The sequence below is a fragment of the Streptomyces sp. MMCC 100 genome (assembly GCF_041538145.2).
In the GTDB taxonomy this organism is placed as follows: Bacteria; Actinomycetota; Actinomycetes; order Streptomycetales; family Streptomycetaceae; genus Streptomyces.
This window is the reverse complement of record NZ_JBGORK020000001.1, coordinates 7,117,668-7,226,595: the sequence shown is the minus strand read 5'-3', so window position 1 is coordinate 7,226,595 and position 108,928 is coordinate 7,117,668. Positions and strand designations below refer to the sequence as shown.

General features: G+C 71.0%; 123 protein-coding genes and 6 pseudogenes (1 of these 129 running past the window's edge). 97 read left to right on the top strand and 32 right to left on the bottom strand.

Translation table 11 applies throughout. The features are described from left to right. The 3 genes and pseudogenes from ABS735_RS33420 to ABS735_RS33410 all read right to left on the bottom strand — a co-directional run. Nucleotides 1-268: pseudogene (locus tag ABS735_RS33420) on the bottom strand (peptidoglycan-binding protein) (its annotated part extends 2 nt beyond the left edge of the window); the annotation flags it as partial. Next, nucleotides 265-1,272: pseudogene (locus tag ABS735_RS33415) on the bottom strand (phage tail protein); the annotation flags it as partial. The pseudogenes ABS735_RS33420 and ABS735_RS33415, both read right to left, overlap by 4 nt. A 30-nt stretch (nt 1,273-1,302) precedes the next feature. Then, nucleotides 1,303-2,001, bottom strand: coding sequence for a hypothetical protein (locus ABS735_RS33410; protein WP_373901422.1), 699 nt, complete (start codon nt 1,999-2,001; stop codon nt 1,303-1,305). A gap of 66 nt (nt 2,002-2,067) precedes the next feature. Here ABS735_RS33410 and ABS735_RS33405 point away from each other — a divergent pair, with 66 nt between their 5' ends. From ABS735_RS33405 to ABS735_RS33395, 3 genes are all read left to right on the top strand, one after another. Then, the gene (locus ABS735_RS33405; protein WP_373901423.1) at nt 2,068-2,268 is read left to right on the top strand and encodes a hypothetical protein; all 201 of its coding nucleotides are present in this window, start codon (nt 2,068-2,070) and stop codon (nt 2,266-2,268) included. A gap of 59 nt (nt 2,269-2,327) precedes the next feature. Continuing rightward, a complete protein-coding gene (locus ABS735_RS33400) occupies nt 2,328-2,654 on the top strand; it encodes a hypothetical protein (protein ID WP_373901424.1) in 327 nt (108 codons plus the stop codon). 162 nt (nt 2,655-2,816) lie between these two features. Further along, the gene (locus ABS735_RS33395; protein ID WP_373901425.1) at nt 2,817-3,203 is read left to right on the top strand and encodes a DUF3592 domain-containing protein; all 387 of its coding nucleotides are present in this window, start codon (nt 2,817-2,819) and stop codon (nt 3,201-3,203) included. A gap of 624 nt (nt 3,204-3,827) precedes the next feature. On the opposite strand, the gene ABS735_RS33390 is transcribed toward ABS735_RS33395, so the two are convergent. The 3 genes from ABS735_RS33390 to ABS735_RS33380 all read right to left on the bottom strand — a co-directional run bounded on the left by ABS735_RS33390 (nt 3,828) and on the right by ABS735_RS33380 (nt 5,277). Then, nucleotides 3,828-4,169 carry a hypothetical protein gene (locus tag ABS735_RS33390; protein ID WP_373901633.1) on the bottom strand — a complete coding sequence of 114 codons (342 nt, stop codon included), beginning with the start codon at nt 4,167-4,169 and terminating at the stop codon, nt 3,828-3,830. 65 nt (nt 4,170-4,234) lie between these two features. Further along, nucleotides 4,235-4,525, bottom strand: coding sequence for a hypothetical protein (locus ABS735_RS33385; RefSeq protein WP_373901426.1), 291 nt, complete (start codon nt 4,523-4,525; stop codon nt 4,235-4,237). An 86-nt stretch (nt 4,526-4,611) separates the two neighbouring features. Then, entirely contained in the window at nt 4,612-5,277 is a 666-nt protein-coding gene (locus ABS735_RS33380) for a phage tail tube protein (protein WP_476755865.1), read from the bottom strand. Here ABS735_RS33380 and ABS735_RS33375 point away from each other — a divergent pair. The 6 genes from ABS735_RS33375 to ABS735_RS33350 all read left to right on the top strand — a co-directional run bounded on the left by ABS735_RS33375 (nt 5,266) and on the right by ABS735_RS33350 (nt 11,577). Continuing rightward, complete coding sequence (locus ABS735_RS33375; RefSeq protein ID WP_373901428.1) at nt 5,266-5,790, top strand: hypothetical protein; 525 nt, start codon at nt 5,266-5,268, stop codon at nt 5,788-5,790. The genes ABS735_RS33380 and ABS735_RS33375 overlap by 12 nt on opposite strands. 290 nt (nt 5,791-6,080) lie before the next feature. Then, a complete protein-coding gene (gene rpsL / locus ABS735_RS33370) occupies nt 6,081-6,452 on the top strand; it encodes a 30S ribosomal protein S12 (protein WP_003948652.1) in 372 nt (123 codons plus the stop codon). A gap of 2 nt (nt 6,453-6,454) precedes the next feature. Beyond that, nucleotides 6,455-6,925, top strand: a complete 471-nt coding sequence (gene rpsG / locus ABS735_RS33365; RefSeq protein WP_003974303.1) for a 30S ribosomal protein S7 — start codon at nt 6,455-6,457, stop codon at nt 6,923-6,925. 39 nt (nt 6,926-6,964) lie between these two features. Then, entirely contained in the window at nt 6,965-9,091 is a 2,127-nt protein-coding gene (gene fusA, locus ABS735_RS33360; protein WP_373901429.1) for an elongation factor G, read from the top strand. Between the two features lie 172 nt (nt 9,092-9,263). After that, nucleotides 9,264-10,457 (top strand): elongation factor Tu, encoded by a 1,194-nt coding sequence (gene tuf, locus ABS735_RS33355; protein ID WP_007443930.1) that lies wholly within the window; start codon nt 9,264-9,266, stop codon nt 10,455-10,457. 196 nt (nt 10,458-10,653) lie between these two features. After that, nucleotides 10,654-11,577 carry an RpnC/YadD family protein gene (locus ABS735_RS33350; RefSeq protein ID WP_373901430.1) on the top strand — a complete coding sequence of 308 codons (924 nt, stop codon included), beginning with the start codon at nt 10,654-10,656 and terminating at the stop codon, nt 11,575-11,577. Nucleotides 11,578-11,596: 19 nt separating this feature from the next. Here the strand turns inward: ABS735_RS33350 and ABS735_RS33345 are convergent, their stop codons facing one another. Further along, nucleotides 11,597-14,071, bottom strand: coding sequence for an FtsX-like permease family protein (locus ABS735_RS33345; RefSeq protein ID WP_373901431.1), 2,475 nt, complete (start codon nt 14,069-14,071; stop codon nt 11,597-11,599). Next, on the bottom strand, nt 14,065-14,805 hold the full coding sequence (locus tag ABS735_RS33340; RefSeq protein WP_373901432.1) for an ABC transporter ATP-binding protein: 741 nt from the start codon (nt 14,803-14,805) through the stop codon (nt 14,065-14,067). Before ABS735_RS33340 ends, ABS735_RS33345 begins: the two co-directional genes overlap by 7 nt. A gap of 164 nt (nt 14,806-14,969) precedes the next feature. On the opposite strand from ABS735_RS33340, the gene ABS735_RS33335 reads away from it, so the two are divergent. The 3 genes from ABS735_RS33335 to ABS735_RS33325 all read left to right on the top strand — a co-directional run bounded on the left by ABS735_RS33335 (nt 14,970) and on the right by ABS735_RS33325 (nt 18,174). Next, a complete protein-coding gene (locus ABS735_RS33335; protein WP_373901433.1) occupies nt 14,970-16,277 on the top strand; it encodes a sensor histidine kinase in 1,308 nt (435 codons plus the stop codon). Next, a complete protein-coding gene (locus ABS735_RS33330; RefSeq protein WP_373901434.1) occupies nt 16,256-16,909 on the top strand; it encodes a response regulator in 654 nt (217 codons plus the stop codon). Before ABS735_RS33335 ends, ABS735_RS33330 begins: the two co-directional genes overlap by 22 nt. Nucleotides 16,910-17,055: 146 nt before the next feature. After that, nucleotides 17,056-18,174, top strand: coding sequence for a hypothetical protein (locus ABS735_RS33325; RefSeq protein ID WP_373901435.1), 1,119 nt, complete (start codon nt 17,056-17,058; stop codon nt 18,172-18,174). A gap of 127 nt (nt 18,175-18,301) precedes the next feature. On the opposite strand, the gene ABS735_RS33320 is transcribed toward ABS735_RS33325, so the two are convergent. The 3 genes from ABS735_RS33320 to ABS735_RS33310 all read right to left on the bottom strand — a co-directional run bounded on the left by ABS735_RS33320 (nt 18,302) and on the right by ABS735_RS33310 (nt 21,791). After that, on the bottom strand, nt 18,302-19,687 hold the full coding sequence (locus ABS735_RS33320; RefSeq protein ID WP_373901437.1) for an alpha-lytic protease prodomain-containing protein: 1,386 nt from the start codon (nt 19,685-19,687) through the stop codon (nt 18,302-18,304). A 123-nt stretch (nt 19,688-19,810) separates the two neighbouring features. Next, nucleotides 19,811-20,758 (bottom strand): LysR family transcriptional regulator, encoded by a 948-nt coding sequence (locus ABS735_RS33315; protein WP_373901438.1) that lies wholly within the window; start codon nt 20,756-20,758, stop codon nt 19,811-19,813. 64 nt (nt 20,759-20,822) lie between these two features. Beyond that, entirely contained in the window at nt 20,823-21,791 is a 969-nt protein-coding gene (locus ABS735_RS33310; RefSeq protein ID WP_373901439.1) for a helix-turn-helix transcriptional regulator, read from the bottom strand. 74 nt (nt 21,792-21,865) lie between these two features. Here ABS735_RS33310 and ABS735_RS33305 point away from each other — a divergent pair, with 74 nt between their 5' ends. Beyond that, nucleotides 21,866-22,258, top strand: a complete 393-nt coding sequence (locus ABS735_RS33305; protein ID WP_373901440.1) for a VOC family protein — start codon at nt 21,866-21,868, stop codon at nt 22,256-22,258. A gap of 10 nt (nt 22,259-22,268) precedes the next feature. Here ABS735_RS33305 and ABS735_RS33300 read toward each other — a convergent pair whose 3' ends face one another. From ABS735_RS33300 to ABS735_RS33290, 3 genes are all read right to left on the bottom strand, one after another. After that, on the bottom strand, nt 22,269-23,165 hold the full coding sequence (locus ABS735_RS33300) for an RpnC/YadD family protein (RefSeq protein ID WP_373901441.1): 897 nt from the start codon (nt 23,163-23,165) through the stop codon (nt 22,269-22,271). Nucleotides 23,166-23,182: 17 nt separating this feature from the next. Then, the gene (locus tag ABS735_RS33295; RefSeq protein WP_373901442.1) at nt 23,183-24,049 is read right to left on the bottom strand and encodes a helix-turn-helix domain-containing protein; all 867 of its coding nucleotides are present in this window, start codon (nt 24,047-24,049) and stop codon (nt 23,183-23,185) included. Between the two features lie 244 nt (nt 24,050-24,293). Beyond that, a complete protein-coding gene (locus ABS735_RS33290; RefSeq protein WP_373901443.1) occupies nt 24,294-24,728 on the bottom strand; it encodes an ATP-binding protein in 435 nt (144 codons plus the stop codon). A gap of 112 nt (nt 24,729-24,840) precedes the next feature. On the opposite strand from ABS735_RS33290, the gene ABS735_RS33285 reads away from it, so the two are divergent. The 7 genes from ABS735_RS33285 (at nt 24,841) to ABS735_RS33255 (ending at nt 31,804) form a co-directional block, all read left to right on the top strand. Continuing rightward, entirely contained in the window at nt 24,841-25,689 is an 849-nt protein-coding gene (locus ABS735_RS33285) for a helix-turn-helix domain-containing protein (RefSeq protein WP_373901444.1), read from the top strand. After that, nucleotides 25,686-25,877 (top strand): DUF397 domain-containing protein, encoded by a 192-nt coding sequence (locus ABS735_RS33280; RefSeq protein WP_373901445.1) that lies wholly within the window; start codon nt 25,686-25,688, stop codon nt 25,875-25,877. The genes ABS735_RS33285 and ABS735_RS33280 overlap by 4 nt, the downstream gene beginning before the upstream one ends. A gap of 81 nt (nt 25,878-25,958) precedes the next feature. Next, complete coding sequence (locus ABS735_RS33275) at nt 25,959-26,708, top strand: Crp/Fnr family transcriptional regulator (RefSeq protein WP_373901446.1); 750 nt, start codon at nt 25,959-25,961, stop codon at nt 26,706-26,708. Between the two features lie 90 nt (nt 26,709-26,798). Then, the gene (locus ABS735_RS33270) at nt 26,799-27,590 is read left to right on the top strand and encodes a hypothetical protein (RefSeq protein ID WP_373901447.1); all 792 of its coding nucleotides are present in this window, start codon (nt 26,799-26,801) and stop codon (nt 27,588-27,590) included. Then, nucleotides 27,587-29,884, top strand: coding sequence for a hypothetical protein (locus tag ABS735_RS33265; RefSeq protein ID WP_373901448.1), 2,298 nt, complete (start codon nt 27,587-27,589; stop codon nt 29,882-29,884). The genes ABS735_RS33270 and ABS735_RS33265 overlap by 4 nt, the downstream gene beginning before the upstream one ends. After that, complete coding sequence (locus ABS735_RS33260) at nt 29,881-31,284, top strand: hypothetical protein (protein ID WP_373901449.1); 1,404 nt, start codon at nt 29,881-29,883, stop codon at nt 31,282-31,284. Before ABS735_RS33265 ends, ABS735_RS33260 begins: the two co-directional genes overlap by 4 nt. Further along, nucleotides 31,277-31,804, top strand: coding sequence for a Pycsar system effector family protein (locus ABS735_RS33255; protein WP_373901450.1), 528 nt, complete (start codon nt 31,277-31,279; stop codon nt 31,802-31,804). Before ABS735_RS33260 ends, ABS735_RS33255 begins: the two co-directional genes overlap by 8 nt. Before the next feature lie 18 nt (nt 31,805-31,822). Here ABS735_RS33255 and ABS735_RS33250 read toward each other — a convergent pair whose 3' ends face one another. After that, nucleotides 31,823-32,695: a helix-turn-helix transcriptional regulator gene (locus ABS735_RS33250; protein ID WP_373901451.1), complete on the bottom strand. Its 873-nt coding sequence runs from the start codon at nt 32,693-32,695 to the stop codon at nt 31,823-31,825. 77 nt (nt 32,696-32,772) lie between these two features. Between ABS735_RS33250 and ABS735_RS33245 the strand changes: the two genes are divergently transcribed. The 6 genes from ABS735_RS33245 to ABS735_RS33220 all read left to right on the top strand — a co-directional run bounded on the left by ABS735_RS33245 (nt 32,773) and on the right by ABS735_RS33220 (nt 37,014). After that, nucleotides 32,773-33,534: an SDR family oxidoreductase gene (locus ABS735_RS33245; protein ID WP_373901452.1), complete on the top strand. Its 762-nt coding sequence runs from the start codon at nt 32,773-32,775 to the stop codon at nt 33,532-33,534. Next, nucleotides 33,534-33,746: a 4-oxalocrotonate tautomerase family protein gene (locus ABS735_RS33240; protein ID WP_373901453.1), complete on the top strand. Its 213-nt coding sequence runs from the start codon at nt 33,534-33,536 to the stop codon at nt 33,744-33,746. Before ABS735_RS33245 ends, ABS735_RS33240 begins: the two co-directional genes overlap by 1 nt. A 311-nt stretch (nt 33,747-34,057) precedes the next feature. Continuing rightward, a complete protein-coding gene (gene gdhA / locus ABS735_RS33235; RefSeq protein WP_373901454.1) occupies nt 34,058-35,416 on the top strand; it encodes an NADP-specific glutamate dehydrogenase in 1,359 nt (452 codons plus the stop codon). Nucleotides 35,417-35,499: 83 nt separating this feature from the next. Beyond that, nucleotides 35,500-35,829 carry a cupin domain-containing protein gene (locus ABS735_RS33230; RefSeq protein ID WP_373901455.1) on the top strand — a complete coding sequence of 110 codons (330 nt, stop codon included), beginning with the start codon at nt 35,500-35,502 and terminating at the stop codon, nt 35,827-35,829. 322 nt (nt 35,830-36,151) lie between these two features. Next, a complete protein-coding gene (locus ABS735_RS33225; protein ID WP_003974279.1) occupies nt 36,152-36,355 on the top strand; it encodes a cold-shock protein in 204 nt (67 codons plus the stop codon). A gap of 236 nt (nt 36,356-36,591) precedes the next feature. After that, complete coding sequence (locus ABS735_RS33220; RefSeq protein ID WP_373901456.1) at nt 36,592-37,014, top strand: CBS domain-containing protein; 423 nt, start codon at nt 36,592-36,594, stop codon at nt 37,012-37,014. Nucleotides 37,015-37,018: 4 nt separating this feature from the next. Here ABS735_RS33220 and ABS735_RS33215 read toward each other — a convergent pair whose 3' ends face one another. Together ABS735_RS33215 and ABS735_RS33210 are read right to left on the bottom strand one after the other, a co-directional pair. Continuing rightward, nucleotides 37,019-37,378, bottom strand: a complete 360-nt coding sequence (locus ABS735_RS33215; protein WP_373901457.1) for a hypothetical protein — start codon at nt 37,376-37,378, stop codon at nt 37,019-37,021. Nucleotides 37,379-37,431: 53 nt separating this feature from the next. Beyond that, the gene (locus tag ABS735_RS33210) at nt 37,432-37,791 is read right to left on the bottom strand and encodes a MerR family transcriptional regulator (RefSeq protein ID WP_373901458.1); all 360 of its coding nucleotides are present in this window, start codon (nt 37,789-37,791) and stop codon (nt 37,432-37,434) included. Nucleotides 37,792-38,340: 549 nt separating this feature from the next. On the opposite strand from ABS735_RS33210, the gene ABS735_RS33205 reads away from it, so the two are divergent. The 38 genes and pseudogenes from ABS735_RS33205 (at nt 38,341) to truA (ending at nt 59,632) form a co-directional block, all read left to right on the top strand. After that, nucleotides 38,341-38,988 (top strand): hypothetical protein, encoded by a 648-nt coding sequence (locus ABS735_RS33205; RefSeq protein WP_373901459.1) that lies wholly within the window; start codon nt 38,341-38,343, stop codon nt 38,986-38,988. Next, complete coding sequence (locus ABS735_RS33200; protein WP_373901460.1) at nt 38,985-39,452, top strand: hypothetical protein; 468 nt, start codon at nt 38,985-38,987, stop codon at nt 39,450-39,452. Before ABS735_RS33205 ends, ABS735_RS33200 begins: the two co-directional genes overlap by 4 nt. 111 nt (nt 39,453-39,563) lie before the next feature. Continuing rightward, nucleotides 39,564-39,890: pseudogene (locus ABS735_RS33195) on the top strand (WXG100 family type VII secretion target); the annotation flags it as partial. A gap of 1 nt (nt 39,891) precedes the next feature. Continuing rightward, nucleotides 39,892-40,515 carry a hypothetical protein gene (locus tag ABS735_RS33190; protein ID WP_373901648.1) on the top strand — a complete coding sequence of 208 codons (624 nt, stop codon included), beginning with the start codon at nt 39,892-39,894 and terminating at the stop codon, nt 40,513-40,515. Between the two features lie 5 nt (nt 40,516-40,520). Beyond that, nucleotides 40,521-40,907: a contact-dependent growth inhibition system immunity protein gene (locus ABS735_RS33185; RefSeq protein ID WP_476755864.1), complete on the top strand. Its 387-nt coding sequence runs from the start codon at nt 40,521-40,523 to the stop codon at nt 40,905-40,907. Next, the gene (locus tag ABS735_RS33180; protein WP_373901649.1) at nt 40,871-40,996 is read left to right on the top strand and encodes a hypothetical protein; all 126 of its coding nucleotides are present in this window, start codon (nt 40,871-40,873) and stop codon (nt 40,994-40,996) included. The genes ABS735_RS33185 and ABS735_RS33180 overlap by 37 nt, the downstream gene beginning before the upstream one ends. 260 nt (nt 40,997-41,256) lie before the next feature. Beyond that, nucleotides 41,257-41,421: a hypothetical protein gene (locus ABS735_RS33175; protein ID WP_373901461.1), complete on the top strand. Its 165-nt coding sequence runs from the start codon at nt 41,257-41,259 to the stop codon at nt 41,419-41,421. A gap of 817 nt (nt 41,422-42,238) precedes the next feature. Continuing rightward, entirely contained in the window at nt 42,239-42,547 is a 309-nt protein-coding gene (gene rpsJ, locus ABS735_RS33170) for a 30S ribosomal protein S10 (protein ID WP_003948644.1), read from the top strand. A 16-nt stretch (nt 42,548-42,563) separates the two neighbouring features. Further along, nucleotides 42,564-43,208, top strand: a complete 645-nt coding sequence (gene rplC, locus ABS735_RS33165) for a 50S ribosomal protein L3 (RefSeq protein WP_373901462.1) — start codon at nt 42,564-42,566, stop codon at nt 43,206-43,208. Between the two features lie 8 nt (nt 43,209-43,216). Beyond that, nucleotides 43,217-43,876: a 50S ribosomal protein L4 gene (gene rplD, locus ABS735_RS33160; RefSeq protein WP_127894806.1), complete on the top strand. Its 660-nt coding sequence runs from the start codon at nt 43,217-43,219 to the stop codon at nt 43,874-43,876. Further along, entirely contained in the window at nt 43,876-44,295 is a 420-nt protein-coding gene (rplW, locus tag ABS735_RS33155; protein WP_003974265.1) for a 50S ribosomal protein L23, read from the top strand. The genes rplD and rplW overlap by 1 nt, the downstream gene beginning before the upstream one ends. Before the next feature lie 40 nt (nt 44,296-44,335). Beyond that, the gene (gene rplB / locus ABS735_RS33150; protein WP_030400225.1) at nt 44,336-45,172 is read left to right on the top strand and encodes a 50S ribosomal protein L2; all 837 of its coding nucleotides are present in this window, start codon (nt 44,336-44,338) and stop codon (nt 45,170-45,172) included. A gap of 12 nt (nt 45,173-45,184) precedes the next feature. Continuing rightward, entirely contained in the window at nt 45,185-45,466 is a 282-nt protein-coding gene (rpsS, locus tag ABS735_RS33145) for a 30S ribosomal protein S19 (RefSeq protein WP_003948639.1), read from the top strand. A 42-nt stretch (nt 45,467-45,508) separates the two neighbouring features. Beyond that, the gene (rplV, locus tag ABS735_RS33140; RefSeq protein WP_003974262.1) at nt 45,509-45,856 is read left to right on the top strand and encodes a 50S ribosomal protein L22; all 348 of its coding nucleotides are present in this window, start codon (nt 45,509-45,511) and stop codon (nt 45,854-45,856) included. Next, nucleotides 45,856-46,686 carry a 30S ribosomal protein S3 gene (gene rpsC / locus ABS735_RS33135; protein ID WP_164458930.1) on the top strand — a complete coding sequence of 277 codons (831 nt, stop codon included), beginning with the start codon at nt 45,856-45,858 and terminating at the stop codon, nt 46,684-46,686. Before rplV ends, rpsC begins: the two co-directional genes overlap by 1 nt. Nucleotides 46,687-46,691: 5 nt before the next feature. Then, complete coding sequence (gene rplP / locus ABS735_RS33130; RefSeq protein WP_003974260.1) at nt 46,692-47,111, top strand: 50S ribosomal protein L16; 420 nt, start codon at nt 46,692-46,694, stop codon at nt 47,109-47,111. Then, nucleotides 47,111-47,335 (top strand): 50S ribosomal protein L29, encoded by a 225-nt coding sequence (rpmC, locus tag ABS735_RS33125; protein WP_003974259.1) that lies wholly within the window; start codon nt 47,111-47,113, stop codon nt 47,333-47,335. The genes rplP and rpmC overlap by 1 nt, the downstream gene beginning before the upstream one ends. After that, nucleotides 47,335-47,622 (top strand): 30S ribosomal protein S17, encoded by a 288-nt coding sequence (rpsQ, locus tag ABS735_RS33120; protein WP_003974258.1) that lies wholly within the window; start codon nt 47,335-47,337, stop codon nt 47,620-47,622. Before rpmC ends, rpsQ begins: the two co-directional genes overlap by 1 nt. Before the next feature lie 106 nt (nt 47,623-47,728). Then, nucleotides 47,729-48,097 (top strand): 50S ribosomal protein L14, encoded by a 369-nt coding sequence (rplN, locus tag ABS735_RS33115; protein ID WP_003974257.1) that lies wholly within the window; start codon nt 47,729-47,731, stop codon nt 48,095-48,097. A gap of 2 nt (nt 48,098-48,099) precedes the next feature. Then, nucleotides 48,100-48,423: a 50S ribosomal protein L24 gene (gene rplX / locus ABS735_RS33110; RefSeq protein ID WP_003974256.1), complete on the top strand. Its 324-nt coding sequence runs from the start codon at nt 48,100-48,102 to the stop codon at nt 48,421-48,423. Next, the gene (rplE, locus tag ABS735_RS33105) at nt 48,423-48,980 is read left to right on the top strand and encodes a 50S ribosomal protein L5 (RefSeq protein WP_003974255.1); all 558 of its coding nucleotides are present in this window, start codon (nt 48,423-48,425) and stop codon (nt 48,978-48,980) included. Before rplX ends, rplE begins: the two co-directional genes overlap by 1 nt. A 5-nt stretch (nt 48,981-48,985) precedes the next feature. Then, complete coding sequence (locus ABS735_RS33100) at nt 48,986-49,171, top strand: type Z 30S ribosomal protein S14 (RefSeq protein ID WP_003948630.1); 186 nt, start codon at nt 48,986-48,988, stop codon at nt 49,169-49,171. 209 nt (nt 49,172-49,380) lie between these two features. Beyond that, entirely contained in the window at nt 49,381-49,779 is a 399-nt protein-coding gene (gene rpsH, locus ABS735_RS33095; protein ID WP_026248232.1) for a 30S ribosomal protein S8, read from the top strand. 24 nt (nt 49,780-49,803) lie between these two features. After that, a complete protein-coding gene (gene rplF / locus ABS735_RS33090; RefSeq protein ID WP_030145478.1) occupies nt 49,804-50,343 on the top strand; it encodes a 50S ribosomal protein L6 in 540 nt (179 codons plus the stop codon). Between the two features lie 3 nt (nt 50,344-50,346). Further along, the gene (gene rplR, locus ABS735_RS33085) at nt 50,347-50,730 is read left to right on the top strand and encodes a 50S ribosomal protein L18 (protein ID WP_373901463.1); all 384 of its coding nucleotides are present in this window, start codon (nt 50,347-50,349) and stop codon (nt 50,728-50,730) included. A gap of 43 nt (nt 50,731-50,773) precedes the next feature. Continuing rightward, nucleotides 50,774-51,379, top strand: a complete 606-nt coding sequence (rpsE, locus tag ABS735_RS33080; RefSeq protein WP_003974251.1) for a 30S ribosomal protein S5 — start codon at nt 50,774-50,776, stop codon at nt 51,377-51,379. 2 nt (nt 51,380-51,381) lie between these two features. Beyond that, a complete protein-coding gene (rpmD, locus tag ABS735_RS33075) occupies nt 51,382-51,564 on the top strand; it encodes a 50S ribosomal protein L30 (RefSeq protein WP_006140898.1) in 183 nt (60 codons plus the stop codon). A gap of 2 nt (nt 51,565-51,566) precedes the next feature. Continuing rightward, on the top strand, nt 51,567-52,022 hold the full coding sequence (gene rplO, locus ABS735_RS33070) for a 50S ribosomal protein L15 (RefSeq protein ID WP_003974249.1): 456 nt from the start codon (nt 51,567-51,569) through the stop codon (nt 52,020-52,022). Nucleotides 52,023-52,278: 256 nt separating this feature from the next. Then, a complete protein-coding gene (secY, locus tag ABS735_RS33065; protein WP_373901464.1) occupies nt 52,279-53,592 on the top strand; it encodes a preprotein translocase subunit SecY in 1,314 nt (437 codons plus the stop codon). Continuing rightward, the gene (locus ABS735_RS33060) at nt 53,592-54,245 is read left to right on the top strand and encodes an adenylate kinase (RefSeq protein WP_373901465.1); all 654 of its coding nucleotides are present in this window, start codon (nt 53,592-53,594) and stop codon (nt 54,243-54,245) included. Before secY ends, ABS735_RS33060 begins: the two co-directional genes overlap by 1 nt. A 148-nt stretch (nt 54,246-54,393) precedes the next feature. Continuing rightward, nucleotides 54,394-55,230 (top strand): type I methionyl aminopeptidase, encoded by an 837-nt coding sequence (gene map, locus ABS735_RS33055; protein ID WP_373901466.1) that lies wholly within the window; start codon nt 54,394-54,396, stop codon nt 55,228-55,230. Between the two features lie 154 nt (nt 55,231-55,384). Next, nucleotides 55,385-55,606, top strand: coding sequence for a translation initiation factor IF-1 (gene infA / locus ABS735_RS33050; protein WP_004927214.1), 222 nt, complete (start codon nt 55,385-55,387; stop codon nt 55,604-55,606). Between the two features lie 68 nt (nt 55,607-55,674). Then, the gene (rpmJ, locus tag ABS735_RS33045) at nt 55,675-55,788 is read left to right on the top strand and encodes a 50S ribosomal protein L36 (RefSeq protein ID WP_003974245.1); all 114 of its coding nucleotides are present in this window, start codon (nt 55,675-55,677) and stop codon (nt 55,786-55,788) included. Nucleotides 55,789-55,976: 188 nt separating this feature from the next. After that, complete coding sequence (gene rpsM / locus ABS735_RS33040; RefSeq protein ID WP_003974244.1) at nt 55,977-56,357, top strand: 30S ribosomal protein S13; 381 nt, start codon at nt 55,977-55,979, stop codon at nt 56,355-56,357. A gap of 67 nt (nt 56,358-56,424) precedes the next feature. Further along, nucleotides 56,425-56,829, top strand: a complete 405-nt coding sequence (gene rpsK / locus ABS735_RS33035) for a 30S ribosomal protein S11 (protein ID WP_007443997.1) — start codon at nt 56,425-56,427, stop codon at nt 56,827-56,829. A gap of 138 nt (nt 56,830-56,967) precedes the next feature. Beyond that, a complete protein-coding gene (locus ABS735_RS33030) occupies nt 56,968-57,990 on the top strand; it encodes a DNA-directed RNA polymerase subunit alpha (protein ID WP_003966937.1) in 1,023 nt (340 codons plus the stop codon). A gap of 138 nt (nt 57,991-58,128) precedes the next feature. Next, the gene (gene rplQ / locus ABS735_RS33025) at nt 58,129-58,635 is read left to right on the top strand and encodes a 50S ribosomal protein L17 (protein ID WP_373901467.1); all 507 of its coding nucleotides are present in this window, start codon (nt 58,129-58,131) and stop codon (nt 58,633-58,635) included. 142 nt (nt 58,636-58,777) lie between these two features. Then, entirely contained in the window at nt 58,778-59,632 is an 855-nt protein-coding gene (gene truA, locus ABS735_RS33020; RefSeq protein ID WP_373901468.1) for a tRNA pseudouridine(38-40) synthase TruA, read from the top strand. Nucleotides 59,633-59,696: 64 nt separating this feature from the next. Here the strand turns inward: truA and ABS735_RS33015 are convergent, their stop codons facing one another. Both ABS735_RS33015 and ABS735_RS33010 read right to left on the bottom strand, forming a co-directional pair. Beyond that, entirely contained in the window at nt 59,697-59,903 is a 207-nt protein-coding gene (locus ABS735_RS33015) for a hypothetical protein (protein ID WP_373901469.1), read from the bottom strand. A 24-nt stretch (nt 59,904-59,927) separates the two neighbouring features. After that, nucleotides 59,928-60,317, bottom strand: a complete 390-nt coding sequence (locus ABS735_RS33010) for a hypothetical protein (RefSeq protein ID WP_373901470.1) — start codon at nt 60,315-60,317, stop codon at nt 59,928-59,930. A 27-nt stretch (nt 60,318-60,344) separates the two neighbouring features. On the opposite strand from ABS735_RS33010, the gene ABS735_RS33005 reads away from it, so the two are divergent. Beyond that, nucleotides 60,345-60,617, top strand: a complete 273-nt coding sequence (locus tag ABS735_RS33005; protein WP_373901471.1) for a hypothetical protein — start codon at nt 60,345-60,347, stop codon at nt 60,615-60,617. 15 nt (nt 60,618-60,632) lie between these two features. Here the strand turns inward: ABS735_RS33005 and ABS735_RS33000 are convergent, their stop codons facing one another. Further along, nucleotides 60,633-61,538, bottom strand: coding sequence for a hypothetical protein (locus tag ABS735_RS33000; protein WP_373901472.1), 906 nt, complete (start codon nt 61,536-61,538; stop codon nt 60,633-60,635). A gap of 131 nt (nt 61,539-61,669) precedes the next feature. Here ABS735_RS33000 and ABS735_RS32995 point away from each other — a divergent pair, with 131 nt between their 5' ends. The 4 genes from ABS735_RS32995 (at nt 61,670) to glmM (ending at nt 65,655) form a co-directional block, all read left to right on the top strand. After that, complete coding sequence (locus ABS735_RS32995) at nt 61,670-62,875, top strand: glycosyltransferase family 87 protein (RefSeq protein WP_373901473.1); 1,206 nt, start codon at nt 61,670-61,672, stop codon at nt 62,873-62,875. Between the two features lie 208 nt (nt 62,876-63,083). Then, nucleotides 63,084-63,527, top strand: coding sequence for a 50S ribosomal protein L13 (rplM, locus tag ABS735_RS32990; protein WP_031041507.1), 444 nt, complete (start codon nt 63,084-63,086; stop codon nt 63,525-63,527). Between the two features lie 42 nt (nt 63,528-63,569). Continuing rightward, entirely contained in the window at nt 63,570-64,082 is a 513-nt protein-coding gene (rpsI, locus tag ABS735_RS32985; protein ID WP_373901474.1) for a 30S ribosomal protein S9, read from the top strand. 214 nt (nt 64,083-64,296) lie between these two features. Beyond that, on the top strand, nt 64,297-65,655 hold the full coding sequence (gene glmM, locus ABS735_RS32980) for a phosphoglucosamine mutase (protein ID WP_373901475.1): 1,359 nt from the start codon (nt 64,297-64,299) through the stop codon (nt 65,653-65,655). A gap of 111 nt (nt 65,656-65,766) precedes the next feature. Here the strand turns inward: glmM and ABS735_RS32975 are convergent, their stop codons facing one another. Together ABS735_RS32975 and coaA are read right to left on the bottom strand one after the other, a co-directional pair. Then, the gene (locus tag ABS735_RS32975; protein WP_373901476.1) at nt 65,767-66,708 is read right to left on the bottom strand and encodes a DUF389 domain-containing protein; all 942 of its coding nucleotides are present in this window, start codon (nt 66,706-66,708) and stop codon (nt 65,767-65,769) included. Nucleotides 66,709-66,824: 116 nt separating this feature from the next. Continuing rightward, nucleotides 66,825-67,814, bottom strand: coding sequence for a type I pantothenate kinase (coaA, locus tag ABS735_RS32970; protein WP_373901477.1), 990 nt, complete (start codon nt 67,812-67,814; stop codon nt 66,825-66,827). A 280-nt stretch (nt 67,815-68,094) separates the two neighbouring features. Between coaA and ABS735_RS32965 the strand changes: the two genes are divergently transcribed. Next, the gene (locus tag ABS735_RS32965; RefSeq protein ID WP_373901478.1) at nt 68,095-68,901 is read left to right on the top strand and encodes a hypothetical protein; all 807 of its coding nucleotides are present in this window, start codon (nt 68,095-68,097) and stop codon (nt 68,899-68,901) included. 114 nt (nt 68,902-69,015) lie between these two features. Next, on the top strand, nt 69,016-70,863 hold the full coding sequence (gene glmS / locus ABS735_RS32960) for a glutamine--fructose-6-phosphate transaminase (isomerizing) (protein WP_373901479.1): 1,848 nt from the start codon (nt 69,016-69,018) through the stop codon (nt 70,861-70,863). A 15-nt stretch (nt 70,864-70,878) separates the two neighbouring features. On the opposite strand, the pseudogene ABS735_RS32955 reads toward glmS, so the two are convergent. Next, nucleotides 70,879-71,266 (bottom strand): annotated as a pseudogene (locus ABS735_RS32955) (ASCH domain-containing protein). 18 nt (nt 71,267-71,284) lie between these two features. Beyond that, nucleotides 71,285-72,742: an NAD(P)H-hydrate dehydratase gene (locus ABS735_RS32950; protein WP_373901480.1), complete on the bottom strand. Its 1,458-nt coding sequence runs from the start codon at nt 72,740-72,742 to the stop codon at nt 71,285-71,287. Between the two features lie 79 nt (nt 72,743-72,821). Here ABS735_RS32950 and ABS735_RS32945 point away from each other — a divergent pair. Beyond that, nucleotides 72,822-73,457: pseudogene (locus ABS735_RS32945) on the top strand (helix-turn-helix domain-containing protein). Nucleotides 73,458-73,459: 2 nt separating this feature from the next. Here ABS735_RS32945 and ABS735_RS32940 read toward each other — a convergent pair. Beyond that, nucleotides 73,460-73,831, bottom strand: a complete 372-nt coding sequence (locus ABS735_RS32940) for a holo-ACP synthase (RefSeq protein WP_373901481.1) — start codon at nt 73,829-73,831, stop codon at nt 73,460-73,462. Nucleotides 73,832-73,903: 72 nt separating this feature from the next. On the opposite strand from ABS735_RS32940, the gene alr reads away from it, so the two are divergent. The 4 genes from alr (at nt 73,904) to ABS735_RS32920 (ending at nt 77,333) form a co-directional block, all read left to right on the top strand. Continuing rightward, nucleotides 73,904-75,079, top strand: coding sequence for an alanine racemase (gene alr, locus ABS735_RS32935; RefSeq protein ID WP_373901482.1), 1,176 nt, complete (start codon nt 73,904-73,906; stop codon nt 75,077-75,079). 84 nt (nt 75,080-75,163) lie between these two features. Next, nucleotides 75,164-76,423 carry an alpha/beta fold hydrolase gene (locus ABS735_RS32930; protein ID WP_373901483.1) on the top strand — a complete coding sequence of 420 codons (1,260 nt, stop codon included), beginning with the start codon at nt 75,164-75,166 and terminating at the stop codon, nt 76,421-76,423. A gap of 64 nt (nt 76,424-76,487) precedes the next feature. Then, nucleotides 76,488-76,958, top strand: coding sequence for a tRNA (adenosine(37)-N6)-threonylcarbamoyltransferase complex ATPase subunit type 1 TsaE (tsaE, locus tag ABS735_RS32925; RefSeq protein WP_373901636.1), 471 nt, complete (start codon nt 76,488-76,490; stop codon nt 76,956-76,958). A gap of 156 nt (nt 76,959-77,114) precedes the next feature. Continuing rightward, nucleotides 77,115-77,333, top strand: coding sequence for a hypothetical protein (locus ABS735_RS32920; RefSeq protein ID WP_373901484.1), 219 nt, complete (start codon nt 77,115-77,117; stop codon nt 77,331-77,333). 51 nt (nt 77,334-77,384) lie between these two features. Here ABS735_RS32920 and ABS735_RS32915 read toward each other — a convergent pair whose 3' ends face one another. Next, nucleotides 77,385-77,939: a hypothetical protein gene (locus ABS735_RS32915; RefSeq protein WP_373901485.1), complete on the bottom strand. Its 555-nt coding sequence runs from the start codon at nt 77,937-77,939 to the stop codon at nt 77,385-77,387. 296 nt (nt 77,940-78,235) lie between these two features. Here ABS735_RS32915 and tsaB point away from each other — a divergent pair, with 296 nt between their 5' ends. From tsaB to ABS735_RS32870, 9 genes and pseudogenes are all read left to right on the top strand, one after another. Continuing rightward, nucleotides 78,236-78,889 carry a tRNA (adenosine(37)-N6)-threonylcarbamoyltransferase complex dimerization subunit type 1 TsaB gene (gene tsaB, locus ABS735_RS32910; protein WP_373901486.1) on the top strand — a complete coding sequence of 218 codons (654 nt, stop codon included), beginning with the start codon at nt 78,236-78,238 and terminating at the stop codon, nt 78,887-78,889. A gap of 44 nt (nt 78,890-78,933) precedes the next feature. Beyond that, nucleotides 78,934-79,419 (top strand): ribosomal protein S18-alanine N-acetyltransferase, encoded by a 486-nt coding sequence (gene rimI / locus ABS735_RS32905; protein ID WP_476755892.1) that lies wholly within the window; start codon nt 78,934-78,936, stop codon nt 79,417-79,419. After that, nucleotides 79,412-80,524 carry a tRNA (adenosine(37)-N6)-threonylcarbamoyltransferase complex transferase subunit TsaD gene (gene tsaD, locus ABS735_RS32900; protein ID WP_373901488.1) on the top strand — a complete coding sequence of 371 codons (1,113 nt, stop codon included), beginning with the start codon at nt 79,412-79,414 and terminating at the stop codon, nt 80,522-80,524. Before rimI ends, tsaD begins: the two co-directional genes overlap by 8 nt. Beyond that, a pseudogene (locus ABS735_RS32895) lies at nt 80,521-80,775 on the top strand (hypothetical protein); the annotation flags it as partial. The gene tsaD and the pseudogene ABS735_RS32895, both read left to right, overlap by 4 nt. Nucleotides 80,776-80,946: 171 nt before the next feature. Continuing rightward, nucleotides 80,947-81,996, top strand: a complete 1,050-nt coding sequence (locus ABS735_RS32890) for a LacI family DNA-binding transcriptional regulator (RefSeq protein WP_373901489.1) — start codon at nt 80,947-80,949, stop codon at nt 81,994-81,996. A 210-nt stretch (nt 81,997-82,206) separates the two neighbouring features. Beyond that, nucleotides 82,207-83,244, top strand: coding sequence for an LCP family protein (locus ABS735_RS32885; protein WP_373901490.1), 1,038 nt, complete (start codon nt 82,207-82,209; stop codon nt 83,242-83,244). Nucleotides 83,245-83,367: 123 nt separating this feature from the next. After that, nucleotides 83,368-83,724, top strand: a complete 357-nt coding sequence (locus ABS735_RS32880; protein WP_373901491.1) for a YciI family protein — start codon at nt 83,368-83,370, stop codon at nt 83,722-83,724. 64 nt (nt 83,725-83,788) lie between these two features. Beyond that, nucleotides 83,789-85,042 (top strand): RNA polymerase sigma factor, encoded by a 1,254-nt coding sequence (locus tag ABS735_RS32875; protein WP_373901492.1) that lies wholly within the window; start codon nt 83,789-83,791, stop codon nt 85,040-85,042. Nucleotides 85,043-85,346: 304 nt separating this feature from the next. Beyond that, nucleotides 85,347-85,697, top strand: a complete 351-nt coding sequence (locus ABS735_RS32870) for a hypothetical protein (protein WP_373901493.1) — start codon at nt 85,347-85,349, stop codon at nt 85,695-85,697. 46 nt (nt 85,698-85,743) lie between these two features. Here the strand turns inward: ABS735_RS32870 and ABS735_RS32865 are convergent, their stop codons facing one another. Next, entirely contained in the window at nt 85,744-86,931 is a 1,188-nt protein-coding gene (locus ABS735_RS32865; RefSeq protein ID WP_476755863.1) for a class I SAM-dependent methyltransferase, read from the bottom strand. 90 nt (nt 86,932-87,021) lie between these two features. Here ABS735_RS32865 and ABS735_RS32860 point away from each other — a divergent pair, with 90 nt between their 5' ends. The 4 genes from ABS735_RS32860 to groL all read left to right on the top strand — a co-directional run bounded on the left by ABS735_RS32860 (nt 87,022) and on the right by groL (nt 91,145). After that, nucleotides 87,022-87,990: a polysaccharide deacetylase family protein gene (locus ABS735_RS32860; RefSeq protein WP_373901495.1), complete on the top strand. Its 969-nt coding sequence runs from the start codon at nt 87,022-87,024 to the stop codon at nt 87,988-87,990. Then, nucleotides 87,987-88,748 carry a polysaccharide deacetylase family protein gene (locus tag ABS735_RS32855; RefSeq protein WP_373901496.1) on the top strand — a complete coding sequence of 254 codons (762 nt, stop codon included), beginning with the start codon at nt 87,987-87,989 and terminating at the stop codon, nt 88,746-88,748. The genes ABS735_RS32860 and ABS735_RS32855 overlap by 4 nt, the downstream gene beginning before the upstream one ends. Before the next feature lie 342 nt (nt 88,749-89,090). Then, nucleotides 89,091-89,399, top strand: coding sequence for a co-chaperone GroES (gene groES / locus ABS735_RS32850; protein ID WP_019329594.1), 309 nt, complete (start codon nt 89,091-89,093; stop codon nt 89,397-89,399). Between the two features lie 120 nt (nt 89,400-89,519). Beyond that, nucleotides 89,520-91,145, top strand: coding sequence for a chaperonin GroEL (gene groL / locus ABS735_RS32845; protein ID WP_373901497.1), 1,626 nt, complete (start codon nt 89,520-89,522; stop codon nt 91,143-91,145). A gap of 301 nt (nt 91,146-91,446) precedes the next feature. Here groL and ABS735_RS32840 read toward each other — a convergent pair whose 3' ends face one another. The 3 genes from ABS735_RS32840 to ABS735_RS32830 all read right to left on the bottom strand — a co-directional run bounded on the left by ABS735_RS32840 (nt 91,447) and on the right by ABS735_RS32830 (nt 94,963). After that, complete coding sequence (locus ABS735_RS32840) at nt 91,447-92,391, bottom strand: hypothetical protein (RefSeq protein WP_373901498.1); 945 nt, start codon at nt 92,389-92,391, stop codon at nt 91,447-91,449. Nucleotides 92,392-93,466: 1,075 nt separating this feature from the next. Continuing rightward, nucleotides 93,467-94,240, bottom strand: coding sequence for an SDR family NAD(P)-dependent oxidoreductase (locus tag ABS735_RS32835; protein WP_373901499.1), 774 nt, complete (start codon nt 94,238-94,240; stop codon nt 93,467-93,469). A 54-nt stretch (nt 94,241-94,294) separates the two neighbouring features. Further along, nucleotides 94,295-94,963: an MOSC domain-containing protein gene (locus ABS735_RS32830; protein ID WP_373901637.1), complete on the bottom strand. Its 669-nt coding sequence runs from the start codon at nt 94,961-94,963 to the stop codon at nt 94,295-94,297. A gap of 96 nt (nt 94,964-95,059) precedes the next feature. Between ABS735_RS32830 and ABS735_RS32825 the strand changes: the two genes are divergently transcribed. Continuing rightward, nucleotides 95,060-95,974, top strand: a complete 915-nt coding sequence (locus tag ABS735_RS32825) for a LysR family transcriptional regulator (RefSeq protein WP_373901500.1) — start codon at nt 95,060-95,062, stop codon at nt 95,972-95,974. 67 nt (nt 95,975-96,041) lie between these two features. Here ABS735_RS32825 and ABS735_RS32820 read toward each other — a convergent pair whose 3' ends face one another. Then, nucleotides 96,042-96,380: a WhiB family transcriptional regulator gene (locus ABS735_RS32820; RefSeq protein WP_029394253.1), complete on the bottom strand. Its 339-nt coding sequence runs from the start codon at nt 96,378-96,380 to the stop codon at nt 96,042-96,044. Between the two features lie 381 nt (nt 96,381-96,761). Here ABS735_RS32820 and ABS735_RS32815 point away from each other — a divergent pair, with 381 nt between their 5' ends. The 4 genes from ABS735_RS32815 to ABS735_RS32800 all read left to right on the top strand — a co-directional run bounded on the left by ABS735_RS32815 (nt 96,762) and on the right by ABS735_RS32800 (nt 101,135). Then, entirely contained in the window at nt 96,762-97,373 is a 612-nt protein-coding gene (locus tag ABS735_RS32815; protein WP_003948568.1) for a response regulator transcription factor, read from the top strand. 280 nt (nt 97,374-97,653) lie between these two features. Beyond that, nucleotides 97,654-98,241, top strand: a complete 588-nt coding sequence (locus ABS735_RS32810; RefSeq protein ID WP_030400271.1) for a sigma-70 family RNA polymerase sigma factor — start codon at nt 97,654-97,656, stop codon at nt 98,239-98,241. 139 nt (nt 98,242-98,380) lie between these two features. After that, on the top strand, nt 98,381-99,886 hold the full coding sequence (guaB, locus tag ABS735_RS32805) for an IMP dehydrogenase (protein WP_373901501.1): 1,506 nt from the start codon (nt 98,381-98,383) through the stop codon (nt 99,884-99,886). Between the two features lie 124 nt (nt 99,887-100,010). After that, a complete protein-coding gene (locus tag ABS735_RS32800) occupies nt 100,011-101,135 on the top strand; it encodes a GuaB3 family IMP dehydrogenase-related protein (protein ID WP_052839813.1) in 1,125 nt (374 codons plus the stop codon). A 607-nt stretch (nt 101,136-101,742) separates the two neighbouring features. Here ABS735_RS32800 and ABS735_RS32795 read toward each other — a convergent pair. Then, a complete protein-coding gene (locus ABS735_RS32795) occupies nt 101,743-102,960 on the bottom strand; it encodes a nucleotide sugar dehydrogenase (protein ID WP_373901502.1) in 1,218 nt (405 codons plus the stop codon). A 302-nt stretch (nt 102,961-103,262) separates the two neighbouring features. Here ABS735_RS32795 and ABS735_RS32790 point away from each other — a divergent pair, with 302 nt between their 5' ends. The 3 genes from ABS735_RS32790 to ABS735_RS32780 form a co-directional block, all read left to right on the top strand. Continuing rightward, nucleotides 103,263-104,969: a glycerol-3-phosphate dehydrogenase/oxidase gene (locus ABS735_RS32790; RefSeq protein ID WP_373901503.1), complete on the top strand. Its 1,707-nt coding sequence runs from the start codon at nt 103,263-103,265 to the stop codon at nt 104,967-104,969. Nucleotides 104,970-105,068: 99 nt separating this feature from the next. Beyond that, a complete protein-coding gene (locus tag ABS735_RS32785) occupies nt 105,069-107,171 on the top strand; it encodes a serine/threonine-protein kinase (RefSeq protein WP_373901638.1) in 2,103 nt (700 codons plus the stop codon). Between the two features lie 174 nt (nt 107,172-107,345). After that, nucleotides 107,346-108,928: protein kinase (locus ABS735_RS32780; protein WP_476755862.1), on the top strand; the 1,583-nt coding region annotated here is incomplete at its 3' end.

Here is a 108,928-nt window from a genome sequence, read left to right as displayed (position 1 = left end):
ACTTCGTGTACGGGACCTTGAGGGCGTTCCATGAGGTGCGGCCCGGAATGCCGTCGGCGTCGGCGCCCCGGAAGCCGAGCCTGCGCTGCCAGGCGGCGTAGGAGCGGCGGTCGGCGTCGGTCCAGCGGGGGCCGGGAACGACGGCGTACTCGGAGCAGCCCTCGGCGACGAGCCGGCGCCCCATGGCGGTGATGACGGGCGAGCTGGTGCGGCTGGTGAAGAAGCCGGCACCGGGGAAGGGCTGGTGGCGCGGTGCTGCCGGGCCGCCGGAGGGGCGGGTCTGGGGCAACGCAGCAGCCGGTCCAGCTTGGACAGCGGCAGCACGGCCTCGGCCTCACCGGCCTCGGCGACGATGGTGTGCACGCCGCCGTTGCGGGGCTGGACGATGCCGCCCGCGGCGAGCCGGGGGATCTGCGGCAGGCTGATGCCGAAGGACTTGCCGCCGACGCCCGGGACCCAGCCGGGGATCTTGACCTTGATGCGGTTGAGCTCGCCGATGGCGGAGTTGATGAGGCCGATCACGGAGTTGATCGGGCCCTTCACCGCGCCCTTGATCTTGCCGAAGGCACGGCTCGCGATGCCCTTCAGGCCGCCGCAGATGCTGGACAGCTTCTCCTTGACCCGGCTGAAGGCCTTCGGGATGACGGTGCGGACCCAGTTGACGACGGGCGTGATGATCTTCTTCCAGGCGTTGAAGTAGGTCTTGATGACCTTGGCGACGGCCTTGATGACGACGGTGATCGCCTTCTTGATGCCGTCCCAGACCTTCTTGATCAGCGCGGCGCCCTTTTTCATGATCGGGCCGATGACCTTCATGACCGAGCTGATGACCTTCTTGATCGCGGCGAAGGCGACCTTGAGGACCTTCTGCATGGTCTTCGAGCGGGCGGCCATCTCGACCACCTTCTGGACGAGCGGCGCGAGCAGTGACAGCAACTGGCCGACGAGGTTGCCCTTCATCGACTTGTTGAGCCCCTTCATGCCCTTGGACGCCTTGTCGGCCCCGGACTTGAACTTCCCGACCCGCCCACCTCTCTTCTGCCCGGTCTTGCCGGCCTTCGACATCGACCGCTCGGCCTTGTCGGCGGCGCGCTGGATGTTCTGCAGCTCGCGGGCGGAGCCCTGGGCGGAGGTCTTGAGTTTCTTGAGGCCGCTGTCACCGGCCTTGACGTTCTTCGCGTGTCCTTGGGTGCCTCTGGCCGTGGAGGAAACAAGCGAGGAAAAGGTGCGCAACGACCCGGACGCGCTCCCGAGTGAGCGGACTAGAGACATGGCCAATCCAATCTGCTGTCGAGGACCGGATTACCCGAGAGCGTGCGCCAGGCGCTGCACGTGCTGCTCCAGGCTCCGCAGGCGGTCCGCCTCACTGGTGGTGGAGCCAGGCCGCGAATGCTGGGCGACCTCGCTCCGCGTCTGCCTGGTCGTGGTGCGGATGGCTTTCATCCGCCGTTCCAGGGTGCCGATTCGCAGGTTCGAATTTCGTATATTTCCGCGGAGGGTGTTGTGAGACCGGATGACGGAGTCCTGCAGGCGTTGAATATCCTGCATGGCCTTTCCCAGCTGTGCCTGGTCCTCGTTCTCGTTGAGAATCCATGGAAAGACCCGGCCAAGCCATTCGGTGGGTTTCTTGGAGAGATCGAGCAGTGGGGGAAGTTCCAGCTTGACGACGTCCCAGGACATGCCCAGGCCGTTCAGGCCCAGGTTGGCGAAGTTTCCGGCGGCAGCGCCGCCGTTCATCTCCCACTTGGCTGCAGCAGATTCGAGCGCCTTGATTCCCGCCGGAGAAGCGATCCACTCCTTGGCGGCCTGGGCGTCGTCGGAACTCTTCGCCTCTGCCCAGCGGGCATCGAACTGTTCTTTGGTGATGTATTGCAGAGAGGGATCCGTGGGCTTGAGGGCCGTGGCTGCCGCAATACTCCTCTGCGTTGCCGCGATCTCCATCGCGGCAACCTTGCTCTTGAGTTCGCCCACGGCGCTCGCCAGTTCCGTGTAGTCAGTCACTCCTGCCCGTCCTTGTCCGCCGAGATGTCGGCTGCTAGTGTTCGTCCACTTATGGGGTGGGGGAAAGTGCGCGACAAAGAACCTGTACCGAACAGTGTGCTGGTGTCCGGAATTGTTGTTCTTGTTCTCAATCTGCTGGTATGGACCGGTGCGGGCAGCTTCCTGATGGCTATGTGGGAATTGGCCGGAAGGCCTTCGAACTGCGGTCCGCGCATCGGTGTCGCCTGCCCGTCCGGCACCGGATACTCGGTGGCGGGCCGGCGATGATGCTTTTCGGGGTTCTCGCGTTGCTCGCCCACTTGTGGCAGGAAGGTGTCCGTGGCCCCATGCCGGCGGCGGTGGTGCCGGTTTTCCTGGGCGCGGTTCTCGCGGCGAGGTTCCTGTGGTCTGCGGTGTCCATCGCCGACTCCACCCAGAGCAGGGTGGTCATGGCGGTCGCGGGAGTGCTAAGCGCGCTGCTGCCCGGTGTGTTGTACGGGCGCTGGTTGTTCAGCAGGTGGGGGACCGCCCTGTTGCTGTGGAGCGTGCGGATCGACCGTGGTGGGACCGTGGCGGCGTCAGGCCCCGCGGAGGAGCGCGCGCGTAACGTCCTTCTCGCGCTGAGCCTGACGGGCGCCGTGCTCGGTTGTTGCGCCGGTATGGTGCTGGTCTGACGTCCACACGAAGAAGCGCATGAACTGCGCACAGTTGAGGGCAGCCAGTGCCTCCGGCTCTTCCCACCACGTCATGCCTGGGGCGACGTCCTTCGGTCGGAGAGCCGCCGCCGATGACTCGGGCGGTTCCGGTTCCACGTCCGTGTTGTGGGAGGCGAGAGCATGAGCGAGGAACCTATGCTTTTTATACCGTCGATTCTCGGACTTTTCGCCATCATCTGGATATCCAGGCGGCGACTTCTGGTACGGAAGCGTGGCGTCCAGGCGGAGGCGCGCTGCTACGACCGTGAGTGGCGCACCCAGGGCGGCGGCCCCACGTTCCTTCTGAGCTTCCCCGTCGGGGACGGCAGCCGGATGACTTGTTCGGCGAACGAGAGCGATGTGCCTGCTGGGACGCGGGTGGGGGACTTTGTCGCGGTCCTGTACGATCCGCAGGCTCCAGGTCGGGTCGAGACCGTCCTCTCCGCCCGCAAACCCTTGTGGAAACGCATGGATCTGATCACGCTCACGGCGGTCGAGATCGGTCTCCTGGTGATGGCCCTCGGCTGAGCGGCAAAACGGCCAGGACGCGCCGGCGCGGGTGGCCGGGCGGACATGTCGGCTCCGTCTGCTGTGCTTGCGTCCGGAAATACTTGTGCTGATTCTCAATCTGGCGATATGTACAGGTGTGGGCAGCTTCCTGACGGCCATGTGGAAATTGGCCGGGAGGCATTCGAACTGCGGTCCGCGTATCGGTGTTCCCTGTCCGTCCGGCACCGGATACTCGGTGGCGGGATTGTTCGCAGCGGGAGCCGGGGTGCTCGTACTGGCTCGCCCACCTGTGGCGGGAGGGCGTGCGCGGGCCCATGCCGGCCGCTGTGGTGCCCGTCGTCATGGGTGCGGTCCTCGGGGCCCGCTTTCTGTGGTCTGCCGTGTTCATCGCCGACACGTTCCAGAGCCGGGTGGCCATGGCTGTCGTAGGCCTGCTGAGCGCCCTGCTGCCCGGCGTGCTGTACGGACACTGGTTGTTCCGCAGGTGGGGGACCGCCCTGCTGCTGTGGAGCGTGCGGATCGACCGTGGTGGCACGGTGGCCGCGTCGGGCCCCGCGGAGGAGCGCGCGCAACGCCCTTCTCGCGCTGAGCCTGGCGGGCGCTGTGCTCGGTTGCTGCGCCGGGGTAGCGCTGGTCTGACGCTCACGCGAAGAAGCGCATGAGTTCCGCACGGCTGGGGGCGTCGACCGGCCCTTCCGCCTCCTCCCCGGCAGCGTCCGCAGCGGGCGCCTCGTCCCCCGGCCGCGGCACCGGTGCCGGTGGCTCGGGCGGTTCGGAGTCCTCGTCCGTGTTGACGGAGGCGAAGATCCAGTTGGCGGCGGCCAGGTGGTCGACTGCGGCGGCCAGGAGGTAGTCGGTGACCGTCCACTCGGCGCCGTCGCCGTGGAGTTCCTGGTTGACGGCGCTGTCGCGTGGCATGTGCTTGACCAGCACCGCGAGCCGGCGGGAGGTGAGCCGGCCGCGGTGCCAGTCGAGCAGGTCCACACCGAAGTGCCGCAGCAAGTCGGCTTCCAGAGCCTCGGCGTGTTCTTCCACGAACGCGTCGAGGCTCAGCCTTCCCCCAGGCCGAGCCCGGTCTCCTTGCCGTACGCCTCCAGGATCGCGGCGATGTCCTGCATGGTGACGTCGCGCCGCTCGAAGCGGGCGAACTGCTCGTCGCCCAGCAGCAGTTTCAGCAGCCCGTCGACGTCGTTGTCGTCGAGGCCGCGCAGCGCCCTGGCGGTGGCGCGGCTCAGCTCGGTGGGCAGTTCGAAGGCGTCGCCGTCCAGGGCGAACGACCAGGAGCGGCCGACCGCCTCCATGCGCTGGGCGCGGGCGGCGTTCACGTCGAATGAGGCCATGGGTGTCTTCTTCGTCCGTGGTGGGTGTGCGGGAGGCCCTGCCGGGCGGGGGCCGGACGTGTGGGCCGGCCCCCGCCCGGCGGGGATCAGGCGGTCGGCGCGGAGGCCGGGACCGCGTAGGCGGCGTCCTTCATGACGAAGGTCGCCAGGGCCTGGCCGTCACCCGGGGACAGGGCGGTGAAGGTGACACCGAGCAGCGCGGCCGCCTTGCGGGCGAGCTTGATGTCGTCGGTGGCCGTCACCTGGCCGCGCGGGATGACGAAGCGGTAGGTGACCGCCGAGCCGTCGGTGAACTCCAGGCCGAGCGCGCGCTCGTCGAAGGTCGGGCCGTCCGGCACGTCGAACTGGACGGCGCCGGAGGTGGCGTCCCGGCGGAAGTCCGCCGACTTGCCGCCCAGGAAGAAGGGCAGCGTGTCCTCGTTGAACTGCAGCATCGAGAACTTCAGCGTCAGGTCCCGGTCCGCGTAGACGAACCGGGCCGGGCTGATCGACTGCCACGTCTCGACCGGGTCCAGCTTGTCCTTCTTGGAGAAGGTCACGCCGTCGGTGGAGGTGTAGCCGAGGTCCGTCCACGCCGAGCCCCAGTCGGTGGCCGGGTTGTCGGAGAAGGCCGCCGGGAGGGGCGCGTTGATGTCCGCGATGAGGACGCGGCCAGCGACACCCCACCCCCCTCCGCCGACGACCCGCCGGCCCCCCTCGCGGGCGCCCCCGGCCCCGACGACTACGCGGGGCTCCTCGCCATGCTCGGCCACTACCTCGACCGGCGTGCGCCCGACGAGGTGGTCGTCCTGCTCCGGGCGGAGCTGGACCGCCGCGAGACGGCGGCGTACGCCAGCGGCTGGCGGGACGCCGCGGCCCGGTACGAGCCCGCGCTGGCCGAGGCGAGGGCCGCGAACGGACGTGCCTTACGGCTGGTACGGCGAGCACCGGGCCAGGCGGTCGTGATCCCGCTGCGCCAGGAGGAACCGGAAGCGGTCGGCCGCGATGCCGAGGGGGCGCGCGCGAACGGCGACGGAGCACGCGCGAACGCCGACGCCGGGAAGGCGCGGAAGCGGAGCTGCTCCGGCGGACCCGGCGGGCCCGGTGGGTCCGGTGCCCCGGCGTCACAGGCGAACGCGACAGGCGGCCGGCGGCCGGCCGCACCGCCCGCACTGGTCCCCAAGAGCCCCGGCTCCCGCGCGCCCACCATTCCCCGGCTGCGCACGAACCGCCGTCGACCGGACGACGACGGCCGCGCCGGCGCCTCGGACGGCGGTGCGCTGTGAGCGCGGTCCCGTCGACGATCGGGACGAAACCCGCCGAACCGGGCGGGGCCGCCGGTGTCGCCCATTTGTTTTGACCGCAGCGAATGCGCTAGGTACGCTCATACCTTGTGCCTGGGGTGTGCCCTGGCCTCGTGCGTGCCTACAACCGCACCGGGGCCGTATGCGGCCACCGCATTTCGCGTCTCCTACCGCCTCGCGGGCGGAGCTCGCGGCTTCGACACACCCGACCGCGTGGGTCGGTGACGTTCCAGGTTAGCTTTACCATTCGGCACACAGAAACCGGAGAAGTAGTGCCTACGATCCAGCAGCTGGTCCGGAAGGGCCGGCAGGACAAGGTCGAGAAGAACAAGACGCCCGCACTCGAGGGTTCCCCTCAGCGTCGTGGCGTCTGCACGCGTGTGTTCACGACCACCCCGAAGAAGCCGAACTCGGCCCTGCGTAAGGTCGCGCGTGTGCGTCTGACCAGTGGGATCGAGGTCACCGCTTACATTCCGGGTGAGGGGCACAACCTGCAGGAGCACTCCATCGTGCTCGTGCGCGGCGGCCGTGTGAAGGACCTGCCGGGTGTTCGCTACAAGATCATCCGCGGTTCGCTTGACACCCAGGGTGTGAAGAACCGCAAGCAGGCCCGCAGCCGCTACGGCGCCAAGAAGGAGAAGTAAGAATGCCTCGTAAGGGCCCCGCCCCGAAGCGCCCGGTCATCATCGACCCGGTCTACGGTTCTCCTCTGGTGACCTCCCTGATCAACAAGGTGCTGCTGAACGGCAAGCGCTCCACCGCCGAGCGCATCGTCTACGGCGCCATGGAGGGCCTGCGCGAGAAGACCGGCAACGACCCGGTCATCACGCTCAAGCGCGCTCTCGAGAACATCAAGCCGACCCTCGAGGTCAAGTCCCGCCGTGTCGGTGGTGCGACGTACCAGGTGCCGATCGAGGTCAAGCCCGGCCGCGCCAACACCCTCGCGCTGCGCTGGCTGGTCGGTTACTCGCGCGCCCGTCGCGAGAAGACCATGACCGAGCGTCTGCTCAACGAGCTCCTCGACGCCTCCAACGGCCTGGGTGCCGCTGTGAAGAAGCGCGAGGACACGCACAAGATGGCCGAGTCCAACAAGGCCTTCGCGCACTACCGCTGGTAGTCGCTACCCACATCGAGACCGAGAGAAGACTGAAGCCTTATGGCTACCACTTCACTTGACCTGGCCAAGGTCCGCAACATCGGGATCATGGCCCACATCGACGCGGGCAAGACGACCACCACCGAGCGGATCCTGTTCTACACCGGCGTCTCGTACAAGATCGGTGAGGTCCACGACGGCGCCGCCACGATGGACTGGATGGAGCAGGAGCAGGAGCGTGGCATCACGATCACGTCTGCTGCGACCACCTGTCACTGGCCGCTCGAGGACAACGACTACACGATCAACATCATCGACACCCCGGGGCACGTCGACTTCACCGTAGAGGTGGAGCGTTCCCTGCGTGTGCTCGACGGTGCCGTGACCGTGTTCGACGGTGTCGCCGGCGTCGAGCCGCAGTCCGAGACGGTGTGGCGTCAGGCCGACCGTTACGGCGTGCCCCGCATCTGCTTCGTCAACAAGCTGGACCGTACCGGCGCCGAGTTCCACCGCTGCGTGGAGATGATCTCGGACCGCCTGGGCGCCCAGCCGCTCGTCATGCAGCTCCCGATCGGCGCCGAGGCCGACTTCAAGGGCGTCGTGGACCTGGTCCGCATGAAGGCGCTCGTGTGGTCCGCCGACGCGGCCAAGGGCGAGATGTACGAGACCGTCGACATCCCGGCCACGCACACCGAGGCCGCCGAGGAGTGGCGCGGCAAGCTGGTCGAGGCCGTCGCGGAGAACGACGAAGAGGTCATGGAGCTCTTCCTGGAGGGCCAGGAGCCCACCGAGGAGCAGCTCTACGCCGCGATCCGTCGTATCACCATCGCGTCCGGCAAGTCCGACGAGACCACGGTCACCCCCGTGTTCTGCGGTACCGCGTTCAAGAACAAGGGCGTCCAGCCCCTGCTCGACGCGGTCGTGCGCTACCTGCCGACCCCGCTCGACGTCGAGGCCATCGAGGGCCACGACGTCAAGGACCCCGAGGTCGTCGTCACGCGCAAGCCGTCGGAGGAGGAGCCGCTCGCCGCGCTCGCCTTCAAGATCATGAGCGACCCGCACCTCGGCAAGCTCACCTTCGTCCGGGTCTACTCGGGCCGCCTGCAGTCCGGCACCGCGGTGCTGAACTCCGTCAAGGGCAAGAAGGAGCGCATCGGCAAGATCTACCGCATGCACGCCAACAAGCGTGAGGAGATCGAGTCGGTGGGCGCCGGTGACATCGTCGCCGTCATGGGCCTGAAGCAGACCACCACCGGTGAGACGCTGTCCGACGACAAGAACCCGGTGATCCTGGAGTCCATGGACTTCCCGGCGCCGGTCATCGAGGTCGCGATCGAGCCCAAGTCCAAGGGCGACCAGGAGAAGCTGGGTGTCGCCATCCAGCGCCTGGCCGAGGAGGACCCGTCCTTCCAGGTCCACACCAACGAGGAGACCGGCCAGACCGTCATCGGCGGCATGGGCGAGCTTCACCTCGAGGTGCTGGTCGACCGGATGAAGCGCGAGTTCAAGGTCGAGGCCAACGTCGGTAAGCCGCAGGTCGCGTACCGTGAGACGATCCGCAAGACCGTCGAGCGCGTGGACTACACCCACAAGAAGCAGACCGGTGGTACCGGTCAGTTCGCCAAGGTGCAGATCGCGATCGAGCCGATCGAGGGCGGCGACGCCTCGTACGAGTTCGTGAACAAGGTGACCGGTGGCCGCATCCCGAAGGAGTACATCCCTTCGGTGGACGCCGGTGCGCAGGAGGCCATGCAGTTCGGCATCCTGGCCGGCTACGAGATGACGGGCGTCCGCGTCACGCTCATCGACGGTGGCTACCACGAGGTCGACTCCTCCGAGCTCGCCTTCAAGATCGCCGGTTCGCAGGCCTTCAAGGAGGCCGCGCGCAAGGCTTCGCCCGTGCTCCTCGAGCCGATGATGGCCGTCGAGGTCACCACGCCCGAGGACTACATGGGTGAGGTCATCGGCGACATCAACTCCCGCCGTGGCCAGATCCAGGCCATGGAGGAGCGTGCGGGCGCCCGCGTCGTCAAGGGCCTCGTGCCCCTGTCGGAGATGTTCGGCTACGTCGGCGACCTCCGCAGCAAGACGTCGGGTCGCGCAAGCTACTCGATGCAGTTCGACTCCTACGCCGAGGTTCCCCGGAACGTCGCCGAGGAGATCATCGCGAAGGCCAAGGGCGAGTAACGGGCTACTCCGTTTAACGGACCCCGTTCACACGCTTTAGGCTTGACCCCGGAGCCTGCAAGGGGCATTCCGCCGCCAACCCGGCGGAATGCCCCGGGCCCGGGTTTCCCAGCAAAGATCATCCTGGCGCCGATGAGTAAGGCGTACAGAACCACTCCACAGGAGGACCCCAGTGGCGAAGGCGAAGTTCGAGCGGACTAAGCCGCACGTCAACATCGGCACCATCGGTCACATCGACCACGGTAAGACGACCCTCACGGCCGCCATTACCAAGGTGCTGCACGACGCGTACCCGGACCTGAACGAGGCCTCGGCCTTCGACCAGATCGACAAGGCTCCCGAAGAGCGCCAGCGCGGTATCACCATCTCCATCGCGCACGTCGAGTACCAGACCGAGGCGCGTCACTACGCCCACGTCGACTGCCCCGGTCACGCGGACTACATCAAGAACATGATCACGGGTGCGGCGCAGATGGACGGCGCCATCCTCGTGGTCGCGGCCACCGACGGCCCGATGCCGCAGACCAAGGAGCACGTGCTCCTGGCCCGCCAGGTCGGCGTTCCGTACATCGTCGTCGCCCTGAACAAGGCCGACATGGTGGACGACGAGGAGATCCTGGAGCTCGTCGAGCTCGAGGTGCGTGAGCTCCTCTCCGAGTACGAGTTCCCGGGCGACGACGTTCCGGTCGTCAAGGTCTCCGCTCTGAAGGCCCTCGAGGGCGACAAGGAGTGGGGCAACTCGGTCCTCGAGCTCATGAAGGCCGTGGACGAGGCCATCCCGGAGCCCGAGCGCGACGTCGACAAGCCGTTCCTGATGCCGATCGAGGACGTCTTCACCATCACCGGTCGCGGTACGGTCGTCACCGGCCGCATCGAGCGTGGTGTCCTCAAGGTCAACGAGACCGTCGACATCATCGGCATCAAGCAGGAGAAGACCACCACCACGGTCACCGGCATCGAGATGTTCCGGAAGCTCCTCGACGAGGGCCAGGCCGGTGAGAACGTCGGTCTGCTCCTCCGCGGCATCAAGCGCGAGGACGTCGAGCGCGGCCAGGTCATCATCAAGCCGGGCTCGGTCACCCCGCACACCGAGTTCGAGGCCCAGGCCTACATCCTGTCGAAGGACGAGGGTGGCCGTCACACCCCCTTCTTCAACAACTACCGTCCGCAGTTCTACTTCCGTACGACGGACGTGACCGGCGTCGTGACCCTCCCCGAGGGCACCGAGATGGTCATGCCGGGTGACAACACCGAGATGAAGGTGGAGCTCATCCAGCCCGTCGCCATGGAAGAGGGCCTGAAGTTCGCCATCCGCGAGGGTGGCCGGACCGTGGGCGCCGGTCAGGTCACCAAGATCAACAAGTAAGCTCCGCTTGCTTGTCGGTCACCTGACCTGACATGGGCTGATGCCTGAGGAGGGGCCCGCACGACTTCGGTCGTGCGGGCCCCTCCGGCGTTGCTGGAGGGGTCCGGCGTCATGCGCGTGCCGGAGTCGTCACTCGATCGCGTGCACTCTCGGCATATATGCCTGGCAATGTCCGCTGCTCTTCTACGTTCGCCGCATGGTCAGTTCATCCCACGAGGCGCTGCACCGGATCTTCCAGGAGGACCCTGCGCTCTTCGCCCGTGCCGTCAAGGCGCTCGGCGTCTCCTTCGCCGAACCGGTCTCCGCGGTACCGCTCACCACCGACCTCACCGAGAACCGGCCGGTTGAACGGCGCGTGGACACGCTGCTGCGCATGGAGACCGGCGACAACGGCAGCTTCCTGCTCGCCGTCGAGTCACAGGGCAAGCAGGATCGCGACAAGCCCGCGAGCTGGGCGTACTACTTGTCGCACCTGCACGCCAAGTACCGACTGCCACCGGTCTTGCTGGTCGTCTGCGCCGACCGGCGGACGGCTGCCTGGGCGGCCCGGGAGGTCGACATCGGCCCGCAGCAGTGGCCCTCGCTCACCGTGCGGCCACTGGTTCTCGGGCCGGACCAGCTGCCCGTGATCGACAGCCCCGACGAGGCGGCGCGCGACATCCCGCTGACCGTGCTGTCCGCGGCGCTGCACCGCCGGGACCGGGACGCCGATGCCATACTGAAAGCGCTGGCGTCGGCACTGAAGGGCCTGTCGGCCGACGACGGGAACACGGCCAGCATCTTCATCGAGCTCACGGAACAAGGCCTCGGCAAGACGCCGGCCGCGGAACTCTGGAGGCAAATCATGGCCGCCGACCTTTCCTTCTTCCAGTCGGAGACTGCGCAGAATCTCAGGGCCGAGGGGCGTGAAGAGGGCCGGGCCGAGGGGCAGGCCAAGGGCCGGGCTGAAGGGCTGGCCGAAGCCATTCTGCTGTTGATGGAGCGGCGGGGTGTTGTGGTGTCCGAGGAAGAGCGGGCGAGGATCGCCGGGTGCGGGGATCTGGACATTCTGGCGGTTTGGTTCTCACGAGCCATCACGGCCTCTTCGGCAGCGGACGTGTTCGGAGCCGAAGGGGACTGAGCCGTCCTGCCTGGCGGGGTCAGTCCCGTGCCCCCGCCAGTGCCACCGCGCGGTACCGCAGTGCCATGGCCGCCGACAGTACCGACGCAAACACGGTCAGTACCGCGCAGGTGCCGACGACTCCGGCGAGGGCCGGCCACGGCAGGACGGGGGCACTGGGCACAGACAGGAGGCGCAGCGCCGCCCACATCCCGGCCAGGTTGAGCACGGCCACGACCAGCCCCAGTACCGCCCCGACCACGACCACCGTCAGCGACTCCGCGCCGATCAGCCGTAGTACCTGCCATCCGGTGGCGCCCGCCAGCCGCAGTACGGCCAGGTCGCGCACCCGGTCGGAGGCGGCCATCACCATGGTGTTGACCAGGGAGATCCCGCTGTAGAGCAGGGCGATGCCGAGAACCAGGAAGAGGCCCGCCCGGGTCGTGGTGTTGGTCCCGGGGCGTGTGGACGTCAGCCATGCGTCCCGGTCCGACACCTGGCCGCCGGCCGGTCCCACCGCCCCGCGCAGCGCCTCGGCCACCGCACTGGCGTCCGCGCCGGCCGCGACGGCGACGTCCACCCGGTCGACCGGCGCGCCCGGCGCGTTGGCGGAGGTGACGTAGACCCCGTTGTCGCCGGTACCGGTGGTCATCACGGCGGCGATGCGCAGCGTCTTCTCCGTGCCGTCACCGAGCCACACCCGTACGCGCTCGCCGACGGAGTGCCGCTCCCACTCCTCGTTGACGATGACCGAGCCGTCGTCCAGGTCGGTCACCTTCCCCGCCGCGAGCGGCAGCCGGGTGGTGGCCGCCAGCGCGGCGGGGTCGGCGACGGCACGCGCGTCGGACCCGACGAGGGCCACACCCTCTTCCAGGACGTACACGGCGGTCGAGGAGGCCGGGGAGACGGTGGCCACGCCCGGTACCGCGCGCAGCCGGTTCACCGCCGCCGCGTCGAAGCCGCTCTCGTCCGTCGCCGTGACCACGAATTCGGCGGCTGTCCGCTCGCGCGCCTCGGTCGCGCCGGCTTCGTTCAGCGTCGCGGTGGCGCCGAGGAGGGAACCCGCGAGGGCGACCGTCACCAGTACCGGTGCCGCCACGGCAGCCGTGCGGCGTGTCCCGGCAGCGGCGCTCTCCCGCACCAGCATGCCCGCCGCCCCTGGGAGCCGGGCCGGCAGCCAGGTCAGCAGCCGGGTCAGGGGCCGCACCACGACGGGGGCGAGCAGCGCCGCCGCACTGATCAGCAGCATCGGCCGGCTCACGTACGTCTTGCGGTGCAGGAGGTCTCCGGGGTCGTCGGCGAGGGCGACGGCGAGCGTCACCAGCGCGGTCAGCAGCAGGGCCACGCCGCACAGCCACCGGCCCCGGGTCATGGCCCGGGGCTCCACGGACGCCTCGCGCAGTGCCTGCGTGAGGGCGGTCCGGCCGGCCCGCCAGGATGCCGCGACGACGCCGCCGAGGGCGACGAGCAGCCCGGTCCAGAAAGCCAGGTGGTACGGCCACGTATGGTCGCCGATGGTGAACCAGTCCGGTGCCAGGCCCTCGTCGACCACCCATGCCGCCAGGTGGGGGGCGCCGTACGACCCGAGCACGCAACCGGCCGCCGACGCGAGGACGCCCACCGCCAGCCCCTCGGCCAGCACCGTCCGGCGGACCTGCCCGGGGGTGGCCCCGGCGGTGCGCAGCAGTCCGAACTCCCGCCGCCGCTGCGCGACCGCGAAGGCGAAGGTGGACGCCACGACGAACACCGACACAAAGGCGGTGACGCCACCGGCCGTGCCGAACAGGGAGTTCATCGCGGTCAGCGCCTCGCTGTCCTGCTCCGAACCGGGGTCGGCGTACCGGCGGTCGTCCCCGGTCAGCACCCGCACCCCCGCGCTGCCGCGCACCGCGTCCCGCACCGCCGCCGGGTCCGCGTCGACCACCAGCTGGAGGCTGGCTGGGGAGAGCCGGGCGGCCTGCGCGTCGGTGTAGAAGACGGCGTTCTCGAAGCCGCGGTCCGCCACGGTGCCGACGACCTCGACGACGCCCTGGCGCGTGCGAAGCCGTTCGCCGGGCGCGGCCCAGCCGCCGCTGACGACGACCTCCCCGGCGGCGTGCGGCGCGCGGCCCGCGTCGATCTCGTACGGTGCGAACGCGGCGGTGGACCACGGGTGCCCCACCAGGTCACCCGGCCAGTCCCCGGGCCCGCTCGCAACACGCACCGGAAAGGACCGGTCCTCGACGATCCGGCCGAGCCGCCGCAGCTCGGAGACCGTCCCGGCGGGCACGGCACGCGGCCGGGCGAGCTTCTCCGTACGGTCGCCGACCGGTGTGGACACCCGCAGCGTGTCCTGGCCCCGGACCACGACCGGCGCGGCGGCGAACCGCTCCGGTGCCCGGTCCGGTGCGGCCGACGAGGAGGCGAGCGCCAGTCCCGTCACCGCAAGCAGTGCGACACCCAGACACAGGGCGACGAAACTCCCGGCGAAGGTGACCCATCGGGTGCGCAGGGTGTGGAGGGTGACGATCAGCACGGGGCTGCCTCCAGCCGAGTCATCCGAGTGGCGATGGCGTCGGCTCCTGCCCCGGTCAGCTCGCCGTCCGGTCGGCCGTCCACGAGGAAGACCACACGGTCGGCGCGGGACGCGGCCACCGGATCGTGCGTGACCATGACGACCGTCTGGCCCTCGCGGTCGACCATGCCGCGCAGCAGGGTGAGCACCTCGCGCCCGGTGCGTGAGTCCAGCGCCCCCGTCGGCTCGTCGGCGAACAGCACCTCCGGGCGGGTGATCAGGGCGCGGGCGAGGGCGACGCGTTGCTGCTGGCCGCCCGACAGCTCCGTGGGTCGGTGCCGGGCGCGGTCGGCGAGCCCGACCTGGGCCAGCGCCTCGCGCACCCGGGAGCGTGAGGGGCGGCGTCCGGCGAGCCGCAGGGGGAGTGCCACGTTCTGCGCGGCGGTCAGCGACGGCAGCAGGTTGAACGCCTGGAAGACGAAGCCGACGCGTTCGCGACGCAGCAGGGTCAGCCGCCGCTCGCTCAGCCCCGTCAGCTCCGTGCCGCCGAGGACGACCGACCCCGACGTGGGCCGGTCGAGACCGGCCGCGCACTGCAGCAGGGTCGACTTGCCCGAGCCGGAGGGGCCCATGACGGCGGTGAAGGTGCCGCGCGGAAAGGCGAGGGAGACCTCGTCGAGCGCCGTGACGGCGTTGTCGCCCAGGCCGTACCGTCTGCTGACGGAGCGCATTCGGATGGCGTCGTCGCTGGTCATCTGTTCCCACTTCCCGGTCGGTGGCGCGGTGCCTTCACGAAACCGCGCGGGACGGCACCGGCGCAGTGCGGCAGGGGTGAGAAGAGGGGTAGGGCAGGCCATACCCCCGAGACGCCCACTGGGCCGATGGCAGCGCCGCTCACACGGGTTCTACGGTGATCCGCATGCGTCCCCGCCCCCGCCCCCGCACCGTGTGGCAGGCCCTGCCCGCCCGCGGCTACCTGATCTCGCCGTGGCCCTGGCGCGCCGTCGCCTACCTGGTGACCGGGGCGGTGGCCGGAGCCGCGACCCTGGTGGGCATCGTGGCCGCGCTCGCCGTCGGGGGCGTTCTCTCCGTCGTCCTGGTGGGGCTGCCGCTCCTGGTGCTCACGGCCCTCGTGGGCATCCCCGTGGCCCGCCTGGAGCGGCACCGGCTGCGCCTGATCGACCGAGCCCCCGCCCCCGCCCGGCCGGTGCGGCAGCCGGCCGCCACCGGCCCCTGGCCCTGGCTGATCATCCGGCTGCGGGAACGGGCGACCTGGCGGGAGCTGGGCCACGCCCTCCTCTTCGCCCTCGTCCTCTGGCCGCTGGACGCCCTGGTCGTGACCTTCGCCCTGGCCGCGCCCCTTCACCTCGCCACCATCCCGCTCCTGATGGCCACGGCAGGCGGCGGCGAGGAGGCGAAGGTCCTCAAGCAGTGGACGGTCATCACCTGGCCGGCCGCGTCCGGCGTCGCCGTGTTCGGGTTGTTCCTTTTCGTCCTCGGCGCCTACGCGCTGGGCCTGGCGGCGGGCGCGCGGGCCGAGCTGACCCGCGTCCTCGTGACCGCCCCGCACGAGGGCGGCGCGGAGGCCAGGCTCGTCGAACTCACCCGCTCACGGGCCCGGTTGGTGGACGCCTTCGAGGCCGAGCGGCGCCGCATCGAACGCGACCTGCACGACGGCGCCCAGCAGCGCCTCGTCGCCCTGACCATGGCCCTCGGCCTGGCCCGCCTGGACGCGCCGCCGGGACCGCTCGCCGACCAGCTCGCCAAGGCGCACGGCGAGGCGGGCAAGGCGATGGAGGAACTGCGCGAGCTGATCCACGGCATCCACCCCAAGGTTCTCGCCGACTACGGCCTGCCCGCGGCCGTCGCCGACGCCGCCGACCGTTCCGCCGTCCCCGTCGACGTCACCCTGGAACTGCCTGGACGGCTGCCCCGGGCGGTGGAGGCCGCCGCCTACTTCGTGGTCTGCGAGGCCCTCGCCAACATCGGCAGGCACAGCGGCGCCGACCGCGCGGAGGTGACCGGCGGCCACCGCGACGGACGGCTCGTGCTCCGGATCCGCGACGACGGCCGGGGCGGGGCGGACGCCGCGGCGGGCAGCGGGCTGACCGGACTCGCCGACCGGGTGTCCGTGCTGGATGGCAGACTCTCCCTGTCCAGCCCGCCGGGCGGACCGACCCTGCTGAGCGTGGAGATTCCTTGCGCGTGGACCGAACGCTTCGCGTAGTACTGGCCGAGGACAGTGTGCTGCTGCGGGACGGCCTGACCGGCCTGCTGGCCCGCTTCGGCCACGAGGTCGTGGCGGCCGTCGGCAACGCGGACGCGCTCGTCGCCGCGGTGACGGAGCACGCCCCGGACATCGTCGTCACCGATGTGCGCATGCCGCCCGGCTTCCAGGACGAGGGCCTGCACGCGGCCGTACGCCTGCGTGAGGAGAGGCCGACGCTGCCCGTCCTCGTCCTCAGCCAGTACGTGCAACGGACCTACGCCGCCGACCTGCTGGACTCCGGCGACGGCACCGGCGTCGGCTACCTGCTCAAGGACCGCGTCGGCCAGGTCGAGGAGTTCGTCGACGCGCTGGCCGAGGTGGCCGACGGCGGCACGGTCGTCGACCCGGAGGTCGTACGCCAGTTGCTGCGCCGCCGCCGTGACCCGCTGGAGCGGCTGAGCCCGCGCGAGCGCGAGGTGCTGGCCCTGATCGCGGAGGGCCGGTCCAACGCGGCCATCGCCCGCGAACTCGTCGTCTCCGAGGCGGCCGTGGGCAAGCACATCGGCAGCATCCTCACCAAGCTCGACCTGCCCCCGGCGACCGAGACCCACCGCAGGGTGCTGGCGGTGCTGACGTATCTGCGGGCCTGACGCCCGTTTCGCCCGGCGGGTGAAAGAAGGTGTACGGGTTCGGTCACAAGTCCCGCACGGAACGGCACTTCATCTCCATGCGGCGGCACGATGGAGCGCCGAAAGCCCTCGATCGCATCGCGCCGCGTCACCAGGAAAGTGAGCCCGTGAGTTCCGTCCCGCCTCCCGACCGTTCCGACGACGAACCGGCCCCCTCCCTCTCCGACGAGGAGTTGGAGTCGTTCCTGCGGGAGGCCGCCGAAGGCGGTGGGGCCCCCGCGCCCAAGGAGCCGTCGGCGCGGGCGCGGATGGTGGCCGCACGGCTGCGCGAGCAGGAGGAGCCGACGCCCTGGCGTGGCCCGCAACCCGCCCCGAAGCGTCGGCGCCGGTGGGGCGCGGTCGTCGGCGTGGTGGTGCTGGCGGCGGTCGCGGTGATCGCTCTGCGGCCCTCCCTGGTCACGGACCACCTCCCCGGCGGGGAGGAGGAGGCCGCCGCGTCGCCGGCGTCGCTGCCCGCCGAGACGGCGCGGCCGAGCGGTGCCCCCGGGGACACCGGCGGGTCGGAACAAGCCACGCGCGACGATCCGTTCCGCGGCTCGCCCGCCCTGCGCTGGGCCGACGGCGCCGACGCCATCGAGCTGCCGGAGGCCAAGGCGGTGGCAGGGATGAGCAAGGCCGACGCGGAGCTGGCCCTGCGGCGCACCAAGGAGTTCCTGGTCGCCGCGAACCTCGATCCGGACGTGATCGCGGGCGGACAGCCCGACGAGGCGCTGGGCCTGCTCGACCCCGAGGCGCAGAAGGACCTGCTGCCGGACCAGCGGCAGGGGCTGCGCGAGCCGTCGAGCGAACACGACCCCGTCGGGCTGTTCAGCCGGTTCGACCCGGACGAGGTGCGGCTCGCGGGCGACGTGGTCAAGGTGCGCGGACGCATGTCGCTGGCCGGGGGGAAGCCGGGCGAGATCAAGGTGCACGCCGACTACACCTTCGTGTACCCGCTGGTGAAGGCCGACGGCGGCGACCACGTCGAGCGCACCATCGTGCGCCGCGAGATCACGACGCTGCTGCTGGACCCCGACCGCTGGTACGCGACGCCGGGCAGGCTCGCGATCCAGGAGTACAAGGTCAACACGTTCAACACCGCGTGCGCGGTGTACGACGGCTACCTGCACCCCGTCTTCCCCGAGGACCGGAAGCAGGCGGCCGGGCCCTCCGTCGATCCGTACGACCGCAGCGGGGAGTTGAGGGACACGGAGGGGAAGGAGTGCGGCACGGTCACCCGCACCTGAGGACCATAGCCGTACGACGACGTGACCGGGCCCGGGCGCTCTCCCTCACGCACGCCCGGACCCGTCCCCCGTTGTCCCCTGTGGGGGTCAGTGGAGCTTCACGCCGTCACAACCGTCACCCGACACGTCACACCCGCTGCCACAGCGCGGGCACGTTCGACGGCTCCCAGCCCGGCTGGGCCTGGTGGCCCTGCAGGCAGCGGTAGGTGGCGCCGCCGTACGTCACGGTGTCGCCCGGCTGGTAGACGGTGCCGGCCGCCCAGGTGCCGCCGGGCTCCTCACCGCCGTCGTCACCGCCACCGTCGTCACCGCCGCCGCCGGTCGTCTTGAGCGTGAGCCCGTAGTTCTGCAGCAGCGCGTTGATCGGCTGGAAGAAGGTCTCGCCGCCACTCCGGCAGTCGCCGGAGCCGCCCGAGGTGACGCCCTGCGCCTGGCTGCCGGAGATGTAGGAGCCGCCGGAGTCACCGGGCTCGGCGCACACCGTGGTCTTGGTGACCGGGGAGATGGTGCCTTCCTGGTAGGTGACGCTGGTGTTCAGCTGCGTGATGGTGCCGCAGTGCCAGCCGGTCGTCGAGCCGGAACGGCACACGGACGCGCCGACCGGAGCCGCCGTGGACCCGGTGACCTGGACGTTCTGCCCGCCGGCGCCGTTGACGTACGGGGTCGCCGTCCAGTTGGAGTTGGTGGCCACCCACGCCATGTCGCGCCCGGGGAAGATGGAGCCCTGGAAGGTGCCCTGGGCCACCTGGTTGGAGCCGGTCGTGCTGGAGCCGGCCCGGCCGCAGTGGCCCGCGGTGGCGAAGCCCTGCTGGGTGCCCTTGGTGATCGGGAAGCCGATCGAGCAGCGGCTGCTGTTGTTGATGTAGTAGGCCTCGCCGCCGCGCAGGTCGTAGAAGGTGCGGGGCCGCTCGGTGCGGCTCTCGACGCGGGCGAGGGAACGGTCCACACCGGCCGCCGCCAGCAGCGAACGCGCCGCGGCCGGGCGTATCGCCTCGACGACGACGGTGTTGGTGCGCGTGTCGACGTACCAGACGGGCGCGTCGGCGGTGTCCAGGCCGGCCGCCGCCTTGTCCATGCGGGCCTTGGCCGCGTCCAGGTCGGCGAGCGAGTGCCGTACGACCTTCGCCTCGGCGCCCCGGGCCTCGATCGCGGAGACGTCGCCCGCGTCGGTCGTCGCGACGGTCAGGGTGCCGGACTCGGCACCGGCCACCCACGCCCCCGCGAAGTCGCCGGCGAGCGAGGCGCGCAGCCGGGCCGCCGTGGCCCCCGCCTCGGCCTCGTTGGAGAGGCGGCGCTCGGCCTGTTGACGGTCGAGGCCGAGGTCCCGCTGCATGGCCTTGAGCAGAGCGGGCGGCGCGGCGTCGGTGCGCAGGGTCTCGGCCGCGGTGGGGGCGGCGGCGTCGGCGGGTGCCGTCCCGGCGCTCGCGGAGCCGCTGAGCCCGGCCACGAGCAGGGCGGCGGTCGCGGCGACGGCGGCACCCATGGCTCTGCCGTGTCGGTGTCGGTGGTGCATGGGGGATCTCCTCGGTCTCGGTGGGGAGGTGCCGAAACCGTAGGGAGGGACGACCGGCCGTCATAAGAGCTCAGTCGGCCCCCTCCCCGGCGTTATGGGTGCGCTGCCGCCGGGCGGGAGGCGTCAGGGAACCCGGTGCGCCGACATCCACTCCGTGTAGCTGTCGCTGTTCGCCGCCACGCTCGCGTGCGCCATGCGCGCCTGGGAGAGCACGGCGCCGGCGGTGTCCTGCCGCTGTGTCGCCGCGTGCCAGCCCAGCAGGTGCCGCCAGGTCAGCGGGGTGCCGGTGAGCGGCCGGGTCACGATCTGGGGCGTGGTCGGAAAGGTCGCCCGGCACAGCCCGACCGCCCGCCCCACCTGCACCAGGTGCACCAGCGACGCGGTGTCCGTCTCGTACATGCGGCGTGGGGTGAACCCGGCGCGGGCGCAGGACGCGGTGAAGCAGTCGCCGAAGCAGCCGTCGCCGGGTACGCAGGCCCACTCCTCGTCCGCCAGCTCGGTCAGGTCCACCTCGGCGCGGTCGGCGAGCGGGTGGCCCTCGGGCATCATGACGAACACCGGGTCCACGGCGACCTCCCGCCACACCAGCCCCTCTCCGGCGGGCGGCGAAGCGGTGCCGCAGGTACCGGCCAGGGCGAAGTCCAGCCGTCCCTCCGCGAGTTGGCCGGCCAGCTCACGCTCGGACCAGGAGGTGCAGGTCGTCATCCGGGCGTCGGGCGCCACACCGGCCAGCCGGTCGAGGAGGGCGCCCAGTAAGGGCCCGTGGGTGCCGCCGATCCGCAGCCGCTCCGCCGTACGCGGCGCGCGGGCGAACCGGGCCGCCTCCTGCTGCAACTCGGTCACTGCCGGGAGCACGATCCGGCTCCGCTCCAGCACCAGTTCGCCCAGCGCGGTGGCCCGCACGCCGTGCCGTCCCCGGACGAACAGCGCGCCGCCCAGGGCCCGTTCGATCCGCTTGAGCTGTGCGCTCAGCGCGGGCTGGGCGAGCCCGAGAGCCGTCGCCGCCCTGGTGAGGCTCCCGGCGTCGGCGATGGCCCGGACCGTCTTGAGATGCCGCAACTCCAGCTCCATGAGGGGAGCTTGCGACGCGGTGAGGGCGGGGGCAAGAGGTTGGTACGGACCTCTGGAGGAAACTTCAAGTACCTGCTTCCTCGTTCGCGGCGAGCAGCTCCCGCGTCCGGCGCAGCAGCGCCTCCCGTACGGAGCCCGGCGCCAGCACGCGCAACGGCGCGCCGAGCCCCAGCAGATACCCGGCCAGCCCCTCCGCGCTCGACCCGCCGACCTCGACGACGGTGGCGTCCGGACCGTCGGCCCGGTGCAGCCCGACCGTCGCGGGAATCAGCCGCAGCGCCTGCTCCATGGGCACCGGCAGGCGGACGGTGGCCCGCAGCGCGTACGGTCCGGTCGCGCTCGCGCGGGACACGAGTAGCGCCGGATCGGGCAGCGGTTCGGTGAACTCGACGGCCCGCCCGGTCGTCTGCAGCCGCTCGACCCGGTCGGCCCGGAACGTCCGCCACTCACCCCGCTCGACGTCGAGCGCCACGAAGTACCAACGCCGCCCGGTGTGCACGAGCCGGTACGGATCGACGTCCCGCACACTGGCCCGCCCTTCCCAGTCCCGGTACGCCATCCGCGCCCGCTCGCCCCGCCGGCACGCGGCCGCCAGCTCCAGCAGCGTCCCGGCCGTGACCTGCGGTTCCCCGGCCGCCCTCGGCGTCTGCACGAACGCGTCGTCCATGTCCCCGAGCCGCTCCGCGACCCGCCGGGGCAGCACCTGCCGCAGCTTCAGCAACGCCGACAGCGCGGCCTGGTCCCCGCCGAGCGCCCCGCTCAGCGCGGCCTCCCGCAGGCCGACGGCCACGGCGAGGGCCTCCTCGTCGTCCAGGATCAACGGCGGCGTCCGCGTCCCCGGCCGCAGCCGGTACCCGCCCCACGGCCCCGGATCGGAGTCGACGGCGTACCCCAGCTCCCGCAGCCGGGCGACGTCCCGCCGCACGGTCCGCTCCGTGACCTCCATCCGCCCGGCCAGCTCACCGCAGGTCCAGGCGGGACGGACGGCGAGCAGCGAGACCAGCCGCAGCAGCCGGGCCGAAGTACTGAGCACGGTCCCGAAGTCTGTCACGCACCCACCGCCGACCAGGACCGAACCTGTCCTGATCACGTCCTACGGTCTTTCCCATGACGACAACGGAGAACACCGCAGCACCGGCCTTCCGCTACTCGGCCGTCACCTTCGACTGCTCCGACCCCGCCGCGATGGCCCGCTTCTGGGGCGAGGCACTCGGCCTCACCGTCTCCTTCAACACCGACGACTTCTACTTCCTCAGCGGCAAGGACGGCGCCCCCGGCCTCGGCTTCCACCGCCTCCCCGACTACCGCCCGCCCACCTGGCCGGGCACCGACCAGGAGAAGCAGGCCCACATCGACGTCGGCGTCGACGACCTGGACGCGGGGGAGGCCCACCTAGTCGCCCTGGGCGCGACGAAGCCGGACTTCCAGCCGTCGCCGGACCGCTGGCGGGTGCTGTTGGATCCGGCGGGGCATCCGTTCTGTGTTTCTACGGTGGCGTGAGCCGGGAGGACTACTCGTCCTCGAAGACGGACTCGGCGGTGGGCGTGGTGACGGCCCGTGCGAGCCAGTGACGGAGCAGCTCGGGGTCGTCGCACGCCGTGATGCGCGCACGGACGTCGTCGGAGACGCTGAGGCCGCGCTGCTCGAGGACCAGCAGGACGTCTTGGGCACCCTGCTGGACACGGCCTTGTTCGCGGCCCTGTTCGCGACCTTCATCGCGGATCTCTTCTGAGATGTACGACTTGTAGAAGGAGAGGTCCACAGCCACCAGATTCCTCCAGAGGTGCCTGGCCGGGCGGTTGCCCAGCCCATGTGCGGTGAATTCGACGATGGGGGCGGCAATGTCTTCGGGCGTGTCCCGCAACGCGGTGGACAGGGCCTTCAGTATCGCATTGACGACCGGCTCCGCGGCGTGTGTGATGGCCGCCAGACTGGCCAGGACCAGGTCGGCACGGGCCTCGTCCGGCTCGGTGATCACCGGCATGTTGTGGGGGCCGGCGACCACGGGCCGCAGAGTGAGGGTGGGCAACTCGGGCGGTCCGCTGGTCACGGCCCGCTGCGCCCACTTCGCCGTGGCGTGGTCCTGGCAGACGACCAGGAGGGCTGCGGGCAGCCGGTACTTCGTCCACAGATATGAGACGTAGTACGCCCAGCTCGCGGGTTTGTTGGGGTCCTTCTTTCCCTGGGCCTCGACCGCGAGGAGGAACGGTCCCTGTTCTGCGGTCTCGAAGCGCAGGAGCGTGTCCACGCGCCGTTCGACCGGGCTGGCCTCGGTGAGGTCGGTCGGCAGCGCCGTTGCCCCGATGGGCCTGGGAATGTCGACGCCGAGGAAGTGTGCGACGCGACTGAACAATCCGGGGTCGTGCTGGAAGATGCGATGCATCGCCTCGTGGGGCGGGCTGACCATGGGGTTCCTTGCTTCGGTTAGGGGCGGGCGGCTGTGCGGCAGTCGCGGCACAGGCCGGGGGTCGGGGCCCGGAAGCCGCGGTCGCAGCCCTCGCAGTTCTGGAGCGGGTGGCGCGGCGGCGGTACGGCGGCCGGTGGTGCGCGGAACGGGGGCGGCGGTGGCAGCCGGTCGGCGAGCCGGTGGGCCAGGAGGGCGGCCGGGCGGCGCAGGAGTTCGTCCGGGAGGCCGGCGGTCAGGGCGTGGCGTACGGCGTCGGGGGCGACGTCCCGCTCCAGCCAGGCCGCGACCCCTGGGACCAGGTGGGCCGTGTCGGTCGCCGAGAGCAGCAGCCGGGAGTCGCGTCGTCGCAGGTCGGCGAGGAGGTCGAGGGCCGTCTGGAGGAGCGCGGGGGCCTTGCTGCCCGGCTGCGGGACGGCGGGGAGCGCCTTGTGCCCCGTACGGCGCGGCGGCGGGGGCGTGCGCCTCGCGGGCGGGCACCCCGTGTCGGCCGGTTCGCGGCGGCTCGCGTTCGGCTGGTTGCAGGAGACGGTGCGGGTGACGATGCGGCCGGTCTCGGTGCGGTGGCGTTCGCGGCGCAGGTAGCCGTGGGCCTCCAGCTCCCGCAGGGCGGCGGCGATACGGGTCGGGCCCTCCGGAAAGCGGGCGGCGAGCGACTTGATGTCGGCGCCCGCGCCGGTGGGCAGCGACTGGAGGTGGCAGCCGAGGCCGATCGCGAGGAGCGACAGCTCCTTGTGCTGGACCAGGTGGTTGCCGATCACCACGAAGCGGGTGGTGTGGCGGGTGTTGTCATGAGTGATGCCGCCGCCGTGACGACGCGTACAGGACGGATTGGCGGCGGGGGCTGACTGGGGGCGCGCGGGCGCGCTAGGGTTTTGGGTATCCATCGGGAAGCCTTCTTCTTCCTTGGTGGTTAGGCCCTCGCACCGGGATTGCAGTCCCAGCGGGGGCCGATGTCTTTTCGGTTGTTTGCGCTGAGAGCAGGGGAGTTGGGGGCCCGGAAATCCAGCTGAGCCGGTGATGTTCACCCGCCCGGGTGACGACGCGCCTCGGGCGGGAGGGGTGGGGCTTGGTGGGGGTCATTTCTCCCCGGGTTCTTTCTCTTGGTAGGTCGCCGACGGCACCGGAACCTCAGAACCTGGGTTCCGGTGGCGTACAGCGCAGTTCCGCCCAGACGGTCTTGCGCGGGAAGCGGCCCTCGGTCACCCCCCAGCGGAGCGCCAACGCCTCCACCAGCAGCAGGCCGCGGCCGGATTCCGCCTCAAGAGAGGGCTGTCGGGGGTGGGGGAGTTCTTCGTCCCTGGTGTCGGTGACCTCGATGCGGAGGGTGTCGCCGACGACGTAGAGGGTGAGCCGGAAATCGCGTCCCGGGACGCGTCCGTGGGCGCTCGCGTTGTTGGCCAGCTCGGCGACGAGGAGGCGTGCCGGGTCCAGGGGCAGGCCCCAGGAACGCAGCTGCTCGGTCGCGAGCAGACGGGCGAGGCGGGCGCCGCGTGGTGTGGGAGAGAGCTGCACGCTGAAGTTGCGGACGGACGCGGTGAGTTCGGTGGTGGATTTCTGGTTCACGTCACTCAGCGTGGTGGTGTGTGCGTACCGTGAGAAGTGACTCAGCGGGTACGTACAGTGACTGTCCGGTGCTTGTCCAGTGGTGTCGGTGCTGTCGGGGAAGGGGTGCGGGATGACGGTCGAGACGGACGAGTCGGGGTGGGAGGTCGACCCCGACGACGAGTGGGGCGTCGCGGTCATCACCACGGTGGGACGGCAGTTGAAGCTCCGCCGCGAGGCGGCGGGCATGCGGGCCGGCGACTTCGGAGTGGCTGTCGGGTACGGGGAGGACCTCGTCTACAAGGTCGAGGGCGGCAAGCGGATCCCCCGGCAGGAGTATCTGGACAGGGCCGACGAGGTGCTGGGGGCCGGTGGGCTCCTGTCGGCGGCCTGGGAGGACGTGAAGAAGGTCCGGTACCCGAAGAAGGTGCGGGAGCTGGGGAAGTTGGAGGCGAAGGCGGTTGAGATCGCCGTGTACCAGTGCAACAGCGTCAACGGCCTGTTGCAGACGCCGGATCACGCGCGAGCCGTTATCGGAGCGGCCCAGCCGCCGTACTCGCCGGACGATGTGGATCGCATGGTGGCTGCACGGATCGCGAGGCGAACAGTCTTCGAGCGCTCGCCTGCCCCTGCGCTCAGCTTCGTCCTGGAGGAGGGTGTGGTGCGCCGTCCCATCGGGGGAACAATGGTGTGGCGTCAGCAGCTCGAACGGCTGCTGGAGGTCGGACGGTTGCACAACGTGGTCCTCCAGGTCATGCCGATGGACTGCGATACCCATTCCGGAACGGACGGCACGATTGAGTTGCTGAAGTTCGAGGACGGGTCGGCGGTTGGTCGGTCCGACGGCGCCTTCGGTGGTCGGCCGACCTCGGACCCCAAACACCTGCGCATCCTTGAGCTGCGGTATGGCACGATCCGAGCTCAGGCGCTCTCGCCTCGGGAGTCGCTGGCCTTCATCGAGCAACTGCTGGGAGAAACATGATCCGCGAGACCGAACTGGTCTGGTTCAAGAGCAGCTACAGCAGCGGCAACGACGGCAACTCCTGCGTCGAGCTGGCCCTCACCCCCGGCACCGTCCACGTCCGTGACTCCAAGACCACCGACGGCCCCCGTCTCGCGCTCACGCCGGAGGCCTGGGGGGACTTCGTTACGTACGCCTCGGCGAGTTGAAACGTTCTGCCTCCTGATTCGGCTGAAAACGAGTGACGCAGGGAATACTCTGTGTGTCGCGCGGAGCCGGTGGGGGGCCACATGGGGCTGTTCGGAGAACGCCGGGCGTTCCTGGAGAAGTTGAGCGACGCCGATCGCCAGGCCCTGTCGGGGCTCGGGCATCGGCGTGATTACGCGCCGCAGGAGCAGCTCCTCGGCGAGGGCGAGTCCGGCACGTCCGTGCTCGTCATCCTGGCCGGCTGGTGCACGGTGTGGCGGGCGACCGAGCGCGGGCGGCTCATACTCGCCCTGCGTCAAGGCGGCGAACTGGTCGGCGAGATGGCCGCGCTGGACGGACGTCCGCGCAGCGCCACGGTGACCGCGCTGGACGGCGTGCGGGCGCTCGCCGTACCCGGTGACCGCTTCCGGCACTTCATGGCCGCCCGTCCCTTCGTGTCCGCGCTGGTGATGGCGCAGCTCACCGAACGCCTGCGCAGTGCGGACGACCAGCGCAGCTTCCTCGCCTCGGCCACCGTCCTGGAACGGCTGGCCGCCTGCCTGGTGGAGCTGGCGGACCGTACCGGTCGCAGGGAGAGCGACGCGGTGGTCATCCGGCTTCCCCTGTCCCAGCACGAGATCGCCGCCGCGATAGGCGCGACCCGCGAGGCCGTGGCCAAGGCGCTGCGACTGCTGCGTGAACAGGGGCTCGTGCACACCGGGCCGAAGGTCATCGCCGTCGCCGATCTGGAGCCGCTGCGGCTGCTCGGCGGGACCGGCACGGCGCACGGCACCGGCACCCGCGCCGCGCACAACGGCGCGCAGCCCGCTCGCGGCCGACGGCCGGGTGTGTAAACGGCTACAGCGCGGCGCGTGGTGCGCCGGGAGAGTTGCGGCAGACGGTCGTGGCCGGCGCCGTAGAGGCCGGGCGAGAGGCAGGGGACCATGCACGGCGAAGCTCAGTACGGACAGTACGGATTCATCATCAGCCTGGACACGCAGGGGTCGGGCTCGATCCCCGACCCCGACCGCCCGGCCCTGCGCAAACGGATCTACCGCGCGGCCGAGGACGCCTTCGCCCAGGCCGGTATCGGAGATGCCCGGCTGGCCCAGGAGGACCGCGGCGACGGCATTCTCGCCGTGGTGGAGCCGCGCCGACCCGAGGCGCTCGTGGGGGAGTGGACGGAGTACCTCCACCAGAACCTGCGCCGGATCAACCGCGAGCTGAGCCGCCCGCTGCGGCTGCGGGCCGGGCTGGACGTCGGGCCGTTCACCCCCGACCGGCACGGCTTCTCCGGCACCGCGGTCGACCTGGCCTGCCGGATCGGCAGCTGCGAGGAGGCCAAGGCGGTGCTCTCCGGCCTGCCGGACGCGCCGCTGCTGGTGGCCGTCACCGACCGGCTCTACCAGGACGTCGTACGGCACGGTGGCCGGTGGATCGAGCCGGAGCACTACCGCCGGTACGTGGTGCGGCTCAAGGAGGGCGAGCGGTACGCCTGGTTCACGGTCCCGGGGCGTGGCGCACCACCACCGGCCGCCGGGAACGGCGCACCCGCATCCGACCCGGACCGCGGCGACGGCCCGGACTCCGCGACGCGCACGGACCGGGACGAGGCGAGCGGCTTCCATTTCGGTGAGGTCACCGTCAGGGACCAGGCACAGGCCTTCCAGGGGAACTTCGGGGACATCACCATCGACCACCGTCGCGGCGTCACCGACCCCGGAGCGGAATCATGAGCGGCGGCGACGCGGACGCACAGCCCGCCCAGGGGGATCACGGGAACCAGGGGAACCAGGCGGATCAGGGGCACGGACGCTCGCGGGACCCGGAAGGCGAAGACGGCGGCCGGGCGCGGTCCGGCAGGGCGGCACACGGGCAGCGCGACGACGCGGGCAACCGGGCCGCGAACGCCGAGGACGACATCCTGGGCGGCGACTCCGACGCCGACCCGTCGGCCAAGGGCGGCGGGGCCACGGCGGGGCCGGGCGCCGCCCACTTCGCCCGGGAGACCCGGTCGGTCTTCCTGCGCGGCAGCAGTACCTACGTCGGCGGCACCATCAACTCGGTCAACTTCCGCTTCGGCGAGACCGTACGGGGCGCGCTGCTCGCGGGGCCGCTGCCCGAGGACGAACTGCTGCGGCTACGGCGGCGGTTCATCGCCCCGCCGGACTACGACGACTTCAAACGGCAGTTGCGCGAGGACCACCTGCTCGTGCTCTGCGGCCAGCCCGGCAGCGGACGCATGTACACCGCCCTGTCACTCCTCGACGACCTCGGCCGGGGCAACGTGTCCCGCCTCGACCCCGGATCCGACCTCGCCGGGCTGGACGCCGGCGACGACGACAGCCGTATCGCCAAGGGCCACGGCTACGCCCTGGAACCGGCCGACGGGCGCCTGCCCGCCGAGCTGCACCTGGACCGGCTCCGCCGTCTGCTGGCCGACCGCGAGTCCTACGCCGTCCTGCTGTCCGTACCCGACCCGGGCGACCGCGGCACAGGAGGCGGCCGGGCACGGTACGAGCGCAGGCACCGGCCGGCCGCCGAGGACGCCGTACTCGACGGCCACCTGGAGGCGGAACTCGACGGCGGGCCGACCGGAGCCAGGGAAGCGGCCCGGCGCCTGGCGCACGACGGCCGGGTGCGCGAGGCACTGGGCCTGGAGATGCTGTTGCCCGCGGAGGCCGCCCGGCTCGCCGGCCTCGTCGCCCGGCGCGTCACCGGCGGCCTGGCCGAGGCGGAACTGCTCGCTCAGTGCCGCGGCTTCGCCGCCGAACAGGTGCGCGCCTGGTTCGCGGGCGGTGCCGGGACCGAGACGCTGCCGGTGCTGCGGGAGGCGGCGTTCCGCATCTCGCTCGCGGTGTTCGGCGGCAGTTCGGTCAACATCGCCGCCGAGGCGGCGGAACTGCTGGCCTGGGAACTCGCGGTCACCGTCGACCCCGAGCGGGTACCCGGACGGCCCGTGCTCGGCGACGGTCTTCAGGCCCGCCTCACCTCGGCCCGGGCCACGACGGAGACCCGCAGCCAGCCGGTGGTCGCGGGGAAGCACATCCCCGTGCGCACCGTGCGGTTTCGCGGCCCCGCCCTCGCGCCGGCCGTCCTCGCCCATCTGTGGGAGCACCACCACAACATGCGCGGCCCGGTGCTGCGCTGGCTGGACTCGCTCTGCCAGGACGGGCGCGAGGAGGTGTGGGTCAGGGCCGCGGTGGCCGCGGGCGAGCTGTGCCGGCTGGACTGCGCGCACACCCTCGGGGAGCTGCTCATCCCGATGGCCAAGGCCGACCAGGCCCGCCGCGGCCTGTTCGTCGCCACCGCCCTGCAGGTCGTACTGGAGGACCCGCAGGCCCGGGAGGCGCTCCGCGCGCTGGTCAAGACGTGGAGCAGGAGCGGCCAGGCCAACCTCCGGTGGACCGCCGCGGTCGCGCTCAGCTGGGGAACGGCGGCCCGGACCGTGGGTGAGGCGCTGACCGCGCTCGGCGGGATCGGCACCTGGGACGACGGCCGGCTGCGGACCGTCGCCGCACAGGGCGTGGCCCACCTGGCGGGATTCACCACCGACCGCGAGCCGCTGGCCAGGATCAGGTCCTGGCTGGGCGACGGCAGGCGGCAGCACCAGAACCTCGGCCTGGCCGCCACGCTGCTCCTGGCCGAGCTGACGGTGGAGAGCGTCTGGAACCCGGCCGAGGAGCTCGGTGGACGCGAGCAGTGGCCACTCGCCCTGGCGATCTGCGCGACCCGTCCGGACCTGGCCGCCGACGTCGCGGGACTGCTGTGGACCGCGCTGCGCACCAGCCGCTCCTACCGGGCCGCGCTCGACATCCTGGGCGGGTGGCTGCGCAACTGCCGCGATAAGGCGTGGGAGACCGAGGTCCTGCGCTTCCTGCCACGGCTGGTCCTGGAGGAGGACGACCGGCAGCGCCTGGTGTGGCTGATCGGCGAACTGTCCCAGGACCCCGACGAACCGTTGGAACCGGAGCATGCCCACCGCCTGCTGCAGGCGGTCCAGGCGGCCCAGGTGGGAGGAGCACGATGAGTCAGTACAACCCCCAGGGGACGCCGGACAAGCCCGGCGCGGCCGAGGCGCCACTGCCGGACGACCTGCGCGGTCCGTTCCTGAAGGAGATCCACCCGGACGGCCCGTACAGGCACCGCGAACTGCAGCGTGCCGCCGTCGTGTTCTACCGCAACGGCGGACACAGCGTCATCACCGCACAGCGCGTGGAGCACGTCGACCGGCCCATGCTCGGCAAGAAGCCCAGGTCCGTCTGTCTGATCGCCCGCGGCCGGTACCAGGCCTCGTTCGAAATGCTGCTGCCCAGCCGCGGCGACCAGGGCGACTTCCTGTGCGCCGTGGACGTCCACTGGGAGGTCGCGGACTACGTCCTGACGGCGGAGAAGCAGGTACGGGACGTCGAGAAGATGCTGCGCGCCCCGCTCCTGGCGCGGCTGCGGATCCTCACCCGGCGCTACGGACTCGAGGCCGCCCAGGCGGCCGACGAGGCGATCCAGGCCGAGCTGGCGGGCGGCGCCTGGGCCGACTTCGGCACCGAACTCGGCCTGAGCACCGTGGTCTACGTGCGGATCGACCTGGGGCAGGCCGCCAGGGACCACCAGGCGGCCCTGGTGGACGTGCGGTACACCGCCGGCCAGCTGTCGGCCCAGGACCAGGCCGACGCCGCCCGGGTGGAGGCCAACCTGTCCGCGGCGCGCCGGCTCATCGCCGCGGGGGAGACCGAGCAGTACGCCACCCTGCTCGCTCAGGACCCGTCCCAGGCCGGGGAGATCCTGAGGGAGCTGCAGAGCCAGGCGCGGGAGAACCGGGAGGGCGCACTGGCGTTCTTGTCGCAGCTGATCGAGAACGACATGGTGCAGAGTCATCAGATCGACCGAGCGGTCGTGCAGCAGCTCCTCGAATACGCCAAGGTCACCGGCGGCGCGCTGTTCGAGCAGGGGCTGCCGCAGCCCCCGGCCCAGCTGCCGGCGCAGCAGCCCTCGCCCGCGCTGCCCGCGCCCCCGGGCGGGGCGGGGCACCCCACGGTGCAGCAGCCGGCCGCCTCGGCGTGGAGCCCGGCCGCGCCGGTCGCGCCGGGGGTGCCCGTCGCGCCGGGGGTGCCCGTCGCGCCGGGGGTGTCGGGGGTTCCGGGGGTGCCGCCTCAGCCGCCGGCGCCGCCGACGGTCGACTTCCCGTTGGCGCCGCCCGCGCCGCCGTCTCCGTCCACGGCGGACCTCCCGCCCGCGCCGCCGCCGACCGTGGTGGCGGCGGTCGTACCGCCTCCGCCACCCGAGGCCCCGTACGGGGCACCGGCACCGGCGGACCCGCCCGCGCCCCCGGCGCAGCCGGCGACCGTCGACGGAAAGATCAACTACGTCAGACAGGGACGGCGCCGCACCCGCCCGGGCAAGGGCGGCTCGGGCGGCGGACCCGATGCCTGACCCGGCGCCGTCCCCCGTCCCGCCCGCGACCGGGCGGGAGCCGGCCCTCTACGTGGCCGAACGGCTGCTCGCCCACGCGCGGGAGGACCTCGCCCGGGCCGACAGCAAGGCGGCGGTGCTGCTGTCGGGGGCCGCCTTCGCCCTCCCGGCACTGCTGCTGAGCCGGGCCTGGGGGCCCTCCGCGCCGGTCTCCGGGGGCGCGCTCGCTCTCCTGATCGCCGGGGGACTGCTGTGGGCGGCCGGTACGGCCCTGCTGGTCAAGGTCGTCCTGCCGCGCACCGGCACGGCCCGTACGGGGCCCGGCATGACCTTCTTCGCCGACGCCCTCGGCCCGTCGGACGACCTCGACCGCCTGGTCCGGGCGGTCACGGCCGCGGCCGAGGACCGGGTGTCGTGGCTGGCGGTGCAGCTGATGGACATCAGCCGCATCCTCGCCGCCAAGTACCGCTGCCTGCGGGTGGGCACCTGCTGCCTCCTGGCCGGTCTCGCCCTGGGCGGCACGGGAATGATGCTCCTCTGAGGCGACCCGCGCTTCCGGTCAGCCCGTGGGCTCCACGACCTCCTGAGTCCCCACGACCGCCAGCAGCTCCAGCAGCCCCGCGCTGTCGGTCCCGACGGCCGGGGTGAACCAGAGGAGCCGCTGGCGGCCGTCCTCGCTGAAGAGGTGGAGGCAGTTGACCTCGATCAGGCCCAGCGTGGGATGGACGAGGCGTTTGCGGTCCTCCCGCCGTCGGAAGGCCACGTCGTGGTCGGCCCACAGCGCGGCGAACTCGGGGGAGACGCGGAGCAGCGTGCGGATCATCGAACCGACCTCCGCGTCGTCCGCGTCCCGGCGCCCGGCGGCGGCCCGCAGGTCGGCGACGAAGGAGCGGGACTTCTCCTCATGGTCGTCCTCCGGGTACAGGCGCCGCGCGTCGGGTTCGGTGAACCACCGGTGGACGAGGCTGGCCCTGGGCCCCCGGAAACCGGACTGGTCCCCGAGCAGCGCCACCGCCAGCGGATTCTGTACGAGGGTGACGTGCAGGTCGGTGATCACCTGCGCCGGGGTCGAGTCCAGCCGCCCCAGCAGGTCCAGCATGCCGGGGTGGACGTGCGACGCGGCCCCGCCCTGCACGGGCACCGGCCGGTCGGCGATCCGGTACAGGTAGTCCCGCTCGTCGCCGGACAGCCGCAGCGCACGCGCCAGCGCGGCGAGCATCTGCTCGGACGGCTGGGACCCGGCGCCGCGCTCCAGCTCGTTGTAGTAGTCCACGGACGCCCCCGCGAGGTGGGCTACCTCCTCGCGGCGCAGCCCCGGCACCCGGCGGCGCGGCCCGGCCGGGAGTCCCACGTCGCCCGGTCGGATGCGCTCGCGCCGCGACCGCAGAAACGCTCCCAGCTCGGCGTACTTCACAGCGCTCATGCCGACCATTGTGCGTCGGGCGGGGGCGTTGACCCATGGGATGGCATCCCCTGGCTGCGCATGCCGGCCGAGCGCATCGTGGACGCATGACCACGAACACGAACCAGAACACGGCGGCGGCCACCCGCGTGGCGATCGTCACCGGCGGATCGCGCGGCATCGGCCGCGCCGTGTCGCAGAAGCTCGCCGAGGACGGCCTGGCCGTCGTCGTGAACTACGCCCGGGACGCCTCGTCCGCCGACGAGACGGTGACGGCGATCACCGAGGCCGGCGGACGCGCCGTCGCCGTACAGGCCGACGTGGCGGAGGAGAAGGAGATCGCCGCGCTGTTCGACCGGGCGGAGCAGGAGTACGGCGGCGTCGACGTGGTGGTGAACTCGGCCGGCCGCATGACCCTGTCGACCATCGCCGACCTGGACCTGGCGGCGCTGGACGCCATGCACCGCACCAACGTCCGCGGCACCTTCGTCGTCGCGAGGGAAGCGGCCCGTCGCCTGCGGGCCGGGGGCTCCTTCGTGGGCTTCTCGACGTCCGTCGTCGGCACGCAGTTCCCGACCTACGGCGCGTACGCGGCGAGCAAGGGCGCCGTGGAGGCCATGACCCTGATCATGGCGCGTGAGCTGCGCGGGCGGGACGTCACCGTGAACACGGTCGCCCCCGGTCCGACGGCCACGGACCTGTTCCTCACCGGCAAGACCGAAGAACAGATCGACCGGCTCGCGAAGACCCCGCCCCTGGAACGGCTGGGCACCCCGGAGGACATCGCCGAGGTCGTCGCCTTCCTTTCCAGCCCCGCCGGGCACTGGGTGAACGGCCAGATCCTGCGGGCCAACGGAGGAATGATCTGATGCCCTTCGCCCACTTCAAGGTCCCCGCGGGCACGCTCACGGCCGAGGACAAGAAGAAGATCGTCGAGCGCACCACCGACCTCTGCGCCGAGATATACGGCGAACGCGCCCGCCCCACGACCGTCGTCCTCGTCGACGAGGTCCCCGACGGCGGCTGGGGCGTCGCGGGCAACGTCCTCACCGCCGAGATGCTCAACGGCGAGGGAGCCTGACGCCGCCGCTCCGGATCGTGGCGCTCTGCGCTCGCTATCACCCGATATGCGAAATCTGCGTCTCACATAGTGGTCGCACTCTGCGCCGGGTGCTGGCGTGGGTGTTTACATGCGCGTAACACTTAAGTGTCCCGCGCGCGGCAACGGCGCCGAGCGCCCACCACCGGACCCGACCGGACAGGCGTGCCACCCCCGTGCACCACCGTGTGCACCGCGCACCACCCGTGTGCACCGCGCACCACCGCGTGCGTACCCGTGCACCCGCGCCCCTGCCCGGTCTCCGGTGTCCAGCCGTGCCAGAAAGGGCCCCCGTGACGACGCGAAGCGAGACGCAGACCACCCTCGACCACCTGCTCACCGAGATCGAGCACCGCAACCCGGCCCAGCCCGAGTTCCACCAGGCCGCCCACGAGGTCCTGGAGACCCTGGCCCCGGTCGTCGCGGCCCGCCCCGAGTACGCCGAGCCGGGCCTGATCGAGCGGCTGGTGGAGCCGGAGCGCCAGGTGATCTTCCGGGTGCCGTGGCAGGACGACCAGGGTCGGGTCCGCGTCAACCGTGGCTTCCGCGTCGAGTTCAACAGCGCGCTGGGCCCGTACAAGGGCGGTCTGCGCTTCCACCCCTCCGTCAACCTGGGCGTCATCAAGTTCCTGGGCTTCGAGCAGATCTTCAAGAACGCGCTGACCGGCCTCGGCATCGGCGGCGGCAAGGGCGGCAGCGACTTCGACCCGCACGGGCGCAGCGACGCCGAGGTCATGCGGTTCTGCCAGTCCTTCATGACGGAGCTGTACCGGCACATCGGCGAGCACACCGACGTCCCGGCCGGTGACATCGGCGTCGGCGGCCGCGAGATCGGCTACCTCTTCGGCCAGTACCGCCGGATCACCAACCGCTGGGAGGCCGGGGTCCTCACCGGCAAGGGCCAGGGCTGGGGCGGCTCGCTGATCCGGCCGGAGGCGACGGGCTACGGCAACGTGCTCTTCGCGGCGGCGATGCTGCGCGAGCGCGGCGAGGACCTGGAGGGCCAGACCGCGGTCGTCTCCGGCTCCGGCAACGTCGCGATCTACACCATCGAGAAGCTGACCGCCCTCGGCGCCAACGCCATCACCTGCTCGGACTCCTCGGGCTACGTCGTCGACGAGAAGGGCATCGACCTCGACCTGCTCAAGCAGATCAAGGAGGTCGAGCGCGGCCGCGTCGACGCGTACGCCGAGCGCCGGGGCGCCTCGGCCCGCTTCGTCCCCGGCGGCCGCGTCTGGGAGGTCCCGGCGGACCTCGCCCTGCCGTCGGCCACGCAGAACGAGCTGGACGAGGCCGACGCCGAGGCCCTGATCCGCAACGGCGTGAAGGCGGTCTCCGAGGGCGCGAACATGCCGACGACCCCGGAGGCCGTCCACCTCCTCCAGAAGGCCGGCGTGGCCTTCGGCCCCGGCAAGGCGGCCAACGCGGGCGGCGTCGCGGTCAGCGCCCTGGAGATGGCGCAGAACCACGCCCGTACGTCGTGGACGGCGACCCGGGTCGAGGAGGAGCTGACCCACATCATGAACGACATTCACACCACCTGCCACGAAACCGCCGAGCGCTACGGCGCCCCCGGCGACTACGTCACCGGCGCGAACATCGCCGGCTTCGAGCGGGTGGCCGACGCGATGCTGGCGCAGGGCGTCATCTGAGGGACGTATCCGCGAGGACGCAGGTGTGGTGTGCCCCGTATGGCCCTGGTGGCCGTCCGGGGCACCCGGCGACACTGGCGCCCATGCAGAAACTCTCCCTCGACGCCCTCGCCCGCGAACACCTCGAACGCGCCGCCGCCTCCTCCAACGGCCGCAGCGCCACCACGGTCCACGGCGGCCACGAACTGGTCCTGCGCCAGACCCTCCTCGCCCTGACCACCGGCACCACCCTCGCCGAACACGAGAACCCAGGCGAGGCGACCGTCCAGATCCTGCGCGGCCGCGTCCGCCTCACCAGCGGCGACACGTCCTGGGACGGTCGCACCGGCGACCTCGTCGTGATCCCCCCGGCCCGCCACAGCCTGGAGGCGCTGGAGGACTCGGCGGTGCTGCTGACGGTGGCGAAGCGCTGACAGAGCCCATCCGTCAAATAATTCCTGTGAAATGCGCACCCTTAAATCTGTATCCGCGGGAAGAGGGTTTGACGGAAGGTGCGAGCAGTTTCCTTGCGGCGGCGAACAGAGTGCAATTACGGGACGCGCATGGGGCTCCGCAACGTGCTACTGTCGTTATCAGTTGCAGTTGTGGTTCCCGAATTTAAAGCTCTTTCCGGCCGGTCTCCGTGCCGTTGAAAGTGCTCTTTGACACCGGTCTTCTCCGGTCGGGGTGATCATCGCGGCGACACGGCGTCCGTACAGTGCGGACGCCGGTGCACTGCCCCGAAGGAGTAAAGACATGGCTACTGGCACCGTGAAGTGGTTCAACGCGGAAAAGGGATTCGGCTTCATCGAGCAGGACGGTGGCGGCGCTGACGTGTTCGCCCACTACTCGAACATCGCCGCCCAGGGCTTCCGTGAGCTGCTCGAAGGCCAGAAGGTGAACTTCGACATCGCGCAGGGCCAGAAGGGCCCGACGGCCGAGAACATCGTCCTCGCCTGACGCCGGCGCGCCCGCGGGCGCGTACCTCGTAGCTGGGGCCCGCATCCTTCGGGGTGCGGGCCCCAGCTGCATCTGTGGAATCCGCGAATTAACGTACGCGGATTCTCGTGCTTTTCGGCTTGTTCTTGCGATTGTCCGCGTTGCTCGGCTGCGGGAATTCCTCGATACGCGCCGCACGGCGGCGGCCTGGAACCGTCCTGATCGGAAAGCCGACCCATCCCAGCAGGAGGCACTTCTTGACGCTGCTCCAGACGCATCCCCGCTCGACGGGCACCAAGCCCGTGCACAGGACGGTTGCCGACGCCATGGACGCGGCCGGACCGCAGGTCTGGGACGACATGACCGTCGAGGTGGCGCTGTCCGTCATGGCCGCCGCCCGCACGGGTCACCTCGTCGTCTGCGACGAGGACGGCCAGTACACCGCCCTGGTCACCCGTGCTCGGCTGGCCGCCGTACGGAACGGCTCCGCGTACACGGACCGGGTCCGCCTGCGCGACATCGCCGGCGGCGACGGGTCCTTCGCCTCGCCGACGACCCCGGTGGCCGAAGCCGAGCAGGCGATGCGGGACCGGCAGCTCGGAGCCCTGCCCGTGGTCGACGAACACGGCAACGCCCTGGGCGTCCTCGCCCGTTCCTTCTTCAGTGCTCGGAGCAGATGAAGCTTCAGTGGTCGGAGTAGCTGAAGTCGCCCACGGTCCAGGCGCTGACGTCCTCGATCGCCACCCGGTACATCCCGCCCGTCTCCGGGATCCCCATGGTCCCCTGGAGGATCCGGGCGACATGGAAGTGCAGGTGCGTGGGTGCCCCTTCCTTCTCCGCCGGAGCGTCGAACACGGCGGAGAAGGCGCCCAGGTCCGTGGAGTCCGTCAGTACCTCCGACACCCTCTTCCGCCACACGGACTCGGGGGCCAGGCGACCGGTGATGACGGCACCGTGGGTGACCACGGTCAAGGACATCCGACTGCTCTGCGCGGACTCCACGCGGGCGGCGATGTCAATGAGCAGCTCATCAGGCTTCGACATGAGAACGGATTTTATCCGCAGGCCCGCCCGTCCGGGCGGCCCGGTCGGTGGCACTACCGGGCAGGACGGGCGGCACTCCCCGGCTTGTCCCCGGACGCCACGGCGCCACCGCGTCGCAGCTCCTCGTTGATGCGCTGAGCCTCTTCGAGCTGGTCTTCCAGGATGATGATGCGGCAGGCCGCCTCGATGGACGTTCCCTGGTCGACCATCTCGCGGGCGCGAGCGGCGATGCGCAGCTGGTAGCGGGAGTAGCGACGATGGCCCCCCTCCGAGCGCAGGGGCGTGATCAGCCGGGCTTCGCCGAGGGCCCGCAGGAAAGCGGGCGTGGTGCCCAGCATCTCGGCTGCCCGCCCCATGGTGTACGCGGGGTAGTCGTCGTCGTCGATTCGGTCGAGCGGTGTGTCTGCGGTCATCTGCACCTCTGTTTGCGGAATGCGTCGAGGGGCCTTGGTGCCGTACGGCACCAAGGCCCCGAGGGATTTGTAACACCATCTGCCGGCCTACTGCACTGCCGGCCTTCTGTTTCCTGCCCGGCCCTCGTCGGGGGGCGGGCAGCTGAGGGATCGCGGATGCGTGACCGTGGGACCACCTTCCGTTCCGGGGCCTGCGGTACCCGGTGAGAACGTTCTCGCCCGGGCGATCCTGATGGCGTCCTCCTCCTTCTCTCTCCGTGTCGTACCTCTCGGTGTTGCTGGTCCTGCTGTTTCGCATGCGGGCAGTTCGTCTCTGCCGCGCCTCACTGACTTCTTGGCTACGACAGAAGACTAACCCCAGCGGCAGCGACATGTCTACAGCGGCCACAACAGGTTTTGCTCCAAACGGATGAACGATTTCTTGTGCCGAGGGCGAGTGGATCGAGTCTGTCGGCCCCCTGGTGCCGGACACCGCAGCGCCCGGCCGCCCGGCAGTGGGACGATGACGGAACAACTGATCGAGCGACGAGCGGGGAGGGCGGGCACGACATGGCCCGTTACACGGAGGCACTGACCGTCGAACGGGGCGGTTTCCGCATCAAGGTGCCGGAGTCCTGGTGGGAGTTCGACGTGCGTCCGGAGTCCCGGGACGACTCGATCCGCCGCATGGTCGACGACCGCATACGCCAACACCCGGAGCTGAAGCCCTCCCGCTCCGCCTACGTCACCTTCCTCCAGAAGGCGGCGTCCGACGCGTGGAAGTCGGGTGCGCTGTACTGCGGTTGCATGGCGGAGAGCTTCGGCGGCGACACCCCGATCACCGGCTCGGTCACCGTCTCCCTGGTCGGCGGCCGCACGTCCTCCGGCGACCCCCTCCCCACCGACCCGGCCGCCATCGCCGGCCAACTCGCCGTCAAGGAGGCGAAGAAGCCCGGCGACTCCTGGCGCAAGGTCACCACGGTCGACATCCCCGGCGTGGGCCCCGCCGCCCGCACCCAGGGCGTGGAGGACATCCCGGTCCCGGGCGACGCCCTGAACCGCACGGTCCGCGCGGTGCTCATGCAGACGTACATCCCGGTCCCCGGCCAGGAGGGCAAGGTCGCCCTGGTGGCGGGCAGCAGCCAGGTCCTCGACCTCGCGGACTCCTTCTTCGACATCTTCGACGCGATCACGTCGACGTTCCGGTTCGTGGGGTGACGAAGGACTGGGACTGGCAGACCGGCGAACGGCTGCTGGCTCTCGACGACCCGGTGGAGTGGGACGCCGCTTTCGAGCGCGGCGAGCGAACCCTCGGCACGGCGGCCATCGGCCTCGCCTTCAACTGCCCGCTGGACGAGGCGTCGCCCCGGATCGTCAGGGCGATGCAACTCCCGGACGTGGCCCAGCGAGGCTTCGCCTTCACCGCGGCCGGAACGGCGGCTCGCCTCAACGGCGCGCTGACACCGGAGTTGTACGCCGCGCTGCGGGCGGAAGGTCCGGGCCGCAGGAGCATCGCCGAGAACGCCATCGACGACACCCTGACTTTCGTACCCTTCCGACGGCTGCCGACGTGGCTGAAGTGCTGGAGCGTCGTCTCAACGGTGCGGGACAAGCTGGACGCCTGGCGGCTGAGCCTCGCCTACGCGGCCGACGACATCCGGAGGACAGTGCGCAGACGATGAACTGTCTACAGGAGCCCGGAGCGCCTTTCGTCGAACTGCCGTGCCTTGTAAGTTCACGCGTGCGTACGGGTGGTTGCTGGTGCGGCGCGTGACTCGACGGGGGTAGCAGGGATGGTGGGCCACAGGCCGAGTGACTGGCATGTCCTGGACCTGGACAAGGACCCGACGCCGGGGGACCCGCAGCGGGTGCGCACGCTCGCGAAGACGCTGCACGACTTCGCCGACGACGTCTCGGAGGCGTTGCGTCTGGTGAAGGGAATGGCGGGGGAGTCCACCCTGGCCGAGTGGGCGGGGAAGTCGGCGACGGTCTTCAAGGACGAGTTCTCGGGTGTGCCGAAGAACTTGAAGAAGCTGGAGAAGTCGTACGCGATGTGCGGTGACGCGCTCGCGGACTTAGAGTCTTGCGAGGAGCGCGGTAGTGGCAGGTTCGATCGTTCCCATGTCGGAGAGCATGCTGGCTCGTGGTGTCTTCGGCCCGCTCGGCGGTGTCGTGGAGGTCGGGGCCGTGAACGCCACGGGTTCATGGTCCGTCTCAGACGTCTCGGTCGGCCGTTTCCTGGACGACCGGTCCGAGGACGTGGGGCGCCTGCTCAGCGGTATCCGGTCGGTCTGCCGGTTCAGTGACTCGGGCATGGCCGTTGTCGACGAGCTGGGACGGCTGCGCGATCATGAAGTGCCCGCGGCGTTTCTGCTCCTGTGGTCCGCGGGTGTCACAGGGGTCCCCGAGCCTCTGGAGAAGCTGGAGGAGCCGGCGCTGGTTCGCCGCATGTGCCGTATGGCAGCGGACCTGCAGCTCACGCTCCTGCTCCAGGCGCTCGTCACCGCGGCCGTCGCGGCCGGCACCGAGGCCGTCCGGGGTGCGGAGCAGATCGTCGAGGTGTTGACGATCGCCTGTGCCCTGGCGGACCCGAACGGCGGGAGCACTCCCAGCCTGGTCTACCGCATGTGGCGTGTCGCGCACCTGCCGGGCATCCTCCGGCCCGAGTCCGAGGCGCCGAATGAAGGGAAGGCCGGATTCCGGGCGTACGACGAGATGCTGGATCAGTTGCTCGGTGTGTCCTGACGGGGGTGACCGTGCGCCGCCGGCTCCTCCAGCCAGCCGATCACCACGAGGGGACCCCGTCGGTGCCCGAGCCCGTTGACCCCGCACAGTCCGTTGAACAGCTCGAAGGGCAGCGCTGGCCCGACCCGCCGCAGGACGCGACATCGTTGGTCAAGGCGGTCCACGGGTTGCGGCGCCGCCCGGGCGGCGACCTTCGGCCCGATGAGCTGGCTCGGCCGATCACCCAGGATGTGGGGCTGTCCTGGTTGCTCCCGCTCGCGGTCCGGATCCTTCGGGACACCGCGCCGGCGCAGGCCGCCGGAGGCTGGTACGACGACGACTTGCTGTACGCCGTCGTGACCCGGAGGCGCCGCAGGTGTGGGAGCAGTCGCCCGACCTGGCTCGTGAGCTGAAGACGGCCGTTGAGACGCTCGTCGGCCTTTCGCGCTATGTCCGGGACGAGGTGGAATCCTTCCTGTCCTCGCTGCCCGAGGGAACGTGACGGCCCGCCAAGTGCGGGGAGGGCAAGAGCAGGCCATTGGTTGGCGACGTACCTCCCCAGCGGCGCCGATGTTTGACGTAGGCGCGCCTCGGTGCAGGTGGAGTTCACCGTCTGGCACCGAGACGTCGATGAGGAGTGGCCGGATCCGGACACCTACATCGACGAGCTCCACGACGCGGCCACCGCAGAGCTTGCGGGGCTTGCCGCCCAGTTGGAAGCCGGTGTTCCCGGGGGGCCGGTTGCAGAGCGTCGACGAGGACTTGACCGACAGCGCGGACCACATCGACCAGACCGCGTGGCGGATCTCGGACAAGGTCGTCCTTGCCGGAGTCAAGAACGACGACACGGACGTGCCGGTGCAGCTGGTCGTGGTCGTGCGCGACGGCTCGGCCGACGCGGAGGGCGACGGCGGAGAGTGGTTGTAGCGTCGGCCGAGCTTCGGAAGTCCTGCACGACGGGGACCTGGGCCCGGCCGCGCTCCGAAGGCCGGCCTGTACGCCCGTCTCGGCACGCGCTGAGCGGCTTCGCCGGTCACCGGGGAGGGGCGAGGGGCCGTGATCCGGCCGGTCCGGTCCCCACCTCGGCCCAGACGGTCTTGCGCGGAGGCGGGCCGGGGACGACTCCCCAGCGGTCTGGACCGGCAGAGCGAGCCGCCGAGCGCCGCCGCTGACCGTCACGCCCTCTCGCATCGACCACGTAGACAACCGTGGCCACTCATCACCATGGGGGACGGTCATCCCGCCCCTGCCCGGCACACCCGTAGGGTGATACACGCGACACCGTATGTCACGGATCAGTCGGGCCGGTGCCTCTGGCCCAGAGCGATGCTCGTCCCGGGTTTGATCTCCGTCACCCCCGGGGTACAGTCATCCGCTTCGATTGGCCAGCCCCGCGCCCTGTATGGCAGACTAGCGGGGTTGCTCGGTCGAGTGCCGATGCTGCGCGCCTCCCGCCGGGGGGACCGGAAGCGAGTCCCACAGTACTCGTCGCTCCTGATCAGGGGCGGACGTACGGGAATCTTCCGGGAAGCGTCAGCGGGGTGCAGGCCAGGCACCCGGTGGGCCTCTCGCCCCCGGCCCGCGGTTCCGGAAGGGTCCGCACTCCCAGGCAGGGAAGTCCCGAAGAGGGACATCCATGTCAGCGAGAGTGCGACACGCCCGACCGCGTGGGTCGGAAGGGGAGCGGAATGGACAAGGACCACCGGGTCCAGAGCGTTACGAGAGACAGGACTACTGAGTAGCCATGGCGGGACAGAAGATCCGCATCCGGCTCAAGGCCTACGACCACGAGGTCATCGACTCTTCGGCGAAGAAGATCGTCGAGACGGTGACTCGCACTGGTGCGTCGGTCGCGGGCCCGGTGCCGCTGCCCACTGAGAAGAACGTGTACTGCGTCATCAAGTCGCCGCACAAGTACAAGGACTCGCGCGAGCACTTCGAGATGCGCACGCACAAGCGCCTGATCGACATCCTCGACCCGACCCCCAAGACCGTTGACTCTCTGATGCGACTCGACCTCCCGGCCGGTGTCGACATCGAGATCAAGCTCTGAGGCCGGTGATCTGAAGATGACGAAGCAGATCAAGGGCATCCTGGGCGAGAAGCTCGGCATGACGCAGGTGTGGGACGCGAACAACCGTGTTGTTCCGGTCACCGTTGTCAAGGCCGGCCCCAATGTCGTCACCCAGGTCCGCACGAACGACGTCGACGGCTACGAGTCCGTCCAGATCGCGTTCGGCGAGATCGACCCGCGCAAGGTGAACAAGCCCCTCAAGGGCCACTTCGCCAAGGCCGACGTCACCCCCCGCCGCCACCTCGTCGAGATCCGTACGGCCGACGCCGCCGAGTACACCCTCGGTCAGGAAGTCACCGCCGAGGTCTTCGAGTCCGGCGTGAAGGTCGACGTCACCGGCAAGAGCAAGGGCAAGGGCTTCGCCGGTGTCATGAAGCGTCACAACTTCAAGGGCCTCGGCGCCGGACACGGCACCCAGCGCAAGCACCGCTCGCCCGGTTCCATCGGTGGCTGCGCCACCCCGGGCCGCGTGTTCAAGGGCCTCCGCATGGCCGGCCGCATGGGCAACGAGCGGGTCACCACCCAGAACCTGACCGTCCACGCCGTTGACGCGGAGAAGGGTCTGCTGCTCATCAAGGGCGCGGTTCCCGGTCCGAACGGCGGCCTCGTCCTGGTCCGCACTGCGGCCAAGGGGGCCTGAGGTAACCGATGAGCACTGTTGACATCCTTTCGCCTGCCGGCGAGAAGACCGGAAGCGTCGAGCTCCCCGCGGAGATCTTCGGCGTGGAGAAGATCAGCATTCCGCTGATCCACCAGGTCGTCGTCGCGCAGAACGCCGCTGCCCGCCAGGGCACGCACAAGACCAAGCGTCGCGGCGAGGTCCGTGGTGGCGGCAAGAAGCCGTACCGCCAGAAGGGCACCGGCCGCGCCCGCCAGGGTTCGACCCGTGCGCCGCAGTTCGCCGGCGGTGGCGTCGTCCACGGCCCGCAGCCGCGTGACTACTCGCAGCGGACCCCGAAGAAGATGAAGGCCGCGGCCCTGCGCCACGCCCTCACCGACCGGGCCCGCCACGACCGCATCCACGTCGTCACCGGCGTCATCGAGGGCGAGACCCCGTCCACGAAGGCCGCCCGGACGCTGTTCGGCAAGATCTCGGAGCGCAAGAACCTGCTCCTGGTCGTCGACCGCGCCGACGAGGCCGCGTGGCTGTCCGCCCGCAACCTGCCCCAGATCCACATCCTGGAGCCGGGCCAGCTGAACACGTACGACGTTCTCGTCTCGGACGACGTGGTCTTCACCCAGGCCGCTTTCGAGTCCTTCGTGTCTGGCCCCAACAAGGCCGCTGACACCGAAGGGAGCGAAGCCTGATGGCTACGCGTCACCCGAGCATCGCCTCCAAGGCGGCCAAGGCCGCCAAGGCCGCGCGCGTCGCCAAGGCGCGCCGCCACGAGGCCGAGGGCAAGAACACCGTCGTCACGCCGGCCAGCAAGGCGTTCACGGACCCCCGTGACGTGCTGCTGAAGCCGGTCGTCTCCGAGAAGAGCTACGCGCTCCTCGACGAGAACAAGTACACGTTCGTCGTCGCCCCGGGTTCCAACAAGACCCAGATCAAGGAGGCCGTCCAGGCGGTCTTCTCGGTCAAGGTCACCGGGGTCAACACGATCAACCGCCAGGGCAAGCGGAAGCGGACCCGCACGGGCTTCGGCAAGCGTGCCGACAGCAAGCGCGCGATCGTGACCCTCGCCGAGGGCGACCGTATCGACATCTTCGGCGGTCCGACCTCCTGACGGAGGTCCGGATCGTCCGGAATCGGACGAGGACTGAGAAATGGGAATCCGCAAGTACAAGCCGACTACGCCGGGCCGTCGTGGCTCCAGCGTCGCCGACTTCGTCGAGGTCACGCGGTCCACGCCGGAGAAGTCGCTGGTCCGCCCGCTGCACAGCAAGGGCGGCCGTAACAACGCCGGTCGTGTGACCGTTCGCCACCAGGGTGGCGGACACAAGCGCGCCTACCGTGTCATCGACTTCCGTCGGCACGACAAGGACGGCGTGCCGGCGAAGGTCGCGCACATCGAGTACGACCCCAACCGCACCGCGCGCATCGCGCTGCTGCACTACGCCGACGGCGAGAAGCGCTACATCCTCGCCCCGCGCAACCTGCAGCAGGGCGACCGCGTCGAGAACGGTCCCGGGGCCGACATCAAGCCGGGCAACAACCTGGCGCTCCGCAACATCCCGGTCGGTACCACGATCCACGCGATCGAGCTCCGTCCCGGTGGCGGCGCCAAGTTCGCCCGCTCCGCCGGTGCCTCCGTGCAGCTGCTCGCGAAGGAGGGCTCGATGGCCCACCTGCGCATGCCGTCCGGAGAGATCCGCCTGGTCGACCAGCGCTGCCGCGCCACGGTCGGCGAGGTCGGCAACGCCGAGCAGAGCAACATCAACTGGGGCAAGGCGGGCCGCAAGCGGTGGCTGGGCGTTCGCCCGACCGTCCGTGGTGTGGTCATGAACCCGGTGGACCACCCGCACGGTGGTGGTGAGGGCCGGACCTCCGGTGGTCGTCACCCCGTGTCGCCGTGGGGCAAGAAGGAAGGCCGTACTCGTTCGCCCAAGAAGGCGTCGAACAAGTACATCGTCCGCCGCCGCAAGACGAACAAGAAGCGCTAAGGACGGGTTGAGATGCCTCGTAGCTTGAAGAAGGGACCCTTCGTCGACGACCACCTGATCAAGAAGGTGGACGTCCAGAACGAAGCCGGTACCAAGAACGTCATCAAGACCTGGTCCCGTCGCTCGATGATCGTCCCGGCGATGCTCGGCCACACGATCGCGGTGCACAACGGCAAGACCCACATCCCGGTGTTTGTCACCGAGTCCATGGTCGGCCACAAGCTCGGCGAGTTCTCGCCGACGCGCACCTTCCGGGGTCACGTCAAGGACGACCGGAAGTCGAAGCGCCGCTAACAGCGGGGTGGAATGACCATGACAAACACTGAAGGGACAACCATGGAAGCCAGGGCCCAGGCGCGGTACATCCGCGTCACGCCCATGAAGGCCCGCCGCGTGGTGGACCTCATCCGTGGCATGGATGCCACGGAGGCTCAGGCGGTCCTGCGTTTCGCCCCGCAGGCCGCGAGCGTGCCGGTCGGCAAGGTGCTGGACAGCGCCATCGCCAACGCCGCGCACAACTACGACCACACCGACGCCGACAGCCTCTTCATTTCCGAGGCGTACGTCGACGAGGGCCCGACCCTGAAGCGGTTCCGGCCGCGCGCCCAGGGCCGCGCCTACCGGATCCGCAAGCGGACCAGCCACATCACCGTGGTCGTCAGCAGCAAGGAAGGAACCCGGTAATGGGCCAGAAGGTAAACCCGCACGGGTTCCGGCTCGGTGTCACGACCGACTTCAAGTCGCGTTGGTACGCCGACAAGCTGTACAAGGACTACGTCAAGGAAGACGTCGCCATCCGTCGGATGCTGACGTCCGGCATGGAGCGCGCCGGCATCTCCAAGGTCGAGATCGAGCGCACCCGTGACCGCGTCCGCGTGGACATCCACACGGCTCGTCCGGGCATCGTCATCGGCCGCCGCGGTGCGGAGGCCGACAAGATCCGCGGTCAGCTCGAGAAGCTCACGGGCAAGCAGGTCCAGCTGAACATCCTCGAGGTCAAGAGCCCCGAGACCGATGCTCAGCTGGTCGCCCAGGCCGTCGCCGAGCAGCTGTCCTCCCGCGTCTCCTTCCGTCGCGCCATGCGCAAGAGCATGCAGGGCACGATGAAGGCCGGCGCCAAGGGCATCAAGATCCAGTGCGGTGGCCGCCTCGGCGGCGCCGAGATGTCCCGCTCGGAGTTCTACCGCGAGGGCCGTGTGCCCCTGCACACGCTCCGCGCGAACGTGGACTACGGCTTCTTCGAGGCCAAGACGACCTTCGGCCGCATCGGTGTGAAGGTCTGGATCTACAAGGGCGACGTCAAGAACATCGCCGAGGTCCGCGCCGAGAACGCCGCCGCCCGCGCCGGCAACCGTCCGGCCCGTGGTGGCAGCGACCGCCCGGCCCGCGGTGGCCGCGGTGGCGAGCGTCGTGGGCGCAAGCCGCAGCAGCAGTCGGCTCCGGCCGCCGAGGCCCCCAAGGCCGACGCGCCCGCCGCTGCCGCTCCGGCTGAGAGCACCGGAACGGAGGCCTGACCGAAATGCTGATCCCCCGTAGGGTCAAGCACCGCAAGCAGCACCACCCGAAGCGCCGTGGTATGGCCAAGGGCGGTACGCAGGTTGCGTTCGGCGAGTACGGCATCCAGGCCCTCACGCCGGCGTACGTGACCAACCGCCAGATCGAGGCCGCCCGTATCGCGATGACCCGCCACATCAAGCGTGGCGGCAAGGTCTGGATCAACATCTACCCGGACCGCCCGCTCACGAAGAAGCCGGCCGAGACCCGCATGGGTTCCGGTAAGGGTTCTCCGGAGTGGTGGATCGCGAACGTGCACCCGGGCCGGGTCATGTTCGAGCTGTCCTACCCCAACGAGAAGATCGCCCGTGAGGCGCTGACCCGTGCGGCCCACAAGCTGCCGATGAAGTGCCGGATCGTCAAGCGCGAGGCAGGTGAAGCGTGATGTCGGCCGGTACCAAGGCGTCCGAGCTGCGCGAGCTGGGCAACGAGGAGCTTCTGGCGAAGCTCCGCGAGGCCAAGGAAGAGCTGTTCAACCTCCGCTTCCAGGCGGCGACGGGTCAGCTCGAGAACCACGGTCGGCTCAAGGCCGTCCGTAAGGACATCGCGCGGATCTACACCCTGATGCGTGAGCGCGAGCTGGGCATCGAGACGGTGGAGAGCGCCTGATGAGCGAGAGCAACGTGACTGAAGAGACGAAGGCCGCACGCGGCTTCCGCAAGACCCGGCAGGGTCTGGTCGTCAGCGACAAGATGGACAAGACCGTCGTCGTCGCCGTCGAGGACCGCGTGACGCACGCGCTGTACGGCAAGGTCATCCGCCGTACCGAGAAGCTCAAGGCTCACGACGAGCAGAACGCCGCGGGCGTCGGCGACCGTGTCCTCCTCATGGAGACCCGGCCGCTGTCCGCGACGAAGCGCTGGCGCGTCGTCGAGGTCCTCGAGAAGGCCAAGTAAGAAATTTCCTGCGGGGCATTCCTCGCAGGACAGTTCCGCCAGGCTCCGGGAGCCGTTCACCCAGTGATCGGCTCCCGGGGAACCGGCAGACAATCAGGAGATAGACGTGATCCAGCAGGAGTCGCGGCTGCGTGTCGCCGACAACACGGGTGCGAAGGAAATTCTCACCATCCGTGTGCTCGGTGGCTCGGGCCGCCGCTACGCGGGTATCGGTGACGTCATCGTCGCCACCGTCAAGGACGCGATCCCCGGTGGCAACGTGAAGAAGGGTGACGTCGTCAAGGCGGTCATCGTTCGCACCGTCAAGGAGCGCCGCCGTCCGGACGGCTCGTACATCCGCTTCGACGAGAACGCCGCCGTCATTCTGAAGAACGACGGCGACCCTCGTGGCACCCGTATCTTCGGCCCGGTGGGCCGTGAGCTGCGCGAGAAGAAGTTCATGAAGATCATCTCCCTCGCGCCGGAGGTGCTGTGAGCATGAAGATCAAGAAGGGCGACCTGGTCCAGGTCATCACCGGTAAGGACAAGGGCAAGCAGGGCAAGGTCATCGCGGCCTTCCCCCGCGAGGACCGTGTCCTGGTCGAGGGTGTCAACCGGGTCAAGAAGCACACCAAGGCCGGGCCGACCGCTCGCGGTTCGCAGGCCGGCGGCATCGTGACCACCGAGGCCCCGATCCACGTCTCCAACGTCCAGCTGGTCGTGGAGAAGGACGGCAACAAGGTCGTCACGCGCGTCGGTTACCGCTTCGACGACGAGGGCAACAAGGTTCGCGTTGCCAAGCGGACGGGTGAGGACATCTGATGGCTACCACCACCACTCCGCGTCTCAAGACGAAGTACCGCGAGGAGATCGCGGGCAAGCTGCGTGAGGAGTTCTCCTACGAGAACGTCATGCAGATCCCCGGCCTCGTGAAGATCGTGGTCAACATGGGTGTGGGCGACGCCGCCCGCGACTCCAAGCTGATCGAGGGCGCCATCCGCGACCTCACCACGATCACCGGTCAGAAGCCGGCCGTCACCAAGGCCCGCAAGTCCATCGCGCAGTTCAAGCTGCGTGAGGGCCAGCCGATCGGTGCCCACGTCACGCTCCGTGGCGACCGCATGTGGGAGTTCCTGGACCGCACCCTGTCGCTGGCGCTGCCGCGCATCCGCGACTTCCGTGGTCTGTCCCCCAAGCAGTTCGACGGCCGTGGCAACTACACCTTCGGTCTCACCGAGCAGGTCATGTTCCACGAGATCGACCAGGACAAGATCGACCGCACCCGGGGTATGGACATCACCGTGGTGACCACGGCGACCAACGACGCTGAGGGCCGCGCGCTCCTCCGTCACCTCGGCTTCCCCTTCAAGGAGGCGTGAGCGAGATGGCGAAGAAGGCTCTGATTGCCAAGGCTGCTCGCAAGCCCAAGTTCGGTGTCCGCGGCTACACGCGCTGCCAGCGCTGCGGCCGTCCGCACTCCGTCTACCGCAAGTTCGGCCTGTGCCGCGTGTGCCTTCGTGAGATGGCTCACCGTGGCGAGCTGCCGGGCGTGACCAAGAGCTCCTGGTAATCCGGTAATTCCGGGTTATTCAGACTCTCGGTAAGCATCTGGGTCGGCAGAAGCCCGTCCTCGCATGCCTTAGGCTTGCGGGGTTGGGCGTCTGCCGCCCGTACGACTTACTACGCCGTAGGTCCACCGCGCCGCACCCGTCCCGTCTCGGATCGGGGAGAGGGATGGCGCACCAGGAAACCACGGCGAGAGAGGCCGAAGGCCAATTCATGACCATGACTGATCCGATCGCAGACATGCTTACGCGTCTGCGGAACGCGAACTCGGCGTACCACGACTCCGTGACGATGCCGGCGTCCAAGATCAAGTCTCACATCGCGGAGATCCTCCAGCAGGAGGGCTTCATCACGGGCTGGAAGACCGAGGACGCCGAGGTCGGCAAGAACCTCGTCCTCGAGCTGAAGTTCGGCCCGAACCGTGAGCGCTCCATCGCGGGCATCAAGCGGATCTCCAAGCCCGGTCTCCGGGTGTACGCGAAGTCCACCAACCTGCCCAAGGTGCTGGGTGGCCTCGGCGTGGCGATCATCTCCACGTCCCACGGGCTCCTCACCGACAAGCAGGCCGGCAAGAAGGGCGTAGGCGGAGAAGTCCTCGCCTACGTCTGGTAACGGAAGGGAACGGAGGAAACAGCTATGTCGCGCATCGGCAAGCTCCCCATCGCGGTTCCCGCCGGCGTGGACGTCACCATCGACGGCCGTACGGTCTCGGTCAAGGGCCCCAAGGGCACGCTGACCCACACCGTCGTGGCGCCGATCGACATCGCCAAGGGTGAGGACGGCGTTCTGAACGTCACCCGCCCCAACGACGAGCGTCAGAGCAAGGCCCTGCACGGCCTGTCCCGCACGCTGGTGGCGAACATGATCACCGGCGTGACCCAGGGTTACGTGAAGAAGCTCGAGATCAGCGGTGTCGGTTACCGCGTGCTCGCCAAGGGTTCGAACCTGGAGTTCTCCCTCGGCTACAGCCACCCGATCCTGGTCGAGGCCCCCGAGGGAATCACCTTCAAGGTGGAGAACCCGACCCACTTCTCGGTCGAGGGCATCGACAAGCAGAAGGTCGGCGAGGTTGCGGCCAACATCCGCAAGCTGCGCAAGCCCGACCCGTACAAGGCCAAGGGCGTCAAGTACGAGGGCGAAGTCATCCGCCGCAAGGTCGGAAAGGCGGGTAAGTAAGCCATGGCATACGGACAGAAGATCCTCAAGGGCGACGCCTACAAGCGCGCCGCGATCAAGCGCCGTCACATCCGGATTCGCAAGAATCTCTCGGGTACGGCGGAGCGTCCCCGTCTGGTCGTTACCCGTTCGAACCGCCACATCGTGGCCCAGGTGATCGACGACCTCAAGGGTCACACCCTTGCGTCGGCGTCCACCCTGGACACCTCGATCCGCGGTGGCGAGGCCGACAAGTCCGCGCAGGCCAAGCAGGTCGGCGCCCTGGTCGCCGAGCGCGCCAAGGCGGCCGGCATCGAGGCCGTCGTGTTCGACCGTGGTGGCAACCAGTACGCCGGGCGCATCGCAGCCCTGGCGGACGCCGCCCGCGAAGCCGGACTGAAGTTCTGAGCCGGTTCCGTATCGCTAGCGGAAACAGAGAGAGGTAATTCCAATGGCTGGACCCCAGCGCCGCGGCAGCGGTGCCGGTGGCGGCGAGCGGCGGGACCGGAAGGGCCGTGACGGTGGCGCAGGTGCCGCCGAGAAGACCGCTTACGTTGAGCGCGTCGTCGCGATCAACCGCGTCGCCAAGGTTGTGAAGGGTGGTCGTCGCTTCAGCTTCACCGCGCTGGTCGTGGTGGGCGACGGTGACGGCACCGTGGGTGTCGGATACGGCAAGGCCAAGGAGGTGCCGGCCGCCATCGCCAAGGGTGTTGAGGAGGCCAAGAAGCACTTCTTCAAGGTCCCCCGCATCCAGGGCACCATCCCGCACCCCATCCAGGGTGAGAAGGCTGCCGGCGTCGTGCTGCTCAAGCCCGCGTCCCCCGGTACCGGCGTTATCGCCGGTGGCCCGGTGCGCGCCGTGCTCGAGTGCGCCGGTATCCACGACGTGCTGTCGAAGTCGCTCGGCTCCGACAACCAGATCAACATCGTGCACGCGACCGTGGAGGCCCTCAAGGGCCTGCAGCGTCCCGAGGAGATCGCGGCCCGCCGTGGTCTGCCGCTCGAGGACGTCGCCCCCGCGGCTCTTCTCCGTGCGCGTGCCGGGGCGGGTGCGTAATCATGGCGCAGCTCAAGATTACGCAGGTCAAGTCCTACATCGGCAGCAAGCAGAACCACCGTGACACCCTGCGTTCCCTTGGTCTCAAGGGGATCAACACGCAGGTCGTCAAGGAGGACCGCCCCGAGTTCCGCGGCATGGTGCACACCGTCCGCCACCTCGTGTCGGTCGAGGAGGTCGACTGATCATGGCGGAGAACAACCCGCTCAAGATCCACAACCTCCGTCCCGCCCCGGGCGCCAAGACCGCCAAGACCCGTGTCGGTCGTGGTGAGGCGTCGAAGGGTAAGACGGCCGGTCGTGGTACGAAGGGCACGAAGGCCCGTTACCAGGTTCCGGAGCGCTTCGAGGGTGGCCAGATGCCCCTCCACATGCGTCTTCCGAAGCTGAAGGGCTTCAAGAACCCGTTCAAGACCGAGTTCCAGGTCGTGAACCTCGACAAGCTGGCCGCGCTGTACCCCGAGGGTGGCGAGGTCACCGTCGAGGGCCTCGTGGCCAAGGGTGCGGTTCGCAAGAACAGCCTCGTCAAGGTCCTCGGCCAGGGCGAGATCTCCGTGGCGCTGCAGGTGACGGTCGACGCCGTCTCCGGCTCCGCCAAGGAGAAGATCACCGCCGCCGGCGGTACCGTCACCGAGCTCGTCTGAGTACTTCAGGCGTCTCGATGACATGAGCGATCCCGACCGGGGATGCCCCACAAAAGGGGTATCCCCGGTTGGTCGTTCCAAGGGGAGTGCTCCCGCCGGTAAGGTGGCCTGCGCTGCCCTCTTTCACGGGTGCGTCACATGAGGCACTCTGAGCGGCAGTTCACCGTTACTCACATAGCCGCCCACTTATCAGTCGTCAGTCGAACCTCAAGACCGTCACCCTTGACGCAGTAGCGCGGGGGTCGCAGGAGGCACCGTGCTCACCGCGTTCGCCCGGGCGTTCAAGACGCCCGACCTGCGCAAGAAGCTGCTCTTCACGCTCGGCATCATCGTGGTGTACCGGCTCGGTACCCACATCCCCATTCCAGGCGTCGATTACAAGAACGTCCAGGAGTGCGTGGACCAGGCGTCCGGCAACCAGGGCCTCTTCGGCCTGGTCAACATGTTCAGCGGTGGCGCCCTGCTGCAGATCACGGTCTTCGCGCTCGGCATCATGCCGTACATCACGGCGAGCATCATTCTGCAGCTGCTGACCGTCGTGATCCCGCGTCTGGAAGCCCTCAAGAAGGAGGGCCAGGCGGGCACGGCGAAGATCACGCAGTACACCCGCTACCTGACCGTCGCGCTCGCCATCCTGCAGGGCACCGGCCTGGTGGCCACCGCCCGCAGCGGCGCCCTCTTCTCCGGCTGCACCGTCGCCGGTCAGATCGTCCCCGACCAGGCGATCTTCACCACCATCGTCATGGTGATCACCATGACCGCCGGTACGGCCCTCGTCATGTGGCTCGGCGAGCTGATCACCGACCGCGGCATCGGCAACGGCATGTCGATCCTGATGTTCATCTCGATCGCCGCGACCTTCCCCTCCGCCCTGTGGGCCATCAAGAAGCAGGGCGACCTGGCGGGCGGCTGGATCGAGTTCGGCACGGTCATCCTCGTCGGCCTGGTCATGGTGGGCCTGGTCGTCTTCGTGGAGCAGGCCCAGCGCCGTATCCCCGTGCAGTACGCGAAGCGCATGATCGGCCGCCGTTCCTACGGCGGCACGTCGACGTACATCCCGCTCAAGGTGAACCAGGCGGGCGTCATCCCCGTCATCTTCGCCTCGTCGCTGCTCTACATCCCGGCGCTGATCGTCCAGTTCTCCGGCTCCACGGCCGGCTGGGCCACCTGGATCCAGAAGAATCTCGCCGACACGGCCGCGACGCCGCACATCATCCTGTACTTCTTCCTGATCGTGTTCTTCGCCTTCTTCTACGTGGCTATCTCGTTCAACCCCGAGGAAGTCGCGGACAACATGAAGAAGTATGGTGGCTTCATCCCGGGCATCCGGGCTGGCCGACCGACCGCTGAGTATCTGAGCTACGTACTCAACCGGATCACCTGGCCGGGTTCGCTGTACTTGGGTCTGATCGCTCTCGTCCCGACAATGGCGTTGGCTGGTTTCGGGGCAAACCAGAACTTCCCGTTCGGCGGCACCAGCATCCTGATCATCGTGGGTGTCGGTCTCGAGACGGTGAAGCAGATCGAGAGCCAGCTCCAGCAGCGCAATTACGAAGGGTTCCTCCGCTGATGCGAATCGTCCTCGTCGGGCCTCCGGGTGCCGGAAAGGGAACGCAGGCCACCCGCCTTGCCGAGACGCTGCACATTCCGCACATCTCCACGGGCGACCTGTTCCGCGCGAACATCAGCCAGCAGACCGAACTGGGCAAGCTCGCGAAGTCCTACATGGACGCCGGCAATCTCGTGCCGGACGAGGTCACCATCGCCATGGCGAAGGACCGCATGGAGCAGCCCGACGCCGAGGGCGGCTTCCTGCTGGACGGTTTCCCGCGCAACGTCTCCCAGGCCGAGGCGCTGGACGAGCTGCTCGAGACCGAGGACATGAAGCTCGACGCGGTGCTGGACCTGGAGGCCCCGGAGGACGAGGTCGTCAAGCGGATCGCCGGCCGGCGCGTCTGCCGCAACGACTCGTCCCACGTCTTCCACGTGACGTACACCCCGCCGAAGAAGGAAGGCGTCTGCGACGTCTGCGGCGGAGAGCTGTACCAGCGGGACGACGACTCCGAGGAGACGGTCCGCAAGCGGCTGGAGGTCTACCACACGCAGACCGAGCCGATCATCGACTACTACAAGTCGCAGGGCCTGGTCGCCACCATCGCGGCGACGGGCCCCGTGGACGAGGTCACCCGCCGTGCGCTGGAGGCGCTCAAGCGCGACAAGTAGTGCTCCGCCCGACTCGCAGCCGCGGTCCCTCGCTCAGGGGGCCGCGGCTGCGCTGTGGGGTGGGACGGCTCCGCCCCGTATCGTGGGAACCGTTCCCCTCCCGCCCCTCCTAACCGGTCCAGTCCCGTCCAGAAAGGCCGCAGCCCCCATGGTGCAGATCAAGAACCCCGAGCAGATCGCCAAGATGCGCGAGGCGGGGCTGGTCGTCGCCGCCATCCACGCGGCCACCCGTGAGGCCGCCGTGCCCGGCGCGACGACCAAGGACCTGGACCAGGTCGCCCGCAAGGTCCTCGCGGAGCACGACGCCAAGCCGAACTTCCTCGGGTACGGCGGCTTCCCCGCCACCATCTGCACCTCGGTGAACGAGGTCGTCGTCCACGGCATCCCGTCCGACGAGGTCGTCCTCAAGGACGGCGACGTCATCTCCATCGACTGCGGCGCGATCATCGACGGCTGGCACGGCGACGCCGCCTACACGGCCTTCGTCGGCTCCGGCCACTCCCCGGAGCTGATCGAGCTGTCCCGGGTGACCGAGGAGTCCATGTGGGCGGGCATCGCGGCCATGAAGCAGGGCAACCGCCTGGTGGACGTCTCCCGCGCCATCGAGACCTACATCCGCCGCCAGCCCAAGCCCGGCGGCGGCAAGTACGGGATCATCGAGGACTACGGCGGCCACGGCATCGGCACCGAGATGCACATGGACCCGCACCTGCTGAACTACGTCGACCGGCGCCGCGGCAAGGGCCCCAAGCTCGTCCCCGGCTTCTGCCTCGCCATCGAGCCCATGGTCTCCCTCGGCACCCCCCGCACCGAGGTGCTGTCGGACGAATGGACGGTCATCACCACGGACGGCACCTGGTCCTCCCACTGGGAGCACTCCGTCGCCCTGACGGAACAGGGCCCGCTGGTCCTGACGGCTCCCGACGGGGGCAGGGCGAAGCTGGCGGAGCTGGGCATCACGGCGGCTCCCGACCCCCTTGCATAACGATCTCGCTACCGGGGCAGACTTCCTCGTTTCGCCTTTCCGGGTTTGCTGACGTAGACTGACTCGTCGGCTCCCGTGCACCCGCATGTCTGCAGGTTGATATGCGACATGGCGCACAGGAGTCGATCAAGGTAGTCGATTCGAAGGGCGAAGCGTGGCCAAGAAGCAAGGTGCCATCGAGATCGAGGGCACTGTCGTCGAGTCTCTTCCGAACGCCATGTTCAGGGTCGAGCTCCAGAACGGCCACCAGGTCCTGGCACACATCAGCGGCAAGATGCGCATGCACTACATCCGCATCCTCCCTGACGACCGGGTCGTGGTGGAGCTGTCTCCGTACGACCTGACGCGTGGCCGGATCGTCTACCGGTACAAGTAGATCTTGCCCACGTCCCGCGTGCTTCCCGCGCGGGTCCGCCGGCAACTGACCCGGAGAACCTCACACCCATGAAGGTCAAGCCGAGCGTCAAGAAGATCTGCGACAAGTGCAGGGTGATCCGCCGTCACGGTCGGGTCATGGTCATCTGCGACAACCCGCGCCACAAGCAGCGCCAGGGCTGACGCACGACCGTTCCCTCCGCGATTCGCATGACTTCGCGCGACGCGAGCTGAATATGTTCATACGCAGGACCCGGGCGCCCAGGCGTCCGACACCCCCGGTTCGGAGGCCGGGGACCCGATCCGTACCTCATACGGCGGCCGGGGAACGGTTCTGTGGAAGACCTCCGACAACCAACTGGAGCCATTGAATGGCACGCGTTTCCGGTGTTGACATCCCGCGCGAAAAGCGCGTGGAGATCGCCCTCACCTACGTGTTCGGCATCGGCCGGACCCTCTCGCAGCAGACGCTCGCCGCCACCGGCGTGGACCCGAACACCCGTGTTCGGGACCTCTCCGAGGAGCAGCTCGTCGCGATCCGCGAGTACGTCGACAACAACATCAAGACCGAGGGTGACCTCCGTCGCGAGGTGCAGGCCGACATCCGCCGCAAGGTCGAGATCGGCACTTACCAGGGTCTGCGTCACCGCCGGGGCCTGCCCGTCCGCGGTCAGCGCACCAGCACGAACGCCCGCACCCGCAAGGGCCCGCGTCGCGCCATCGCCGGCAAGAAGAAGCCGGGCAAGAAGTAGTCCGCAGCGGACTTCGCCGTCCAGCGGTCTTCGCTGTAGGACCGACCACCTCCCGTAGGAGAACGACATGCCCCCCAAGGGACGTCAGGGCGCGACCAAGAAGGTGCGCCGCAAGGAAAAGAAGAACGTCGCTCACGGCCACGCGCACATCAAGAGCACGTTCAACAACACGATCGTGTCCATCACGGACCCGACCGGCAACGTGATCTCCTGGGCCTCCGCCGGCCACGTCGGCTTCAAGGGCTCCCGGAAGTCCACGCCGTTCGCCGCGCAGATGGCCGCCGAGTCGGCTGCCCGTCGCGCGCAGGAGCACGGCATGCGCAAGGTCGACGTGTTCGTCAAGGGCCCGGGTTCCGGTCGTGAGACCGCCATCCGCTCCCTGCAGGCGACCGGCCTCGAGGTCGGCTCCATCCAGGACGTCACGCCCACCCCGCACAACGGCTGCCGTCCGCCGAAGCGTCGTCGCGTCTGATCTCGCTTCACGGCGACATCGCTTCAACGCTTCACCAGGGTTTCCGGGCGGTACGGCTCTTTCGGGTCGTATCGCCCGTACCCTTGCAGTACTGGTCGGGCGTCAAATAGCGGGCGCCCCTGACTGAAGGATCACCACATGCTGATCGCTCAGCGTCCCTCGTTGACCGAAGAGGTCGTCGACGAGTTCCGCTCCCGGTTCGTCATCGAGCCGCTGGAGCCGGGCTTCGGCTACACCCTCGGCAACTCCCTCCGCCGCACCCTCCTCTCGTCGATCCCCGGCGCTGCTGTCACCAGCATCCGCATCGACGGTGTCCTGCACGAGTTCACCACCGTGCCGGGCGTCAAGGAGGACGTCACCGACCTGATCCTCAACATCAAGCAGCTGGTCGTCTCCTCGGAGCACGACGAGCCCGTCGTGATGTACCTGCGCAAGCAGGGCCCGGGTCTGGTCACCGCCGCCGACATCGCGCCCCCGGCCGGTGTCGAGGTGCACAACCCCGACCTCGTCCTCGCCACGCTCAACGGCAAGGGCAAGCTGGAGATGGAGCTGACCGTCGAGCGCGGTCGCGGCTACGTCTCCGCCGTGCAGAACAAGCAGGTGGGCCAGGAGATCGGCCGTATCCCGGTCGACTCGATCTACTCGCCGGTTCTGAAGGTCACGTACAAGGTCGAGGCCACGCGTGTCGAGCAGCGCACCGACTTCGACAAGCTGATCGTCGACGTCGAGACCAAGCAGGCGATGCGTCCGCGCGACGCCATGGCCTCCGCCGGCAAGACGCTGGTCGAGCTGTTCGGTCTCGCCCGCGAGCTGAACATCGACGCCGAGGGCATCGACATGGGTCCGTCCCCGACGGACGCCGCGCTCGCCGCCGATCTGGCGCTGCCGATCGAGGAGCTGGAGCTCACCGTTCGGTCGTACAACTGCCTCAAGCGCGAGGGCATCCACTCCGTGGGTGAGCTCGTGGCCCGTTCCGAGGCGGACCTGCTGGACATCCGCAACTTCGGTGCGAAGTCCATCGACGAGGTCAAGGCCAAGCTCGCGGGTATGGGGCTTGCGCTGAAGGACTCGCCTCCCGGGTTCGACCCGACCGCCGCCGCCGATGCCTTCGGCGCGGACGACGACGCGGACGCCGGGTTCGTGGAGACCGAGCAGTACTGAGCGCTCCGCGAGGAGGGCCGTACTGCGGATCCTCCGGGGTGCCTGAAAAGGCGCCCCGGATCTCCGACAGGCGACCGCCTGCTCGGATACTGACTCCGGTACCTGATACGGCCGGGGCAGACACCTAGGAGAAACACCATGCCGAAGCCCACCAAGGGTGCCCGTCTGGGCGGCAGTGCCGCGCACGAGAAGCTGCTCCTCGCGAACCTCGCGAAGAGCCTCTTCGAGCACGGCCGGATCACCACCACCGAGGCGAAGGCGCGCAAGCTGCGTCCGTACGCCGAGCGTCTGGTCACCAAGGCGAAGAAGGGCGACCTTCACAACCGCCGTCAGGTGCTCCAGGTGATCACGGACAAGAGCGTCGTCCACACGCTCTTCACCGAGATCGGCCCGCGCTACGAGAACCGTCCCGGTGGCTACACCCGGATCACCAAGATCGGTAACCGCCGTGGCGACAACGCGCCCATGGCCGTCATCGAGCTGGTCGAGGCGCTGACCGTGGCGCAGCAGGCCACCGGCGAGGCCGAGGCCGCGACGAAGCGCGCCGCCAAGGACGCCGAGGGCTCCGCCGAGGTTTCCGAGGCCAAGGTCGACACGGCCAAGGCCGACGACGAGGCTGCGGCCGAGGAGTCGAAGGACGCGTAAGCGTTCTGCAGGGGAGCTGTGCGTCGGCGGGTGCGACTCTCGTCGTGGCTGGTCGCGCAGTTCCCCGCGCCCCTTTGCGGCGTTTGCGGGTCCGTCCTTTTCAAGGGCGGGCCCGCTTTCGCGTTGGTGAGAGGATCTCTGGGTGAGTGACGAAGTAGAGGCCGGGTTCGTGCGGGTGCGGCTGGATCTCTCCTATGACGGGAGCGAGTTCTCCGGCTGGGCCAAGCAGGCCGGGGGGCGGCGGACCGTGCAGGGGGAGATCGAGGACGCGCTGCGGACGGTCACCCGGTCGCGGGAGACGTGCGAGCTGACGGTCGCCGGCCGGACCGACGCGGGCGTGCACGCCCGGGGGCAGGTCGCCCATGTCGATCTGCCGCGCGAGGTGTGGGCCGAGCACCACGTGAAGCTGCTCAAGCGGCTCGCGGGGCGGCTGCCGAGGGACGTGCGGGTCTGGGCGCTGCGCGAGGCGCCCAGTGGTTTCAACGCCCGGTTCTCGGCGGTCTGGCGGCGCTACGCCTACCGTGTCACCGACAACCCCGGCGGCGTCGACCCGTTGCTGCGAGGGCACGTGCTGTGGCACGACTGGCCGCTCGACGTGGACGCCATGAACGAGGCCGCCCGCGGACTGCTGGGCGAGCACGACTTCGCCGCCTACTGCAAGAAGCGGGAGGGGGCCACCACCATCCGGACGCTGCAGGAGCTGAGTCTCGTGCGGGGCGAGGACGGGATCGTCACCGCCACCGTGCGGGCCGACGCCTTCTGCCACAACATGGTGCGCTCCCTCATCGGGGCGCTGCTGTTCGTCGGCGACGGGCACCGTGCGCCCGACTGGCCGGCGAAGGTGCTCGCCGCTGGCGTACGGGACTCGGCCGTGCACGTCGTACGGCCGCACGGGCTGACCCTCGAGGAGGTCGGCTACCCGGCCGACGAGCTGCTGGCGGCCCGGAACAAGGAGGCGCGCAACAGGAGGACGCTGCCGGGGAGCAGTTGCTGCTGAACACGCGGTGCCTGGCGGGCGTACCTCGCTGAACCGCTGTTCGGCGACGTGGGTGGGGCTGCCGTCAGGAGCGGCGCGCACGCCTGCCGCCGCCGGCCGCCCGGCGGTCGTGGCGGCTCCGTTTGATGGAGAGTATCCAGCCCAGCACGGTGACGGTGACGGCCAGGCACGTGAAGCCGAGGACGATGACCTCGACCTGGGTGACCTTCGTGACGGTGTAGGCGATGCCCGCGAGAACCGCGCAGGCGCCAAGGCCTCTGAGGGTGTTCATTCTTCTCCTGCGCCTGTCCGTCTGTTACTTCCAGGCCGACACACGGGTCACGAAGGACTTGAGGATCGACGACACGAGCCAGTAGGCCCGTACGACGGTGTAGACCAGCTCGGGGACGAGCAGGGCCTCGACGAGCATCGCCTTCCAGCCCAGGGTCCGTACCCGCAGCGCGGGGTAGACGATCCAGAAGGCGAGCAGGGCCCACAGCAGCGGGTGCGTGCTCAGGCTGTACTGGGCCGCGGCGACGAGCTGGCGGGCACCCCAGATGAAGATGTACGCGAAGCCGAACAGGCCCAGGACCATCGTGATGATGGAGTGCCAGGTGAACTTGGTCCAGCCACGGCGGCGCAGCGCGTCCACGGTGCCCCGGCTCCACCGCTCGCGCTGCTGGACCAGCTCGCGCAGAGTGGACATGAGATCGGTGGTTGGCACACCCTGGCCGTGACCGCGGCCGACGGCAAGGTCACCTACTCGGTGGACGGCGACGTGTTGTTCACCAGTGGGAAGACGTACCTCCCGCGTGAACCGATGAGCATCAACTTCAGCAACTGGTTCATCGACCTCCCCTTCAAGGGGGAGCGTTCCTGGGCGATGAAGGTCGACTGGATGTACTTCAAGTCCGGCCAGGTTGTCTCCCCGGACGACGCGGCGAAAGCCGTGGCCGACTTCGCCGCTGCGGGAACGAGGTACGTGAACACGCTCGCGGGGGAGTGACTGAGAGGGCGGCGGTCAGCCCTCCGCCGCTGCCGATGCCTGGGCCTCGCCGCGTCGGCGGATCTGCCGGAAGGCGAACTCGGCCAGGTCGTCACCGGCCCGGAAGACGCCGGTGGACTTCTCCGTGACGTCCTTGCCGCCCGTGAAACCCGCCACGGTGAAGTAGGCGTAACGGCCGTAGGAGTTGGTGGTGGAGCGGCAGACGGCGCCGGTGCAGAAGGACTTGACGCCGCCGCCGGACAGGGAGCGGATGATGCTCTTCTTGTCGGCTTCCTTCTTCGCCTTCGCGGCCTGCGCCTCGCTGTCGAAGACGGCTACGCCGACCGTCACGGCGGTGTCGCCCTTGGTGTAGGTGACGCGGATCAGGCGCGTGCACTTGTTGGCGTCGAGGACCTTCGGCAGGGTGCCCTGGGCGGCGGAGCCGCAGGTGCGGGTGTCGGCCGTCGGGCCCTTCTTGTAGACCGTCTCACCCATGGTCAGCTGGGTGCCGGGGAAGAGCAGGTCCGGGCTGAGCGGGGCCTTGTCCTTCTTGGCGCTGGAGACGAAGTCCTTCGGGTCCAGCGGCGGCGGGGCGCTGGTCGGGGCGAAGGACGGCTGGGTGGCCGTGGCGCTGGGTATGTCCGCCGTCGAGGGGAGCTGCGAGGAGGGGCCGCCGGAGGCCTGGTCGGAGCCGTTCGCCGAGACGACGGCCACGGCGACGGCCCCGGCTATCGCCACGGTGGCCAGCGCGCCACCGCCGATGAAGAGCAGCCGACGGCGCTTGGCACGGGCCTCGGAGGCCTCGGCGAGAGCAGCCCAGTCCGGCGTGTTGTCACTGTTCCCGCTGTTCCAGGGCTGCTGCGACTGCGGCTGCTGCGGCTGCTGCGATTGCGGTTTCCAGGGATCCCACTGTGACTGAGGTCCCCCCTGCCCAAAGCTCATGGGCGGCATCTTAGGCCCTGTCGTCAGTCTCCCGTCGCTGAGCAGACGGGAGACTGACGACAGGGCCTGTGACGGGCCGAGGGGCGTGCTGGTGCGGCGACTTGGGGCCCGCAGGGCCTAGCGTTCCGTTCATGCGGACGGGCAAAAGCGACATCTCCGGGTGGTTGGTGCGGCCGGCGGGAGCGCATCTGTGGGCGGTGCTCGTGACGGTGCTGGCGGCGTCCGCCGTGCACGCGTCGCGGGTGACCTCGGACGGGGGCATGGACAACGCCATCGTCGTGCGGGCCGCCCGCACCTGGCTGGCCGGCGGCTCCCCGTACGACGATCCGCACTTCCTCTATCTGCCGAGCGCCGTCCTGGCCGCCGTCCCGCAGGCGCTGCTGCCCGGGGCCGTCCTGCGGGTGCTGGTGCCGTGCGCGGTGACGGTCCTGCTGGCGCTGGCCTGGGCCTGCGCGCTGCGGCTGCACCGCGTGCCGCTCGGCAGCCGGCTCGCGGCCCTCGGGCTGACCGGGCTCGCGCTGGGCTTCGCGCCGTTCGGGCACCTGGTGCGGCTCGGCAACTGGACGGTGACGGCGACGGTGGCGCTGCCGCTGGCCCTGCTGCTGGCGAGCCGGGGGCGCTGGACGGGCGCGGGGGCCGTCATCGGGGCGGCCGTCGCGCTCAAGCCGCTGCTCGCGCCCGTCGTCCTGCTCTTCCTCTTCGCCGGCCGGTGGCGGGCCCTGACGGCGGCCGTCCTGGTGCCCGCGCTGGCCTCCGCCGCGGCGGCGCTGGCGATGCCCGACCCGGCGGGCTTCTTCACCCGCACCCTGCCCTTCCTGCTGCACGGCGACGACGGCTTCGTACGGCTCTACGAGGCCTCCCCGGCGGCCGTACTGCCCCGGCTCGGGGTGCCGCCGGCGCTCGCGCAGGGGCTCGCGGTGGCCGGGGCGTGCGCCGGGGTGCTGTGCGCGTACCGGCGCTGGCGGCGCGCCGACCCCGGCCCGCTGCGGCTGGCGGAGACCGGCGCCGGTCTGATGCTGTCGGCGTTCCTCGTCTCCCGGCCGTCCTACGACCACTACCTCCTGGTCGCCCTGCCCCTGCTGCTCGCCGGGCTGCCGTACGCCGGGTCGGCGGCCCGCGGGGTGTGGTTCTGGATCGCCCTGGTGCCCCAGGTACCCGGGCTGACCTGGCCCTGGCTGGAGGGGGAGCGGCGGCGGGCCTTCCGGGACGCGTTCACGCTGTGCGTGCTTGCGGTGACGGTCGCCCGGCAGGCTTGGGCCGGTCCGGCGGGTGCCGACGGCCGGGTGCCCCCGGGGCGGGCGCCGGAGCCGGAGCGTGCCCCCGCGGCCCCGTTTTGACCCGGCCGCCGGGGCCCGGGTATTCTGCACAGTCGTATGTGTATTGGCTTGCTCATTCTCACGTGAGGGGCCCTTACACCGGTCCACCGGGACCGATGACCAGCGACCTGCACGCGGTATGCGTCACCGCGGTGCGGTCAGGGCTGTCGTGATCGTCTTCGGTGACCAATGTCAGGACCACTCACTGAAGAAGCGAAGGCTACGAACCGTGCGTACGTACAGCCCCAAGCCCGGCGATGTGACGCGCCAGTGGCACGTCATCGACGCTCAGGACGTCGTCCTGGGGCGTCTGGCCTCCACCACGGCCTCCATCCTGCGCGGCAAGCACAAGCCGATCTACGCGCCCCACGTCGACACCGGTGACTTCGTCATCATCATCAACGCCGACAAGGTGCACCTCTCCGGCAACAAGCGGACCCAGAAGATGGCGTACCGCCACTCCGGCTACCCGGGCGGTCTGCGCTCCGTGCGCTACGACGAGCTGCTGGACAAGAACCCGGAGAAGGCCATCGAGAAGGCCGTCAAGGGCATGCTCCCGAAGAACTCCCTGGGCCGTCAGATGCTCTCGAAGCTGAAGGTCTACAAGGGTGACCAGCACCCGCACGGCGCGCAGCAGCCGCAGCCGTTCGAGATCACCCAGGTCGCGCAGTAAGTCCGGCCACCCCCTAAGACTGAAGAGAATCTGAGGAGCATCGTGGCCGAGACCACTGCCGAGCAGCCGCTCGAAGAGATCGACATCGACAGCTACACCACCGAGTCCGAGGTCCCCGTCGAGGGCGAGTACACCTCGGAGTCCATGGCCTCCGCGTTCGGCGAGCCCCAGCCGGCCGCCGGCCTGGGCCGTCGCAAGAACGCCATCGCCCGTGTCCGGATCGTCCCGGGCACCGGCAAGTGGAAGATCAACGGCCGCACCCTCGAGGACTACTTCCCGAACAAGGTGCACCAGCAGGAAGTCAACGAGCCCTTCAAGGTGCTCGAGCTCGAGGGCCGTTACGACGTCATCGCCCGCATCGCGGGTGGCGGTGTCTCCGGCCAGGCCGGCGCGCTCCGTCTCGGTGTCGCCCGCGCCCTGAACGAGGCCGACGTGGACAACAACCGCGGCGCGCTCAAGAAGGCCGGCTTCCTGACCCGTGACGACCGCGCGGTCGAGCGGAAGAAGGCCGGTCTGAAGAAGGCCCGCAAGGCCCCGCAGTACAGCAAGCGCTAAGTCGTACCGGCTGTACTCCGAACGCCCCGGCGGCACGCCACTGTGCTGCCGGGGCATTCGTTTATCCCTGCCGTTGGGCGTATAACGGCACAAGATGCTCTAAGGCTTATGTGATCGTTGGTCGGGCGCTGCACGCCCGGCCTTCGGGAGCCGACTGCGTGGGCCGCACTCATCGCCAGCCGCTTCCGGAATTGACGTTTCCTCAGGAGGACAAGTGGGACGACTCTTCGGCACGGACGGCGTGCGCGGTGTCGCCAACGCGGATCTGACGGCCGAGCTGGCGCTGGGCCTCTCCGTCGCCGCGGCGCATGTACTGGCCGAGGCGGGCACCTTCGCCGGGCACCGGGCGACCGCGGTGGTCGGCCGGGACCCGCGCGCCTCCGGGGAGTTCCTGGAGGCCGCGGTGGTCGCGGGCCTGGCCAGCGCCGGCGTGGACGTGCTGCGGGTCGGCGTGCTGCCGACGCCCGCGGTGGCCCACCTCACCGGCGCACTCGGCGCCGACCTCGGCGTGATGCTGTCCGCGAGCCACAACGCCATGCCCGACAACGGCATCAAGTTCTTCGCCCGCGGCGGCCACAAGCTCGCCGACGAGCTGGAGGACCGCATCGAGTCCGTCTACGCCGAGCACCGCACCGGCGCCCCCTGGGACCGCCCGACCGGCGCCGGCGTCGGCCGCGTCCGCGACTACGACGAGGGTCTCGACCAGTACGTCGCCCACCTCGTCGGCGTCCTGCCGAACCGCCTCGACGGACTGAAGATCGTCCTCGACGAGGCGCACGGCGCGGCCTCCCGGGTCTCGCCGGAGGCGTTCGCGCGGGCCGGCGCCGAGCTGGTCACCATCGGTGCGGTGCCCGACGGCCTCAACATCAACGACGGCTGCGGCTCCACCCACCTCGACCTGCTCAAGGCCGCCGTCGTCGAGCACGGCGCCGACCTGGGCATCGCCCACGACGGCGACGCCGACCGCTGCCTGGCCGTGGACCACACCGGTGCGGAGGTCGACGGCGACCAGATCCTCGCCGTGCTCGCGCTCGCGATGCGGGAGCGGGAGGCGCTGCGCTCGGACACCGTCGTCGCGACCGTCATGTCCAACCTGGGCTTCAAGCTCGCCATGGAGCGCGAGGGCATCCGGTTCGTGGCGACCTCGGTCGGCGACCGGTACGTCCTGGAGGAGATGAAGGAGCACGGCTACGCCCTGGGCGGCGAGCAGTCCGGGCACGTCATCATCCTCGATCACGCCACCACCGGCGACGGCACGCTGACCGGCCTGATGCTGGCGGCGCGGGTCGCGCAGAGCGGCCGTACGCTGCGGGACCTCGCGTCCGTGATGGAGCGGCTGCCGCAGGTGCTGGTGAATGTGCCGGACGTGGACAAGTCGCGGGTGAAGACCTCAGCCGAGCTGGCCGCTGCGGTGTCCGAGGCGGAGCGGGAGCTCGGGAGCACCGGGCGGGTGCTGCTGCGTCCCTCGGGGACCGAGCCGCTGGTGCGGGTGATGGTCGAGGCCGCGGATATTGAGCAGGCCCGGTCTGTGGCGGGGCGGTTGGCCGATGCGGTGAAGTCCGCGCTCGGTTAGTCCTACGGCGCCGGGTTCGGGGTGGGGGTGCTGTGTGATGCGGGCCGCGGGTTTCGTTGTGGCTGGTCGCGCCCGCGCGGCGGAGCCGCACATCAGCAGAGCCTCGCGCCCCTAGGTGGGTTTGCTCATCCGGCCTCGCTGAGTCGACCACAAGGCCTTCTGTGCCAGCAGGGTCAGAGTTCCGGCGACGACGATGCCCGCCAGGTTGAGCAGGAGTTGTTCGGAGGAGCCCACCGTCTGGTCGGTGTCGCCGAAGCTCAGGGCGACGGCGGCGTTGGCGGCCGCCGGAACCGTGGTGACCGAGATGGCGACGCCCACCAGGGCGCCGGACTTCGCGGAGGTCAGCGACAGCGTCCCCGCGATGCCGGCGAGGATCGCCACCACGAAGGAGAAGGCGTCGGGGGCGTAGACGAAGCCGGTGTTGGGCCGGTCGCCCTCCAGCTTGCCCTCGCTGAACTGGCCGAACCCGGACATGACCCAGCTGAAGCCCACCGTCACCGCCATCGCCGCCGCGAACCCCACCAGCAGCGCGATCAGCGAGCGCAGGGCGAGCCGCGGGGCGCGCTGGACGATCGCCGTGCAGATGCCGGCGAGCGGGCCGAACTCCGGGCCGACGGCCATCGCGCCGACGATCAGGATCGCGTTGTCGAGCACCACACCGCAGGCCGCGATCATCGTGGCGAGCGTGATGAAGGCGACGTAGGTGATCGAGAGGGTCGACTCCTCGTGCGTCGCCTCCTCCAGCTGCTCCCACAGCACCGCGTCGGCGGGCTCGCCGGGGGCGTCCTTCTCCGCCTCGTCCGCGCGCCTGGACAGCGACAGGTCGATGTTCTCGGCGGTGATGGCGCCGCAGTCGTCGATGCCCAGGGCCCGGAGCCGGTTGATGAGTTCGTCACCGGCCTCGCGGGCCACGTCGCACATGACGACGTCGCCCTCGGGTTCGCGGGCGGCGCCCGGCAGGACGACGAGGTGGGTGGTGCCGACCGTACGGTCGATCAGGCGCACCACCTCGTCGGTGCGGTCGGCCGGGGTGATCAGGCGCAGATGCAGCATCCGGTATTTCTATCGCGCCGCACGCCCCACCAGTGCCGCCTCCCCCACCTGCACCGCCAGCCTCACGTGCACCGCCCGCCCCACCTGCGCCGCTCACCCCGCCCGTGCCGCCCGGCTCACAGCTTGCGCAGGCTCAGGCGCTGCACCTTGTGGTCGGGGCCCTTGCGCAGCACCAGGGTGGCCCGGCCCCGGGTGGGGGCCACGTTCTCCACCAGGTTGGGCTTGTTGATGGTGCGCCAGGTGGTGCGGGCGTAGTCGAGGGCCTCCTCCTCCGAGACCTGCGTGTACTTGCGGAAGTACGAGGACGGGTTCTGGAAGGCGGTCTCGCGCAGCTTGCGGAAGCGGCTGAGGTACCAGCGCTCGATGTCCTCGGTGCGCGCGTCGACGTACACGCTGAAGTCGAAGTAGTCGGCGAGTCCGACCCTGGTGCGGCCGTCCTTGCCGGGCAGCGCGGGCTGGAGCACGTTGAGGCCCTCGACGATCAGGATGTCGGGGCGGCGGACCACGAGCCGCTGGTCCGGGACGATGTCGTAGATGAGGTGGGAGTAGACCGGCGCGGTCACCTCCGCCTTGCCCGCCTTGATGTCGGCGACGAACCGGGTCAGCGCCCGGCGGTCGTACGACTCGGGGAATCCTTTCCGCGACATCAGGCCACGCGCCTCCAGCTCCCGCGTCGGCAGCAGGAAGCCGTCGGTGGTGACCAGCTCCACGCGCGGGTGCTCGGGCCAGCGGGAGAGCAGCGCCTGGAGCAGGCGGGCGACGGTGGACTTGCCCACCGCGACCGAGCCGGCGACCCCTATGACGAAGGGGGTGCCGGACTGGGAGCCCTGCTCGCCGAGGAACGTGTTCAGCGCACCGCGCAGGCCGTCGGTGGCGCCGACGTAGAGGTTGAGCAGCCGGGAGAGCGGGAGGTAGATGTCCCGCACCTCGTCGAGGTCGATGACGTCGCCGAGGCCGCGCAGCTTCTCGACCTCCTCGGCGGTCAGCGGCAGCGGCGTCTTGTCGCGCAGCGCGCTCCACTCGGGGCGGGTGAGGTCGACGTAGGGAGTCGCCTCCGGCCGTTGCCGGTGGGCGCTCCGGGGAATCGAGGGGACCGGAGAGATCACAGTCCATTGTTAACGGAGTACGAACCGGGGCGGCAGGTGGGCTGCGTCACGTCGGCCGGTCCGCCGCGGCCGGCGAGGCCCGCCGAGGCTCGACGAGGCCCGCCGAGGCCCGCCGAGATCACGGTCGGGTCTCGGGTGGCCGGTTATCGATCGTACGTGCGAATGCCGTAGGTATGGTGCGGGCAAAGTCGACCGGATCTCATCCTCGTCCTCGACGTGACTCGACAGATTCCGACGCTGGTCGACATCCCCTGAAGTGAACCGACGAAAGAGTGCCGACGTGAGTTCGACCGCTGTCCGCCGTACCGCCCTCGCGGCCTCCGCCGCCGCCCTGGCCCTGCTCGCCACCGCCTGCGGCGGATCGTCCGACGACGACGGCGCGGCCGGGGATGAGACGGCCAAGACGGAGCAGTCCGCCCCGGCGGAGGGTGCTGGGGCGTCTGCACCGGCGGGCGAGGCGCTGACCGCCGCCGAGCTGGAGAAGGTCGCCCTCGCCCAGGCCGACGTCAAGAACGGCGAGGTCGCCACCGAACTGTCGGCGGATGACCAGGTGGCCAAGGACCAGATCTCGACGGACGACAAGGCCTGTCTGCCGCTCGTCTACGTCCAGGGCGCGGTGGCCCAGGGCGAGCCGGCGGCGGACGTGCAACGCTCCTGGCAGGGGCAGACGGAGTCGCCCTCCGCGAGCAAGGGCCCGGACGGCCAGGACATGACCGACGTCGACGTGAACGAGATCATGCTGAACGTCGCCTCCTACGCGGACGGCGGTGCCGAGCAGGCGATGGCGGGGCTGAAGACGGCCGTCGAGAAGTGCGCGGGCGGCTTCGACGCCACCGTGGGCAGCGACAAGATGCGGGTCACCGAGGTGAGCGGTGTGGGCCGCCTCAAGGCCGGTGACGAGGGGCTCACCGTCAACATCGGTGTGGCCACCGGCGCGGACAGCAGCGGGCTCATGAAGCTCGTGGTGGTCCGCAAGGGCTCCACGCTCGCCACCTTCAGCGCCGTCAACCTCTCCTCGATGATGACCGGCGCGGAGTTCGAGGTCCCCGCCGAGGTCGTCGACGCGCAGGTCGCCAAGCTCGGCTGACGGGCCCGAGACCGGTGGGCGGCGTTCGTACCCCGGTGGGAATTTCCGATTTCGGGCACAGGAAGCCCGCTTTGCGGCCGCCTCGTGGCCGATCCTGCTCGTAGGCTGCCGCTTATGTGCGGAATCGTGGGATACGTAGGGTCTCAGTCGGCGCTCGATGTCGTGATGGCCGGACTGAAGCGGCTCGAGTACCGGGGATACGACTCGGCGGGCGTCGCCGTGCTCGCGGACGGCGGCCTCGCCACCGCCAAGCGGGCCGGCAAGCTCGTCAACCTCGACAAGGAACTGTCCGAACACCCGTTGCCGTCCGCCGCGACCGGCATCGGCCACACCCGCTGGGCCACCCACGGCGGCCCCACCGACGCCAACGCCCACCCGCACGTCGACAACGCGGGCCGGGTGGCCGTGGTCCACAACGGCATCATCGAGAACTTCGCGCCGCTGCGGGCGGAGCTGGCGGAGCGCGGCCACGAGCTGCCCTCCGAGACCGACACCGAGGTCGTCGCCCACCTGCTCGCCGAGGAGTACTCGGCCTGCGCCGACCTCGCCGAGGCGATGCGGCTGGTGTGCCGGCGGCTGGAGGGCGCGTTCACGCTGGTCGCGGTGCACGCGGACGTGCCGGACGTGGTGGTGGGCGCTCGCCGCAACTCGCCGCTCGTGGTGGGTGTGGGGGAGGGCGAGTACTTCCTCGCCTCGGACGTGGCGGCCTTCATCGCCCACACCCGGGACGCCGTCGAGCTGGGCCAGGACCAGGTCGTCGAGCTGCGCCGCGACGGCGTGCGTGTCACCGCTTTCGACGGCACCCCGGCGGACGTCCGCTCCTACCACGTCGACTGGGACGCCTCGGCCGCCGAGAAGGCCGGTTACGCCTCCTTCATGCTCAAGGAGATCGCCGAGCAGCCGAAGGCCGTCGCCGACACCCTCCTCGGCCGCATCGACGGCTCCGGCACGCTGAGCCTGGACGAGGTGCGCATCCCCGCCGGGGTGCTCCGGGAGACCGACAAGGTCGTCGTCATCGCCTGCGGTACGGCGTACCACGCCGGACTGATCGCCAAGTACGCCATCGAGCACTGGACGCGGATCCCCTGCGAGGTGGAACTGGCCAGCGAGTTCCGCTACCGCGACCCGATCCTCGATCAGCAGACCCTGGTCGTCGCGATCTCCCAGTCCGGCGAGACCATGGACACCCTCATGGCCCTGCGCCACGCCCGCGAACAGGGCGCCAGGGTCCTGGCCATCTGCAACACCAACGGCTCGACGATCCCCCGCGAGTCCGACGCCGTGCTCTACACCCACGCGGGCCCCGAGGTCGCCGTCGCCTCCACCAAGGCCTTCCTCACCCAGCTGGTGGCCTGCTACCTGGTCGCCCTGTACCTGGGCCAGGTGCGCGGCACCAAGTACGGCGACGAGATCCGCGACGTCGTCCGCGACCTGTCCGGCATCTCCGGCGCGGTCGAACAGGTCCTCGGCACCATGGACCCCGTACGGGAACTGGCCCGCTCCCTCGCCGACAAGAAGACGGTGCTCTTCCTCGGCCGGCACGTCGGCCACCCCGTCGCCCTCGAAGGCGCCCTCAAGCTCAAGGAGTTGGCGTACATGCACGCCGAGGGCTTCGCGGCGGGCGAGCTGAAGCACGGGCCGATCGCGCTGATCGAGGAGGACCTGCCGGTCGTCGTGGTGGTGCCGTCCCCGCGCGGCCGCTCGGTCCTCCACGACAAGATCGTGTCCAACATCCAGGAGATCCGCGCCCGCGGCGCCCGCACCATCGTCATCGCCGAGGAGGGTGACGAGGCGGTCGTCCCCTACGCCGACCACCTCGTCCGGATCCCGGCCACCCCGACCCTGCTGCAACCCCTGGTGGCCACGGTGCCGTTGCAGGTCTTCGCCTGCGAACTGGCGACGGCCCGGGGCAACGAGGTGGACCAGCCGCGGAACCTGGCGAAGTCGGTGACGGTGGAGTAGGCCCGGAGCGGTTCCTCACCGGCCGGTGCCGGGCAGCACGGTGACGACCCGGAAGCGTTCCAGGACCGCCGGTGTCGTGTCGTCCACCGCGAACCCCGGGTCGTCCAGCGCCGCGCGCATCTCCTCGCTGTGCCAGAACCGCTCGTGGCCCGCACGCCACTCGGCCACGGTGGTGTACCCCTCGCCCTCGTCGACCGCGTGGGCGAGGTCCACCTCGGCCAGCGGGACGACGCACCTCCGTCACCTCGACGACGGCGACGGGGAGTTCGCGCGAGTCGACGACCACTTCCCGGCGTCCGGGCTCCGGCAGTGGCTCGCCCTCGTGCTCGTACTCGGCGACCAGGCCGGTCGTCGAGGTCTTCGAACCGGGTCGAGAGGCACGTGCGCAGGCTACTGGCGAGATCCGCGCCCGAGTCCCCGTTCAGTCCCCCCGCACATCCCGCCAGGCCCGCGGAATCGCCTCCGCCACGTCATGCGCCCCCGCCGGTGCCCCCTGTGCCGCGAAGCGGCCCGCGAGGCCGTGGAGATACGCGCCCACGCTCCCCGCGTCCACCGCCGACAGGCCCGCCGCCAGCAGTGAACCCGCCAGGCCGGACAGCACGTCCCCGCTGCCGGCCGTGGCGAGCCACGACGTTCCCGTCGCGTTGACCCGGACGGGACCCCCCTTCGCACTGGCCACCAGCGTCGTCGAGCCCTTCAGCAGCACCGTCGCCCCGTACCGCGCCGCCAGCTCGCGCACCGAGGCCAGCCGCGAGCCCTCGACCTCCTCCCGGCCCACTCCGAGCAGCGCCGCCGCCTCCCCGGCGTGCGGGGTCATCAGCGTCGGTGCCGTACGCGCCCGGACCGCGTCCGCGTCGGCCAGCCGCAGGCCGTCCGCGTCGATCAGCACCGGTACCTCTGCCGCCAGCACCTGAGCCACCGTCGCCGCGTCGTCACCGGCCCCCGGTCCGACGACCCACGCCTGGACCCGCCCCGCCCGCTCCGGCCCCTGGTCGGACACGAGCGTCTCCGGGAAGCGGGCGATCACCGCGTCCCCCGCCGGACCGACGTACCGCACCGCCCCGGCCCCGCCCCGCAGCGCGCCCGAGACGGCGAGTACGGCCGCGCCCGGGTAGCGGGCCGACCCGGCGGCGATGCCGACGACTCCGCGCCGGTACTTGTCGCTCTCGGCCGCCGGCACCGGCAGCAGGCGCACCACGTCCGCGTGCTGCAACGCCTCCAGCTCGGCCGCCTCGGCGGGCAGCGGCAGGCCGATGTCCACCAGCCGCACCGAGCCCGCGTACTCCCGCGCCGGATCGATCAGCAGCCCCGGCTTGTGCGCCCCGAACGTCACCGTCAGATCGGCGCGGACCACGTCCCCCACCACCCGGCCCGTGTCCGCGTCGACCCCGCTCGGCAGGTCGACGGCGACGACGGCGGCCCGGGAGCGCGCGGCCGCGTCCGCCAGCGGTACGGCCCCCTCCCGCAGCCCGCCCTTGCCGCCGATCCCGACGATGCCGTCGAGGACGAGATCGGCCCGCGCGATCAACTCCTCGGCGGAACCGGAAGTCCCGTCCCCCGCAACCCGCCCGCCCGCGCGCCGCAGCGCCGCCAGGCCACCGCCGTGGGCCCGCTCCGGCGCGAGCAGTACCGCCGTCACGCCCGCGCCCCGCCGGGCCAGCCGCGCGCCCGCGTACAGGGCGTCGCCGCCGTTGTCGCCGCTGCCGACCAGCAGCACGACCCGGCTGCCGTAGATCCGCCCGGCCACCCGGCCCAGTACCTCCGCGCAGGCGGCGGCCAGCCCGGCCGCGGCCCGTTGCATCAGCGCCCCCTCGGGCAGCCGTGCCATCAGTTCCCGTTCGGCGTTCCTGACCGTTTCCACGCTGTACGCAGTCCGCATGCCGTCGAGTCTTCCCCGTACGCCCGGAACACGCACGGCCCGCCGTCCCCCGGGACGCGCGATGGGGGACAGTTGTCCCATGAGCGGCGGTGACGGTGGTGACGACGAAACGGCACAGGTGATGACCACGCTCGGGGGGCGCCTGCGTGCCGTCCGGCAGGCCCGCGGGCTCACCCTGGCCCAGCTCGCCGACGTCACCGGCATCTCCGTCAGCACCCTGTCCCGGCTGGAGTCGGGGCAGCGCGAGCCGGGGCTGCGGCACCTGCTGCCGCTGGCCCGGGCACACCGGCTGCCCCTGGACGAACTCGTCGGCTCGCGGACCGGCGACCCCCGCGTTCACCCCCGCCCCTTCACCCGGCACGGACAGACGTAGGTCCCGCTGACCCGGAATCCGAACGACGGACTGCACGCCTACAAGCAGATCCTCCCCGCCCCGGCCACACCGCGGACCGAGTGGACCCCCCGGCCCGAACAGGGGTCGCACGAGGGCCACGAGTGGCTCTACGTCCTCTCCGGCCGCCTGCTCCTCGCCCTCGGCGAGCACGACCTCGTCCTGACGGCCGGGGAGACGGCGGAGTTCGACACCCGCGTCCCGCACGGCATCGCCAACGCCGGGGACCAGCCCGTCGAGTGGATCGCCCTGTACGGCGCACAGGGCGAGCGCATGCACATCCGGGTCAGGCCGACCGCCGACCGGACGCACGACGCCCCCTGACCTCAGCCCTCCGCGATCACCACCGCCGACGCGATCCCCGCGTCGTGGCTCAGCGACACGTGCCACGACGCCACGCCCAGCTCCGCCGCCCGGGCCGCCACCGTCCCCGACACCCGCAGCCGCGGCTGCCCGCTGTCCTCGACGTACACCTCGGCGTCCGTCCACAGCAGCCCCGCCGGCGCGCCCAGCGCCTTGGCCAGCGCCTCCTTCGCCGCGAAGCGGGCGGCGAGCGAGGCGACGCCGCGGCGCTCCCCGCTGGGCAGCAGCAGCTCGCTCTCCAGGAAGAGCCGCCCCGCCAGGGCCGGTGTGCGCTCCAGCGACGCCCCGAACCGCTCGACCTCGGCCACGTCGATCCCGACCCCGATGATGCTCATGCCGGGAACCCTAGCCACTGCCGGGCGGCGTCGGGCGGGGGCGGCCGGGTGCTCTGAGAGACTGGGGGCACGATGAGCGAGACAACTGCTCGGCGGGACGCGGACGCGGTGCTGCGCGCCCGGGCCGAGATCGACCTGGCCGCCCTGCGGGCCAACGTCCGCGCACTGCGCGAACGGGCCCCCGGGGCGGCTCTCATGGCCGTCGTCAAGGCGGACGCCTACGGCCACGGCGCGTTCCCCTGCGCCCGCGCCGCCGTCGAGGCGGGCGCGACCTGGCTCGGCACGGCCACCCCGCAGGAGGCCCTCGCCCTGCGGTCGGCGGTGGCCGGGCTGCCGGACGACGTACGGGTCATGTGCTGGCTGTGGACGCCCGGCGGACCCTGGCGGGAGGCGGTCGAGGCCCGTCTCGACGTGTCCGTCAGCGCGATGTGGGCCATGGAAGAGGTCGTCGAGGCGGCCCGGGCGGCCGGAGTGCCCGCGCGCGTGCAGCTCAAGGCCGACACCGGGCTCGGACGGAACGGCTGCCAGCCCGGCGCGGACTGGGAAGAGCTGGTCGGGGCCGCGCTGCGGGCCGAGGAGGAGGGGCTGCTGCGGGTCACCGGGCTCTGGTCGCACTTCGCCCGCGCCGACGAGCCCGGCCACCCCTCCATCGCCGCACAGCTCACCCGTTTCCGGGAGATGACGGCCTACGCCGAGCAGCAGGGCCTGCGCCCCGAGGTGCGGCACATCGCCAACTCGCCGGCCACCCTCACCCTCCCCGACACCCACTTCGACCTCGTACGGCCCGGCATCGCGATGTACGGCGTCTCGCCCAGCCCCGAGATCGGCACCCCCGCCGACTTCGGGCTGCGCCCCGTGATGACGCTGGCCGCATCCCTGGCCCTGGTCAAGCGGGTCCCCGGCGGCCACGGCGTCAGCTACGGGCACCACTACACCACCCCCGGCGACACCACCCTCGGCCTCGTCCCGCTCGGCTACGCGGACGGCGTCCCGCGCCACGCCTCCTCCACCGGCCCGGTCCTGGTCGACGGCAAGTGGCGCACGGTCGCGGGGCGGATCGCGATGGACCAGTTCGTCGTCGACCTGGGCGGGGACCGCCCCGAACCGGGCGCCGAAGCGGTGCTGTTCGGCCCCGGTGACCGGGGTGAGCCCACCGCCGAGGACTGGGCCCAGGCGGCGGGCACCATCGCGTACGAGATCATCACCCGGATCGGAACCCGCGTTCCGCGCGTCTACGTCAACGAGTGACAGGCCCGTACCGACGCGCGTCCAGGTGAACGGCGATCGGCAGCGGGTAGGCGCACAACGGCCCGGCGAAGAGGAGCGGTGTACGTGAGCGAGAGCAACGGGGAGGCCGTCGCGGCGGTCGTCGCCTCCGCCACGGAGGCCGCCACCGAGGTCGCCGTCGGCGGCTGGCGCCGGGCGACCGGCATCGCCGGGGTCGCGATAGGCGTGGTCGCGGCGGGTGCCGCGGCCGGCGTGGCGATAGAGCGGCTCACGGTCGGCCGCGGGATGCGCCAGAAGGCCCGGCTCGCCCTCGACTCGGCGGGCCCGTACGGCGGACTGCGCGGCACCCCCGGCAAGGCGTACGCCGAGGACGGCACCGAGCTGTACTACGAGGTCGACGACCTTGCCCCGGACGCCGAGGCCGACCGCGCCCCGCGCCGCAGGCGGCTGTTCGGCCGCAGGGCGCCCGCGCCCGTCACCGTCGTCTTCAGCCACGGCTACTGCCTCAACCAGGACTCCTGGCACTTCCAGCGGGCGGCCCTCAGAGGCGTCGTCCGCACCGTCTACTGGGACCAGCGCAGCCACGGCCGGTCCGGGCGGGGCGTGGCCCAGACGCGGGACGACCGGCCGGTCAGCATCGAGGACCTGGGCCGCGACCTCAAGGCCGTCATCGACGCGGCCGCGCCCGAGGGCCCGATCGTGCTGGTCGGCCACTCCATGGGCGGCATGACCGTGATGGCGCTGGCCGACGCCTTCCCCGACCTGGTCCGCGAGCGCGTCGTCGGCGTCGCCCTCGTCGGCACGTCGTCCGGGCGGCTCGGCGAGGTCAACTTCGGGCTGCCGGTGGCCGGCGTCAACGCGGTGCGACGGGTGCTGCCGGGCGTGCTGAGGGCGCTCGGGCAGCGGGCCGAGCTGGTGGAGCGGGGGCGGCGGGCGACGGCGGACCTGTTCGCCGGGATCATCAAGCGGTACTCGTTCGCGTCCCGGGACGTCGACCCGGCCGTGGCCCGGTTCGCCGAGCGGATGATCGAGTCGACGCCGATCGATGTCGTCGCCGAGTACTACCCGGCCTTCAACGACCACGACAAGACCGAGGCCCTCGCCCACTTCGCCGGCCTTCCGGTGCTGGTGCTGGCCGGGGTGCGGGACCTGGTGACGCCGAGCGAGCACAGCGAGGCGATCGCCGACCTGCTGCCGGACGCCGAACTGGTGCTGGTCCCCGACGCGGGGCACCTGGTGATGCTGGAGCACCCGGAGCTGGTCACGGACCGCCTCGCCGATCTGCTCGCCCGCGCGGGCGCGGTGCCGGCAGCGGCTACCGTGGACGGCTATGGAAGCACCAGCAGCAGCGCAGGGCCCGGCTGAGCCGTCCGGGTCCTCCGGGACGTCCGGCTCCTCCGGGGCCTCGGAGCACGCCCCCGATGTCGAGATCACTGTCACCTCCCCCGAGCAGATGCGGGAACTGGGCCGCAGGCTCGCCAAACTGCTGCGCGCCGGAGACCTGGTGATGCTCAGCGGTGAGCTGGGCGCGGGCAAGACGACCCTGACCCGCGGTCTCGGCGAGGGCCTCGGCGTGCGCGGCGCCGTCACCTCCCCGACCTTCGTGATCGCCCGCGTGCACCCCTCGCTCGGTGCCGGCCCGCCGCTCGTCCACGTGGACGCCTACCGGCTGTCCGGCGGACTGGACGAGATGGAGGACCTCGACCTGGACGTCTCCCTGTCCGACTCGGTGATCGTGGTCGAGTGGGGCGAGGGCAAGGTGGAGGAGCTGACCGAGGACCGGCTGCGGGTCTGGATCGACCGGGCCGTCGGCGACACCACCGACGAGGTGCGGCACGTGACGGTGACCGGCCTCGGCGAGCGGTGGGCCACGGCCGACGTGAGCGTCCTCGCCGGCTGAGCCGCCCCGGCACGCCCCGGCACGCCCCTCGCGCGGGATTTTCCGACAAGGCGTCGGCAAAAGATTGCTTTCCGGGTCTTGCCCGTGGTCACATGGTACTCAGCTCGTAGTTAGGCATGCCTTACTGCGCCCGCCCCCGAGCTTCAGGAGGCGTCCATGTCGTCCATGTCCCAGGTCCAGCCGCAGGACCGCCCGAGGCCCCGGTCGTCCGCGCCCGCCGGGGTGTCGATGGGTGACCTGCTCGCCTCCTGTGCCGCCGCGACGGCGGTCTCGACGCCGCCCCGCGCCCCCGAGCCGGAGACGCGTCGGCCGGTCCGTGACCAGCACGGCCACCGTGACGACCGCGACCACCGCGACCACCGCGAGGCCGCCTGACGCCCGTGCGTCCCGCGCGTCCCGTGCGCTGTACGGGGGCGGCGGCCGCTGTCAGGGGACGACGACGACCTGCCGCCCGATCGTCGCGAACTCCCACATCGCGTCGCCGTCCGCGCGTGACTCGCGGATGCCGCCGGTGGGCCGGTCCGGGTCGGGCCTGGCCGTCGAGCCGTCGACCGCCGCGCTGAACCCGACGGCCACGCCGTCGGCGCTGGTGAAGCGCACCACGTGTTCGACCGGGACGCCGTCGGACCCGGTGATCCGGTTGGACCGGGACGTGACCGTGTAGGCGCCCGGGGCCGGGTCGACCGTACTGGGCGTGACCTCGTAGGTGCGCTGCACCTTGTTCCCCGGGCCGACCAGCCACACGCGGTCGTCGTCCACCGAGTACACCACCCGTTCACCCGTTCCGGACCCCGCGGGCAGGGCGTCGGGGTGCCGCCGGTCGCGCGGTGCCTTGACGGCGCCCGGGGCGGGGCTGCTGGTCGCGTGGGTCCGGTCGAGGTCGGCCGGGGCGCTGACGGACGCCTGGTGGGCGAGGACGCCGATCGTCACGAGGGCCGCCGTGACGAGGCCGGTGACGATACCGGCGCTGCTGCTTGCCACTGGCGACCACCTCGTCGTCGTACTCGTCCGTCCGTTCCCGGCGACGGTAGCAGTACGTAAGTGGATGAACGCGGTGCGCGACACGGGGGACGGCCGGGCCGGGGCAGGCCGGGGAGGCCGGGGGCCGGGGAGGCCGGGGAGGCCGGGGAGGCCGGGGGCGGGCCATGGGTTCGGGTCGGGCCATGGGGTCGGGCCCGGGCTGGAATCGGGCCGCCGGGCGCCCCCGGATTGTCCACAGGCCTCGGGTTGTCCACAGGGCGTCCGGTGCGGGCCGTGCGGCGCCGTAGGCTGTTTGCGTGCTCTTGCTCGCTCTGGATACCGCCACGCCCGCCGTGACCGTCGCGCTGCACGACGGTACGGACGTCATCGCCTCGTCGAGCCAGGTGGACGCACGCCGGCACGGTGAGCTGCTGCTGCCCGCCGTCGACCGGGTGCTCACCGAGGCCGGCCTGCGGCTCGACGCCGTCACCGGCATCGTCGCGGGTACCGGCCCCGGCCCGTACACGGGGCTGCGCGTCGGCCTGATGACCGCGGACGCCTTCGGGCTCGCGCTCGGCGTGCCCGTGCACGGCGTGTGCACGCTGGACGGCCTCGCGTTCGCCGCCGACCTGGAGGGCCCCTTCGTGGTGGCGACCGACGCCCGCCGGAAAGAGGTCTACTGGGCGCGGTACGCCGACTCCCGCACCCGCCTCACCGACCCGGCCGTCGACCGCCCCGCCGACATCGCCGAGCAGGTGGCCGGGCTCCCGGCGGTCGGCGCCGGCGCGCTGCTCTACCCGGACACCTTCCCCCGGACGCACGAGCCGGAGCACGTGTCCGCCGCCGCACTGGCCCGGCTGGCCGCCGAGAAGCTCGCGGCGGGGGAGGAGCTGCCCGCGCCCCGGCCGCTGTACCTGCGCCGGCCCGACGCCCAGGTCCCCAAGAACTACAAGGTGGTCACCCCCAAGTGACCGAGTCAGCCACTGCCGAGTCCGCACCTGCCGTACTGCGCGAGATGCGCTGGTGGGACATCGACCCCGTGCTCCGCATGGAGCGGGAGCTGTTCCCGGAGGACGCCTGGTCGCGGGGGATGTTCTGGTCCGAGCTGGCGCACGCGCGCGGACCGGGGGCGACCCGGCGGTACCTCGTCGCCGAGGACGACGGCCAGGTCGTCGGCTACGCGGGCCTGGTCACCTCCGGGGAGCAGGCCGACGTGCAGACCATCGCCGTCTCCCGCGACCACTGGGGCACCGGCCTCGGCGCGCGGCTGCTGACCGAGCTGCTGCGCGCGGCGACCGCCTTCGAGTGCACCGAGGTGCTGCTGGAGTGCCGGGTGGACAACACCCGCGCCCAGCGGCTGTACGAGCGCTTCGGCTTCGAGCCCATCGGCTTCAGACGCGGCTACTACCAGCCGGGCAACGTGGACGCCCTGGTGATGCGCCTGACCGACCCTTCCACCTCCGTACCGGGAACCGAACGAGGAACCGACAACCATGGCTGACTCACGCGACGAGCCTCTCGTCCTGGGGATCGAGACCTCCTGCGACGAGACCGGCGTCGGTGTCGTCCGCGGCACCACCCTGCTGGCCGACGCCGTCGCGTCCAGCGTCGACGAGCACGCCCGCTTCGGCGGCGTCGTCCCGGAGGTGGCGAGCCGCGCCCACCTGGAGGCGATGGTGCCGACCATCGAACGCGCCCTCAAGGAGGCCGGGGTCAGCGCCCGCGACCTCGACGGCATCGCCGTCACCGCCGGACCCGGCCTCGCGGGTGCCCTGCTGGTCGGCGTCTCTGCGGCGAAGGCGTACGCCTACGCGCTCGGCAAGCCCCTGTACGGCGTCAACCACCTCGCCTCGCACATCTGCGTCGACCAGCTCGAACACGGCGCGCTGCCCGAGCCGACGATGGCCCTGCTGGTCTCCGGCGGGCACTCCTCCCTGCTTCTCTCCACGGACATCACCTCAGACGTCCGTCCCCTCGGCGCGACCATCGACGACGCGGCCGGCGAGGCCTTCGACAAGATCGCCCGCGTGCTGAACCTGGGCTTCCCCGGCGGTCCGGTCATCGACCGGTACGCGTGCGAGGGCGACCCGAACGCGATCGCCTTCCCACGCGGTCTGACCGGCCCGCGCGATGCGGCGTACGACTTCTCCTTCTCCGGTCTCAAGACAGCCGTGGCCCGCTGGATCGAGGCGAAGCGGGCGGCGGGGGAGGAGGTGCCGGTGCGCGACGTGTCGGCGTCCTTCCAGGAGGCGGTCGTGGACGTGCTGACCCGCAAGGCGGTACGGGCCTGCAAGGACGAGGGCGTCGACCACCTGATGATCGGCGGCGGCGTGGCCGCCAACTCCCGGCTGCGGGCGCTCGCCCAGGAGCGTTGCGAGGCGGCCGGCATCCGGCTGCGGGTGCCGCGCCCCAAGCTGTGCACGGACAACGGCGCGATGGTCGCCGCGCTCGGTGCCGAGATGGTGGCGCGCAACCGCGCCGCCTCCGACTGGGACCTGTCGGCGGACTCGTCCCTGCCGGTGACGGAACCGCACGTGCCCGGCCACGGCCACGCGCACGGCCACGACCATGTCCACGAGGTCAGCAAGGAGAACCTGTACTCGTGAGCATCGCGCTGATGTGGGAGGCGCGGGCCGTGCCCGGCCGCGGCGACGAGCTGCTGGCCTGGGCCCGAGCCCAGCCGCTCGACGGCACCCCGGCCCGTCGAGAGACCCTGCGGGCCCCGCAGGACCGCGTCCTCGTCATCACCTGGTGGGACGCCGCGTACGACGCCGAACTCCCGGAGCTGCCCGAACCGGACGAGGGGCTGGTGACGCGGGCGGTGCACCGGTGGCGGTTCGAGTCGGTCGACGGTGACGACGGTGACGACGGTGGCAACGGCCAGTCGGTCGACGGTGGCGGCGGCCGGGCGGTCGGGGGCGGCGACGGTCGGTCGGCCGAATGATTCGGGCCTACCGGCGAATGTTCCGATGGTCTCCGGTTGGGTGACCCCTTCGTCAGGCGGCCCCATGGGGTTACGATCGCCGCCATGACATCCCCGCAGCCCGCTGAAACCCCGACGCGAAAGCGGTCCGCGCAGACCGCGACCCTCGCCGAGATCGCGCGTGAGGCCGGTGTGTCGGCGCCGACTGTTTCGAAGGTGCTCAACGGCCGCGCCGACGTCGCCCCGTCGACCAGGGCCCGCGTCGAGGAGCTGCTGCGCGTTCACGGCTACCGGCGCAGGCGGGCCGAGTCGACCCGGTCGCCGCTGATCGACCTGGTCTTCCACGAGCTGGAGAGCGCCTGGGCGATGGAGGTCATCCGCGGCGTGGAGAACGTGGCCCGGGACACGGGGCTCAGCGTCGTGCTCTCCGAGAGCGCGGGCCGCCTCACGCCCGGCCGGACCTGGGCCGACCAGGTCGCCGCCCGCCGTCCGCACGGCGTGATCCTCGTCCTGTCCGGCCTCGACGATTCCCAGCGGGCCCTGCTCACCAGCCGGTCCATCCCGTTCGTGGTGATGGACCCGGCCGGCGACCCGGGCGCCGACGTGCCGTCCATCGGCGCCACCAACTGGCAGGGCGGACTCGCCGCCACCCGGCACCTGGTCGACCTCGGCCACACCCGCATCGGCGCGATCAGCGGACCCACCCGCATGATGTGCAGCCGCGCCCGCATCGACGGCTACCGGGCCGCCCTGGAGACGGCGGGGCTGCCGGTCGACCCCGACCTGATCGTGACCGGCGACTTCCACCACGAGGCCGGCTACCGGCAGGGCCTGGAACTGCTGCGCCGCCCGGACCGGCCGACCGCCGTCTTCGCCGGCAACGACCTCCAGGCGCTCGGGCTGTACGAGGCCGCGCGCGAGCTGGGGCTGCGCATCCCGCAGGACCTGAGCGTGGTCGGGTTCGACGACCTGCCGGTGGCCCGCTGGGTGGGGCCGCCGCTGACGACCGTACGGCAGCCGCTGATGGAGATGGCCGAGGCGGCGGCCCGGCTGGTCCTGGACCTCGGGCGGGACGACGGCTCCCCGACCGCGACCCGTGTGGAGCTGGCCACCAGCCTGGAGGTGCGCAGCAGTACGGCGTCGCGGGAGGCGTAGGCGGCCTTCACGCGCGCTGACCCGCCCTCACCCGACCGTGCCCGCCAGCACGCGCCCCCAGGCCCGAAACGTTCGGCAGTCTCCGAAGTCTGAGAATTTCCGCAGAAGCCCGACCCACCTGTTCCAGTTTCAATAATTCGGACTTATGTTCCTTCCGGTGGGGCATCCGAGTGGGGACGCGAACGAGACGGGCGGGGCGGGGGCTGACGCATGGCGGCGCGGGGCGGGCAGGACGAGCGGGACGGCCGCCGGAAGGGGCTCAGGGCGGCCGGCCTGGCCCTGACCGGCGCCCTGCTGCTCGGCGCCGGGGCGGCGGGCTGGGCCTACTGGCACCTGAACGGCAACATCAAGAGCGTCGACATCAACGGCGCGCTCGGCGACGACCGGCCCGCCCGCCCCGCCACCGTCCCCTCCGCCTCGCCCTCCGGGTCCCCGGCGCCCACCGGCGCCCTGAACCTCCTCGTCCTAGGCTCCGACTCGCGCAGCGGCGAGGAGAACCAGGAGCTGGGCGGCGGCGACAGCGGGGGTGCCCGCTCCGACACGGCGATGGTCGTCCACCTTGACGCGGGCCGTACCGCCGCCACCGTCGTCAGCATCCCGCGCGACACCCTCGTCGAGCGGCCCTCCTGCCCGCTGCCGTCCGGCGGTACGACCCGCGAGGCGAGCGGCGCCATGTTCAACACCGCCTACGAACTGGGCGGGCCGGTCTGCGCCGTGAAGACCGTCGAGTCGCTCACCGGGGTCCGCATGGACCACTACGTCGAGGTCGACTTCTCCGGCTTCGCCGACCTGGTCGACGCGCTCGGCGGGGTCACCGTCACCACGGACGTGGACATCGACGACGACAAGAGCCACCTGCACCTGGACGCCGGCACCCACCACCTCGACGGCACCGAGGCCCTCGGCCTGGCCCGCACCCGGTACGGGCTGGAGGGCGGCAGCGACCTCGCCCGGATAGAGCTCCAGCACAAGCTCGTCAAAGCGCTGCTGGAGCAGGTCTCCGCCACCGACCTGCTCACCGACCCCGCACGCCTCTACCAGGTCGCGGACGCGCTCACCGGCAGTCTCACCACCGACACCGGCCTGGACTCGCTGGGCGAGCTGACGAACCTGGGCCGCAGCCTCGGGGACCTCGCCGCGGACGACGTACGCACGCTGACGATGCCGGTGCTGCCCGCGCCCTCCGATCCCAACCGGGTGGTGGCGGACCAGCCGGACGCCGCCGACCTGTGGGAATCGCTCCGCTGAGAAATTTCCGGGGAAATTCCAGGGGGAATCTCGCCGCGGGTGTCGATCCACGGCTCTCCCGTTCGACGCAAGGGGTGAGAGGCCGGGGAGAACCCGGCCGCCGAACCACCCCGAGGAGTCACCATGCCCCGCTACCTGTCGCTGATCCGCATCGAGGAGTCCGACGCCCTGTCCGGTGGCCCCAGCCCCGAGCTGATCCAGCGGATGGAGAAGCTGATGGAGGAGATGACCAAGGCGGGCGTCCTGCTGGACACGGCCGGGCTAACCCCGACCGCCCAGGGCACCCGCGTCCACTACGAGGGCGGACAGCTCTCCGTCACCGACGGGCCCTTCACCGAGACCAAGGAGGTCGTCGGCGGCTACTCGCTCCTCCAGGCCAAGGACATGGCCGAGGCGGTCGAGTGGACCAAGCGCTTCCTGAAGGTGCACGAGGAGTACTGGACGGTGACCTGCGAGGTCCGGGAGCTGATGGAGGGCTGAGCCGACGCAGGAGCGGCCGAGTCCCGTTTTGCCCCGGCGGCCCGAGGGTGTTGCATGGTGGGCTGTGGAAGCGCAGCCCACCGCCGCCCTCGAAACCGTCTTCCGGCTGGAGTCGCCCCGCGTCATCGCCGGCGTGGCCCGGCTCGTCCGGGACGTCGGCATCGCCGAGGAACTCACCCAGGACGCCCTGGTCGCGGCCCTGGAGCAGTGGCCCCGGGACGGCGTGCCCGACAACCCGGGCGCCTGGCTCATGGCCACCGCCCGCCGCCGCGCCGTCGACCTGATCCGGCGCCGGGAGACCTACGCCCGCAAGCTCGCGGAGATCGGCCGGGACCTGCCCGCCTCGGCGCCCCCGCCCGAGGAGCCCGCCGACCCCGAGGACATCGACGACGACCTGCTCCGACTGGTCTTCACCGCCTGCCACCCGGTGCTGTCCGCCGAGGCGCGCATCGCCCTCACCCTCCGCCTGCTCGGCGGCCTGACCACGCCGGAGATCGCCCGCGCCTGCCTCGTCCCGGAACCGACGGTCGCCCAGCGCATCGTGCGCGCCAAACGCACCCTGGCCAGGAAGAACGTCGATTTCGAGGTACCGTACGGACCCGACCGCGCGGCCCGCCTCGGCTCGGTCCTGGAGGTCATCTACCTGATCTTCAACGAGGGCTACGCGGCCACCGCCGGCGACGACTGGCTCCGCCCCGCCCTGTGCGAGGACGCCCTGCGCCTGGCCCGCGTCCTGTCCGCCCTGATGCCGAAGGAACCCGAAGTCCACGGCCTGACCGCGCTGCTGGAGTTCCAGTCCTCCCGCACCGCCGCCCGCACCGGCCCCGACGGTGAGCCGGTGCTGCTGAGGGACCAGAACCGCCACCGCTGGAACCGCCTGCTCATCGCCCGCGGCATCACCGCCCTGGACCACGCCCACGCCGCCACCGGCTCCGGCGCCCCGGGCCCGTACGTCCTCCAGGCCGCGATCGCCGCCTGCCACGCGACGGCGTACACGTACGAGGAGACCGACTGGCCCCGCATCGCCACGCTCTACGGCCTGCTCGCGGCCCGCGCCCCGTCCCCGGTCGTCGAACTCAACCGCGCGGTCGCCGTCTCCATGGCCGAGGGCCCGGCCCCCGCCCTCGCCCTCGTCGACGCCCTCGCCGCCGAACCCGCCCTGCGCGACTACCACCTGCTCCCCAGCGTCCGCGGCGACCTCCTGCTCCGCCTGGACCGTACGGCCGAGGCCCGCACGGAGTTCGAACGGGCCGCGTCCCTGACCCGCAACGAACGCGAACGCGCCCTCCTGCTGCGCCGTGCGGAGGAATGCGGCTAGGCAGCGCTCGGCGGGCACACGCCGCGGACGCCGTACGGCCGTGGTACGAACGGCAGTTGGGCCGGGCCGCCGTCGGCGACCAAGATCGCTTCTGGCTACAGTGCTCGGACACGGGGGGATGCCCCCACGCACAGAAGCGGAGAAAGCACGCGGGGGAAGATCACCGCTGCCTGGGCGGTACTGGCCGCCCTGGCCCTGAGCAGCGGATGCAGCAGCGAGGCGGCGGAGGGCGGCGGCCTGCCGAGTGCCGACAGCATGAAAGGCCGTCCACGCCTACGCGGACTCCTACGCCCCCTGCGGCCCGGTGGAGCTGAACTCCGAGGAGGGCAGCAGGCCGGCGGCGGCCAAGGACCCCTCCTGGTCCATCGAGGAGCGCGGGGTGTGCGAGGACGCCTCAGGCCGCACCATCACACTGCTGCGCACCGAGGACATGGCCGACTTCCAGAAGGCGGTGAAGCGGGAGGGCGGCCGGGGACTGCTCGTCGGCCGGGACTTCGCGGTCGAACCCACGGGAGAAGAATCCATCACCCAGCTCCTGGAGAGCGACCTGATGTATCTCGACTGCGACCCCGACGACGAGGTTCCCAGCGGCTACGAGAAGGAGAAGGTGCTCGTCGAAGGCTGCCGGCTGACGAAGTACGTGAACTTCGACTGACGCCGTCGCGGCATCCCGGCCGTGCCCGGCGTCGGCCCGGCACGGCTCAGGACGGGGGCGCCGGCTGCCCGATCAGCATCGTCGGTGCCCCCGCGACCCGCGTCAGGAACACGGTCGCAGCGTTCGGACCCTGCGGTTTCACCTTCCTCCGCAGCTCCTCCGGCTCGACCGCCGAGCCCCGCTTCTTCACGGTCAGCGTGCCGACGCCGCGCTCCCGCAGCAGCGCCTTCAGCTTCTTGACGTTGAAGGGCATCCGGTCGGTGATCTCGTACGCCGTGGCGTACGGCGTCGGCAGCAGTGCGTCCCCGGTGACGTACGCGATCGTGGCGTCGAGCAGCCCGCCGCCGACCTGTTCGGCGACCTCGGCGACCAGGTGGGCCCGGATGACGGCGCCGTCCGGCTCGTAGAGGTACCGGCCGGGCGTGCGGACCTCCGGGTCGGGCAGGCCGGTGCCGGGCAGGGTGCGGGGCCCGGGCAGCAACGTGGCCCGCACCGCCCCCGCCGACGCGCCGGCTCCGAACCACAGCACGGCCTCCTTCACGTCCCCGCCATCGGAGATCCACTCCACCTCGGCGTCCTCGGGCACCGCCTCGTGCGGAATGCCGGGCGCCACCTTGAGCGCGGCGGCGCCGGAGGCCGTACGGGCCGCCCGCACGGCCCAGGACAACGGCGGCGAGTACGCCTCGGGGTCGAAGATCCGGCCCCGTCCGCCCCGCCGCGCCGGGTCGACGAACACGGCGTCGTACCCGCCCGTGTCCACCTCCGTCACATCCGCCTCGCGCACCTCGATCAGGTCGGCCAGCCCCAGCGCGTCGGCGTTGGCACGGGCCGCCGCGGCCGTGACCGGGTCCCGGTCGACGGCAAGGACCCGGATCCCGGCCCGCGCCAGCGCGATCGCGTCGCCCCCGATCCCGCAGCACAGGTCGGCGACGGAGGTCACGTCCAGCGCCGCGAACCGCCCGGCCCGGTACGCCGCCACGCTCGCGCGCGTCGACTGCTCGACCCCGTTGGGCGTGAAGAACATCCGCCCGGCGTCCTCGGCCCCGAACTTCGCCACCGCCCGCTGCCGCAGCCGCGCCTGCCCGAGCGCGGCCGAGACCAGCTCGGCGGGGTGCGTGCGCCGCAGCCGGGTCGCGACCGCCAACTCCTGTGCGGGGTCGGTGTCGCGCACCTCGTCGAGCAGCGCGCGGCCTTCGGGAGCGAGCAGGGCGAGGAGGGAATCGAGGTCGTTCACCGGGACATTGTGGGCCAGTCGGTGGATGGTGCGCCTCCGGCGCGGTGTCGGGCCGGGTTCGCAGGCCGGCGACTGCGAGGATCCGGCACCATGCGAGAAGTCGTACAAAATGACAAAAGTCGGGCATCGCGTCGCGTATCCCGGGCAGCCGGTCCCGCACCCCGCAGAGCACTTCGCCGGCGCGGAGCGATCGCCACCGCCGTCCTCGTCGTCGCCGCCCTCGCCGGCGGCTGTGCGCAGGGCGACTCCTCCGAAGTACGGGGTGCCGCCGGCCAGCAGGCCCCGAAGGCGCCCCCGGCCCGCGCGGTCGACGGCGCGGCCAAGGCGCGCGAGGCCAGGGCCGCCCTGGCCGCCGCCGCCAAGCGCTGGGACCTCAAGAAGGTGCCGCTGACGGCTCCCGCGCCCCCGGAGGAGAAGCCGCAGATCAAGGCCCGCGAGGGCTTCGAGGTCGACGGCCAGGAGGAGGACAGCCTCCCGCCGGTCTTCACCACGGTCCCCACCAAGGAGAAGATCGTCTTCCTCACCATCGACGACGGCGCCGAGAAGGACCCGGCGTTCCTGAAGATGATGAGCGAGCTGAAGATCCCGTACACCGTCTTCCTCACCGACGAGGAGATCAAGGACGACTACGGCTACTTCAAGAAGATGCAGGCCCGGGGCATCACCCTCAACAACCACACCCTGAGCCACCCCTACCTCCCCGCGCTCTCCTACGAGGAGCAGCAGCGCGAGATCTGCGGCATGCAGGACGTGATGGAGAAGCACTACGGCAAGCGCCCCGTCCTCTTCCGCCCGCCCTACGGCAACTACAACCGCGACACCCTGCGCGCCGCCAAGTCCTGCGGCATCAAGTACGCCCCGATCTGGAGCGAGGAGGTGTACGTCGACCACTGGGAGTACCGCGAGTGGGACCAGGACCTGCACCCCGGCGACATCGTCCTCACCCACTTCCGGGGCACGAACGACTGGGACGGCACCATGACCGACATGGTCCGCCGCTTCCTGAACCGGATCACCGCCGACGGGTACGCGGTGGCCCGCCTGGAGGACTACCTGTGAGGCGAGGGCGGTTCCGCCCGGCCGGCGCCGCCCTGGCCGCCCTACTGCTCGCACTGCTCCCGCTCACCGGCTGCGACCGGCTCGCCGCCCCCGCCGAACACGCGGCGGCGGCCGGAGAGCCCGCCCAGGACGGCGACCGGGACAGCGACCGGGCCGGCGACCGGGACCAGGCCCTGCCGCCCGTCGTGGAGCACGTCCGCACCACCGACCGGGTCGTCTTCCTCACCTACGACGACAGCGCCGAGCGCGACCCCGCCTTCGCCGGCCTGATCCGCGAACGACGGCTCCCGGTCACCCTGTTCCTCACCGACACCGTCGCCGGACCGGCCTACGGCGACTTCGCCCGGCTGCGCCCGTTCGGCGCGAGCCTGCAGAACCACACCCTCGACCACCGTTCCCTGCGCGGCCTGCCCTACGCCGGGCAGCGAGCCGAGATCTGCGGCCAGCAGACCAAGCTCAAGTCCCGCTTCGGCGTCCGCGCCCACCTCTTCCGCCCGCCGCACGGCACGTACGACACCACGACCCTGCGCGCCGCCGCCGACTGCGGCATCACGGCCCTCGTCCTGTGGCGCGCCACCCTCGACACCGGGGGCACCCTCACCTACACCCGCGGCGACCACCGCCTCCACCCCGGCGACATCGTGGCCGTGGACCCGGACCACCCGACCGCCGAGAACCTGACCGCCCGCACGGAACGTTTGCTGAAGACGATCGAGGAGCAGGGGCTGAGGGTGGGCAACCTGGAGGACTACCTCTGACCTCTCGATGCCGGTCGGCGTCATCCAGCCCGTCCGGCGTTCGAGGACGAGGCCGTCCAGGCCGAAAGCGGGGGTCTGGGGGCGGCAGCCCCCAGCGACGCCCACACCCACGCAGGGTGCCTTCACGAACCGGCGTTCACCCGAAATCCCCGCCGACGCGCCGCCGGCATTGGCACTCCGCTTGACCGAGTGCTAATCGCGGTCATAGTCTCGGCTCTGGCACTCCCCACCGGAGAGTGCCAACACAGCGACGGGCAGGTCCGGCACCCGCGACGACGGATCGACCTGGTCGCCACCTCAGACAGTTAACCCCGTGAGATCTCCGAAGGGGGAGGTCGGATCGTGACGACCGCCAGCTCCAAGGTTGCCATCAAGCCGCTCGAGGACCGCATCGTGGTCCAGCCGCTCGACGCCGAGCAGACCACGGCTTCGGGCCTGGTCATTCCGGACACCGCCAAGGAGAAGCCCCAGGAGGGCGTCGTCCTGGCCGTGGGCCCGGGCCGCTTCGAGGACGGCAACCGTCTTCCGCTCGACGTCAGCGTCGGCGACGTCGTGCTCTACAGCAAGTACGGCGGCACCGAGGTGAAGTACAACGGCGAGGAGTACCTCGTCCTCTCGGCCCGCGACGTGCTCGCGATCGTCGAGAAGTAGTTCACCCGAAGCACCTTGCTTTCCAGCTGCGCCCCTGGCTCCCGCGACCATAAAAAGCCGGGCGTCGGGGGCGCAGTTGCCGTATAACCCCAAAATTTCCGGAAGAGGGCTCACGCTCCCATGGCGAAGATCCTGAAGTTCGACGAGGACGCCCGTCGCGCCCTCGAGCGCGGCGTCAACAAGCTCGCCGACACCGTGAAGGTGACGATCGGCCCCAAGGGCCGCAACGTCGTCATCGACAAGAAGTTCGGCGCCCCCACCATCACCAACGACGGCGTCACCATCGCCCGCGAGGTCGAGGTCGAGGACCCGTACGAGAACCTCGGCGCCCAGCTGGTGAAGGAGGTGGCGACCAAGACCAACGACATCGCGGGTGACGGCACCACCACCGCCACCGTGCTCGCCCAGGCGCTCGTGCGCGAGGGCCTGAAGAACGTCGCCGCGGGCGCCTCCCCGGCGCTGCTGAAGAAGGGCATCGACGCGGCCGTCGCCGCCGTGTCGGAGGACCTTCTCGCCACCGCGCGCCCGATCGACGAGAAGTCCGACATCGCCGCCGTGGCCGCGCTGTCCGCCCAGGACCAGCAGGTCGGCGAGCTGATCGCCGAGGCGATGGACAAGGTCGGCAAGGACGGTGTCATCACCGTCGAGGAGTCCAACACCTTCGGTCTGGAGCTGGACTTCACCGAGGGCATGGCCTTCGACAAGGGCTACCTGTCGCCGTACTTCGTGACGGACCAGGAGCGCATGGAGGCCGTCCTCGACGACCCGTACATCCTGATCAACCAGGGCAAGATCTCCTCCATCGCGGACCTGCTGCCGCTGCTGGAGAAGGTCATCCAGGCGGGCGCCTCCAAGCCGCTGCTGATCATCGCCGAGGACCTGGAGGGCGAGGCGCTCTCCACCCTCGTCGTCAACAAGATCCGCGGCACGTTCAACGCGGTCGCCGTCAAGGCCCCCGGCTTCGGTGACCGCCGCAAGGCGATGCTGCAGGACATGGCCGTCCTCACCGGCGCCACGGTCATCTCCGAGGAGGTCGGCCTCAAGCTCGACCAGGTCGGCCTCGAGGTGCTCGGCACCGCTCGCCGCATCACCGTCACCAAGGACGACACCACGATCGTCGACGGTGCCGGCAAGCGCGACGAGGTCGAGGGCCGCATCAACCAGATCAAGGCCGAGATCGAGTCCACGGACTCCGACTGGGACCGCGAGAAGCTCCAGGAGCGCCTCGCGAAGCTGGCCGGCGGCGTGTGCGTGATCAAGGTCGGCGCCGCCACCGAGGTGGAGCTGAAGGAGCGCAAGCACCGTCTGGAGGACGCCATCTCCGCGACCCGCGCCGCGGTCGAGGAGGGCATCGTCTCCGGTGGTGGCTCCGCGCTGGTCCACGCCGTCAAGGTGCTCGAGGGCAACCTCGGCAAGACCGGCGACGAGGCCACCGGTGTCGCGGTCGTCCGCCGCGCCGCCGTCGAGCCGCTGCGCTGGATCGCCGAGAACGCCGGCCTGGAGGGCTACGTCATCACCTCCAAGGTCGCCGAGCTCGACAAGGGCCAGGGCTTCAACGCCGCCACCGGCGAGTACGGCGACCTGGTCAAGGCCGGCGTCATCGACCCGGTGAAGGTCACCCGCTCCGCCCTGGAGAACGCCGCCTCCATCGCCTCCCTCCTGCTGACGACCGAGACCCTGGTCGTCGAGAAGAAGGAAGAGGAAGAGCCGGCCGCCGCGGGCCACGGCCACGGCCACGCCCACTGAGCGCTGCGCTGAGCTGAACGGTGCCCGGTCCCCTGCGGGGGGCCGGGCACCGTTTCTTGGTGCCGGGTGGGCGCCTGCCCCGTCGGGCTTCGGCCGGGTGCGACGCCGTCGTGATTGCCTACGCAGTCCCCCGCGCCCCTTGCGGGGCGCTTCCCCCAACGAGCCTCACCGGTGCCACGACGCGCCGAAGCCTGCGGCGGCCACTTGTGGCGGTCGGTCCGCCGGCTGTCGCGGTGGTCGGACCGTTGACCGTCGGGCTGCCCTTTCGGCGACATGAAGACGGCGTGTCACCGAAAAGCCGTCACAGCAGCCCGCTCAGTGGCAGTACGCGCTCGGCGAGCCGCCCCCGCAGCCTTTCTCCCGAGGCGTCGGCCTCCTCCAGCCAGCCTGCGGCGACCAGCAGTCCGGAGTGCTCGCAGACGTCCTCCGGCCGCAGGCCGCAGAACGAGGCGACCGCGTCCAGCGCGAGACCGTCGCCGTCCTCACCGGTGTCTCCGAGGCGCCCGTCGGGATGGCTGTGGGCGGCGGTGTACACGGCGAGGAGCCGCGTGGCGGCCCCCGCCTTCTTCTTCCGCAGCTTCCGGTCGCCCACCACCTTCTGCGCCCACCCCGAGAGCCTCGCCCGGGTGACCTTGCCGAAGTAGAACGGGCGGGGCTGGGTGGGAATGAGCGTGGGCACCGTGACCTGAGTGGGCTCCTCGGGCCGGGACATGAGCGCGTCGTCGGCGGTGACGTCCTCCGGCAGCCGCAGCCAGCCCGCGTCGACCAGCTGCTGGAGCACCCGCTCGGCATCGCCCTGCAGCCAGCCGACGAGGTCCTGCCCGGTGACGTTCCCGGTACCGGCGCGCGCGGCCCGCAGGGTGAGCATCAGCACCGCGAGCCGAGCCTCCGCCTCGGGGAGCGGGGAGTCGGCGCGGACGTGCTCCAGCACATTGCGGGCGTGGACCCCCTGGCCCCGGGTCAGCAACCGCTCGACCACCGGCCCCTCTCCGTCCACCTGGAGGCCGCGCCGGTTGGCGTCCATCTCGCGGGTGGTCAGCGCGGCCGCCGCAGCCCGGTCCGCCTCTTCCCGCAGGGTCTCGTCGCCGGTGACGTCGGCCCACAGGGCGAAGGCACGGGCCTTGCGGTCGTGGAGTTCGGCGAGGACGGCGAGGTCCGGCTCGGGCCGCCGCTGATACGCGCGGAACGCGTCCCCGAGTTCGGTCAGCTCCAGGCGCAGCGCCTCTGGCTGGAGGTCGTCCGGCACGATCCGCTGCGCGACCTTCGCCCATCGCCTCGCCTTCCGGGACCCGGCAGGGACACCGCCGGGCCGGGGACGCGGCGTGGGCCGGGCGTGCGGGACGGAGGCAGCCCGGGCACCGGCCGCACCGGGGCGGGCGGAGGCCGGGACCGCCGACGGCGACCTACTGCCACCGCCGGGAGCGTCGGAGAACAGCACCGTCCCGCCCCCGGTCGCCGCCCCTTGGCCCCTCGTCACCCTGTCCGTACGCCCCCTGTCGGTGCCGTCGACGAACAGTTCGCCCCGGTCACCATTGCCCGCGTTCACGCGATGCCGCCCTCTCCCTCGCCGAACCTGCGACCTCCCGCCCGCTGCGGGCGCAGCCACCCGACGCTATGTCGCACCGGCACCCCGCCGAGCAAAGGATCGGGATAGACCACACGTTCGGGTGACGACCCGTTCCGGGCGCCGGCCGTCGACCGTCACGCTCGGTGAAGCCCGCGCTGGTGTACTTCGGCGGCGATGGGCCGGCGATGGGCGGCGTAGAGCGCGGCGACGGCCTGCCGTCGAGCGGTGCTGTTCGAACCAGGCGGTCTCGGCGCCGCTGCGAGCCGCCGCGGAACGCCACGTGTCGGCGACCCCCTCTGCTCAGGCGTTTGCCTATTCGGGTAGCGGGCGGCCAGGTGCAGAGGGCGACCTCCACGTCCTCGTCGGCGGCCGGCCTCAGAGCCCCGTCCAGGTGGGCGAACTCGTCGTCGTCGAGGACGCACCACTCGACGACAGGCAGGAATCCTGGTCCGCACCTGAGACAGCCGGCCCGGAGTACTCAGGCGAGTACTCGAACACCAGGGGCGCTGCTTCTGTCCGGATCCTCTCCTTGTCCTCGCTCGAGAACGTGAAGAAGTAGGCCCCTGGCCCCCGGCCATCGTTGTACTTGATGAACAACTGACGGCCGTGGTTCACGACGCGATCGCCACCAGTGCGGCACCGTGCATGAAGTCTTCGTGATCAATCATTGCGCCACCCCCCGGTCGATATTAGGCGGCGCAAGGACACCGAGCCGTCGATTCAGTCAGGAGAGGCCCGCACCGAGTCTCTGCGCTTACTGCGGCCCGTACTTCCGCCCCGTCCGCGACGTGATCCCGCCCAGCAGTCCCCGCGGCACCAGCTTCGCCGCGCCCATCAGGGTCTTGTAGCGCGGGTCGGGGATCGACAGGGACTTCCCGCGGGACAGGTCGGCGAGGGCCGCCGCGACGACGTTGTCCGCGTCGAGCCACATCCAGTTCGGGATGTTGTCCGTGCCCATGCCGGCGCGCTCGTGGAACTCCGTGCGGATGAAGCCGGGGGCCAGGGCCATGAGGCGTACGCCGCTGCCGGCCAGGTCCTTCGCCACGCCCTGGGTGAACTGCACGACCCACGCCTTGGAGGCGCCGTAGGTGCCGCGCGGGACGAAGGCGGCGACCGAGGCCACGTTGACGACGCCGCCGCGGCCCCGCCCCCGCATCCCCTCCACCGCCGCCGAGGTCAGCCGGAGCACCGCCTCGCAGTGCACCTTGAGCATGGTCAGCTCGTCGGCCATGGAGACGTCGAGGAAACGGCCCTTGTTGCCGAAACCGGCGTTGTTGATCAGCAGGTCGACGGGGTTCCTGCGGTCTCCCAGTCGGGCGGCCACCGCGTCGATGCCGGCGTCCGTCGACAGGTCCGCCGTCAGCACCTCCGCCTCGATGCCGTGCCGGTCGTGCAGTTCGGTGGCCTGTTCGCGCAGCCGCTTGGTGTCGCGGGCCACCAGCACCAGGTCGTGTCCGTCGGCCGCCAGCCGGCGCGCGAACGCGGCGCCGAGGCCGGCCGTCGATCCCGTAATCAATGCCGTTGTCATGGCGCAAGGTTAGGGCGCGGGATCATGGGTGCGGACCGAGCACGTCCGCTTCGCTCAGGCGCCGTACTCCGCCACGTACTTCCGCGCCGACGCCAGCGCCTCCGGGTGCAGTGCCTCGCCCGCCGCGAGCAGCCGGGGGAGCAGCTCCCGCTGGGTCGTCACCGCGCGGAACTGCAGGGCCACCGTCACCTCGTGGGAGGGACGGTGCACGATCCGCACCGGGTCGCCCGCGCGGATCTCACCGGGCTCCAGGACGCGGAAGTAGGCACCCGGCGCGCCCTTCTCCGTGAAGCGCTTCACCCAGCGCGGCTCGCCCAGGTGGCCCTGGAAAGTACGGCAGGGGATGCGTCCGGACGTCACCTCCAGGAGCAGCTCCGACCCGACCCGCCAGCGCTCTCCGATGAGGGCGCCGGCGAGGTCCAGGCCCGTGGTGGTGAGGTTCTCGCCGAACGAGCCGTTCGGCAGTTCCCGGCCCAGTTCGCGCTCCCAGGCGTCCATGTCCTCGCGCGCCATCGCGTACACCGCCTGGTCGTCGCCGCCGTGGTGCCGCGTGTCGCAGACGGTGTCGCCGGCCAGGCCGCTCGCCCCGACGCCCTTCGGCCCGGGCGCCGCCACCCGTACGGGGCCATCGGCAGGGCGCTTGTCGATGCCGGTGACGCCCTCGGGCTGGTCCGTGTACGGCACGGCCTTCGCGCGGCCCAGGTTGACGGCCAGAAGCCTCATGGCGGGAAGGTGCATGCGAGAACGGTAGGTCATGCGCGGTCAAAGCGGCGACGCATTTTTCGGCGCCCGGCCAAAGGGTCGCTTATCCTCGGGGGTGTGATCGAGGCTCGTCATCTCCGTGTACTGCGCGCCGTGGCGTCGACCGGCTCCTTCTCCGCCGCGGGGCGCGAGCTGGGCTGCACCCAGCCCGCCGTCAGCCAGCAGATGAAGGCCCTGGAGTCCTCCGTCGGCACGCCCCTGCTCGTCCGCACCGGACGCGAGATGCGGCTGACCCAGGCCGGAGAGGCGCTGGTGCGGCACGCGGCGGGGATCATCGCCGGGCTCACGGCGGCCGAGGAGGAGGTCGCCGCGATCGCCGGGCTGCGCGCCGGGCGGGTCCGGCTGGTCTCCTTCCCCAGCGGCAGCTCCACCCTCGTACCGACCGCCCTGGCCGCGCTGCGCGCCGCACACCCCGGCACCCGGGTCTCCCTGGAGGAGGCCGAGCCGCCCAACTCCGTCGAGCTGCTGCGCGAGGGCGACTGCGACGTGGCCCTCGCCTTCCGCTACGAGGGCGCGGCCGGCGCGGAGGAGTGGGACGACCTCGTCGTACGGCCGCTGCTGACCGACCGGCTGGTGGCGCTGGTGCCCGAGGGCCACCGGCTCGCCCGTACCGAAGGGGCCGTGGCCATCGGGGAGCTGGCCCGGGAGTCCTGGATCGCGGGCTGCCCGCGCTGTCGCGGCCAGCTGGTCGAGGTGTGCGAGGGGGCCGGTTTCTCCCCCCGCATCGACTTCGCGACCGACGACTACCCGGCGGTGGTCGGCCTGGTCGGCGCGGGCCTCGGCGTGGCCGTGCTGCCCCAGCTCGCCGTCGAGTCCGTACGGCCCAGGGGTGTGCGTACGGTCACGCTGGAGCCGGCCGTGCGGCGGGAGATCGTCGCGCTCACGCTGCCCGACCTGGCGCAGGTGCCGGCGGTGACGGCCACCCTGGACGAGCTGGCCCGGGCGGGCGTGCGCCAGTCGTCGGCGCGCTGACCGCGTCCGGGGACACCTTGTCGAGGCTTTGGGAGTCCTCCTCGGGTCCTCCCAGAGAAACGTTCCTTCAGTGAGGTGCGGCCGCCTCCCCGCCGGCCGACGCCGAGGCCGTCGCCGCCACCAGGCGGTTGCGGGCCCGTCCCATGAGTTCTTCGCGCTCGTCCTCGGTCAGCCCGCCCCACACGCCGTACGGCTCCCGCACCGCCAGCGCGTGCGCCGCGCACTCGGCGCGGACCGGGCACCTCATGCAGACCTCCTTGGCCGAGTTCTCGCGAGCACTCCGTGCCGCACCGCGTTCGCCTTCCGGATGGAAGAAGAGCGAGCTGTCCACCCCGCGGCACGCAGCCAGGAGCTGCCAGTCCCACAGGTCCGCGTTCGGTCCGGGAAGGCGGGAGAAATCTGCCATTGCGTGACCCCTTGTAGCCGTTCTGGGTGGATACGGTGTCCACGACCGTACAACTACGATCTAAGGAGATGAAAATATGACTCATTGCGAATCTAGTCGCAGACACCAGCGAAGTGGAAGAAAAGCGGCTGAATGGGGCACCGCTTGTGATGAAACGGCGCGGGTCCCACGCGCATGTCTGCTGCGTGGCCGCCCCCTCACGTAGAGTGCCGAAGACGACACACAGCCCCGTAACTCTTTCGAGTGACCATCGTTGAGAGTGCGGAGGCGGTTGAAGGAACAAGTGCTCGGGCGGGCGTCCGGGACGGTCGACCGCACAGGTGACGATTTCGTACCAGCCTGGAGGCTCAACGTGACGCGCAAGAGCTGCGGAGGACGGCCATGACTTCCGTCCTCGTCTGCGACGACTCCCCGCTTGCCCGAGAGGCGCTCCGCCGCGCGGTCGCGACCGTGCCCGGCGTCGAGCGCGTGACGACGGCCGCCAACGGCGAGGAAGTCCTCCGCCGCTGGGGAGCCGACCGCTCGGACCTGATTCTGATGGACGTGCGCATGCCCGGCCTGGGCGGCGTCGAGACCGTGCGGCGGCTGCTGTCCGCCGACCCCGGCGCGCGCATCATCATGCTCACCGTCGCCGAGGACCTGGACGGCGTGGCCCTCGCGGTCGCCGCCGGTGCCCGTGGCTACCTGCACAAGGACGCCTCGCGCGCCGAGCTGCGCGCCACCGTGACCCAGGCCCTCGCCGACCCGACCTGGCGGCTCGCTCCGCGCCGGCTGCGCTCGGCCGAGATGGGCGCCGCGCCCACGCTCACCGCGCGCGAGATCCAGGTCCTGGAGGGCATGAGCCACGGCCGCTCCAACGCGGAGATCGGCCGCGAGCTGTTCCTCTCCGAGGACACCGTCAAGACCCACGCCCGTCGGCTCTTCAAGAAGCTCGGCGCCTCGGACCGGGCACACGCGGTGGCGCTCGGCTTCCGGTGGGGCCTGGTCCGCTAGGGGCTCCCCGTGCGATGGAGTCCGAGAGGGCCCGTCGGGGACGTGACGATCCCCGCTTATCGCGAGGTGAGCGGGGGTGACAAGGCGACCCGCCGGGTGCCCGCTGCTCGTTTCGCCGCGGATGACGCATCCTTGAGGTGTGGAGTTCCTCGGGGACGAGTCGGTCGAGCGGAAGGGGAGGGCGCAGGGGATGAGTTCCGGCGCACCTGCTCATAACGCTTCGGTGCACAACAACGGGCACGGAGCCACGGATCGGACGGCCGCAAGGCACCATGGACCGATGCGTGACGACGAGGCGCCCCCGGACCAGGGGACGGTCGGTGGGCTCGTCCACCGCGCCGTGGACGGGGACGAGCAGGCCACGCACGACCTGCTCGCCCATGTCCACCCCCTGGCGCTGCGCTACTGCCGCACACGTCTGTCCCGGCTGCCCGGCGACGCCCGGCACTTCGTCGAGGACCTCGCCCAGGAGGTCTGCGTCGCGGTGCTGCTCGCGCTGCCCCGCTACAAGGACACCGGACGCCCCTTCGAGGCGTTCGTCTTCGCCATCGCCGCCCACAAGGTCGCCGACCTCCAGCGCGCCGCGATGCGCCACCCCGGCTCCACGGCCGTCCCGTCCGACGAGATGCCCGAGCGGCCGGACGACTCCCTGGGCCCCGAGGAGCGGGCGCTGCTCAACAGCGACGCCGCCTGGGCCAAGAAACTGCTGGCCAACCTGCCTCAGAACCAGCGCGAGCTGCTCCTGCTGCGCATCGCGGTCGGGCTCACGGCCGAGGAGACCGGGCAGATGTTGGGAATGTCACCGGGAGCCGTGCGGGTCGCCCAGCACCGGGCGCTGAGCCGGCTGCGGGCGCTGGCGGAGCAGTAGTTCACGCGGCGGCCCGCGCGACGCTCCACCTCGTACAAAGGCACGAAGGTCGCACGCTTCCTTGATCGTGGAATGACCCACGTCCACTTCCCGTTAGCATGGACATCCGCACCGATCAAGGCCATTTGGGGAAGGTGTCATGACTGCCAACGTCGACGGAGTGCCCGAGAAATTCGCGACACTCGGGCTGACCTACGACGACGTGCTGCTGCTGCCGGGCGCCTCCGCGGTGCTCCCGAACGCGGTCGACACCTCGTCCCGCATCTCCCGCAACGTGCGGGTCAACATCCCGCTGCTCTCCGCGGCCATGGACAAGGTGACCGAGTCCCGGATGGCCATCTCCATGGCCCGCCAGGGCGGCGTCGGCGTCCTGCACCGCAACCTGTCCATCGAGGACCAGGCCAACCAGGTCGACCTGGTGAAGCGCTCCGAGTCGGGCATGGTGGCCAACCCCATCACCATCCACCCGGACGCCACCCTGGGCGAGGCCGACGCCCTGTGCGCCAAGTTCCGCATCAGCGGCGTCCCGGTCACCGACGGCGCGGGCAAGCTGCTCGGCATCGTCACCAACCGCGACATGGCCTTCGAGACCGACCGCTCCCGGCAGGTGCGCGAGGTCATGACGCCGATGCCGCTGGTCACCGGCCAGGTCGGCATCTCCGGCGTGGACGCCATGGAGCTGCTGCGCCGCCACAAGATCGAGAAGCTTCCGCTGGTCGACGGCGACGGCGTCCTCAAAGGCCTGATCACGGTCAAGGACTTCGTGAAGGCCGAGCAGTACCCGCACGCCGCGAAGGACGCGAAGGGCCGCCTGCTCGTCGGCGCCGCCGTGGGCGCCAGCCCCGAGGCGCTCGACCGCGCCCAGGCCCTCGCCGAGGCCGGAGTGGACTTCCTGGTCGTCGACACCTCGCACGGCCACAACAGCAACGCGCTCAGCTGGATGTCGAAGATCAAGTCGAGCGTCGGCATCGACGTCGTCGGCGGCAACGTCGCCACCCGTGACGGCGCCCAGGCCCTGATCGACGCGGGCGTGGACGGCATCAAGGTCGGCGTCGGCCCCGGTTCCATCTGCACCACCCGTGTGGTCGCCGGCATCGGCGTCCCGCAGGTCACCGCGATCTACGAGGCCTCCCTCGCCGCCCGCGCCGCCGGGGTGCCCCTGATCGGCGACGGCGGCCTGCAGTACTCCGGCGACATCGGCAAGGCGCTCGCCGCCGGCGCCGACACCGTGATGCTGGGCAGCCTCCTCGCGGGCTGCGAGGAGTCGCCGGGCGAGCTGCAGTTCATCAACGGCAAGCAGTTCAAGTCCTACCGCGGTATGGGCTCGCTGGGCGCCATGCAGTCCCGCGGCCAGGGCCGGTCGTACTCGAAGGACCGGTACTTCCAGGCCGAGGTCGCCTCGGACGACAAGCTCGTGCCCGAGGGCATCGAGGGCCAGGTCCCCTACCGGGGTCCGCTGGCCAACGTCCTGCACCAGCTCGTCGGCGGCCTGCGCCAGACCATGGGCTACGTGGGCGCCGCCACCATCGAGGAGATGGAGTCCAAGGGCCGCTTCGTCCGGATCACCTCCGCGGGCCTCAAGGAGAGCCACCCGCACGACATCCAGATGACGGTCGAGGCGCCGAACTACAGCCGCAGCAAGTAAGCACAGCAGGCAGCAGCCTCCTGAGGGCGGCTCCGGACCATCCGGGGCCGCCCTCTGCGGTGCCCCGGCGAGCCCGTCGGGGATACTGGAAGGCGCTGCAACGCATCAGGGAAAGGCCACAGACGTGACTGAGATCGAGATCGGGCGCGGCAAGCGCGGCCGCCGGGCGTACGCCTTCGACGACATCGCCGTCGTCCCCAGCCGCCGTACGCGGGACCCGAAGGAGGTCTCGATCGCCTGGCAGATCGACGCCTACCGCTTCGAGCTGCCGTTCCTGGCCGCTCCCATGGACTCGGTCGTCTCCCCGGCCACCGCCATCCGCATCGGCGAGCTGGGCGGCCTCGGCGTCCTCAACCTGGAAGGGCTCTGGACCCGGCACGAGGACCCGCAGCCCCTGCTCGACGAGATCGCGGAGCTGGACACCGACAACGCGACCCGCCGCCTCCAGGAGATCTACGCCGCCCCCATCAAGGAGGAGCTGATCGGACAGCGCATCAAGGAGGTGCGCGACTCGGGCGTGGTCACCGCCGCCGCGCTCTCCCCGCAGCGCACCGCCCAGTTCTCCAAGGCGGTCGTGGACGCGGGCGTCGACATCTTCGTCATCCGCGGCACCACCGTCTCCGCGGAGCACGTCTCCGGCTCGCACGAACCGCTGAACCTGAAGCAGTTCATCTACGAGCTCGACGTCCCGGTGATCGTCGGCGGCTGCGCCACCTACACCGCCGCCCTGCACTTGATGCGCACCGGCGCCGCGGGCGTCCTCGTCGGCTTCGGCGGCGGCGCCGCCCACACCACGCGCAACGTGCTGGGCATCCAGGTGCCCATGGCCACCGCGGTCGCGGACGTGGCGGCGGCCCGCCGGGACTACATGGACGAGTCCGGCGGCCGGTACGTCCACGTCATCGCCGACGGCGGTGTCGGCTGGTCCGGCGACCTCCCCAAGGCCATCGCCTGCGGCGCCGACTCGGTGATGATGGGCTCCCCGCTGGCCCGCGCGACCGACGCGCCGGGCAAGGGCAACCACTGGGGCATGGAGGCCGTGAACGAGGAGCTGCCGCGCGGCAAGAAGGTCGACCTCGGCACGGTCGGCACCATCGAGGAGATCCTCACCGGCCCGTCCCGCAACCCCGACGGCTCGATGAACTTCTTCGGCGCCCTGCGCCGCGCCATGGCCACCACCGGCTACAGCGAGCTGAAGGAGTTCCAGCGCGTCGAGGTCACGGTCGCGGACTCGCAGCACCGGCGGTAGTCGCCACGGCATGTGAAGGGGCCGGTCACCTGGTGGGGTGACCGGCCCCTTTCGCGTGCTCGGGGGCTCTTGAGGGGGCGCGTGACGCGGCACGGGGGCGTGCGGTGGTGTTCGGGGCGAATACGCGGGGGAGGGCTGTGCCGGATCGGTAATGTCCCTGCTCGGCGACCCAGTTCTCTGGAGCGCCCCCTTCCAAGGAACCGTTCCGGACCCCGCTCCTCGGGGCCCGGCCCGAATTCCAGACGGACCGCCTCACCGGGATATGGGCGGCATCGTGGAAGGGGGCGCGCCATGGGCCGTCACCGCAAGCCCACCCACTGGGACCGGATCCGTCTACGGATGGTGAAGTTCCGGAGGAGGTGCATCTTGTGGACCTATGGGAAGTGAGCGCCCACCCCTATAAGGCGTAGGGGTGGACACTCCGTTCACTTCTCGGGAGCCTGCTGCACATCCCTGCGGTGGGCTCCCACCTTCTGCGGTGCCGGACCGCCATCAGGTGGCCCGTTCCGGAGGAGGTGCATTCTGCGGATCTACGCCAAGTACGTTACCCGGCGATCTCAACGTCTGCCACCAGCCTCCGCGGTACATGAATCTGTGCGCCCCCGCCTCACAACCGGTGCGCCGCCCCCGTCGGTGTGGCGCCCCGCGTGTCCAGCAGCAGCTGGGCCTTGACCGACAGGCCCTGGAGGTCGTACGTGCGGTGCTGCTGGAGCAGGATCGTGAGGTCGGCGTCGGCGGCGGCCTCGTAGAGGGAGTCGGCGCGGGGGACGGGGCGGTCGGCGACGTTCCAGGACGGGATGTGCGGGTCGTGGTAGCTCACGGCGGCGCCCATCGACATCAGGCGGGTCGCGATCTCCTCGGCCGGGGTGGCCTGCTGGTCGGCGAGGTCGGCCTTGTAGGTGACGCCGAGGAGGAGGATCCGGGCGGCGCGCGCGGACTTGCCGTGCTCGTTGAGGAGGGCGGCGGCGCGCTGGACGACGTAGCGCGGCATCTGGGCGTTGACCTGCTGGGCCAGCTCGACCATGCGCAGGCTGTGCGGGGCCCGGCCGGTCAGGTCCTGGGGGACGGAGTGACCGCCGACGCCGGGGCCGGGGCGGAAGGCCTGGAAGCCGAAGGGCTTGGTCTCCGCGCAGCGCAGGACGTCCCACAGGTCGACGCCGAGGTCGTCGCAGAGCACGGCCATCTCGTTGACCAGGGCGATGTTCACGTGCCGGAAGTTGGTCTCCAGGAGCTGGACCGTCTCCGCCTCCCTCGGTCCGCGCGCGCGGACCACCTTGTCGGTGAGGCGGCTGTAGAAGGCGGCGGCCGACTCGGTGCAGGCGGGGGTGAGGCCGCCGATGACCTTCGGGGTGTTGGCCGGGGTGAAGTCGCGGTTGCCGGGGTCCACGCGGCTGGGGGAGTAGGCGAGGTGGAAGTCGCGGCCGGCGCGCAGCCCGGAGCCCTGCTCCAGGAGGGGGCGCAGGAAGTCCTCCGTCGTTCCGGGCCGCACCGGCGACTCCAGGATGACGGTGGTGTGCGGGCGCATGTGGGCGGCGAGGGTGTGGGCCGCGGCCTCCACCTGGGTGAGGTCCAGGCCGCCGTCCGCGCCCGGCGGGGTCGGCGCGCAGATGACGGCGGTGCGGACGCGGCCCAGCTCGGCCGGTCCGGCCGGCCCGGCCGGGGTGCGGAAGCCCGTGGCGAGCATCCGGCGCACCTCGGCGGGCGTGAGCGGGTCGGCCTCGGGGCCGGTGCGGTAGCCGAGGGTGGGGATGCCGGCGGCGACGGCGGCCTGGGCCAGGGGCAGGCCGTACGGGCCGAGTCCGATGACGGCGAGATCTGCGGGCATGGCGTGGGCCGTCCTTCCCAGTAACCGAAGCGGGACAGGTGCGCAAGCCCGGTGGACAGGATGGGCGAGCACAACGTCAGACTAGGAGTAAATATGACCGATTTGCGGGATTGATCTGCGGAGTTTCGGCGAGTGTCGACGGCGCGCCGCCTGCCGGTACGGGCCCGGGGGGAAGTTGTCCACAGGTTCGGGCCTGCGGCTGCCGAAGTCGGGCAGGCCGGTCAGAATCTGGGCATGGTGGGTACCAGGAACCGGGCTCGCCCGACGGGTGCGGCCGACGCGACCGACAGCGGGAGGCAGCAGTGAGGACAGCGACCCTTGGGCCGGCGGAGCGCGCCGAGTCGCTCGCCGCCATGGCCGAGCGCGAGCTCGACGTACTGGTGGTGGGCGCCGGCGTGGTCGGCGCGGGCACCGCGCTCGACGCCGTGACGCGCGGCCTGTCCGTCGGCCTGGTCGAGGCCAGGGACTGGGCCTCGGGGACCTCCAGCAGGTCCAGCAAGCTGATCCACGGCGGTCTGCGCTATCTGGAGATGCTCGACTTCGTCCTCGTACGGGAGGCGCTGAAGGAGCGCGGGCTGCTGCTCGAACGGCTCGCGCCGCACCTGGTGAAGCCGGTGCCGTTCCTGTACCCGCTCCAGCACAAGGGCTGGGAGCGGCTGTACGCGGGCTCCGGCGTCGCGCTCTACGACGCCATGTCCATGGCCCGCGGCCACGGCCGGGGCCTGCCGCTGCACCGGCACCTGAGCCGCCGTCACGCCCTGCGCGTGGCGCCCGCCCTGAAGAAGAACGCGCTGGTCGGCGCGCTGCAGTACTACGACGCCCAGATGGACGACGCCCGCTTCGTGGCCACGCTGGTGCGCACGGCGGCGGCGTACGGCGCCAAGGTCGCCAACCGCGCGCGGGTCACCTCCTTCCTGCGCGAGGGCGAACGGGTGGTCGGCGCGCGGGTGCAGGACGTCGAGGCGGGCGGCGAGTACGAGGTCCGCGCCAAGCAGGTCGTGAACGCGACCGGGGTGTGGACCGACGACACCCAGGCGATGGTGGGCGAGCGCGGCCAGTTCCACGTGCGGGCCTCCAAGGGCATCCACCTGGTCGTGCCCAAGGACCGCATCCACTCCAGCACCGGCCTGATCCTGCGCACCGAGAAGTCCGTGCTGTTCGTCATCCCCTGGGGCCGGCACTGGATCATCGGCACCACGGACACCGACTGGGACCTGGACAAGGCCCACCCGGCCGCGTCCAGCGCCGACATCGACTACCTGCTGGAACACGTCAACTCGGTACTGTCGGTGCCCCTCACGCGCGACGACGTCGAGGGCGTGTACGCCGGTCTGCGTCCGCTGCTGGCCGGCGAGTCGGACGCCACCAGCAAGCTGTCGCGCGAGCACACCGTCGCCCACCCGGTGCCCGGCCTGGTCGTCGTGGCGGGCGGGAAGTACACGACGTACCGGGTGATGGCCAAGGACGCCGTGGACGAGGCCGTGCACGGACTCGACCTGCGGGTCGCCGACTGCGTCACCGAGGAGACCCCGCTGCTCGGCGCGGAGGGCTACCAGGCGCTGTGGAACGCGCGGGCCCGGATCGCCGCGCGCACCGGACTGCACGTCGTGCGCGTGGAGCATCTGCTCAACCGGTACGGCGCGTTGACGGAGGAATTGCTCGAACTCGTCGCCGCCGACCCGTCCCTGGGCGAGCCGCTCACCGGTGCCGACGACTATCTGCGCGCCGAAGTCGTCTACGCCGCCTCGCACGAGGGCGCGCGGCACCTGGACGACGTACTCACCCGGCGCACCCGCATCTCCATCGAGACCTTCGACCGGGGCACGCGCTGCGCCCGCGAGGCCGCCGAACTGATGGCGCCGGTGCTCGGCTGGGACAAGGGCCAGGTCGAACGGGAGATCCAGCACTACGAGAAGCGGGTCGAGGCCGAACGCGAGTCGCAGCGCCAGCCGGACGACCTGACGGCCGACGCGGCGCGGCTGGGAGCGCCGGACATCGTGGCGCGGTAAGGAGGGCGGGCGGGAACCCTGCGGGCACCCTGGGCGTAGAGCACTTGTCGGGTGAGGGACAATGAAGGCTCTGTCAGGGCGGGTTGCATGAGGGGACGCATGTCGGAGGCGGAGCGGGCGGGGACATCCCGTACGGACAAGAGCGCACGTCTCCTCGCCGGGCGGTACCGGCTGGGAGACGTGCTCGGCCGCGGCGGCATGGGGACGGTGTGGCGCGCAGAGGACGAGACCCTCGGACGCACGGTCGCCGTCAAAGAGCTGCGGTTCCCGGGGAACATCGACGAGGAGGAGAAGCGGCGCCTGATCACGCGCACGCTGCGCGAGGCGAAGGCGATCGCGCGGATCCGCAACAACAGCGCCGTCACGGTCTACGACGTGGTCGAGGAGGACGACCGGCCGTGGATCGTGATGGAACTCGTCGAGGGCAAGTCGCTCGCCGAGGCCATCCGTGAGGACGGTCTGCTGGAGCCGAAGCGGGCAGCCGAGGTCGGGCTCGCCATCCTGGACGTGCTGCGCTCCGCGCACCGCGAGGGCATCCTGCACCGCGACGTGAAGCCGTCGAACGTACTGATCGCCGAGGACGGCCGGGTCGTGCTCACCGACTTCGGCATCGCCCAGGTCGAGGGCGACCCCTCCATCACCTCCACCGGCATGCTCGTCGGCGCCCCCTCCTACATCTCCCCCGAGCGCGCCCGCGGGCACAAGCCCGGCCCGGCCGCCGACCTGTGGTCGCTGGGCGGGCTGCTGTACGCCGCCGTCGAGGGCATCCCGCCCTACGACCGGGGCTCGGCGATCGCGACGCTCACCGCGGTGATGACGGAGAACCTGGAGGAGCCGAAGAACGCCGGCCCGCTGCGGGACGTCATCTACGGGCTGCTCACCAAGGACCCCGACCAGCGGCTCGACGACGCGGGTGCCCGCGCCATGCTCAACAAGGTCATCCATGCCCCGGAGCAGGCGGCCGGGGCTGAACCGGTGGATGCCACCAAGGTCGTACCGCTGCCCCCGCAGCCGGACAGGCGCGGGCGGCGCGGCGGTTCCGCGGGCGCGGGTGCCAAGCGGGCCGAGGAGGCCGGGGAGAAGCTTCGCGGAGCGCTGCGTTCCGTGCGCAAGGCCGCCGTCGGGGCGGGTGCGGCCGGTGCCGCTGCCGCCTCGCGGACCAAGCCGGGCGACGGCGGCGGGACAGCGGCGGGCTCGGCGGGTTCCACGGGCGCCGCCGGTTCCACGGGCGCCATGGGTTCCGCGGGGGCGACTGCCGCCGCGCCTGCGCCGCGGGCGGGATCGGGTGCCGGTGCTGGTAGGCATGCCGGTGCCGTCGGCAGGGCGGTCGGGCCGGCGGCCGGTGCCTCGAATGCCGCCGGGGGCGCGAGGAGCTCCGGCTGGCCCGTCGTACCGCCGCCGGACCTGCCGGCCCGGTCCGTGCCCCGGGCGCCGCTCACCGACGTGGTGCCGCGCCGGACACTGATCATCATCGCGGTGGTCGTGGCGCTGGCCGTGCTCGGCACCGTGCTGGCCCTCACGCTCGGCGGGGGCGACGACGACAAGGGCGCCGAGGGCGGCAACGGTGACAAGGCCGTGGCCTCCGCCGGCGCGAGCGGCGACACCAAGCAGGACGAGGAGAGCGGCACCGGCACCGGCACCGGCACCGACGGTTCCGCCTCCGACCCGGCGGCGAACGGGGACGCGAGCGGCGCCCCGGACACCGGAGCGAGCGCCTCCGGCGAGGCCGACGGCGAGTCGGACGACGCCGGGAAGTCCGACGACGACGAGGACGTGGCCACCACCCACCAGGGGGACCAGGGCTACCGCCTCGGGCTGCCCGAGGGCTGGAAGTTCGCCTCCACGGGCTCCTCGGGCGACCGGTTCACCGGGCCCCGCGGACAGAAGCTGCTGGTCGCCTGGACCTCCACGCCCAAGGGCGACCCCGTCGCGGACTGGAAGAACCAGGAGCGGTACATGGTCCGCTCGAACTACAAGAAGATCCGCATAGAGAAGGTGGGCTACCGGGACTGGAACGCGGCCGACTGGGAGTTCACCTACACCGACGGCGGCACCAAGTACCGCACCGTGGACCGGGGGTTCGTCGTCAACGACCACCAGGGCTACGCGCTCATGTACACCGCGAAGGCCGCCGACTGGGGCGACGACCTGCGCCGGGACACCTGGCGGACCCTGTCCAAGACCTTCGAACCCAAGTCCTGAGCGGAGAGGGAAGGTAGCCCGGGGCATGGGGCCCCGGGTTTGACCCGCTCGATATCTGGCATCAGCTCATTGCGGGTTGCCTCCGGCACGTATCGTGAGTGCTTGCGGACCGTACGCAGCCGGAACGGCCCGCCGGACGAACGGAATTGACCGAGGGCTGCCGGGGGTGGCGACGTGGACGACTACGCGGGACGGGTACTCGCCGACCGCTACCGCCTGCCGCTGCCGCCGTCCGACGAGTACGAACTCACCGAGAGCCGGGCCTTCGACACCTACAGCGGTCAGGAAGTCCTGGTCCGCCAGGTGCCGTTGCCGGAAGTCGTCGAGGCCGAGGTGCTCGACGCGGACGGCCTGCCCGACGGCTTCACGGCCCGGGACGGGGGCGCCCGGCACCCCGGCAGGCGGACACCGGCCGCGGGAGGCGGCCCCAGGCGGCCGGCCGATCCGGTGGTCCGGCGTGCCGTCGAGGCCGCGCAGGCCGCGGCGGCGGTGCCCGACCATCCGCGCCTGGACCAGGTCTTCGACGTCTTCGCCGAGGGCGGCTCGCTGTGGATCGTCAGCGAGCTGGTGGCCGCGAGGCCGCTGGCCGCGCTGCTCACCGAACAGACCCTGACGCCGTACCGGGCGGCCGAGGTGGCCTCCGACGTCCTCCTGGCGCTGCGGGTGCTGCACTCGTACGGCTGGGTGCACCGCAACATCACCGCGCGCACCGTGCTCGTCTGCGACGACGGGCGCGTCATGCTGACCGGCCTGGCGGTCGGGGCGGCGGAGGAGGCGCTGTGCGGGTACGACCCGGTGCCCCCGCCGCCCGACGAGGAGCCGGGCCCCGCGGTCGACCCGAACGGAACCTTCGGCCCGGGCGGCGGCGTCACCCGGGCCGCGGTCTTCGGGCCGGGCGACGCCGACCCCGAGGCCGCCCGGCGGGCCGCCATCGAGGCGCGGGGTGTCGGCGGGCTGCCGGTGCCCGGAGCCCAGGGAGCGGGCGGATCCCCCGCCGGGCTCGCGCCCGCGTCGCTCGACGCCGGCGGGGACGCCCGCGCCGCTCGCGCCGGTGCGATCGCCGCCTACCGCGCGGGTGCCAGGGCCGCGGCCCGCGTCCAGGAGGCCCAGAACGGCCGCGCGGCCCTCCCGGGCGCCCGCCCCGCCCCCGACGACGCCTCGCAGGCCGGCGGTTCCGGCACGGGGAGCGGACGACCGGGCTTCACCGCCGGTCCCGGCCTCCCGTACGACGACGGCGACGGCCCGGGCCGGTCTCCACACGGCACCGGACCGGGCGGGGCGAGGCCCGCCCACGGCACCGAGGCGGGCGGGACGGAGCAGGGCACCGCGCCCGGCACGGTCAGTGGGCAGCCGGGCTTCGCAGCCGCTCCGGAGTGGGCTGCGCACCCCGTCGACCGCGATGCCGCGTCCGGCGCCGGTTTCGACGCGGGCAGTGGGCAGCCGGGTTTCACCGGTCCCGGCCGGGGAGCGCACGCCGAAGGGTTGGGTGCCGCGTCCGGCGGCGGTTTCGACGCGGGCAGTGGGCAGCCGGGTTTCACCGGTCCCGGCCGGGGAGCGCACGCTGAAGGGTTGGGTGCCGCGTCCGGCGGCGGTTTCGACGCGGGCAGTGGGCAGCCGGGTTTCACCGGTTCCGGCCGGGGAGCGCACGCTGAAGGGTTGGGTGCCGCGTCCGGCGGCGGTTTCGACGCGGGCAGTGGGCAGCCGGGTTTCACCGGTTCCGGCCGGGGAGCGCACGCTGAAGGGTTGGGTGCCGCGTC

What these genes read in the sequence shown, in the direction of transcription:
- ABS735_RS33400 (WP_373901424.1), top strand. Translation starts at nt 2,328, where the DNA reads ATGCCGGCGGCGGTGGTGCCGGTTTTCCTGGGCGCGGTTCTCGCGGCG.
- ABS735_RS33395 (WP_373901425.1), top strand. Translation starts at nt 2,817, where the DNA reads ATGAGCGAGGAACCTATGCTTTTTATACCGTCGATTCTCGGACTTTTC.
- ABS735_RS33385 (WP_373901426.1), bottom strand. Translation starts at nt 4,525, where the DNA reads ATGGCCTCATTCGACGTGAACGCCGCCCGCGCCCAGCGCATGGAGGCG.
- ABS735_RS33375 (WP_373901428.1), top strand. Translation starts at nt 5,266, where the DNA reads ATGCTCGGCCACTACCTCGACCGGCGTGCGCCCGACGAGGTGGTCGTC.
- rpsG (WP_003974303.1), top strand. Translation starts at nt 6,455, where the DNA reads ATGCCTCGTAAGGGCCCCGCCCCGAAGCGCCCGGTCATCATCGACCCG.
- fusA (WP_373901429.1), top strand. Translation starts at nt 6,965, where the DNA reads ATGGCTACCACTTCACTTGACCTGGCCAAGGTCCGCAACATCGGGATC.
- ABS735_RS33350 (WP_373901430.1), top strand. Translation starts at nt 10,654, where the DNA reads ATGGTCAGTTCATCCCACGAGGCGCTGCACCGGATCTTCCAGGAGGAC.
- ABS735_RS33340 (WP_373901432.1), bottom strand. Translation starts at nt 14,805, where the DNA reads ATGACCAGCGACGACGCCATCCGAATGCGCTCCGTCAGCAGACGGTAC.
- ABS735_RS33335 (WP_373901433.1), top strand. Translation starts at nt 14,970, where the DNA reads ATGCGTCCCCGCCCCCGCCCCCGCACCGTGTGGCAGGCCCTGCCCGCC.
- ABS735_RS33320 (WP_373901437.1), bottom strand. Translation starts at nt 19,687, where the DNA reads ATGCACCACCGACACCGACACGGCAGAGCCATGGGTGCCGCCGTCGCC.
- ABS735_RS33315 (WP_373901438.1), bottom strand. Translation starts at nt 20,758, where the DNA reads ATGGAGCTGGAGTTGCGGCATCTCAAGACGGTCCGGGCCATCGCCGAC.
- ABS735_RS33305 (WP_373901440.1), top strand. Translation starts at nt 21,866, where the DNA reads ATGACGACAACGGAGAACACCGCAGCACCGGCCTTCCGCTACTCGGCC.
- ABS735_RS33300 (WP_373901441.1), bottom strand. Translation starts at nt 23,165, where the DNA reads ATGGTCAGCCCGCCCCACGAGGCGATGCATCGCATCTTCCAGCACGAC.
- ABS735_RS33295 (WP_373901442.1), bottom strand. Translation starts at nt 24,049, where the DNA reads ATGGATACCCAAAACCCTAGCGCGCCCGCGCGCCCCCAGTCAGCCCCC.
- ABS735_RS33285 (WP_373901444.1), top strand. Translation starts at nt 24,841, where the DNA reads ATGACGGTCGAGACGGACGAGTCGGGGTGGGAGGTCGACCCCGACGAC.
- ABS735_RS33280 (WP_373901445.1), top strand. Translation starts at nt 25,686, where the DNA reads ATGATCCGCGAGACCGAACTGGTCTGGTTCAAGAGCAGCTACAGCAGC.
- ABS735_RS33275 (WP_373901446.1), top strand. Translation starts at nt 25,959, where the DNA reads ATGGGGCTGTTCGGAGAACGCCGGGCGTTCCTGGAGAAGTTGAGCGAC.
- ABS735_RS33270 (WP_373901447.1), top strand. Translation starts at nt 26,799, where the DNA reads ATGCACGGCGAAGCTCAGTACGGACAGTACGGATTCATCATCAGCCTG.
- ABS735_RS33265 (WP_373901448.1), top strand. Translation starts at nt 27,587, where the DNA reads ATGAGCGGCGGCGACGCGGACGCACAGCCCGCCCAGGGGGATCACGGG.
- ABS735_RS33260 (WP_373901449.1), top strand. Translation starts at nt 29,881, where the DNA reads ATGAGTCAGTACAACCCCCAGGGGACGCCGGACAAGCCCGGCGCGGCC.
- ABS735_RS33255 (WP_373901450.1), top strand. Translation starts at nt 31,277, where the DNA reads ATGCCTGACCCGGCGCCGTCCCCCGTCCCGCCCGCGACCGGGCGGGAG.
- ABS735_RS33250 (WP_373901451.1), bottom strand. Translation starts at nt 32,695, where the DNA reads ATGGTCGGCATGAGCGCTGTGAAGTACGCCGAGCTGGGAGCGTTTCTG.
- ABS735_RS33245 (WP_373901452.1), top strand. Translation starts at nt 32,773, where the DNA reads ATGACCACGAACACGAACCAGAACACGGCGGCGGCCACCCGCGTGGCG.
- ABS735_RS33240 (WP_373901453.1), top strand. Translation starts at nt 33,534, where the DNA reads ATGCCCTTCGCCCACTTCAAGGTCCCCGCGGGCACGCTCACGGCCGAG.
- ABS735_RS33230 (WP_373901455.1), top strand. Translation starts at nt 35,500, where the DNA reads ATGCAGAAACTCTCCCTCGACGCCCTCGCCCGCGAACACCTCGAACGC.
- ABS735_RS33225 (WP_003974279.1), top strand. Translation starts at nt 36,152, where the DNA reads ATGGCTACTGGCACCGTGAAGTGGTTCAACGCGGAAAAGGGATTCGGC.
- ABS735_RS33215 (WP_373901457.1), bottom strand. Translation starts at nt 37,378, where the DNA reads ATGTCGAAGCCTGATGAGCTGCTCATTGACATCGCCGCCCGCGTGGAG.
- ABS735_RS33210 (WP_373901458.1), bottom strand. Translation starts at nt 37,791, where the DNA reads ATGACCGCAGACACACCGCTCGACCGAATCGACGACGACGACTACCCC.
- ABS735_RS33205 (WP_373901459.1), top strand. Translation starts at nt 38,341, where the DNA reads ATGGCCCGTTACACGGAGGCACTGACCGTCGAACGGGGCGGTTTCCGC.
- ABS735_RS33190 (WP_373901648.1), top strand. Translation starts at nt 39,892, where the DNA reads ATGTCGGAGAGCATGCTGGCTCGTGGTGTCTTCGGCCCGCTCGGCGGT.
- rpsJ (WP_003948644.1), top strand. Translation starts at nt 42,239, where the DNA reads ATGGCGGGACAGAAGATCCGCATCCGGCTCAAGGCCTACGACCACGAG.
- rplC (WP_373901462.1), top strand. Translation starts at nt 42,564, where the DNA reads ATGACGAAGCAGATCAAGGGCATCCTGGGCGAGAAGCTCGGCATGACG.
- rplD (WP_127894806.1), top strand. Translation starts at nt 43,217, where the DNA reads ATGAGCACTGTTGACATCCTTTCGCCTGCCGGCGAGAAGACCGGAAGC.
- rplW (WP_003974265.1), top strand. Translation starts at nt 43,876, where the DNA reads ATGGCTACGCGTCACCCGAGCATCGCCTCCAAGGCGGCCAAGGCCGCC.
- rplB (WP_030400225.1), top strand. Translation starts at nt 44,336, where the DNA reads ATGGGAATCCGCAAGTACAAGCCGACTACGCCGGGCCGTCGTGGCTCC.
- rpsS (WP_003948639.1), top strand. Translation starts at nt 45,185, where the DNA reads ATGCCTCGTAGCTTGAAGAAGGGACCCTTCGTCGACGACCACCTGATC.
- rplV (WP_003974262.1), top strand. Translation starts at nt 45,509, where the DNA reads ATGGAAGCCAGGGCCCAGGCGCGGTACATCCGCGTCACGCCCATGAAG.
- rpsC (WP_164458930.1), top strand. Translation starts at nt 45,856, where the DNA reads ATGGGCCAGAAGGTAAACCCGCACGGGTTCCGGCTCGGTGTCACGACC.
- rplP (WP_003974260.1), top strand. Translation starts at nt 46,692, where the DNA reads ATGCTGATCCCCCGTAGGGTCAAGCACCGCAAGCAGCACCACCCGAAG.
- rpmC (WP_003974259.1), top strand. Translation starts at nt 47,111, where the DNA reads ATGTCGGCCGGTACCAAGGCGTCCGAGCTGCGCGAGCTGGGCAACGAG.
- rpsQ (WP_003974258.1), top strand. Translation starts at nt 47,335, where the DNA reads ATGAGCGAGAGCAACGTGACTGAAGAGACGAAGGCCGCACGCGGCTTC.
- rplX (WP_003974256.1), top strand. Translation starts at nt 48,100, where the DNA reads ATGAAGATCAAGAAGGGCGACCTGGTCCAGGTCATCACCGGTAAGGAC.
- rplE (WP_003974255.1), top strand. Translation starts at nt 48,423, where the DNA reads ATGGCTACCACCACCACTCCGCGTCTCAAGACGAAGTACCGCGAGGAG.
- ABS735_RS33100 (WP_003948630.1), top strand. Translation starts at nt 48,986, where the DNA reads ATGGCGAAGAAGGCTCTGATTGCCAAGGCTGCTCGCAAGCCCAAGTTC.
- rpsH (WP_026248232.1), top strand. Translation starts at nt 49,381, where the DNA reads ATGACCATGACTGATCCGATCGCAGACATGCTTACGCGTCTGCGGAAC.
- rplF (WP_030145478.1), top strand. Translation starts at nt 49,804, where the DNA reads ATGTCGCGCATCGGCAAGCTCCCCATCGCGGTTCCCGCCGGCGTGGAC.
- rplR (WP_373901463.1), top strand. Translation starts at nt 50,347, where the DNA reads ATGGCATACGGACAGAAGATCCTCAAGGGCGACGCCTACAAGCGCGCC.
- rpsE (WP_003974251.1), top strand. Translation starts at nt 50,774, where the DNA reads ATGGCTGGACCCCAGCGCCGCGGCAGCGGTGCCGGTGGCGGCGAGCGG.
- rpmD (WP_006140898.1), top strand. Translation starts at nt 51,382, where the DNA reads ATGGCGCAGCTCAAGATTACGCAGGTCAAGTCCTACATCGGCAGCAAG.
- rplO (WP_003974249.1), top strand. Translation starts at nt 51,567, where the DNA reads ATGGCGGAGAACAACCCGCTCAAGATCCACAACCTCCGTCCCGCCCCG.
- ABS735_RS33060 (WP_373901465.1), top strand. Translation starts at nt 53,592, where the DNA reads ATGCGAATCGTCCTCGTCGGGCCTCCGGGTGCCGGAAAGGGAACGCAG.
- map (WP_373901466.1), top strand. Translation starts at nt 54,394, where the DNA reads ATGGTGCAGATCAAGAACCCCGAGCAGATCGCCAAGATGCGCGAGGCG.
- rpmJ (WP_003974245.1), top strand. Translation starts at nt 55,675, where the DNA reads ATGAAGGTCAAGCCGAGCGTCAAGAAGATCTGCGACAAGTGCAGGGTG.
- rpsM (WP_003974244.1), top strand. Translation starts at nt 55,977, where the DNA reads ATGGCACGCGTTTCCGGTGTTGACATCCCGCGCGAAAAGCGCGTGGAG.
- rpsK (WP_007443997.1), top strand. Translation starts at nt 56,425, where the DNA reads ATGCCCCCCAAGGGACGTCAGGGCGCGACCAAGAAGGTGCGCCGCAAG.
- ABS735_RS33030 (WP_003966937.1), top strand. Translation starts at nt 56,968, where the DNA reads ATGCTGATCGCTCAGCGTCCCTCGTTGACCGAAGAGGTCGTCGACGAG.
- rplQ (WP_373901467.1), top strand. Translation starts at nt 58,129, where the DNA reads ATGCCGAAGCCCACCAAGGGTGCCCGTCTGGGCGGCAGTGCCGCGCAC.
- ABS735_RS33015 (WP_373901469.1), bottom strand. Translation starts at nt 59,903, where the DNA reads ATGAACACCCTCAGAGGCCTTGGCGCCTGCGCGGTTCTCGCGGGCATC.
- ABS735_RS33010 (WP_373901470.1), bottom strand. Translation starts at nt 60,317, where the DNA reads ATGTCCACTCTGCGCGAGCTGGTCCAGCAGCGCGAGCGGTGGAGCCGG.
- ABS735_RS33000 (WP_373901472.1), bottom strand. Translation starts at nt 61,538, where the DNA reads ATGAGCTTTGGGCAGGGGGGACCTCAGTCACAGTGGGATCCCTGGAAA.
- ABS735_RS32995 (WP_373901473.1), top strand. Translation starts at nt 61,670, where the DNA reads ATGCGGACGGGCAAAAGCGACATCTCCGGGTGGTTGGTGCGGCCGGCG.
- ABS735_RS32975 (WP_373901476.1), bottom strand. Translation starts at nt 66,708, where the DNA reads ATGCTGCATCTGCGCCTGATCACCCCGGCCGACCGCACCGACGAGGTG.
- glmS (WP_373901479.1), top strand. Translation starts at nt 69,016, where the DNA reads ATGTGCGGAATCGTGGGATACGTAGGGTCTCAGTCGGCGCTCGATGTC.
- ABS735_RS32950 (WP_373901480.1), bottom strand. Translation starts at nt 72,742, where the DNA reads ATGCGGACTGCGTACAGCGTGGAAACGGTCAGGAACGCCGAACGGGAA.
- ABS735_RS32940 (WP_373901481.1), bottom strand. Translation starts at nt 73,831, where the DNA reads ATGAGCATCATCGGGGTCGGGATCGACGTGGCCGAGGTCGAGCGGTTC.
- alr (WP_373901482.1), top strand. Translation starts at nt 73,904, where the DNA reads ATGAGCGAGACAACTGCTCGGCGGGACGCGGACGCGGTGCTGCGCGCC.
- ABS735_RS32920 (WP_373901484.1), top strand. Translation starts at nt 77,115, where the DNA reads ATGTCGTCCATGTCCCAGGTCCAGCCGCAGGACCGCCCGAGGCCCCGG.
- rimI (WP_476755892.1), top strand. Translation starts at nt 78,934, where the DNA reads ATGCGCTGGTGGGACATCGACCCCGTGCTCCGCATGGAGCGGGAGCTG.
- tsaD (WP_373901488.1), top strand. Translation starts at nt 79,412, where the DNA reads ATGGCTGACTCACGCGACGAGCCTCTCGTCCTGGGGATCGAGACCTCC.
- ABS735_RS32890 (WP_373901489.1), top strand. Translation starts at nt 80,947, where the DNA reads ATGACATCCCCGCAGCCCGCTGAAACCCCGACGCGAAAGCGGTCCGCG.
- ABS735_RS32885 (WP_373901490.1), top strand. Translation starts at nt 82,207, where the DNA reads ATGGCGGCGCGGGGCGGGCAGGACGAGCGGGACGGCCGCCGGAAGGGG.
- ABS735_RS32880 (WP_373901491.1), top strand. Translation starts at nt 83,368, where the DNA reads ATGCCCCGCTACCTGTCGCTGATCCGCATCGAGGAGTCCGACGCCCTG.
- ABS735_RS32860 (WP_373901495.1), top strand. Translation starts at nt 87,022, where the DNA reads ATGCGAGAAGTCGTACAAAATGACAAAAGTCGGGCATCGCGTCGCGTA.
- groL (WP_373901497.1), top strand. Translation starts at nt 89,520, where the DNA reads ATGGCGAAGATCCTGAAGTTCGACGAGGACGCCCGTCGCGCCCTCGAG.
- ABS735_RS32835 (WP_373901499.1), bottom strand. Translation starts at nt 94,240, where the DNA reads ATGACAACGGCATTGATTACGGGATCGACGGCCGGCCTCGGCGCCGCG.
- ABS735_RS32830 (WP_373901637.1), bottom strand. Translation starts at nt 94,963, where the DNA reads ATGAGGCTTCTGGCCGTCAACCTGGGCCGCGCGAAGGCCGTGCCGTAC.
- ABS735_RS32820 (WP_029394253.1), bottom strand. Translation starts at nt 96,380, where the DNA reads ATGGCAGATTTCTCCCGCCTTCCCGGACCGAACGCGGACCTGTGGGAC.
- ABS735_RS32815 (WP_003948568.1), top strand. Translation starts at nt 96,762, where the DNA reads ATGACTTCCGTCCTCGTCTGCGACGACTCCCCGCTTGCCCGAGAGGCG.
- ABS735_RS32810 (WP_030400271.1), top strand. Translation starts at nt 97,654, where the DNA reads ATGCGTGACGACGAGGCGCCCCCGGACCAGGGGACGGTCGGTGGGCTC.
- guaB (WP_373901501.1), top strand. Translation starts at nt 98,381, where the DNA reads ATGACTGCCAACGTCGACGGAGTGCCCGAGAAATTCGCGACACTCGGG.
- ABS735_RS32795 (WP_373901502.1), bottom strand. Translation starts at nt 102,960, where the DNA reads ATGCCCGCAGATCTCGCCGTCATCGGACTCGGCCCGTACGGCCTGCCC.
- ABS735_RS32785 (WP_373901638.1), top strand. Translation starts at nt 105,069, where the DNA reads ATGTCGGAGGCGGAGCGGGCGGGGACATCCCGTACGGACAAGAGCGCA.